Genomic DNA, 110419 nt, shown 5'->3' on the forward strand with positions numbered 1-110419 from the left:
TGGTGACCAGCGTGCGCCGGGGCACCACGTCGGTGAGCGGCGCCCGTACGGGGGCGGGCGGACCGGAACGTTCCGCCGTGGGCGGCTTGGCCTGCCGGGCGGCGGCCGCCGCCGCGGCGGCGTTCCGCACCGACCGCAGGGCGCCGCGCAACCGCTCGGCGGTCGCGTCGCCGACCGGGGCGTCGCCGGACGTCGTGGCGGTGGCGTCCGCGGCGGCCGGCCCCGGGGGAGCGGTACGACGCGTGTGGCCTCCGGGGACGGTCCGGGTCCCGTCGGGGCGGCCGGGGCCCCGGTGGCGCGGACGACCTCGTCGAGCAGTGCCCGCGCGCCGGCGTCGTCGAGGCGCTGCGCCGGGTCCTTCGCGAGCAGTCCGTAGATGACCTTGTCGAGCGGGCCGGCGTTCTTCGGCGGGTCCAGCTGCTCGGTCATGACGGCCGTGAGCGTCGCTATGGCCGAGCCCTTGTCGTACGGCGGGTGGCCCTCCACGCAGGCGTAGAGGAGCCCGCCGAGGGACCACAGGTCGGCGGCGGGGCCGGGGCGCTGGCCGCGGGCGCGCTCCGGCGAGATGTAGGAGGGGGCGCCGACGAGCATGCCGGTGGAGGTGATGGACGGGTCGCCCTCGACCTGGGCGATGCCGAAGTCGGTGAGGACGACGCGGCCGTCGTCCGACATGAGGACGTTCGACGGCTTCACGTCGCGGTGGAGGATGCCCTGGCGGTGCGCGGACCGCAGCACGCCGAGGACGGCGAGGCCGACCTCGGCGGCGCGCCGCGGTGTGAGGGTGCCGTCCTGGCGGATGACGTCGGCGAGGGAGCGGCCCTCGATGAGCTCCATGACGATCCACGGGCGGTCGTCCTCGTCGACCACGTCGTAGACCGTGACGGCGCTGTTGTTGCGGATCCGGGCGATGGCCTTGGCCTCGCGCAGGGTCCGGGTGATGAGGCGTCGCTTCTCGTCCTCGTCGACGGCGTTGGGGAAGCGCAGTTCCTTGACCGCGACGGTGCGGCCGAGGGTCTCGTCGACGGCCCGCCAGACCGTGCCCATGCCGCCGCGCCCGAGGACGGCGCCGAGCCGGTAACGGCCCGCCAGCAGCCGTCCCCCCGCCGCGGCGCGGACGGTGCCGGCGGGCTTCTCCGCCGCGTCCGCCCCCGTCCCGCCGGTGTCCGCACCCGCGGCCGGCCCGCCCGACGGCTCCTCGTCGCCCGGGGTCCCGTCGGCGGGGTCACCGTCGCGCGCGGTCCCGTCGGCCGGGGGCTCGTCGCGCGGACCCTCCTCCGCGGGGGTCCCCTCCCGCAGGGTGCCCTCCGCGGGGACCTCGCCCTCCGGAGCCCCGTCGCGCGGGCTCTCGTCCGCGGACACCCCGCCCCGCGCGGTCCCGCCCGCCGGCTCCTCGTCGCGCAGGCTCCCCTCCGCGGGGGTCTCCTCCCGCGGGGGCGTGCTCGCGGGCGCGGTCTTCGCGGGTGTGTCCGCGGCCGGGGCGCCGCCGCCGGAACCGGTGCCCTTCGCGGCGTCACCTGCCGGGGTGCCGCCCTCCGTACCGGCGCCGCCCCCCGCAGGCGCGGTCCGCCAGGTCCCCCCGCCCCGCACCGCCGCGTCCTTCGAGGACGCGTCCTTCGAGGCCGTGCCCTCGTCGTCGCCCCGGCGAGGTTGCCGCGCCGCGTCCCGCGACTGCTCCGCTCCCGACATGCGTCCCCTCTGCGATCCTGTTTCCCGCCCGCGCCTGCCGCGTCCGCGTGATTCGGTAACCCGCCCTGGTGGCGCCTTCATTGTCCCTCACCCGGGGACCGGTGGTTCTCCCGGGTCCGGCGTCGGCGAGGATGGCCGTGAGGGAGGGGGCCGCGCCGTGCCGAAGTCCAGGACGAGACGGGTGGTGTTCTCGGTCGTGGTCCTCTGCGGGCTGACCGCCGGTCAGCCGGCGGCCGCCCCCTCCCCCGCTCTGGCGAGGCTGGTCACGGCGGGGCGCGCCCCGGCCGCCGCGCTCCTCTCCGGGACGCCCGGGGCTCCCGGGGCCGTCCGGTTCGAGACGACGGGACCGGGCGTCGGCCGCGCCGACCACTTCCGCGCGGGCAGCGTCACGAAGACGTTCGTCGCCACGGTCGTCCTCCAACTGGCGGCCGAGGGACGGCTCGCGCTCGACGACCCGGTCGCCGCCCGCGCCCCCGGGCTCCTCCCTCCCCCACTGGGCCGGCGCGTCACCGTACGCCACCTCCTCACCCACACGAGCGGCTTGCCGGACCTCACGCGCCCCACCGGTCCCGCCGTACCGCCCGAGGGGATCGGCGCGGCCCTGGCCTCCTCCGGCTCGAGGCCGCCCGGCGGCTTCGCCTACTCCAACACCAACTACGTCGTCCTCGGCCGGATCGTCGAGCGCGTCACCGGCCGCTCCTACGCCGCCGAGGCCCACCGCCGCATCGTCGTCCCCCTCGGCCTCACCGGCACGAGCTTCCCCGGCGCCCGCAGGACCCTTCCCGTACCGCACGGGCGGGGGTACGACCCGGCCGGACGGGACGTCACGGTCCTGGACCCGCGCGTCGCGGGCGCCGCCGGCGAACTGGTCAGCACCCTCGCCGACCTCAACCGCTTCCAGGCCGCGCTGCTCGGCGGCCGCCTCCTCCCCCGGCCCAGCTGGACGCCCTGCTGGACACCTCGTCCACCCGGGGCCGCTACGGCATGGGGCTCTTCCCCACCCGGCTCCCCTGCGGGGTGACCGTCTGGGGCCACAACGGCCGCATCCCGGGCAGCTACGTCCGCACCGCCGCCACCGCCGACGGCCGACGCGTCCTCACCTTCCGGGTGAACACCGACACCCTGGCCGCCGCCCCGGGGCCGCCCCTGGAACGCTCGGTGCTGGAGGCGGAGTTCTGCCCGCGCGGCGGCGCCGCGGTTCACAGCGGCACGATGTCCGGGGCCCCCAGCCGGGCCGCGTCCGCGGTCTGGTCGTCCGGCTGGCGCTGCGACTCCCGCTCCGCCTCGACCCGCTTCTCGTAGTGCTCCACCTCCTTGGCGACCTGCTCCTCGCCCCAGCCGAGGACCCGTGCCATCAGTTCGGCGCACTCGCGGGCGCAGCCGGTGCCCCGGTCGAAGGTCTCGATGGAGATCCGGGTGCGGCGCGTGAGCACGTCGTCCAGGTGCCGGGCGCCCTCGTGGGAGGCGGCGTAGAGGATCTCCGCGCGGAGGTAGTCCTCGGCCCCGGTGACGGGCCGCTTGAGGGCCGGGTCCCCGGCGACGAGGTCGAGCAGTTCCTCCGCCAGGGTCCCGTACCGGTTGAGCAGGTGCTCGACCCGGGCGACGTGGAGGCCCGCCCGAGCGGCGACGCGGGCCCGGGCGTTCCACAGCGCGCGGTACCCCTCGGCGCCCAGCAGCGGGACCTCGTCCGTGACGCAGGGGGCGACCCGCGTGTCCAGGCCGTGGACCGCCTCGTCCACCGCGTCCCTGGCCATCACCCGGTACGTCGTGTACTTGCCGCCCGCGACCACGACCAGCCCGGGCACGGGGTGGGCGACCGTGTGCTCGCGGGACAGCTTGCTGGTCGCGTCGGACTCGCCGGCCAGCAGGGGGCGCAGCCCCGCGTAGACGCCCTCCACGTCGTCCCTGGTGAGCGGGGTGGCCAGGACGCCGTTGACGCGGTCCAGGAGGTAGTCGATGTCGGCGCTCGACGCTGCGGGGTGCGCCTTGTCGAGGTCCCACTCCGTGTCGGTCGTCCCGATGATCCAGTGGCGGCCCCACGGGATGACGAACAGGACGCTCTTCTCCGTGCGCAGGATCAGGCCCGTCGTGGAGTGGATGCGGTCCTTGGGGACGACCAGGTGGATGCCCTTGGAGGCGCGGACGTGGAAGCGGCCGCGCTCGCCGATCAGCGCCTGCGTGTCGTCCGTCCACACGCCCGTCGCGTTGACCACCTGCCTGGCGCGGATCTCGTACTCGCCGCCCGCCTCCACGTCCTGCACCCGGGCGCCGACGACCCGCTCGCCCTCGCGGAGGAAGCCGACGACCCGGGCGCGGTTGGCGGCGTGCGCCCCGTACGCCGCGGCCGTCCGCACCAGTGTGGCGACGTAGCGCGCGTCGTCCATCTGGGCGTCGTAGTACTGCAGGGCGCCCACCAGCGCGTCCCTGCGCAAGGCGGGGGCGGCCCGCAGGGCGCGCCGGCGCGACAGGTGGCGGTGCACGGGCAGGCCGCGGCCGCGCCCCGAGGAGACGGACATCGCGTCGTACAGGGCGACGCCCGACCCGGCGTACAGGCGCTCCCAGCCCTTGTGCCGGAGCGGGTAGAGGAACGGCACCGGTTTGACGAGGTGCGGCGCCAGCCGCTCCAGCAGCAGGCCGCGCTCCTTCAGCGCCTCCCGCACCAGCGCGAAGTCGAGCATCTCCAGGTAGCGCAGGCCGCCGTGGATGAGCTTGCTGGACCTGCTGGACGTGCCCGACGCCCAGTCACGGGCCTCCACCAGGCCCGTGGCGAGGCCGCGGGTCGCCGCGTCGAGCGCCGTGCCGGCCCCGACCACACCGCCGCCCACGACCAGTACGTCGAGCTCGTGCTCGGCCATCGCGGCCAGGGCCGCGCTCCGCTCCGCGGGTCCCAGTCTCGCCGTCCTCACCGCTGCCTCCCGTCGCCGTCCCCCCGTGTGCCCGGGCTCACGGATTCGATTCTGTCCCCGCGCACCGGCATCGGCCACCGCCCCCGCGCCGCCTGTGGACAACACTCGGACGGCCACGGCCGCGCAATACCGCATAACGGTCATATTTAAGCCTAGTCTGACATTGCGTCCGCTTGTTCCGTCCACCGGACCCGCGCGTCGCGCCCCCTCCGGCTACTGGGAAGGACGGCTCACGCCCATGCCCGCAGACCTCGCCGTCATCGGCCTCGGCCACCTCGGGCTGCCCCTCGCCCAGGCCGCCACCGCCGCCGGCATCGGCACGATCGGCTACGACACCGACCCCCGGCCGGTCGCCGAACTGGCCGCCGGACGGCCCCCGGTCGACGGCTCCCTCACCCCGTCCGAGATCCGCCGGATGCTGTCCACCGGCTTCCGCCCCACCGCGCACCCCGACGAACTGGGCCGCGTCCGCACCGCCGTCATCTGCGCCCCCACCCCGCCCGACGCCGCCTCCCGCACCCTGGACCTGACCGCCGTCACGGACGCCGCCCGCGCGCTCGCCGCCCGGCTGCGCCCGTACACCACCGTCCTGCTGGAGTCGCCCGTCCCGCCCGGCACCACCGAGGACGTCCTCCGTCCGATCCTCGAGGAGGGCTCCGGGCTGTGCGCCGGGCGCGACTTCCACCTCGCGTACTCCCCCACCCGCCTCGACCCCGGGGACCGCGCCGACGGCCACGCCCACATCCCCAAGGTCATCGGCGGCCTCACCTCCGCCTGCACCGAGTCCGCCGCCGCCTTCTACGGGCGCCTCACCGACAAGGTCGTACGGGCCCGGGGCCCCCGCGAGGCCGAGACGGTCAAGCTGCTGGAGACCAACTTCCGGCACGTCAACATCGCCCTCGTCAACGAGATGGCGGTGCTCTGCCACGAGCTGGGCGTCGACCTGTGGGACGTCATCCGGTGCGCCGAGACCAAGCCCTTCGGCTTCCAGGCGTTCCGCCCCGGCCCCGGCGTCGGCGGCCACGGCGCCCCCGTCGACACGGTCGGCCCCCACCTCCCCCTGCGCCTGGTGGAGACGGCGAGCCGGATCAACGAGCGGATGCCCCAGTACGTGATCCGGCGCTCCGCCACGCTCCTCAACGAGCACGGCAAGTCGGTGCGCGGCGCCCGGATCCTGCTCCTGGGCGTCACCTACAAGCCCGACCTCGCCGACCGCGAGGGCTCCCCGGCGCCCGAAATCGCCGGGCGGCTGACGGACATGGGCGCGACGGTCGGCTATCACGACCCGTACGTACCGGTCTGGCGGGTGCGCGACGTGCCGGTCCCGCGCGCCGACTCCCTGTACGAGGCGGCCGCGGACGCCGACCTGACGATCCTGCTCCAGCACCACCGCACGTACGACCTGCAGGGGCTGGCCGTCAAGGCGCAGCTGCTGCTCGACACGCGCGGCGCCACCCCGGTCGGCACGGCGCACCGGCTCTGACCCCGGCCGCCGGCACCACCGCGGCCCGCGGCGCCGTCACGGGGGGCTGCTAGTGTCCGCCTCTGATCCACGCGCAGTCGTGCACACGTCAGGTGCCGGCCGCCCGTTCCTTCCAGGGGGATTCCCGGCATGAGCCAGTCCGTTCCGCCGCCGCAGTCCGGCAACCCGTTCGCCGACGCCCCGGGCACCGGCCCGGCCGCGCCGCAGCAGCCGTTCCCGCAGGCCCCGGCGCCCGCGCGGGACAACCTCGTCCTCGGGCTGCTCGCCGCCCTGGTGGCCGCCCTGGTGGGCGCCGGGGCGTACGGCGGCATCGGCGGCGCCCTCGAACGGGAGATCGGCTACGCGGCGGTGGGCGTCGGCCTGCTCGTCGGCTTCGCCGCCGGCAAGGCCGGCGGCCGCAGCCCGGTCCTCCCGGTCGCCGCGGCGCTCCTGTCGGCGGGCGCGGTCTACCTGGGCCAGCTCGTCACCATCGCGGTCCTCCTCGGCAAGATGGGCGAGGGCTCGTTCACCGAGGTCTTCTTCCAGAACTTCGGCGGTGTGACGGAGCTGTGGAAGCTGGCCGCGGACGGCATGACCTACGTCTTCCTCGCCATCGGCGCGGTGACCGCCTTCGCCGGCGCCAGGAAGGGCTCGGCCTGACCGGCCGCACGGCCGTGCACTGCGGGGAGGGGCCCGCACCCCGTCGGTGCGGGCCCCTCCCCGCGGCGTCCGCGGCGCGGGCCCGGGGTCAGCGGCGGTGCTGCGAGTCCGCGACCGTCACCTCGACGCGCTGGAACTCCTTCAGCTCGCTGTAGCCCGTCGTCGCCATCGCCCGGCGCAGCGCGCCGAAGAAGTTCATCGACCCGTCCGGCGAGTGCGACGGGCCGGTGAGGATCTCCTCGGTCGTCCCGGCGACGCCCAGGTCGACGAGCTTGCCGCGCGGCACGTCCTCGTGGACGGCCTCCATGCCCCAGTGGTGGCCCCGGCCGGGCGCGTCCGTGGCGCGGGCCAGCGGGGAGCCCATCATCACCGCGTCGGCGCCGCACGCCACGGCCTTCGGCAGGTCGCCGGACCAGCCCACGCCGCCGTCGGCGATGACGTGCACGTACCGGCCGCCGGACTCGTCCATGTAGTCGCGGCGGGCGGCGGCCACGTCGGCGACCGCGGTCGCCATCGGGACCTGGATGCCCAGGACGTTGCGGGTGGTGTGCGCCGCGCCGCCGCCGAAGCCCACCAGCACGCCCGCCGCGCCCGTGCGCATCAGGTGCAGGGCCGCCGTGTAGGTGGCGCAGCCGCCGACGATGACCGGGACGTCCAGCTCGTAGATGAACTGCTTGAGGTTCAGCGGCTCGGCGGCGCCGGAGACGTGCTCGGCGGAGACCGTCGTGCCCCGGATGACGAAGATGTCGACTCCGGCGTCGACGACGGCCTTGGAGAACTGGGCCGTGCGCTGCGGGGAGAGCGCCGCGGCGGTGACGACGCCGGCGTCGCGGACCTCCTTCAGGCGCTGCCCGATCAGCTCCTCCCTGATCGGGGCGGCGTAGATCTCCTGCAGACGGCGGGTCGCGGTCTCCCCGTCGAGCCCGGTGATCTCGTCGAGGAGCGGCTGCGGGTCCTCGTAGCGGGTCCACAGGCCCTCGAGGTTGAGGACGCCGAGGCCGCCGAGCTCGCCGATGCGGATCGCGGTCCGCGGCGAGACCACGGAGTCCATGGGGGCGGCCAGGAAGGGCAGCTCGAAGCGGTAGGCGTCGATCTGCCACGCGATCGAGACCTCCTTCGGGTCCCGGGTGCGCCGGCTCGGTACGACGGCGATGTCGTCGAAGGCGTACGCCCTGCGGCCGCGCTTGCCGCGCCCGATCTCGATCTCAGTCACGATGTGTGGCCTTTCCTTCTGCGTCTGCGCCTACCAGTATCCCCGACGGGCGCGCGCAGGGGCGGCCCGGGCGCGGTCCCGGGCCGCCCCTGCGGCGGTGTCGAGCGGGGGTCCGCTCAGCGCTTGCTGCTGTAGTTCGGCGCCTCGACGGTCATCTGGATGTCGTGCGGGTGGCTCTCCTTGAGGCCCGCCGAGGTGATGCGGACGAACCGGCCGCGCTCCTGGAGCTCGGGGACGGTGCGGCCGCCGACGTAGAACATCGACTGGCGCAGGCCGCCGACGAGCTGGTGGACGACCGCGGAGAGCGGGCCGCGGTAGGGCACCTGGCCCTCGATGCCCTCGGGGACCAGCTTCTCGTCGGAGGCGACGCCCTCCTGGAAGTACCGGTCCTTGGAGAAGGAGCGCTGGTCGCCGCGGGACTGCATGGCGCCGAGCGAGCCCATGCCGCGGTACGACTTGAACTGCTTGCCGTTGATGAACAGCAGCTCGCCCGGCGACTCCTCGCAACCGGCCAGGAGCGAGCCGAGCATCACCGTGTCGGCGCCGGCGACCAGGGCCTTGGCGATGTCGCCGGAGTACTGCAGGCCGCCGTCGCCGATGACCGGCACGCCGGCCGCCCTGGCCGCGAGCGCGGCCTCGTAGATCGCCGTGACCTGCGGGACGCCGACGCCGGCGACGACGCGGGTGGTGCAGATCGAGCCGGGGCCGACACCGACCTTGATCGCGTCGGCACCCGCGTCGACGAGCGCCCGGGCACCGTCGCGGGTGGCGACGTTGCCGCCGATGACGTCGACGCCGGAGTTGGACTTGATCTTGGCGACCATCTCGCCGACCAGCCTGGAGTGGCCGTGGGCCGTGTCGACGACGATGAAGTCGACGCCCGCCTCGATCAGGGCCTGCGCCCGCTCGTACGCGTCGCCCGCGACGCCGACGGCGGCGCCGACGAGGAGGCGGCCCTCCTTGTCCTTCGCGGCGTTCGGGTACTTCTCCGCCTTGACGAAGTCCTTGACGGTGATGAGGCCCTTGAGGATGCCGTCGTCGTCGACGAGCGGCAGCTTCTCGATCTTGTGGCGGCGCAGCAGCTCCATCGCGTCGACGCCGGAGATGCCGACCCCGCCCGTGACCAGCGGCATCGGGGTCATGACCTCGCGCACCCGCCGGGCGCGGTCGGTCTCGAAGGCCATGTCGCGGTTGGTGACGATGCCCAGCAGCCTGCCGGACGGGTCGGTGACCGGCACGCCGCTGATGCGGAACTTGCCGCAGATCGCGTCGGCCTCGGCGAGCGTGGCGTCGGGGCGGATCGTGATCGGGTCCGTGACCATGCCGGACTCGGAGCGCTTGACCAGGTCGACCTGGTTCGCCTGGTCGGCGATCGAGAGGTTCCGGTGGAGGACCCCGACGCCGCCCTGGCGGGCCATGGCGATGGCCATGCGGGACTCGGTCACCTTGTCCATGGCGGCGGAGAGCAGCGGGATGTTCACCCGGACGTTCCGCGACAGCCGCGAGGAGGTGTCGATCTGGTCGGGGGCCATGTCCGACGCGCCCGGCAGGAGCAGCACGTCGTCGTAGGTCAGCCCGAGCACCGCGAATTTCTCCGGCACTCCGTCGACGTTGGCAGTCATGACACCTTCCTCAATGGCCTTGATCGGCACGGATGTCCATGCTATCGGCCCGGGCGCGCGTCTCATTCCACGAACAAGATCACCCAATGGTTTTGTACGTTCATACGTATGACATCCGTCATACGGCTCCGCGACAGCGCGCCGGGCCGGGTCCCGCGCCGTGTCCCTACTGGCCGGCCAGGGCCCGCAGGCGGCTGAGCGCGCGGTGCTGTGCGACGCGTACGGCCCCGGGGGACATGCCGAGCATCTGACCGGTCTCCTCGGCGGTGAGGCCGACGGCGACGCGCAGGACGAGCAGCTCGCGCTGGTTCTCGGGGAGGTTGGCCAGCAGGCGCCTGGCCCATTCGGCGTCGTCGCTGAGGAGGGCCCGCTCCTCGGGGCCCAGCGAGTCGTCGGGGCGCTCGGGCATCTCGTCGGAGGGCACGGCGGTCGAGCCGGGGTGCCGCATGGCGGCCCGCTGCAGGTCGGCGACCTTGTGCCCGGCGATCGCGAAGACGAACGCCTCGAACGGGCGGCCCGTGTCCCGGTAGCGGGGCAGGGCCATGAGGACCGCGACGCAGACCTCCTGCGCCAGGTCCTCGACGAAGTGGCGGGCGTCGCCGGGCAGCCGGCTCAGCCGGGTGCGGCAGTAGCGCAGGGCCAGGGGGTGGACGTGGGCCAGGAGGTCGTGCGTGGCCTGCTCGTCGCCCTCCACCGCGCGGTGCACGAGCGCTCCGATCGCCCCCCGCCCGGCGGAGGGCGTCGGGGGGGCCGGCGTCTGGTCGTCGCGCATCGGTCCATGGTGCCTTGACCGCGTCCGCTCCGAGGCACCGCGTCCAGCCTTGTGCACCGAAGCGTTATGAGCAGGTGCGCCGGAAGTCATCCCCTGCGCCCTCCCCTCCCGCTCGATCGACTCGTCCCCGAGGGACCCCACTCCTCAAGGATGCGGCATCACGCAGGAAACAGACATCGGGCCTGCGCCGCCCCGTCCGCCACGCGGCGGACGGGGACCGGGACGGCCTCGCCGGGGCCGGGCTAGCGCACCAGGCCCCAGCGGAAGCCGAGCGCGACGGCGTGGGCGCGGTCCGAGGCGCCCAGCTTCTTGAACAGCCGGCGTGCGTGGGTCTTGACCGTGTCCTCGGAGAGGAACAGCTCGCGGCCGATCTCGGCGTTCGACCGGCCGTGGCTCATGCCCTCCAGCACCTGGATCTCGCGGGCCGTGAGCGTCGGCGCGGCGCCCATCTCGGCGGAGCGCAGCCGGCGCGGGGCGAGCCGCCAGGTCGGGTCGGCGAGGGCCTGGGTGACCGTGGCCCGCAGCTCGGCGCGCGAGGCGTCCTTGTGCAGGTAGCCGCGGGCGCCGGCGGCGACGGCGAGGGCGACGCCGTCGAGGTCCTCGGCGACCGTGAGCATGATGATGCGGGCGCCGGGGTCGGCGGAGAGCAGCCGCCGGACGGTCTCCACACCGCCCAGGCCGGGCATGCGCACGTCCATCAGGATCAGGTCCGAGCGGTCCGCGCCCCAGCGGCGGAGGACTTCCTCGCCGTTGGCCGCGGTCGTCACGCGCTCGACGCCGGGCACGGTCGCGACGGCGCGGCGGAGCGCTTCTCGGGCAAGCGGGGAGTCGTCGCAGACGAGTACGGATGTCATGGCCGTCCTCCGCAGCTGATGCGCGTCACCTTGGGCCTCCAGGCTGGTTACGAATCGTCACCTGTGCGGTTGACGCCCTCGGACACCCGCCCGAGCGCTTTTCCTTCAACCGCCTCCGCACTCTCAACGATGGTCACTCGAAAGAGTTACGGGTACGAGCACCTCTCCAACACTCCGCGTGAAGGGGCGTACGCGGAGCAGAGCGCCGCAGGTCGCCGCCGCTCCATCCAGAGCTATGCCCCATTTAGCGGTTTTTCCTTCCCTTTGGCAGTGTCTGTAGCTAGATTCGCAATGAGTCATATTTACATCTACTGCGACAAGTAGTCCGCTCAGTAAGCTCCGCACCGGTACCAAGGGGACATGCGCCATGGCAGATTTCTCCCGCCTTCCCGGACCCAACGCCGACCTGTGGGACTGGCAGCTGCTCGCGGCCTGCCGGGGGGTCGACAGCTCGCTGTTCTTCCACCCCGAGGGGGAGCGCGGCGCGGCGCGGAGCGCGCGTGAGAACTCGGCGAAGGAGGTCTGCATGCGCTGCCCGGTGCGGGCCGAGTGCGCCGCCCACGCCCTGGCCGTGCGCGAGCCCTACGGCGTGTGGGGCGGCCTCACCGAGGACGAGCGCGAGGAGCTGATGGGCCGGGCGCGCGCCCGGCTGGTCACGACGTCGACGCCGTCGGGGAAGAGCTGACGGCGGGCCGGTCCCGTTTTCTAGAGGAACGTTTCAGCAACCACGTCCCGGCAACAGCGCGCACAGGCGGCGGGCCACCCCTCCCGGCGCCCGGCGCGCACCCGCCGGCGACCGCGCACCCGCGACCGCACGCGCGGGGCCGCCCGGGCCCGTGAGGAGCCCCGCCGCCCCGGGCCGTCCCCCTACGCGCGCGAAGCCGCCTCCGCCAGCCGGTCCAGCGTGGCCGCGACGGCCGGGACCCGCGCCAGGTCCGGCAGGGTGAGGGCGACGATCTCCCGCTCCACCGGCGGCTCGACCGCGACCGTACGGGCGCCCCGGGGCCGTACCGACTCCACGGCCAGCTCCGGCAGGACCGCCACCCCGAGCCCGGCGCCGACGAGGCCCACGACCGCCGGGTAGTCGTCGGTGGCGAAGTCGATGGAGGGGGTGAAGCCGGCCTCCTCGCAGACCTCCACCAGCTGGCGCCGGCACCGGGGGCAGCCCGCGATCCAGGGCTCCCCGGCCAGGTCCCCGATCGCCACGGCGCCCGCGCCGGCCAGCCGGTGCCCCTCGGGGACGAGGCCGACGAGCCGGTCGGCGAGCAGGGGTCGCACCACCAGGTCGTCCCACTCGGCGGCGCCGCCCGCGTACCGGAAGGCCAGGGCGACGTCGCAGTCGCCCTCCCGGAGCATCTCGACCGAGCGGGGCGGCTCCGCCTCGACGAGGGAGACCCGGACGCCGGGGTGCTCGGCGCGCAGGGCGGCGAGGGCGGTGGGGACCAGCGTGGAGCTGCCGCTGGGGAAGGAGACGAGCCGGACGCGGCCGGCGCGCAGGCCCGCGATGGCGGCGACCTCCTCCTCGGCGGCGGTCAGCCCGGCGAGGATTCCCGCGGCGTGCCGTACCAGGGCCTCCCCGGCCTGGGTGAGGCGCATCTCGCGACCGGTGCGGACGAGCAGCGGCGTGCCCGCGGACGCCTCCAGCGCCTTCATCTGCTGGCTGACCGCCGGCTGGGTACAGCCCAGCTCGCGGGCCGCGGCGGAGAAGGAGCCGGTGGCGGCCACGGCGCGGAAGACTCGGAGGTGGCGGGCTTCGATCACCAGTCGACCATAAGGCCTTCTTTATCTTTCCGTGAAATCCCAACTGGATTCTTTGAGCGAATCGGCGCTAGCGTGCGGCCATGGGAGAGATCACCGCGATGCGGGTGCTGACGGTCAACACGGGGCGCCGGGAGAAGACGGAGCACACCGACGCGCCGGGCGGCGAGACGGGGATCGGGAAGGTCCCGGTGGAGGGGCCCGTACGGGTGGCGGACCCGGGCCCCGCAGGGGTCGGCGGCGGGGGCGTGGCCGGGGACGCCGTGTGCGACCTGCGCCACCACGGCGGTTCGCACCGGGCGGTGTACGCCTTCGCGCGCGAGGAGCTGGACCGCTGGGAGGAGGAGCTGGGCCGGCCGCTGCCGAACGGTTCCTTCGGGGAGAACCTGACCACGTCGGGGGTGGACGTCGACGGGGCGCTGCTCGGGGAGCGGTGGCGGATCGGCGCGTCGCTGGTGCTGGAGGTGACGGACGCGCGCGTGCCGTGCCGCACGTTCGCCGGCCGGCTGGGCGAGCGGGGGTGGGTCAGGCGGTTCACCGAGCGCGGGGCGCCGGGGGCGTACCTGCGGGTGGTCGAGCCGGGCGAGGTCCGGGCGGGCGACCCGGTCGAGATCGCGTACCGGCCGGGCCACGGGGTGACCGTGGCGGTGGCGTTCCGCGCGCGGACCACGCGGCGCGAACTGCTGCCGCAGGTCCTGGCGGCGGGTGACGCCCCGCATCCGGAGCTGCTGGAGGCGGCGCGGAGGTACGCGGAGCGGACGCCCCGGACGCCGGTCCCCTGAGCCCCCGGCCCGCACGGGCGGGGCGCCGGCGGGCGGGGCGCCGGCGGGGCACTAACGTGCCGCGTATGACGAGTGCACTGATTACCGGCGCGACGGCGGGCATCGGGGCCGCGTTCGCGCGGCGGCTGGCGGCCGACGGCCGCGACGTGGTCCTGGTCGCCCGCGACGCGGAGCGGCTGCGGGAGCAGGCGACCGAACTGCACGACCGGCACGGCGTCGAGGCGGAGGTGCTGCCCGCGGACCTCGCCTCGGAGGAGGGCATCGCCGCCGTCGAGGCGCGCCTCGCCGACGCGAAGCGGCCCGTGGACCTGCTGGTCAACAACGCGGGGTTCGGCAACAAGGGCCGCTTCCTGGAGGTGGCGATGGCCGACGAGCTGCGGATGCTGAAGGTGCACTGCGAGGCGGTGCTGCGGCTGACGGCGGCGGCGACGGCGCCGATGTGCGAGCGGCGGCGGGGCGGCGTGGTGAACGTCGCGTCCGTCGCCGCCTTCGTGCCGCGCGGGACGTACGGGGCGTCGAAGGCGTGGGTCGTGCAGTTCACCCAGGGCGTGGCACGGGACCTCGCGGGGAGCGGGGTGCGGCTGATGGCGCTGTGCCCCGGCTTCGTGCGGACGGAGTTCCACCAGCGGGCCGGGATGGGCACGGACAACATCCCCGGGTGGATGTGGCTGGACGCCGACAGGGTCGTGGAGGACGCGCTGGCGGACCTGGCCCGCGGACGGACGCTGTCGGTGCCGGACCCGCGGTACAAGGCGCTGATGGGCGTGGTGAAGCTGGTCCCGCGCGGGCTGCTGGGCGGGGTGAGCTCGCGGGCGGGGCGCAGGTACGGCCCGCGGTAGGGCGCTCGGGCGGAGCGGAGCGGGACGGCGGGGCGTTCCGGACGCGGGCCGCTCCGCGTCCGGGGCCGGACCGCGGGGCGGGGCGGCGGGGCGGGGCGCCGGGTCAGCGGGCCGGGTCCTTCGGGCGGAACGCCTCGCGGCCGTGGGCGAGGAACGCGCGGACCGCCGGGTCCCGGGTGTTCTTCCAGACCAGGGCGAGCAGCGCGGGCGCCCGGGCGTCCTCGATGACGCGGGCCGTGAGCCGGTCGTCGTGGTGGGCCGCCATCGACTCGCTGAGCACGGCGACGGCGAGGCCGCGTGCGGCCAGGTCGGCGACGGCGTCCGCCGCGCCGGCCTGCAGGGTGACGGCGGGCCGCACCCCCGCGTCGGCGCAGGCCCGGTCGAAGACGGCGCGCAGGCCGGTGCCGGGCGGCATGCAGACGACCGGGTGGGCGGCGACGTCGCGCAGGGTGGGGCGCCGCCGCTCCGCCAGGGGGTGCCCGGCCGGGACGGCCGCGACGAGCCGCTCGCTGGCGAGGACCAGCGACTCCAGTCCCTCGGGGGGCGGGGCCGGGGTGCCGACCAGCGCCAGGTCGAGGGCGCCCGTGCGGACCGCCGCGACGAGCCGGTCCGAGTCGGCCTCCCGCAGCAGGACCTCCACGCCGGGGTGCGCCCCGTGGAACGCGGCGAGGGCGTCGAACAGCGGGGTGAGCGTGCAGCCGACCACCATGCCGAGCGAGAGCCGGCCCCGTACCAGACCCGTCACCCCGGCCACCGCCCGGCCCAGCGCGTCGGCGGCGGCGAGCGCGGCCCGGGCGTGTTCGAGGGCGGCCTCCCCGGCGGCGGTGAGGGTGGCGATGCGCGTCGACCGGTCGAACAGCTCCGCGCCCAGTTCCTGCTCCAGTCCGCGTATCCGCGCGCTGATCCCGGACTGGCTGATGTGCACCCGCTCCGCGGCGCGGGTGAAGTTCCGCTCCTCGGCGACCGCGACGAAGTACTCCAGCTGCCTCAGGTCCATGACTGGTGATTCTAGTTTCCAGCAGAACCATCTGTTGGACTTCTGAACGGCCGGTGGCGAGGCTGGAGTCCGGAGTCCCGTGCAGGAGGAGACCATGTCGGAGCAGTACGAGAAGGCCATGCGGCCCGAGGACCTCACCCGCCTGTTCGTGGAGCGGTCGAACGCCGGGGACGCGGCCGGGGTCGCCGCGCTCTACGAGGAGGACGCGGTGCTCGCGTACCCGCCCGGGCGGCGGACGGTCGGCCGGGAGGCGATCCGCGCGCTGTGGGAGCGGGTGCTGGCCGACCGGCCGCACTTCGAGCCGGAGCCGCCGCTCCCGACGCTCGTCTGCGGCGACGTCGCGCTCACCTCCACGCCGCCGGGGGACGGTGCCGGGGCGCGGGCGCAGGTGGTGCGGCGCCAGCCCGACGGGAGCTGGCTGCGGGTGCTGGACCAGCCGGAGTTCACGCCGCCGCGCGGCTGAGCCGGGCCGGGGGACGGGCGGGGCCCGGCGCCCCTCGCGGGGGCACCGGGCCTCGTGGTGCGCGGGCCGGGCCGGAGCCGGCCCGCGCGGGGTGACCGGGGGTCAGTGGGAGTGGCCGTGGCCGTGGCCGTGGCCCGCTTCCGCCGGCTCCTCCTCCTTCTTCTCCACCACGAGGGTCTCGGTGGTGAGGAGGAGGGAGGCGATCGACGCGGCGTTCTCCAGCGCCGAGCGGGTGACCTTCACCGGGTCGATGACGCCGGCCTTGACCAGGTCGCCGTACTCGCCGGTGGCGGCGTTGAAGCCCTGGCCCTTGTCGAGCTCGGCGACCTTCGAGGTGATGACGTAGCCCTCGAGGCCGGCGTTCTCGGCGATCCAGCGCAGCGGCTCGACGGCGGCGCGGCGGACGACCGTGACGCCGGTGGCCTCGTCGCCCTCCTTGCCGAGGTTGCCCTCCAGCACCTTGACGGCGTGGACCAGCGCGGAACCGCCACCGGAGACGATGCCCTCCTCGACCGCGGCGCGGGTTGCGGAGATGGCGTCCTCCAGACGGTGCTTCTTCTCCTTCAGCTCCACCTCGGTGGCGGCGCCGACCTTGATGACGCACACGCCGCCGGCGAGCTTCGCGAGGCGCTCCTGCAGCTTCTCGCGGTCCCAGTCGGAGTCGGTCGTCTCGATCTCGGCCTTGATCTGCGCGACGCGGCCCTGGACGTCCTCGGACCTGCCGCCGCCGTCGACGATGACGGTGTCGTCCTTGGTGACGGTCACGCGGCGGGCGGTGCCCAGCACGTCGAGGCCGACCTGGTCGAGCTTGAGGCCGACCTCCTCGGCGACGACGGTGGCGCCGGTCAGGGCGGCCATGTCGCCGAGCATCGCCTTGCGGCGGTCGCCGAAGCCGGGGGCCTTGACCGCGACGGCGTTGAACGTGCCGCGGATCTTGTTCACGACCAGGGTCGACAGGGCCTCGCCCTCGACGTCCTCGGCGACGATCAGCAGCGGCTTGGAGCCACCGGTCTGGATGATCTTCTCCAGGAGGGGCAGCAGGTCCGCGATGGCGGCGATCTTGCCCTGGTGGATCAGGATGTACGGGTCGTCGAGGACGGCCTCCATGCGCTCCTGGTCGGTGACCATGTACGGCGACAGGTAGCCCTTGTCGAAGGCCATGCCCTCGGTGAAGTCCAGCTCCAGGCCGAAGGTGTTGGACTCCTCGACGGTGATGACGCCGTCCTTGCCGACCTTGTCCATGGCCTCGGCGATCAGCTCGCCGACCTGCTGGTCCTGGGCGGAGAGCGCGGCGACCGCGGCGATGTCGGACTTCTCGTCGATCGGGCGGGCCGTGGCGAGCAGCTCGTCGGAGACGGCCTTGACCGCGGCGTCGATGCCCTTCTTCAGGGCGGCCGGGGAGGCGCCCGCGGCGACGTTGCGCAGACCCTCGCGGACCAGCGCCTGGGCCAGGACGGTGGCGGTGGTGGTGCCGTCGCCCGCGATGTCGTTGGTCTTGGTCGCCACCTCCTTCACCAGCTGGGCGCCGAGGTTCTCGTACGGGTCCTCGACCTCGACCTCGCGGGCGATGGTGACCCCGTCGTTGGTGATGGTGGGCGCACCGAACTTCTTGTCGATGACGACGTTGCGACCCTTGGGGCCGATCGTCACCTTGACGGTGTCGGCAAGCTTGTTGACGCCGCGCTCAAGGGCGCGACGGGCGTCCTCGTCGAACTTCAGGATCTTCGCCATGGGAGCGATTCAGCCCTCTCGGTACTGGGTGGAGAAGGAACGGCGCCCCTCGCCGCCCGGCGCACGTGCGGCAGCACAGCAGCGGGGGCCAGGGGCGCGGTTCACGGCACGTGGTGGATTACTTCTCGACGATCGCGAGCACGTCGCGGGCCGAGAGGACGAGGTACTCCTCGCCGCTGTACTTCACCTCGGTGCCGCCGTACTTGCTGTAGAGCACGACGTCGCCGGTCTTGACGTCGAGCGGCAGGCGCTCGCCGTTCTCGAAGCGGCCCGGGCCGACGGCCAGGACGACGCCCTCCTGGGGCTTCTCCTTGGCGGTGTCCGGGATGACCAGGCCCGAGGCCGTGGTCTGCTCGGCGTCGAGCGGCTGGACCACGATGCGGTCCTCGAGCGGCTTGATGGCAACCTTGGAGCTGGTGGTCGTCACGATCCGACCTCCCCCTTCGGAGATCTCACGGGGTCAACTGTCTGAGGTGGCGACCAGGTGGATCCGTCGTCGCGGGTGCCGGACCTGCCCGTCGCTGTGTTGGCACTCTCCTGCGGGGAGTGCCAGAGCCGAGACTATGACCGCGGTTAGCACTCGGTCAAGCGGAGTGCCAGTCACGGGGTCGCGCGCCGCTCTCGCACCGGTACTGACGTGCGACGGAGGTCGAACGGATCTCCGCCGCGGGCGCGTCGCGGCTCACACGTAGTCCTCCAGCCGGGCCACCGCGTACCCGCGCGCCGTGATGGTGTCCACGGCCCGGCGGATCATGTCGGCCATCGATCCCTTCCACTCGCCGCGGCCCCGGAAGTGGGTGAGGACGATGTCGCCGGGGTGCAGGTCGCGGTCCCACTCGCGCCACTCCATGCGGTCCGGGAACGCCTCGGCGGACCACAGCGGCACGGCCTTGATGCCGCAGTCGCGGGCGGCGCGCAGCGTGTCGGCGTCGTAGTTGCCGTACGGCGGGCGGAACAGCGTGGGCCGCTTGCCGTAGCGGCGTTCGATCACGTCCTGCTGGCCGCAGATCTCGCGCTTCTGCTCCGCGTACGACAGCGCGGGCATGTAGGGGTGGGTGAGGGTGTGGTTGTGCAGGGCGACGCCGAGGCCCTGCATGCGCTTGAAGTAGCCGTAGTCCTCCTTGACCAGGTAGTCGCTGAGGAAGGCGCTGTAGGGGATGTCCAGTTCGGACATCATCCGCAGCAGTTCGGGGTCCTTCTCCGCGCCGTCGTCGATGGTCAGGAACACCACGCGGTCGCGGGTGGGGACGGTGGTGAAGACCGGGGGGAGGTCGGGGTCGCCGACCTCGAAACCCTTACGGAAGGTGATCTTCGGCTTCATCTTCGGGGGTCCGGCGGAAGGAGCGGCGTCCGCTTCAGCCCCCACCGCCGGGCGACGGCCGTACGGGCCGCGTGCGCCCGCCGGAACCGTTCCGCGTACGCGCTCAGCGCCCCGGACCCGGTCCGGGCCTGCGGGAGCCCCCCTCCCGCCCCTCCGGGGCCTGCCGGCCCTCGCGGCCGTGCCGGCCCGCCGCCGACGGCGCCGCTCCGGGCGGGTCGGTGCCCTCCGCCGCGCAGGCCGTCCCCAGGGCGGCGGCAAGCAGGGCCGCAGCCACCCGTAGACCGGTCCTATTTACCGATGATGGACGCTTTTGTCGTACTAGCTGCATGGCGCCGCATCCTGTCAGTGCGGCGCCCCGGGACGCGGACGACACCGCCGCCGGGCCGGCACCGTCCCCCGGCCGGCCCACACTGGGCCAGAATGGGACGGGTGACCGATCTCGCCGCCTTCTCCGCGCTCCTCACCGACGAGGGCCGCGACCTCCTCGCCGGCCTGCGCCACCACGACCCCGCCCAGGAGCTGGCCGTCGCCTCCCGGCTGCGCCGGAGCCACCCCGCGGCGCTGGTGTCGGCGGCGCTCGGCCAGGCGCGGCTGCGCCAGCGGGCGGCGGCGAAGTTCGGCGCCGACGACGCGCACCGGATGTTCTTCACGCCGAACGGCGTCGAGCAGGCCACACGCGCCCCGGTCGCCCGGCACCGGGCCGAGGCCTTCGCCCGGCTCGGCGTGCGGAGCGTCGCGGACCTGTGCTGCGGGATCGGCGGCGACGCGGTGGCGCTGGCCCGCGCGGGCATCGCCGTCCTCGCCGTCGACCGCGACCCGCTCACGGCGGCCGTCGCCCGCGCCAACGCCGAGGCGCTGGGCCTCGCCGACCTGGTCGAGGTGGCCTGCGCCGACGTCACGGAGGTCGACGTGTCCGGGTACGACGCGGTGTTCGCGGACCCGGCGCGCAGGGGCGGGCGGGGCAGGGTCTTCGCCCCGGAGGCGTACTCGCCGCCCCTGTCGTGGGCGGTGGAGGCGGCCCGCCGGGCCCCGTACGCGGCGCTGAAGGTCGCGCCGGGCGTCCCGCACGAGGCGGTGCCGCCGGACGCCGGGGCGGAGTGGGTCTCCGACGGCGGGGACGTGAAGGAGGCCGTGCTGTGGTTCGGCACGGCCCCCGGCTCCGTGCGGGCGACGCTGCTGCCGTCCGGAGCGACCCTGACCGCGTCCGCGACGCCGCCCGCCCCGCCGGTCCGGGGGGTCGGCCGCTACCTGTACGAGCCGGACGGCGCCGTGATCCGGGCGCACCTGGTCGCGGAGGTCGCCGCGCGGCTGGACGGCGGGCTGATCGACCCGACGATCGCGTACGTCACGGCGGACGAGCTGCGCCCGACGCCCTACGCCGCCGCGTACGAGATCACCGACGAGCTGCCGTTCAACCTGAAGCGGCTGAAGGCGCTGCTGCGGGAGCGGGAGGTGGGCGTCCTGACGGTGAAGAAGCGCGGCTCGGCGGTGGAGCCGGAGGAGGTGCGCCGCCGGGTGAAGCCGAAGGGGCCGCACGCGGCGACGGTGTTCCTCACCCGTGTGGCGGGGGCGCCGACGATGCTGGTCGGCCGGCCCGCCGCGGCGCCGGAGGGCCGGGGCTGAGCAGCCGCACGGCCAGCCGGTAGTGGCCGACGGCCTTCGCCGCGCCGACGAGCCCGGTGAGCCACAGCAGGAACCCGGCGCCCATCCCGTACGCCACCTCGGCGTACGTGGTGGTGCCCGGCCGGGCCGACGCGGGCACCGCGACGCAGAGCCCCAGTCCCGCCGCGCACAGGGCGAACGACACGAGCAGCCACACCAGGCTCGCGCCGGGCGCCCGGTGCCGGGCGTCGTGTGCGGGGGCGCGGTCCAGGGCGGCCCACCGGAGGAACAGCCGACGCGCCTCCAGGTCCTGCCGCACGCCCCCGACCTGGAAGTACACGGCGGGGACGAGCGCCCCGGCGCCCAGCCCGGCCAGGGCGAGGGACAAGGCGACGCCGAACACGCCCAGGGCCTCGTCGAACACGACGGCGGCGGCTCCGACCAGCCCCCAGCCGGCCTCCATCAGCAGCAGCCACAGCAGGAACACCGCCAGCCGGCCGCCGCCGAACATCCGCTCGCGCAGCTCGCCCATGGCCCGGTCCCGGTCGGCGAGCGACGCCTCGCGGTCGGGCCAGCAACTCAGGTGCGGGGGTGGCGGAGGCGGCGGCAGGGCACGGCGGTTGGGAGACACGGGGAAAGGCTAGACACCGCCGCCCGGCCGCCCCCGCCCGGTCCCCTGGTCCGGCCCGAAACCGCCCCCGTCACCCCTCCGCGGGGCCGGACCCGACGCCGTGCGAGACGAAGCGCCAGCGGTGGACCGGCCGGGTGAGCAGACCGGCGGGGGGCTCCGGAAACTCCGGGACCACGGCGTCCTCCGGGGCGTCCCACCAGGTCAGGACCAGGACCCGGTCCTGCGTCGCCGTGAACGTCTCGCGCCGCAGCGGTACGGCGGGCAAGCGCTGGGCGCGGGCCCACTCCAGGAGGTCGGCGCCGCGGCCGGGGAGGGCCCGGGCCTCCCACATCAGGGTGAGCGTCACGGGTAGAGGTTCTCCCCACCGGTCTCGTGCAGGTGGTCGTGGCCGTGGCGCCCCGGCACGTGCGGGTCCGTGACCGGCAGCGACGAGTCCGCGGACAGCCCCAGGTCGGAGGCGGGCCGGTTGCGGGCGACCATCTCGGCGCCGAGCGCGGCGACCATCGCGCCGTTGTCGGTGCACAGGCCGGGGCGCGGCACCCGCAGCCGGATGCCGGCGCGTTCGCAGCGCTCCTCCGCCAGGGCCCGCAGCCGGGAGTTGGCGGCGACGCCGCCGCCGATCATCAGATGGTCGACGCCCTGGTCCTTGCAGGCGCGGACGGCCTTGCGGGTCAGCACGTCGACGACGGCCTCCTGGAACGACGCGGCCACGTCCCGTACGGGCACCTCCTCACCGGCGCTCCGCTTCGCCTCGACCCAGCGGGCGACGGCGGTCTTCAGGCCGGAGAAGGAGAAGTCGTACGCCGGGTCGCGCGGCCCGGTCAGTCCGCGCGGGAACGCGATGGCGGCCGGGTCGCCCTCCCTGGCCAACCGGTCGATGACCGGCCCGCCGGGGAAGCCCAGGTCCAGCACGCGGGCGATCTTGTCGAACGCCTCGCCCGCCGCGTCGTCGATGGTGGCGCCCATGGGGCGGACGTCGGAGGTGATGTCGGGGGCGAGGAGCAGCGACGAGTGGCCCCCGCTGACCAGCAGCGCCATCGTCGGCTCGGGCAGCGGGCCGTGCTCCAGCTGGTCGACGCAGATGTGCGAGGCCAGGTGGTTCACCCCGTACAGCGGCTTGCCCAGGGCGTAGGCGTACGCCTTCGCCGCCGAGACGCCGACGAGCAGCGCGCCCGCGAGGCCGGGGCCGGCGGTGACCGCGACGCCGTCGAGGTCGCGCGCGCAGACGCCGGCGTCCTTCAGCGCGCGCTCGACGGTCGGGACCATGGCCTCCAGGTGGGCCCGGGAGGCGATCTCGGGGACGACGCCGCCGAACCGGGCGTGCTCGTCCACGCTCGACGCGACGGCGTTCGCGAGCAGGGTGGTGCCGCGGACGACGCCGACGCCGGTCTCGTCGCAGGAGGTCTCGATACCGAGGACGAGGGGTTCGTCAGCCATGGGTCTCAGCGCTCTCAGTGGTCTCGGTGGTCGGGGCGGTCCCGGCGGTCCCGGCGGTCCCGGCGGTCCCGCGCGTCCCGGCGGGGCCGGTGGGATCGGGGAGGCCGACGGAGTCGGTGGGGCCGGGGAGGCCGGTGGGATCGGCGGGGTCAGTAGGACCGGTGGAGCCGGCAGGACCGGCAGGACCGGGGGCCTCGGCGGCGTCCTGGACGGTCAGCCGCATCACGAGCGCGTCGACGTTCCCCGGCTGGTAGTAGCCGCGGCGGAAGCCGATCGGTTCGAAGCCGAAGCGCTCGTACAGCCGCTGGGCCCGGGTGTTGTCCACCCGCACCTCCAGGAGCACCTCCTCGCACTCGAAGGCGGTGGCGTGGTGGAGCAGCTCGGTCAGCAGGCGGGCGCCGAGCCCGGTGCCCCAGTGGTCGCGGGCGACGGCGATGGTCTGGACGTCGCCGAGCCCACCGGCCGCCGCGAGCCCCGCGTACCCGGCGATCCGCCCGGCGCGCGCGCCGCCCCCGCCGTCGGCCGGCTCCTCCGCGACGACGTACCGCCGGGTCGAGCGCGGGCCGCGCGCGTGGGCCAGCTCGGACCAGAACATCCCCTCCGACCAGGCGTCCTCCGGGAACAGCTCCCGTTCGAGGTCCAGCACCGGTGCGATGTCCCACCAGCGCATCCCGCGCAGCACCGGCCCGGTCACCGTGGCGTGACCACCTTGTAGTTCTTCGGCACCTGGGCGTCGGGGCGGCGCAGGTACATCGGCCGCGGCTCCGGCAGCTCCTCGCCGGCCGCGAGCCGCTCGGCGGCGAGCGCGGCGAGCGCGGCGGCCGACTGGTGCTCGGGGTCGCGGGCGTCCGGGAAGACCTCGCCGTACAGCCGCGCCCCGGCGCCGACCGCCGGGAGGCCGGCCACCCGGTCCGCGATGTCGGCGGGCCGGTCGACGGACGGCTCGGTCGCCCGGGTGCGGTGGTCGTCGTACCGGGCCCAGTAGACCTCCTTGCGCCGCGCGTCGGTCGCCACGACGAACGGCCCGTCGATGCCGGAGGCGTACGCGAGCCCGTCGAGGGTGCACAGCCCGTAGGCGGGGACGCCGAGCGCGGAGGCGAAGGTGGCCGCCGTGACCAGGCCGACCCGCAGCCCGGTGTACGGGCCGGGGCCGACGCCCACGACGACGCCCGTGACGGCGCCGGGCCCCAGGCCCGCCTCGCCCAGGACGCGGTGGACGGCGGGCAGCAGCAGCTCCCCGTGCCGCCTCGCGTCGACCCGGCCCGACCGGGCGACGACGGAGCGCCCGTCGTGGAGGGCGACGGTGACGGCGGGGGTGGCGGTATCCATGGCGAGCAACAGCACGCGAACAGCCTACGGCGCCCGCGGGGCGGGCACGGCGCCCCCGTACCGGCCGGGCGCTGGTGCTACGGTCACACCGGTACGGTCGTACGAGAGGTGGAGCAGCGTGGCAGGGAGCAGCTCGGGATGGGTCGCCGGGCTCACGGCGGCGGCGCTCGCGGCGGTCGGCCTCCTCGCCTACCAGGCGTCGGCCACCGCCCCCGCGGATCTCCGGTCCGGGACGAAGGCGACCGGCTCCGCGTCGCCGTCCGCCTCCGCCGGGCACGCCGGTCCGGGCGCGTCGGGGAAGCCCGCGAAGGACCCCCTGGCCCTGCCGCCGGAGTCCGGTTCGGGCGAGCGCGTGGTGTACGCGCTGGCCGACCGGCGGGTCTGGCTGGTCGACGAGGGCGGCGAGGTCGTCCGTACGTTCCGGGTGACGCCGAGCGCGGTCAGCCCGGCACCCGGCACCTACGCCGTGACGTCCCGGTCGGGCGCGGCCCGCGGGTCCGACGGGGTGCGGGTCGAGCACGTGGTGCGGTTCGCGACGGTGGAGGGGATCACGGTCGGTTTCAGCGCGGCCGTCGACGACTCCACGCCCCGTCCGGACCCGGTCCGCCGTACGGGCGGGGTGCGGATGGCGCGGGCGGACGGCAGCGCGCTGTGGGCGTTCGCCACGATCAACGTGAAGGTCGTCGTCGTCCCCTGACGGGCGCGGGGCCCGTCCGACGGGCGCACGGGCCCGTCCGCCCGGGCCGTGGACGCGCCCCTCGGCCGGGCCGCGCGGCCGCGGTCACGCGGCCCGGGGCGCCTCGTCCCCCTCCGGCCGGGCGGCCCCGTCGGGCTCGCCGCCGGCCGGGGCCGGCTCCCGGGCGGGCGCGGGGTCCGGCGGGGTGGAGACGGCGTTCGCGGCGGCGCAGGAGGCCAGCAGGTCGCGCATGGACACCTCCGACGGCTGCCGCCGTTCCGGCTGCTGCGGCATGGTTGCCTCCTGGCTCCGCTGGCGGGACGGGGGAGTTAGGTAGACCTAACCAGCGTTGGTCTCCATGTGACCACGCCCCGGAGGTGCGGCGCAACAACATGCCGACGTCTTGTCGGAAAGTACGGAGCCCCCGGCGCCCCGGACGGGCCGATCAGTGCGGAACGAGGTCCACGCCCTCCCAGCGCGCCCCCACACCGGTCAGCACCACCTCGCGCCGGTCGTCGTCCGTGGAGCCGACGGCCCGGTGGATCACCACGTGCAACCGGTCGTCGGTCAGCCCCTCGACCTTGCCCTCGCCCCACTCGACCACGACCACCGAGTCGGGCAGGGAGACGTCGAGGTCCAGGTCCTCCATCTCGTCGAGGCCGCCGCCCAGCCGGTACGCGTCGACGTGCACCAGCGCGGGGCCGCCGGTCAGGGAGGGGTGGACGCGGGCGATGACGAACGTCGGGGAGGTGACCGCGCCGCGCACCCCGAGGCCCTCGCCGAGGCCGCGCGTCAGGGTCGTCTTGCCGGCGCCGAGCTCGCCGGTGAGCATCACGAGGTCGCCGGGGCGCAGCAGCCGGGCGAGGGTGCGGCCGAGCTCCTGCATCTCCCCGGGCGAGTGGACGGTGAGGCGGGCGGTGGCGGCGGAGGGACCGGCGGTCCCCGTCGTGTCGGTGTGCGCTGCTTCCATGCCGGCCAACCTAACCGGTGCCGGCCTCGGCCCCCGCCGCGTCCGGGGCGAGCGCGCCGGCCCGGACCAGCAGCCCCAGGAGGCGCGCGGTGACCGTCCGCGGGTGCTCCAGCATCACCAGGTGCCCGGCGTCCGGCACGACGACGAGCTCCGCGTCCGGCAGGAGCGCGGCGATGGCCTCGGTGTGCGACCGGGGCGTGACCACGTCCCTCTCGCCGGCCAGGGCCAGGACCGGGACGTCCGCGTCGGCGAGGACCGTCAGCGCGTCGGCCTTGTCGTGCTCGGCGAACGCCGGGTAGAACTCCGCGACCACGTCGATCGGCGTCGCCTCGATCATCCGCTCCGCGAACCGGGCGAGGACCGGGTCCACCTCCCGCGCCCCGAAGCTGTACCGCCTGACCAGCCCGGCGAACAGGTCGGCCGTGGCCCGGCGCCCCCGCTCCACCAGCTCCGCGCGCGCCCCGAGCGCCCGCAGGACGCCGGGCAGCGCGCGCCGCACGGCCTGGGCGGGTGCCGTGGGCAGGCCGTAGGTGAGCTCCGCCAGCCGCCCCGCGGACGTGCCGACGAACGCCACGCCGGCGACGCGGTCCCGGACGAGCTCCGGGTACTGGTCCACCAGCGCCATGACGGTCATCCCGCCCATGGAGTGCCCGACCAGCACCAGGGGCCCCTCCGGCGCGGCCGCGTCGACGACGGCCTTCAGGTCGCGCCCGAGGCGGTCTATGGAGACGGGCCCGGCGCCCCGCCGGGACCGCCCGTGGCTGCGCTGGTCCCAGTACACGGCGCGCGCCACGCCCCGCAGGGCGGCGCGCTGGAAGTGCCAGGAGTCCTGGCTGAGGCAGTAGCCGTGGCTGAAGACGACGGTGGCGCGCGGGGAGCCGGGCGCCTCCGCGCCGCCGGGGTCCTCGGTCTCGTAGTGGAGGACCGTGCCGTCGTCGGCCACGGCCGTGCCCGGGGTGCCGCGCAGGGTGCCGTACGGGGCGGAGGCGTCCAGGGCGAGGCGGGCCTCGCGGCGGACGCCCCGGCCCACGGTGAGCCGCTCCAGGGCGACCCCCGCGGCCGCGCTCGCCGCGACCACGCCGAGGGCCGCGCCCGCGAACCCGGCGCGCCGCCGCCAGCCCCCGGCGGCGGCCCGGCCGCCCGCCTCCACGAGGGCCGCGCCGGCCGCCGGGGCGGCGCCCGCCCCCGTACCCGTACCGGCCTCCGTCACGGCTCCCCCACTACCCCCGCTCGTCCAGGTGGACACGCGGCACGCGCGCGCCGACGCGCGTGACGATCTCGTACGCGATGGTCCCGGCCGCCCGCGCCCAGTCCTCGGCGGTGGGCTCGCCGTCGTCGCCGGGCCCGAACAGCACCGCGCGGGCGCCCGGCTCGACCGTGTCGTCGCCCAGGTCCACGACGAACTGGTCCATCGCGACCCGGCCGGCCACGGTCCGCACCGCCCCGCCCAGCAGCACCGGGCCGCGGCCGGAGGCGTGGCGGGGGACGCCGTCGGCGTAGCCGAGCGGGACGAGGGCGAGGTTGGTCTCGCGGTCGGTGACGTAGTGGTGGCCGTAGCTGACGCCCAGGCCCGGCGGCGCCTGCTTCACGCACGCCACGCCGGCGCTCAGCCGCATCACGGGCCGCAGCCCGAAGTCGGCGGGGGTGCCCACCTCGGGGCCGGGCGAGATGCCGTACATCGCCACGCCGGTGCGGACGAGGTCGAAGTGGGCCTCGGGGAGGGTGAGGGTGGCGGGCGAGTTGGCCATGTGCCGCACCTCGGGCTCGGCGCCGGCCTTCTCCGCGTACTCCAGCATGGAGTGGAAGCGCGCCAGCTGGGCGCCGATCGAGGGGTGGCCGGGCTCGTCGGCGCAGGCGAAGTGGGACCACAGGCCGGTGATCCGGAGGTGGCCGTCGGCCTGTGCGTCCAGGGCCTCGCCGACGAGGCGGGGCCAGTCGCCGGCCAGGCAGCCGTTGCGGCCGAGGCCCGTGTCGGCCTTGAGCTGGACGCGGGCGGGCCGGCCGGCGGCGCGCGCCGCCGAGACGACCTCGCCGAGGGCCCACGGCCCGCTGACGGTGATGTCCACGTCGGCCTCGACGGCGGCGCGGAACGGCCCGCCGGGCGTCCACAGCCAGCACAGGACCGGGGCGTCGATCCCCGCGGCACGCAGCGCGAGCGCCTCGTGCGGCGTGGCCGTGCCGAGCCAGGCGGCGCCCGCGTCGAGCGCGGCGCGGGCGCACGGCACGGCGCCGTGCCCGTACGCGTCCGCCTTCACGACCGCCATGACCCGGGCGCCGCCCGGCTCGACCCGCGCCCGCAGCGCGCGGACGTTCGCGCGGAGCGCGGCGAGGTCGATCTCGGCGCGGGCGCGGGTGTCGGGGATCTCGGCCTCTCGGGTGGCGCGGGGCTGCGGTGTCGTACTCATCGCGCCCAGTGTCTCAGGTGCGCCCCGGAACCCAGGGCTCCACATCCCCCTGACGACCCCCTCAACCCCACGCGGCACATCCTCCGGGCCGTGGCCGGGCTGTACGACCGGGCGCGCGGGCCGCCGGCGGACCGGCTCATGAGGCTGATGGCGGAGTGTGCCCGGCTTCCTCGCCTCGATGGCCGAGTACCTGGGACCAAACGCCCCCGCACCTGGCAGGAGCTGCACCGCGTGGCCGCGACGCCGGTGCGCGCCTACGCGGGCGGCGCGCTGCCGAAGCCGAGGACCGCATCGCACACGCGAGGACGGCCGCCGACCGGTTGGGCGAGTACGTCGGGCCCCCGGTCTACGACCGGCATTCGCTCACGTTCTCACCCGGCAACGTCCGGATTCACGCGATCAGCGTCGCACTGGAGATGCGCGAGCAGCGCAAGGCCCTGGCCATAAACCGGCGCATTCCCCGCGATCTGGTCGCAGGACTTCCCAACTCCCGTCAGGGACACCATCACATGGACCTCGCCCGGGCATGGCTGTGGGACGGGAACCGCGACAAGGCGTGGAAGGAACTGGAGACGGCCGAACGCGTCGCGCCGCAACTCATCCGCAACCATCCCATCGCCCGGTCAACCCTGCGCAGCATCGTCTACGCCGAGCGAACGGCCACCCGCGAGAAGCTGCGCCGCATGTCGGACCGCTTTCACCTCGACGGATGAGGGTGGTATTCCTCCGGTTCATATCCGGCCCGTAGGCCGCTCCTAGCTTCGGGGTATGGCCGAACAGACCTCCAAGCAACCTTCCACGCGTGGCACCGGGTCAGGCACGGGCGCCCCGTTCCACCCCCGACTCGGTGACCTCGCCCTCGACCTCGCAAAGGGCGGTGAGATCGGGGTCGTGGTCGAGCTGCCGAGCGACGGCGTGAAGTCGTACCACCTGCGGTTGCCCGGTGGCGGGGGTGACTGGCGCGCAAGAGCGGACGGGACCACTCCGCGCCCCGTCGGCGTGCCGATCACGCACGTGACCCCCGACGACGCGACGCGGTGTACGACGCTCGGGCACAACGGGCCGTTCTACCGGTCACGATGCGCCATGAGGACGGGAGCACCTCCGAGTCGCTGCTCATCCTCACCCCGGCGCAAGTCGAGCTGTATCACCTGCAGCTCGAGCGGCTCATCGAGCGCCGCGAGAAGGCGCGGGAGCACCAACGGTGAGCGGGAGGGACAGCTCTCACTCGCCAAGGTGGTCACCGTGCCCCGGGGACGGCATCCGGGAGCGCTCCCCCTCAAGTGGCCCGGGCACGCTGTCGTGCCCGGGCCGGGACGCGCCCTTGCCGGAAGGAGAACGGCCGTGACCACCTCTTCGCCTCCTCACCGCACGCCGGGTGCCGGCGGACCTGTCCACCCGGCCCCCGAGCCCCGGCCGGCGCCCCCGGTCGGGCCCTGCGGCTGCGGGCGGCCGACGGCTGGGAGAGGTTCATGCGCCGCGCCGAGGCCGAGGACCAGAGGGAGACCGAAACGTGAACCCGGTCGGCGCCGACGGCCACGAGAGGCATCCGCTCCTGAACACGAAGGTCCGCGACGTCGCGTCGCGTGGGGAGGGCGTGCTGACAGCCGTCACCCACGAACTCCACCACGACGGCCGCGTGGTCCGTGTCGCCCACATCCGGCCCGCGAGCGGCGTCGAGTGGAGCACCGCAGCCGACAACGTCCAGCCCGCTGATTCACACCACTCCGCCCGGAAAGAGAGGAGCGCCGTGCCCGGCACCACACGGCTCGCGACCGTCCCGCGTTCGGTGATCACGAACCGGCCGAGCCGGGACGACTGGAAGAACGAGTAGCCGACACACCGTCCGGGGCGGCCCAGCCAGCCGGGCGGGGCCGCCCCGGTACCACGATGAGGAGCACCAGCATGGCCACCCGTACCTTCGGCCACGTCACCGTCACCCTCCCCGAGTTGGACGAGCCGGGCCTGTACCTGGCGAACGTCGTGACCCTGGACAGCCCGCACGGCATCGTCCGGGACTTCGCGTACTCGGACGCCGACTTGCGCTCGCTCGAACTCGCCGACACCCGGCTCATCACCGGCCGCGTGTCCGGCGTCCGCTCGAAGCGTGTCGCATTCGAAGCCGTGAGCCTGCACGGCGTCGAGATCGTCGGCAGCGATCTCGGTTCCGTCCGCTGGAGCGGCGGCAAGTTGACCCGCGTCGTCCTGAGGGACTGCAGGCTGACGGGTGCCGCGCCGCCCGGCACGCTGCCTTCCCTGGTCTGACCCCGCAGGGTCCCGTAAGGGCGGGGCCCCCGGCAGGTCGGGGCTCGCCCCTACGGCTGGGCGTACGGGTCCGGGTCGCCGGTGACGCGGTCGAGGCCCGCGAGGAAGCGGCGCTGCTCCTCCCGCCAGTGGACGAAGCGGACCGGCGGGTCGTGCCAGAAGACCAGGCTGACCGGCGGGTCGTCGTACTCGTCGGCCAGCAGCCGGTGCAGGAACCCCGCCATGCCGTAGGGGTGGACGGCGAACGTCGGCGAGGTGTGGCGTCCGCACACGACGACCGGCCAGCGGTCGGGGTCCGGGTCGACGGTGAGCCAGCACAGGATGTCCGGCCCGGCCGTGGTGCCCCAGGCGAGGAGGTCCTCCGGATCGGCGTCCAGCGCGTCCCGGCCGCCCAGCGACCGCCGGGCGTACCGGACGTTCGCGGTCTCCTCGGCGAGGTCGGCGGGCGGCCAGCAGGGGCCCTCCTGCGGCAGCGGGAGCAGTACCGTGGCCTCGCCGTTGATGGACCCGCCGCCGTAGCGGGCCATGAAGTCCCGGTAGTCGGCGGGGAACCGGACGCCCCACCGCTCCTCGGCGGCCGCCCAGTCGATGCGTTCGTCCGCCCCGTGGTCCGACGGCATGATGCGCGCCAGCGCGGCGACGTGCGGGTGCTCCCCCACGATCCCTCCCACCCCTGAGAACGAGCAGATCCTACGGCCCGTCGGCCGGCGCGCGGCCCCACCCCCGTGCGCCCGCGGCGCCCCGGTCCGCGGCCTCCCGCGCCACCACGTCCCGCCACGCCCCCGGCAGCGCCTCCGCCACCTCGTGGGCCGTCAGCGGCGCGGCCGCGGCGACGGGAGCGGCCCCCTCCCCGTGCGCCCCCGAAGCGGCGCGGCGGGCCGCCAGGCCGTGCAGGTACGCGCCCGCCGAGGCGGCGTCCCGCGGGGCCAGTCCCGCCGCCAGGAGCGAACCGGTCAGGCCGGACAGGACGTCCCCGCTGCCCGCCGTCGCCAGCCACGGCGTGCCCGTCGGGTTGACCCGCACCGGGACCTCCGCCGCCGGGTCGGCGACCAGCGTCGTGGAGCCCTTCAGCAGCACCGTCGCCCCGTACCGCCCGGCCAGTTCGCGCACCGCCTCCAGCCGCCGCGCCTCCACGTCCCCGCGGCCGGTGCCCAGCAGGGCCGCCGCCTCGCCCGCGTGCGGGGTCAGCACGGTCGGCGCGGTACGGGCCCGCACCGCCGCCGGGTCCAGGAGGCGCAGCCCGTCCGCGTCGACCAGCACCGGCACGTCCGAGGCCAGGGCGTCCTGCACGCCCGGCGTGTCCGCCAGCCCCGGCCCGACCACCCACGCCTGGACCCGCCCCGCCCCGCCCGGCGGCCCCGGGTGGACCAGCGTCTCCGGGTACCGGGCCAGCACGGCGCCGCCCGCCGGCCCCACGTACCGCACCGCCCCGGCGCCGCCGCACAGCGCTCCGGCGACGGCCAGCACGGCGGCGCCCGGGTAGCGCGCCGACCCGGCGACGACGCCCACGACCCCGCGCCGGTACTTGTCGCTCTCCGCCGTCGGCACCGGCAGCAGCCGCGCCACGTCGGCGTGCTGGAGCGCCTCCAGGTCGGGCGGCGGCAGCAGGTCGCCCAGCCCGATGTCGACGAGCCGCACCGCGCCCGCGTACTCCCGCGCCGGGTCGACCAGCAGCCCCGGCTTGTACGCCCCGAAGGTCACCGTCGCGTCCGCCCGCACCGCCTCCCCGTCGACGGCGCCGGTGTCCGCGTCGACGCCGCTCGGCAGGTCCACGGCGACCACCACCGCCCCGGAGTCCCGCGCGGCCCGCACGACCGGTACCGCGTCCGGGCGCAGCCCGCCCCGCCCGCCGATCCCGGTGATGCCGTCCAGGACCAGGTCGGCGCGGGCCAGCGCGGCGGACGGGTCGCCCGCGAGGCGCCCGCCGGCCCGCACCAGCGCGTCGAGCCCGCCCCCGTGGACCCGCGCGCCCAGCGCCACCGCCGTCACCCGGGCCCCGCGCCGGGCGAGCCGCGCCCCGGCGTACAGGGCGTCACCGCCGTTGTCCCCGCCGCCGACGAGGAGGACGACCCGCGCCCCGTACACCCGCCGCAGCAGTCCCGCGCAGGCGGCGGCCAGTCCGGCCGCCGCCCGCTGCATCAGTGCCCCCTCCGGGAGCCGGGTCGTCAGCGCGGCCTCGGCGGCCCGCACGGTTCGAACGCTGTACGCGGTACGCATGGGCTCAACCTTCGGCGATCACCACGGCGGACGCCACCCCCGCGTCGTGGCTGAGCGACACGTGCCAGTGCCGCACTCCCAGTTCGGCGGCGCGGGCGGCGACCGTGCCGCACACCCGCAGCCGGGGCCGCCCGCTCTCCTCCACGTACACCTCCGCGTCCGTCCAGTGCAGCCCCGGCGGCGCGCCGAGCGCCTTGGCCACGGCCTCCTTCGCGGCGAACCGCGCGGCGAGCGAGGCGACCCCCCGCCGCTCGCCGCTCGGCAGGTACAGCTCCCGCTCCAGGAACAGCCGGTCGGCGAGCTGCGGGGTGCGCTCCAGCGCCTCCGCGAACCGGTCGATCTCGGCGACGTCGATCCCCACCCCGACGATCATTCGACGGTGACCGACTTGGCGAGGTTGCGCGGCTGGTCGACCTCGTTGCCCCGGGCGGTCGCGAGCTCGCAGGCGAAGACCTGCAGCGGCACGGTGGCCACGAGCGGCTGGAGGAGCGTCGGCGTGGCCGGGACGCGGATCAGGTGGTCCGCGTACGGCACGACCGCCTCGTCGCCCTCCTCCGCGATGACGACGGTGCGGGCCCCGCGCGCCCGGATCTCCTGGATGTTCGAGACGATCTTGTCGTGGAGGACGGACCGCCCGCGCGGCGACGGCACCACCACGACGACCGGCAGGCCCTCCTCGACGAGCGCGATCGGCCCGTGCTTCAGCTCGCCGGCGGCGAACCCCTCGGCGTGCATGTACGCCAGCTCCTTCAGCTTCAGCGCGCCCTCCAGGGCCACCGGGTGGCCGACGTGCCGGCCGAGGAACAGCACCGTGTCGTGGCCGGCGAGGGATCGGGCCAGCTCCCGCACCGGCTCCATGGTCTCCAGGACCCGCTCCACGTCCTCCGCGATCCGCGCGAGGTCCCGGATGACGGCGCGGACCTCGTCGCCCCACTGGGTGCCGCGCACCTGCCCCAGGTACAGCGCGACCAGGTAGCAGGCGACGAGCTGGGTCAGGAACGCCTTGGTGGACGCGACGGCGACCTCCGGCCCGGCGTGCGTGTAGAGCACGGCGTCGGACTCCCGGGGGATGGTGGAGCCGTTGGTGTTGCAGATGGCCAGCACGCGGGCGCCCTGCTCGCGGGCGTGCCGCAGCGCCATGAGGGTGTCCATCGTCTCGCCGGACTGGGAGATCGCGACGACCAGCGTCCGCTGGTCGAGGATCGGGTCGCGGTAGCGGAACTCGCTGGCCAGTTCGACCTCGCAGGGGATGCGGGTCCAGTGCTCGATGGCGTACTTGGCGATGAGACCGGCGTGGAAGGCGGTGCCGCACGCGACGATGACCACCTTCGTGGCCTCCCGCAGCGCGGCGGCGGGGATGCGCACCTCGTCGAGGGTCAGCGACCCCTCGGCGTCGATCCGGCCGAGCAGCGTGTCCGCGACGGCCTTCGGCTGCTCGGCGATCTCCTTGAGCATGAAGGAGGCGTAGCCGCCCTTCTCGGCGGCGGACGCGTCCCAGTCCACGTGGTACGGGCGCACGTCGGCGGGTGCCCCGTCGAAGTCGGTGACGACGGCGCCGTCCCGGCGCAGCTCGACGACCTGGTCCTGGCCCAGCTCGATCGCGGACCGGGTGTGCTCGATGAACGCGGCCACGTCGGAGGCGAGGAACGACTCGCCCTCCCCGACGCCGACGACCAGCGGGGAGTTGCGGCGGGCGCCGACGACCACGTCCGGCTCGTCGGCGTGGACGGCGACGAGCGTGAACGCGCCCTGGAGGCGCCGGCACACCTGCCGCATCGCCTCGGGGAGGTCGGCGGTGGACGAGTGGGCCTCCGCGAGGAGGTGCGCGACGACCTCGGTGTCGGTCTCGGAGGCGAGGTGGTGGCCGCGCTCGGCGAGTTCGGCGCGCAGGGCGGCGAAGTTCTCGATGATGCCGTTGTGGACGACGGCGACGCGGCCCGCGTTGTCGAGGTGCGGGTGCGCGTTGGCGTCGGTCGGGCCGCCGTGGGTGGCCCACCGGGTGTGCCCGATCCCGGTGGAGCCGGCCGGCAGGGGCCGGGTGGCCAGTTCCTTGTCGAGGTTGACGAGCTTGCCCGCCTTCTTGGCGGCGGCGAGGCCCCCGTCGGCGAGCACGGCGACCCCGGCCGAGTCGTACCCCCGGTACTCCAGCCGCCTCAGCCCCGCGATGACGACATCAAGCGCCGACTGCCCGCCGACGTATCCCACGATTCCGCACATGGACCGCAGCCTACGGCCCCGGCCGCCGCACACCCCGTCACACCCGCCCGGCCCGCCGTGGCCCGGCCCCGTCGGCGCAGGCCCCGCCCCGTCCCCCGCGCGGCGGGCTCAAGCCCCGTAGTGGTACCGGGCCAGGGCGATCTCGACGCGGTCGTCGTGCGCGCGGTACACGAGGCGGTGCTCGTCGGTGATGCGGCGCGACCACCAACCGGACAAATTGCCCTTGAGCGGTTCGGGCTTGCCCATGCCCTCGAACGGTGTGCGCTCGATGTCCTTGATGAGGCGGTTGGTCTTCTTGAGGATCTTCGGGTCGGCGGTCGCCCAGTGCGCGTACTGCTCCCAGGCCGTGGAGGAGAACAGCTTCTTCACTCGTCGCCCCCCGTGTCCACGAGGTCCCCGATCTGCCCCTCCCCCGCGTCCAGTTCCGCGATGGAGTCCATCAGCACGCGGGCGTTGGCCGGTGAGCGGAGCAGGTAGGCGGTCTCCTGCCACCCCCGGAAGTCGTCCTCGGCGATCAGGTAGGCGTTCCCTTTGCGGGAGGTGATGTGCACCGGCTCGTGGTCGTTGTTGACCTTCTCTATCAGCGGGAACAGCTCGTCCCGGGCCTTGCTGGCGCTGATCGACATGCCCAACCCCCCTCCCGGAGTCGTACGACTTTTCCGTACGGTACGACTTCACCGTACCATTCACCGTCCGCCGGGCATGAGCCTCCTTCCACCCACGTGACCGAGCCCACCCCCCACGGCGCGGCCGCACGGCCGACAATGGCCGTGTGATCACTTCGCCGCCACGAAGCAGCACACCCCCGCCCGGAATCCCCCCGGGCGCGTCCCGGCGTTCCGAGTCGACGCCGTACGTCGACCTGACCCGGGACGAGTGGAGCGCGCTGCGGGACAAGACGCCCCTGCCGCTCACCGCCGAGGAGGTGGAGCGGCTGCGCGGCCTCGGCGACGTCATCGACCTCGACGAGGTCCGCGACGTCTACCTGCCGCTCTCCCGGCTCCTCAACCTCTACGTGGGTGCCTCCGCGAACCTGCGCGGGGCGCTCAACACGTTCCTGGGCGAGAAGGGCGTCCAGCGCGGCACCCCGTTCGTCATAGGCGTCGCCGGGTCCGTCGCCGTCGGCAAGTCGACCGTGGCCCGCCTCCTCCAGGCGCTGCTGGCCCGCTGGCCGGAGCACCCGCGCGTCGAGCTGGTCACGACCGACGGCTTCCTGCTGCCGATGAAGGAGCTCCAAGCACGCGGCCTGACCTCCCGCAAGGGGTTCCCCGAGTCGTACGACCGCCGGGCGCTCACCCGGTTCGTCGCCGACATCAAGGCCGGCAAGGAGGAGGTGACCGCCCCGGTCTACTCGCACCTGATCTACGACATCGTGCCCGGCGGGATCCTCACCGTGCGCCGCCCGGACATCCTCATCGTCGAGGGCCTCAACGTCCTCCAGCCGGCCCTGCCCGGCAAGGACGGCCGCACCCGGGTGGGCCTCGCCGACTACTTCGACTTCTCCGTGTACGTGGACGCCCGGCCCGAGGACATCGAGCGCTGGTACCTGAACCGCTTCCGCCGGCTGCGGGAGACCGCCTTCCAGGACCCGTCCTCGTACTTCCGCAGGTACACCCAGGTCAGCGAGGAGGAGGCACTGGAGTACGCCCGTACGACGTGGCGGACGGTCAACAAGGTCAACCTCCTGGAGAACGTCGCCCCCACCCGCGGCCGCGCCAACCTCGTCGTCCGCAAGGGGCCCGACCACAAGGTCCAGCGGCTCTCCCTGCGCAAGCTCTGAGGCCGGTGCGCGGACGGCCCGTACGGGAACCCCCTCCCGGACGGCCCGCGCGGAGACGGAAGGCGCCCCGCACGGTCCGGAACCGTGCGGGGCGCCTGCGCGTGCGGGGGGTCAGCCCAGCGTCGCCTTGACCGCGTCGGCCAGCCGGCCCGCGACCGACCGGGCCTGTTCGATGTCCGCGGCCTCGACCATGACCCGGACGAGGGGCTCCGTGCCGGACGGGCGCAGCAGCACGCGGCCGGTGGTGCCCAGCGCCCGCTCGGCGTCCGCGACGGCGACGCCCAGCTCGGCGGAGGTCCGCACGCGGCTCTTGTCGACGTCCTTGACGTTGATCAGGACCTGCGGGAGCCGTTCCATGACGCCGGCCAGCTCGGCCAGCCGCCGCCCGGTCGCCGCGACGCGCGCCGCCAGCAGCAGGCCGGTCAGGGTGCCGTCGCCGGTCGTGGCGTGGTCCAGGACGATGACGTGCCCGGACTGCTCGCCGCCCAGCGCGTAACCGCGTTCCTTCATCTCCTCCAGGACGTAGCGGTCGCCGACCGCGGTCTGGACGAGGCGCAGGCCCTCGCGCTCCATGGCCAGCTTGAAGCCCAGGTTGGACATGACCGTCGCGACGACGGCGTCACCGCGCAGCGTTCCCGCCTCGCGCATGGCGAGGGCGAGGACGGCGAGGATCTGGTCGCCGTCGACCTCGGCGCCGGTGTGGTCGACGGCCAGGCAGCGGTCGGCGTCGCCGTCGTGGGCGATGCCCAGGTCGGCGCCGTGTTCGAGGACGGCGGCCCTCAGCATGTCGAGGTGGGTGGAGCCGCAGCCGTCGTTGATGTTGAGGCCGTCCGGGGCGGCGCCGATGGTGACGACCTCGGCCCCGGCCCGGGTGAAGGCGTCGGGCGACACCCGCGACGCGGCGCCGTGCGCCTCGTCGAGGACGACCTTCAGGCCGTCGAGCCGGTTGGGCAGGGCGGACAGCAGGTGGGCGACGTAGTCCTCGGCGCCCTGCCCGTACTCCCTGACCCGGCCCACGCCGGCGCCGGTCGGCCGGTCCCACGGCTCGCCGGTGCGGTGCTGCTCGTAGACCTTCTCGATGCGGTCCTCCAGCTCGTCCGCCAGCTTGTGGCCGCCGCGCGCGAAGAACTTGACGCCGTTGTCGGGCATGGCGTTGTGGGACGCGGACAGCATCACGCCGAGGTCGGCGCCGAGGGACCCGGTCAGGTACGCGACGGCGGGCGTCGGCAGGACGCCCACGCGCAGCACGTCCACCCCGGCGCTGGCGAGGCCCGCCACGACGGCGGCCTCCAGGAACTCCCCCGACGCGCGCGGGTCCCGCCCGACCACCGCGGTGGGCCGGTGGCCCTCGAAGGTTCCCGCCTCGGCGAGCACGTGGGCCGCCGCCACGGACAGGCCGAGCGCGAGCTCCGCCGTCAGATCCGCGTTGGCGACGCCGCGCACGCCGTCCGTGCCGAAGAGTCGTCCCACAACCGTCCTCCGAAAGACTTGCCTATGGACCAAGGAGAAACGTACGCCCCGGCGGCACGGGAGTGCCGCCGGGGCGTACGTACGAGCAGACCGAGCAGGCGCGGTGTTTAGCGCTTGCTGTACTGCGGCGCCTTGCGGGCCTTCTTCAGACCGGCCTTCTTCCGCTCGACCGCGCGGTCGTCGCGGCTCAGGAAGCCGGCCTTCTTCAGCGGGCCGCGGTTGTTGTCCACGTCCGCCTCGTTCAGGGCGCGGGCCACGCCGAGGCGCAGGGCGCCGGCCTGGCCGGAGACGCCGCCGCCCGCGATGCGGGCGATGACGTCGTAGCGGCCCTCGAGCTCGAGCACCTTGAAGGGCTCGTTGACTTCCTGCTGGTGCACCTTGTTCGGGAAGTAGTCCTCGAGGGTGCGACCGTTGATCTTCCACTTGCCGGTGCCCGGGACGATCCGGACGCGGGCGATGGCGTTCTTGCGGCGGCCCAGGCCGGCGGCCGGCTGCGGCTCGCCGAAGCGGGAGGCCAGGGACTCCGAGGTGTACTCGCCCTCGACGGGGGCCTCGGACTCGAAGGTGGTGACCTCGGCGTAGGTCTCCTCGCCCTCGACGGGGTTCTCAACAGTGGTCTCGGCCACGATGCTCCTCAGATTCTCTTCGTCTTGGGGGTGGCCGGACTTACTGCGCGACCTGGGTGATCTCGAACGGAACCGGCTGCTGGGCAGCGTGGGGGTGGTTCTCGCCCGCGTAGACCTTCAGCTTCGAGAGCATCTGACGGCCGAGGGAGTTCTTCGGGAGCATGCCCTTGACGGCCTTCTCCACGGCCTTCTCGGGGTTGTTCGCGAGGAGGTCGTCGTAGCGGACGGAACGCAGACCGCCCGGGTAGCCGGAGTGGCGGTACGCCATCTTCTGGGTCCGCTTGTTGCCGGACAGGTGCACCTTGTCGGCGTTGATGATGATGACGAAGTCACCAGCGTCGACGTGCGGCGCGTAGATCGGCTTGTGCTTGCCCCGGAGGAGCGTGGCGGCGGTGGTGGCCAGGCGGCCCAGGACGACGTCCTGGGCGTCAATGACGTGCCACTGGCGAGTGATATCGCCGGGCTTGGGGCTGTACGTACGCACGGTCGTAGCCTTCGCTTCTTCAGTGAGTGGGTCCTGTCAAGGCCACCACGGACGATCACGACAGCCATGACCACACGTCGGTGACGCAAACCGAGTGCAGGTCGCTGGTCATCGGCCCGGTGGACCGGCGTAACGGCCTCTCACGTGAGATCGAGCAAGCCAGTACGCATAACGAACCAGAAGAATACGCGCCGCCCCGCGTACGGGTCAAAACGATGCCCGTCGAGACCCGCCGGAAGCCCCCGGGAGAGCGGCGGATCCGGCGGGCCGCGCCTACCGCCCGCGCTCCACCCGCCGCTCGTCCCACACCGGCTCCGCCGTCTCCCGCACGACGCCGTCCGACCCGAAGACCAGGTACCGGTCGAAGGACCGCGCGAACCAGCGGTCGTGCGTCACGGCCAGCACCGTCCCCTCGTACGCCTCCAGCCCGGCCTGCAGGGCCTCCGCGGACTCCAGGTCCAGGTTGTCCGTCGGCTCGTCCAGCAGCAGCGCCGTCGACCCCGACAGCTCCAGCAGCAGGATCTGGAACCGCGCCTGCTGCCCGCCCGACAGCCGCCCGAACGTCTGGTCGCCCTGCTTCTCCAGCTCGTAGCGGCGCAGCACCGACATGGCGCCGCCGCGGTCCCTGGAGTGCTCGGTCCACAGGATGTCCACCAGGGTCCGGTGCTCCGGTTCGGAAGGCGCGCTGTCGACGCGGAGCGCCGTCGATGAGGGGTGGCGGTCGGGTGACGGGAGGGCGTGGGTCTGCGCGAAGTGGCCGGGTACGACCCGGGCGCCCAGTTTCCACGCGCCCGTGTGCGCGACCGACGGGTCACCCGCCAACAGCCGCAGGAAGTGCGACTTGCCGGAGCCGTTCGAGCCCAGGACGGCGACCCGCTCCCCGTAGAAGACCTCCAGGTCGAACGGTTTCATCAGCCCGGTCAGCTCCAGCCCGCGGCACTCCACCGCCCGCACCCCGGTCCGGCCGCCCCGCAGCCGCATCCGGATGTCCTGCTCGCGCGGCGGCTCCGGCGGCGGCCCGGCCTCCTCGAACTTCCGCAACCGGGTCTGCGCGGCCTGGTAGCGGGAGGCCAGCCCGTCGTTGTAGGCGGCCTTGTTCCTCAGGGTGTTGACCAGCTGCTTGAGCTGCGCGTGCTTCTCCTCCCAGCGCCGCTGCAGCTCCTCGAAGCGCGCGAACCGCTCCCGCCGCGCCTCGTGGAACGTGGCGAAGCCGCCGCCGTGCACCCACACGTCCGCCCCGGCGGGGCCCGGCTCCACCGCGACGATCTTCTGCGCGGCCCGCGCCAGCAGCTCCCGGTCGTGCGAGACGAACAGCACCGTCTTGCGGGTCTCGCCGAGCCGCTCCTCCAGCCACCGCTTGCCCGGCACGTCGAGGTAGTTGTCCGGCTCGTCCAGCAGCAGCACCTCGTCGGGGCCGCGCAGCAGCGCCTCCAGCACCAGCCGCTTCTGCTCGCCGCCGCTGAGCGTGCGCACCTCGCGGAACTGCGCCCGGTCGTACGGGACGCCCAGCGCCGCCGTGGTGCACATGTCCCACAGCGTCTCCGCCTCGTAGCCGCGCGCCTCCGCCCAGTCGCTGAGCGCCTGCGCGTACCGCAGCTGCGCGGCCTCGTCGTCGACGGTCACGATCAGGTGCTCGGCCTCGTCGACCGCGGCCGCCGCCTCCCGGATGCGCGGCGGCGCCACCGACACCAGCAGGTCCCGCACGGTGCGCTCGTCCCGCACGGATCCCACGAACTGCGGCATCACCCCGAGCCCGCCGCTCACCGCGACCGTCCCGCCGTGCGGCTGCGCCTCCCCCGCGACCAGCCTCAGCAGCGTCGTCTTGCCCGCGCCGTTCGGTCCGACGAGCGCGACGACGGCCCCCTCCCCGACCCGGAACGACACGTCGCCGAGCAGCGCCCGCCCGTCCGGCAGGAAGTACTCGAGATGCGCGACCTCCACATGTCCCATGGGTCGCATTCTGACCGCCGGACGTGCCCGCGCCCAACCGGATTAGGATGCGCGGCATGAGCTTTGGGGGACCGCAGTGGCCGCAGGAGCCGCACCGGCCGGGCGACGGCGCCGGCCACGACCCGTACGGGGGGCGCCGGCAGTACGGGGACGGGCCGCAGGGCGCGCCGCACGGACAGCAGCAGTACGGCGCGCAGCCCCACGGGCAGCAGCCGCCCGCCTCCCCGTTCGGTGCCGGGGGCGACGGCACTCCGGACTGGAGCGCGCTCGCCGAGGCCTCCGAGGCCCGGCAGCGCCGTAGGCGCTGGCTCCTGGCGGGCGGCGGCGTCCTCGCCACGGCCGCGATCGCCACCGTCGTCGCCGTCGCGGTCGTCTCCGGCGGCAAGGACGCCCCCGGACCGGTCGGCGGTGCGGCGGGCGGCTCCACCACCGCGCTCCCCGACGGCGCCGAGCTGCCGACCGAGGGGACGGGCCCGCAGCCGTCGTTCTCCTCCGTCGCCCCGCCGCCACCGCCGGACCCGATGGACTTCATCTCCACCGCCGCCAAGGACAGGGCCCCCTGGACGCGGAGGGCCTGTTCCCCGGCGGGAAGCTCACCTTCGGCGACCGCGTGTACACCAAGGGCGCCACCGGCTCCACCGCGGACTGCGCGTCCGCCGGCAAGGACGGGCTCGGCTCCGTCCTGGAGAAGCACGGCTGCACCCGCGTCATCCGCGCCACGTACACCCGCGACGGAGTCGCCGTCACCGTCGGCGTCGCCCTCTTCGCCGACCGGTCCGCGGCGCTGGGGGCGAAGGAGGACGCCCGCGGCGGCGTCACCCCGCTCGCCGGCGGCGGCGTCGGCGACTTCTGCCGGGCCACCGTCTGCCTGCGCCGCTCCAACGCGCTGGGCCGCTACGCGTACTTCACGCAGGCCGGCTTCACCGACGGCAGGAAGGTCACCCAGTCCGACACGGCCGTCTTCAGGAGCAGTGACGACCTGGGCCGGTTCACCTTCAACCAGATCTACGCCCGCGGTCGCGCCCAGGCGTCAGCAGCAGCCGCCGCGCCCGCCGGCGGGTAGGGACCGCCGATTGCGGGCCTCCCGGTTGCGGGCGGCCAGCAGCTCGTCCGCCGGGTAGCCGACCTCCTCCAGGGTGAGCCCGTGGGGCCGTACGACGTGCACCGCCGAGTCCCGCACCCCGGCGGCCAGCACCTTCGCCGGCCAGTCCACCGGGCGGTGCCCGTCGCCGACGAACAGCATCGCGCCGACCAGCGAGCGCACCATGTTGTGGCAGAACGCGTCGGCCCGCACGGTCGCCTCCAGCACCCCGTTCGGCAGCCGCTCCCAGCGCAGCTCCTGCAGGGTGCGGATGGTGGTCGCCCCGTCCCGCTTCTTGCAGTACGCGGCGAAGTCGTGCTCGCCCAGCAGCCGCTCGGCGGCCGCGTTCATGGCGTCCGCGTCCAGCGGCCAGTCGTGCCAGAGGACGTGCCCGCGCAGCAGCGGGTCGACGCCGCCGGGATCGTCGGTGACGCGGTAGGCGTAGCGGCGCCAGATCGCGGAGAACCGCGCGTCGAAGCCGGCGGGCGCCTCCCCGACGCGCCGGATCCGCACGTCGTGCGCGAGCCGCCCGGCCAGCCGCCGCAGCAGCTTGTCCCGGTGCTCGGCCCACACCTCCCCGGGCAGGTCGACGTGGGCGACCTGGCCGCGGGCGTGCACCCCGGCGTCGGTGCGTCCGGCGACGGTCAGCTCGTACGTCCGGGTGGACCGCGTGACGGTCCGCAGGGCGTCCTCGATCTCCCCCTGGACGGTGCGCCGTCCGCCGGCCTGCTTGGCCCACCCGTGGAAGTCCCTGCCGTCGTACGACAGGTCCAGCCGTACCCGTACGAACCCGGGCTCCACCTCATCGCTCACGCGAACGATCCTCTCAAACCTGGGACAACACGGGACGGGCCCGCCCCCGCAGGGGCGGACCCGTCCGTCAACCGTGGCCGTCGGAACGCTCAGGCGTCCTTCGACTCCTCGGCCGGAGCCTCGGCGGCGTCGTCGGCCCCGGTCTCCTCGACCTTGGCCTCGTCCGCCTCCTTCACCGCGCGCTTGGTCGCGGCCTCGGCCTCGGCGACGGTCGCCTTCTTGGCGATCTCGCCCTCGACCAGCTCGATGACCGCCATCGGGGCGTTGTCGCCACGACGGTTGCCGATCTTGGTGATGCGGGTGTAGCCACCCGGACGCTCGGCGTAGCGCGGGGCGATCTCGGTGAAGAGCGTGTGGACGATGCCCTTGTCCGTGATCGTCTGCAGCACCAGGCGACGGTTGTGGATGTCGCCCTTCTTCGCCTTGGTGATCAGGCGCTCGGCGACCGGACGCAGGCGGCGGGCCTTGGCCTCGGTCGTGGTGATGCGGCCGTGCTCGAAGAGGGACTTCGCGAGGTTCGCGAGGAGCAGCTTCTCGTGCGCGGCGCTGCCGCCCAGACGGGCACCCTTGGCGGGCTTCGGCATGGTGTTTCTCCTTGTGATCTGCACCGGCCGTGTCAGGTACCGGTGTCAGGGCCCCGCGGGCGGGCGCCCGCGGGCAGGTATCAGTACTGCTCGGTCTCGACGAAACCCGCGTCCGCGTCGTCGTCGGCGCCGAAGGCGTCGGCGGCGGCGGTCGGGTCGAATCCGGGCGGGCTGTCCTTGAGGGCCAGGCCCATGCCGGCCAGCTTCGCCTTGACCTCGTCGATCGACTTCGCACCGAAGTTGCGGATGTCGAGCAGGTCGGCCTCGGAGCGGGCGACGAGCTCACCCACGGAGTGGATGCCCTCGCGCTTGAGGCAGTTGTAGGAGCGGACCGTGAGCTCCAGCTCCTCGATCGGCAGCGCCAGGTCGGCGGCGAGGGCAGCGTCCGTCGGGGACGGGCCCATGTCGATGCCCTCGGCGTCGATGTTCAGCTCGCGGGCGAGACCGAACAGCTCGACCAGGGTCTTGCCGGCGGACGCCATGGCGTCGCGCGGGCGCATGGCCTGCTTGGTCTCGACGTCGACGATGAGCTTGTCGAAGTCGGTGCGCTGCTCGACTCGGGTCGCCTCGACCTTGTAGGTGACCTTGAGGACCGGCGAGTAGATGGAGTCGACCGGGATGCGGCCGATCTCCTGGCCGACCTGCTTGTTCTGCACGGCGGAGACGTAGCCGCGGCCGCGCTCGACGGTCAGCTCCATCTCCAGCTTGCCCTTGCCGTTGAGCGTGGCGAGCACCAGGTCGGGGTTGTGGACCTCGACGCCGGCCGGCGGGGCGATGTCGGCGGCGGTCACCAGGCCCGGGCCCTGCTTGCGCAGGTACATGACGACGGGCTCGTCGTGCTCGCTGGACACGACCAGCTGCTTGATGTTGAGGATGAGGTCGGTGACGTCCTCCTTGACGCCCGGCACGGTGGTGAACTCGTGCAGGACCCCGTCGATGCGGATGGACGTGACGGCCGCACCCGGGATCGAGGAGAGAAGCGTACGGCGGAGGCTGTTGCCGAGCGTGTAGCCGAAGCCCGGCTCCAGCGGCTCGATGACGAACCGCGAGCGGTACTCGTCGACGACCTCTTCGGTCAGCGAGGGGCGCTGAGCGATCAGCATGGTGTTTTCCTTCAGTCGTGGACGCCCGCTATTTGACGTCCTCGGATACGGCAAGGGTACGGGCGGAAGGACCCGGAGGGGTCCTTCCGCCCGAACACGTCGACCGCAGGTGCCTGGGCACCTGGGATCAGACGCGCCTCCGCTTCGGCGGGCGGCAGCCGTTGTGCGGGGTCGGCGTGACGTCCTGGATGGAGCCGACCTCGAGGCCGGTCGCCTGCAGGGAGCGGATCGCGGTCTCACGACCGGAGCCCGGGCCCTTGACGAAAACGTCGACCTTGCGCATGCCGTGCTCCTGCGCGCGGCGGGCGGCCGACTCGGCGGCCATCTGCGCGGCGAACGGAGTCGACTTGCGGGAGCCCTTGAAGCCGACGTGGCCGGCGGAGGCCCAGGAGATCACGTTGCCGGAGGGGTCCGTGATCGAAACGATGGTGTTGTTGAACGTGCTCTTGATGTGCGCGTGGCCGTGAGCGACGTTCTTCTTTTCCTTGCGGCGCACCTTCTTGGCAGCGCCCTGACGTCCCTTGGGGGGCATCTCTTAACTCCTACGGGAGGTGGTCGGTCCTACAGCGAAGACCGCGGACAGTCCGCTGCGGACTACTTCTTGCCCGGCTTCTTCTTGCCGGCGATGGCGCGACGCGGGCCCTTGCGGGTACGGGCGTTCGTGCTGGTGCGCTGACCACGGACCGGCAGGCCACGGCGGTGGCGCAGACCCTGGTACGTGCCGATCTCGACCTTGCGGCGGATGTCGGCCTGGATCTCGCGGCGGAGGTCACCCTCGGTCTTGAGGTTGGCGTCCACGTACTCGCGGATCTTGACCAGGTCCTCCTCGGACAGGTCGCGAACGCGGGTGTTCGGGTTCACACCGGTGGCGGCGAGGGTCTCCTTCGCCAGGGTGCGGCCGATGCCGAAGACGTAGGTGAGTGCGACCTCCACGCGCTTGTCGCGCGGGATGTCGACACCGGAAACGCGTGCCATTCACTGGCTCCTGTGTGATCGGGGGTCTTCCGCAGTGCCGCTCTCTGGCCGCCGTACGAGGTACGGACCAGGTCCCCGGCCCCCGCCGGAGGTGTCGCCAGCCGGAACGGCCCGGCGGGCACTGCGTATGTACGGGTTACTTGCGTCGCGCGTGAGCTGCGAGGTGCAGGTAGGTGTAGGTCGGCGTACGTCAGCCCTGGCGCTGCTTGTGGCGCAGGTTGTCGCAGATGACCATGACCCGGCCGTGGCGGCGGATCACCTTGCACTTGTCGCAGATCTTCTTGACGCTCGGCTTGACCTTCATGGGATGTGAGGTTCTCCGGGTCAGTGCCAGCACCCCGCGGAGGGGGCGCGGACAAGATCTACTTGTAGCGGTAGACGATCCGGCCACGCGTCAGGTCGTACGGGGACAGCTCCACGACGACCCTGTCATCCGGGAGGATGCGGATGTAGTGCATCCGCATCTTGCCGCTGATGTGCGCGAGGACCTTGTGACCGTTCTGGAGCTCCACCTTGAACATGGCGTTCGGCAGGGACTCGATCACGGTGCCCTCGATCTCGATGGCACCTTGCTTCTTGGCCACGCTTCGCCCTTCGAATCGGCTACCTTGATCGACTCCCGCTTCCGCGTGCAGGCACGCGGATACACGAGAGCCGACGCATCAGTCTACGCGAGGCCCTTCGAAAAGACGAATCCCCAAGCCTGCCCACCTCACAAGATCCCTAAGCCAGGGGGGCGCGGGGACCGGCCGTCAGGCGAGGGGGTCCGGGGCGGCCGTGACGCCCAGCTCCGCCAGCTTCGCCCGACCGCCGTCCGGAGCGGTGAGGACCAGGGGGCCCTCCTCCGTCAGGGCCACCGAGTGCTCCCAGTGCGAGGACCATGTGCCGTCCGTCGTGACGACGGTCCAGTCGTCCTCCAGGACCTCCGTGCGCGGCGTGCCGAGGGACACCATCGGCTCGATCGCCAGGCAGAAGCCGGGCACCAGCCTCGGGCCCTTGCCGCGCCTGCGCGACACGTAGTTCAGCAGGTGCGGGTCCATGTGCATCTCGCTGCCGATGCCGTGGCCGCCGTAGTCCTCGATGATCCCGTACTTGCCGCCGCCCGGCTTGGGCTGGCGGCGGATGTACGTCTCGATGGCGCGGGAGACGTCCACCAGCCGGTTGCCGTTCCTCATCGCGGCGATGCCGGCCCACATCGACGCCTCGGTCACCCGTGACAGCTCCAGCAGCTCCGGCGCGTGCCCGGATCCGACGAACGCGGTGTACGCCGCGTCGCCGTGCCAGCCGTCGACGATGGCGCCCGCGTCGATCGAGATGATGTCGCCGTCCTTCAGGACGACGTCCTCGCCGGGGATGCCGTGGACCACGACCTCGTTCACCGACGTGCAGATCGTCGCCGGGAAGCCGCCGTGCCCCAGGAAGTTCGACTTCGCCCCGTGCTCCGCGATCACCTTCCGCGCCGCCTCGTCCAGGTCCCTGGTGGTGGCTCCCGGAACGGCCACCTCGCGCGTCGCCGCGTGGATGGCCGCGACGACCAGCCCCGCCTCGCGCATCTTCGCGATCTGCTCCGGGGTCTTGATCTGCACCATGACGGCAAACGCCTTTCTCGGACCTCTGGAGGGTCCAGTGGGGGGCTCTCGGTACAACGATACGGGCCGCACCCGCGCCAACGGCTTCGGCCGCGGCGCCCCGGGAGGACGCCGCGGCCGAAGCGCGGGGACTGCGTGTGATCCCGGGCCGGGCGGAGCCGGGGCGCCGGGGAGCGTACTGCGGGTCGACGGCGACCTACACGGCGTGCTCGCCGCTCAGCGCCGCCATGGCCCGCTCGGTCACCTCGTCGACCTTGCCGAGCGCGGAGATCGTGACCACGAGGCCCTGGGCCCGGTAGTGGTCGATGATCGGCTCGGTCTGCGTGTGGTAGACCTCCAGCCGCGTGCGGACGGTCCCCTCGGAGTCGTCGTCGCGCTGGTACAGCTCGCCGCCGCAGACGTCGCAGACGCCGCCCTGCTTCGGCGGGGAGTACGTCACGTGGAAGACGTGCGCGCTGTCGTTGCGGCAGATGCGACGGCCGGCGATCCGCTTCACGACCTCGTCCTCCGGGACCTCCAGGTCCAGGACGGCGTCCAGCTTCATGTCCGCGGCCTCGAGCATCGCGTCGAGCGCCTTCGCCTGGGCGACGTTGCGCGGGAAGCCGTCGAGCAGGAAGCCGCCCTCGGCGTCCGGCTGCTCCATGCGGTCCTTGGCCATCCCGATCGTGACCTCGTCGGGCACCAGGTTGCCGGCGTCCATGTACGCCTTGGCCTGCTTGCCCAGCTCCGTGCCCTGACTGATGTTTGCCCGGAACAGGTCACCCGTGGAGATGTGCGGAATCGACAGATTCCTGGCAAGGAACGCGGCCTGCGTACCCTTGCCGGCTCCGGGTGGTCCGACGAGGACGATTCGCATCAGCGGAGGAACCCTTCGTAATTGCGCTGCTGGAGCTGGCTCTCGATCTGCTTCACGGTCTCCAGCCCGACACCCACGATGATGAGGATGCTCGTCCCGCCGAACGGGAAGTTGGCGTTCGCACCGCCGAAGCCTGCCAACGCCATCGTCGGCACAAGAGCGATCAGGCCCAGGTACAGCGAACCGGGCCAGGTGATCCGGTTGAGCACGTAGCTCAGGTATTCGGCAGTAGGTCGACCGGCCCGGATGCCCGGGATGAAGCCACCATACTTCTTCATGTTGTCGGCCACTTCCTCGGGGTTGAACGAGATGGCCACATAGAAGAAGGCGAAGAAGACGATGAGGAAGAAGTAGATCACCGTGTGGATCGGCTTGCCGTCCACCAAATGCTGTTGAATCCACGCAGACCACCCCGATGTGCTGTTGCCCGCGAACTGGACGATCAGGATCGGGATGTAGAGCAGCGACGAGGCGAAGATGACGGGAATCACACCCGCCTGGTTCACCTTGAGGGGGATGTAGGTCGAGGTGCCGCCGTAGGAGCGGCGGCCGATCATGCGCTTCGCGTACTGGACCGGGATCCGGCGCTGGGCCTGCTCGACGAAGACCACCAGGGCGACCATCACGAAGCCGATCAGGATGACCGTGCCGAACTCGATCCAGCCCTTGGCGAGCTTGCCGCTCTCCTTGATGGCCCACAGGGAGCCGGGGAAGCCCGCGGCGATCGAGATGAACATCAGGATCGACATGCCGTTGCCGACGCCGCGGTCGGTGATCAGCTCACCGAGCCACATGACGAGGGCGGTGCCGGCGGTCATGGTGATGACCATGACGGCGATGGTGAAGATCGACTGGTCGGGGACGATCTGGTCGGCGACGGTGCAGCCGCTGAACAGCGCACCGCTCTTGGCGGTGGCCACCAGGCCGGTGCCCTGGAGGATGGCCAGGGCGACGGTCAGGTAGCGCGTGTACTGCGTGATCTTCGCCTGCCCGGACTGGCCCTCCTTCTTCAGGGCCTCGAGCCGCGGGATGACCACGGTCAGCAGCTGAAGGATGATGCTCGCCGTGATGTACGGCATGATGCCGAGCGCGAAGATGGTGATCTGCAGCAGGGCACCACCGCTGAACATGTCCATCAGGCCGAGCAGGTTCTTGCTGCCCTGCTGGGCCTGCTTGACACATTGCTGGACGTTCTCGTAGTCCACACCGGGGACCGGGATGTGTGCACCGAGCCGGTAGAGGACGATGATGCCGAACGTGAAGAGCAGCTTCTTACGCAGGTCGGGCGTCTTGAACGCCCGGGCGAACGCGGTGAGCACGGTGCCTCCTGCGACCCCCGAGCTAGCGCGTCAGAGGCGACGGGTTTGAAGAATCAGCGGTTACCTGGCAAGGCGGCGCTGTGCTGGCACAGGCCGCCCGAAGATTAATGGCGCCACCCTACCCGGCCATGCGGCACACGGGAAACATCTGTAGTCACCCACGATCCGAACCCGGTGGCCGGACCCCCGCGGCCGGACTCCGCGTCCGGCCCCGGCGCGACCCCTGGGAGGCGGGCGGGAGCGTGCCGGAGCCCACCGGGCGGCGCCGGGGCGCCGGGCGCGGGGAAGGGCCGTACCCGGGGGCGGGGCGGGTGGACGCGCGCCCTCCGCCGGCGGGCGCGTCGCCCGCACCGGGCCGTACGCGCCCTGGGCGGGCGACACGGGCGGGGGAAGGCGGAAGGCCTGGCAGGGCGCCCGGAGGCGCCCTGCCAGGCCTTCACGTCAGCCGGGGCTCAGATGAGCTCGGTGACCGTGCCGCCGGCGGCGGTGATCTTCTCCTTGGCGGAGCCGGAGACGGCGTCGACCGTCACCTGCAGCGCCACGGAGATCTCGCCCTGACCCAGCACCTTGACGAGCTGGTTCTTGCGAACCGCGCCCTTGGCGACCAGGCCCTCGACCGTGACCTCGCCACCCTCGGGGTAGAGGGCCGCGAGCTTGTCCAGGTTCACGACCTGGTACTCGGTCTTGAAGGGGTTCTTGAAGCCCTTCAGCTTCGGGAGGCGCATGTGCAGCGGCATCTGGCCGCCCTCGAAGCGCTCCGGAACCTGGTAGCGGGCCTTCGTGCCCTTGGTACCACGACCGGCCGTCTTACCCTTCGACGCCTCACCACGACCCACGCGGGTCTTGGCGGTCTTGGCGCCCGGGGCGGGACGGAGGTTGTGGATCTTCAGCGGGTTGTTCTCCGCCATGATCAGTCGACCTCCTCGACCGTCACGAGGTGGCGGACGGTGTGCACCATGCCGCGGAACTCGGGGCGGTCCTCCTTGACGACCACGTCGTTCAGGCGCTTGAGCCCGAGCGAACGCAGCGTGTCGCGGTGGTTCTGCTTGCTGCCGATGTACGACTTCGTCTGCGTGATCTTCAGGCGGGCCATTACGCACCCACCCCGGCACGCGCACGCAGCAGGGCCGCGGGGGCGACGTCCTCGAGCGGCAGACCGCGGCGGGCCGCGATCTCCTCGGGGCGCTGCAGGCCCTTCAGGGCCTCCACGGTCGCGTGCACGATGTTGATCGCGTTGTCGGAGCCGAGCGACTTCGACAGGATGTCGTGGACGCCGGCGCACTCGAGCACGGCGCGCACCGGGCCACCGGCGATGACGCCGGTACCGGGGGAAGCCGGCTTGAGCAGGACGACGCCCGCGGCCTTCTCGCCCTGGATCGGGTGCGGGATGGTGCCCTGGATGCGGGGGACCTTGAAGAAGTGCTTCTTGGCCTCCTCCACACCCTTGGCGATGGCGGCCGGCACCTCCTTGGCCTTGCCGTAACCGACGCCCACGGTGCCGTCACCGTCGCCCACCACGACCAGCGCGGTGAAGCTGAAGCGACGACCACCCTTCACAACCTTGGCGACGCGGTTGATCGCGACGACGCGCTCGACGTACGCGGTCTTCTCGGCGGCAGCAGCGCCGCCGTCACGGCCCTTCCGGTCCCGCCGCTCGCCGCCACCGGCACCGCTTCCGCGGCGCTGGGGTCCAGCCATTGGAATTACCTCTCTCTGTTTCCGCTAGCTACGGAACCGGCTCAGAACTTCAGGCCGGCTTCGCGGGCGGCGTCCGCCAGGGCGGCGATGCGCCCCGCGTACCTGTTGCCGCCACGGTCGAACACGACAGCCTCGACACCGGCGGCCTTGGCGCGCTCGGCGACGAGCTTGCCGACCTGCTGGGCCTTGGCCGACTTGTCGCCTTCGCCGCCGCGGATGGACGCGTCCAGGGTCGACGCCGACGCCACGGTGTGACCCGCGGTGTCGTCGATGACCTGGGCGGTGATCCCACGGTTGGACCGGGTGACGACCAGGCGCGGACGCTCGGCGGTACCCGAGACCTTCTTGCGGATGCGGATGTGGCGACGCTTCAGGGCAGCACCCTTGTAGGCCTTGCCCTTGGCAATCTTCACGCCGTATGCCATGGCTTACTTACCAGCCTTTCCGACCTTGCGGCGGATGACCTCGCCCGCGTACTTCACGCCCTTGGCCTTGTACGGGTCGGGCTTGCGCAGCTTGCGGATGTTCGCGGCGACCTCGCCGACCTTCTGCTTGTCGATGCCCTCGACCGAGAACTTGGTCGGCGACTCGACCTTGAACGAGATGCCCTCGGGCGCCTCGACGAGGATCGGGTGGCTGTAGCCGAGCTGGAACTCCAGGTTGGAGCCCTTCGCGGCGACGCGGTAACCGACACCGCTGATCTCGAGCGCCTTCGTGTACCCCTGGGTCACACCGGTGATCATGTTGGCCACCAGCGTGCGGGACAGGCCGTGCAGGGCCTTGTTCTGACGCTCGTCGTTGGGGCGGGTGACGCTCAGCACGCCGTCCTCACCCTTGACGATCTCGATCGGCGCGGCGACGGTGTGGGTCAGGGTGCCCTTGGGGCCCTTCACCTGGACCGTACGGCCATCGATGGTGACGTCCACGCCGGCGGGAACCGTGATGGGGAGCTTGCCGATACGCGACATTGGCTTTTCCTCCGTTCCCGACTACCAGACGTAGGCGAGGACTTCCCCACCCACGCCCTTCTTCTGCGCCTGCTGGCCGGTCAGGAGGCCGTGCGACGTGGAGATGATCGCCACGCCGAGACCGCCGAGGACCTTCGGCAGGTTGGTGGACTTCGCGTAGACCCGGAGACCGGGCTTCGAGATCCGCTTGATGCCCGCGATGGAGCGCTCGCGGTTCGGGCCGAACTTCAGCTCGAGGACGAGGTTCTTGCCGACCTCGGCGTCCTCGACCTTCCAGCCCGTGATGAAGCCCTCCTGCTTGAGGATCTCCGCGATGTGGGACTTGATCTTGCTGTGCGGCATCGTCACGGAGTCGTGGTACGCCGAGTTCGCGTTCCGCAGACGCGTAAGCATGTCTGCGATCGGATCAGTCATGGTCATGAATTGGCCTTCGGCCTCTCTCGCCGGGGTTTCCTGTATGCGCCATCCCTCTCCCCGCTCATGGGCGGGACGGGTGCGGTGCGGGGACCTACGGCGTAGTAAGCGTTATCTAGCGGGCTCGGCCCGCGGGCGTCCGGGCGGCAGGCGCCCAACCCCACAAGCCTACGGCATGTGGAGGAGGGCCCCTGCCGGCCGGTCTGCTTACCGAGAGCCCGGCGTCAACCCAACTGGGCTGACTACCAGGAGCTCTTGGTCACGCCCGGCAGCTCGCCGCGGTGAGCCATCTCACGGAGGCACACGCGGCACAGGCCGAACTTGCGGTAGACGGAGTGGGGCCGGCCGCAGCGCTGGCAGCGGGTGTACGCGCGCACACCGAACTTCGGCTTGCGGGCGGCCTTAGCGATCAGAGCCTTCTTCGCCACGGTCAGTTCTCCTTGAACGGGAAGCCGAGGTGACGGAGGAGGGCACGACCCTCGTCGTCGTTGGTCGCCGTGGTGACCACGGTGATGTCCATGCCCCGGACCCGGTCGATCTTGTCCTGGTCGATCTCGTGGAACATGACCTGCTCCGTGAGACCGAAGGTGTAGTTGCCACGGCCGTCGAACTGCTTCGGGGACAGACCGCGGAAGTCGCGGATGCGCGGCAGCGCGAGCGACAGGGTGCGGTCGAGGAACTCCCACATGCGGTCGCCACGGAGCGTGACGTGGGCACCGATCGGCTGACCCTCGCGCAGCTTGAACTGCGCGATGGACTTGCGGGCCTTGGTGACGGCCGGCTTCTGACCGGTGATCGTGGTGAGGTCGCGGATGGCGCCCTCGATCAGCTTGGAGTCGCGGGCGGCGTCGCCCACACCCATGTTGACCACGATCTTGACGAGGCCCGGAACCTGCATGACGTTCTCGTACTTGAACTCGTCACGCAGCTTGCCGACGATCTCCTCGCGGTACTTCGTCTTGAGACGCGGGGTCGTGGTGGTAGCCATCAGATGTCCTCACCCGTCCGCTTGGCAACGCGGATCTTGTTGCCGTTCTCGTCGAAGCGGTAACCGACGCGGGTCACGACCTTCTTGCCGTCCTTCTCCACGACGAGCTGGACGTTGCTCACGTGGATGGGGGCTTCGACCGTGACGATGCCGCCGGCCTGCGAGGCGCGGCCCGGCTGGTTCGCCTTGGTGTGCTTCTTGACCCGGTTGACACCCTCGACCAGGACGCGGTCCTCACGGGGGAAGGCCGCGATGACCTTGCCCTGCTTGCCCTTGTCCTTGCCGGTGATGACCTGGACCAGGTCACCCTTCTTGATCTTCATGCTTACAGCACCTCCGGCGCGAGCGAGATGATCTTCATGAACTTCTTCTCGCGCAGCTCACGGCCGACCGGGCCGAAGATACGGGTGCCGCGAGGGTCGCCGTCGTTCTTCAGAATGACGGCGGCGTTCTCGTCGAAGCGGATGTACGAGCCGTCCTGGCGGCGGCGCTCCTTGACGGTGCGAACGATGACCGCCTTGACGACGTCACCCTTCTTCACGTTGCCACCGGGGATCGCGTCCTTGACGGTGGCGACGATGACGTCACCGATGCCCGCGTAGCGGCGACCGGAGCCACCGAGCACACGGATGCAAAGGATCTCCTTCGCACCAGTGTTGTCGGCGACACGCAGTCGCGACTCCTGCTGGATCACGTCTATCTCCTGATTGTCTGCCGGTTCCCGGCGCCCGTGGGCGGACCCACGGGGCGCCGAGCCTGGCGGAACGAACCTGAAGGGTTACCCCTTCAAGTGCTTACTTGGCCTTCTCGAGGATCTCGACGACGCGCCAGCGCTTCGTCGCGGACAGCGGCCGGGTCTCCATGAGGAGGACGCGGTCGCCGACACCCGCGGCGTTCTGCTCGTCGTGCGCCTTGAGCTTGTTGGTACGGCGGATGACCTTGCCGTACAGGGCGTGCTTGACGCGGTCCTCGACGGCGACGACGACGGTCTTGTCCATCTTGTCGCTGACGACGTAACCCTCGCGGGTCTTGCGGAAGCCGCGTGCTTCGGCGGTGTTCTCAGTCACGTTGTTCTCGCTCATCAGGCGCTCTCCACCGTCTCGATGCCGAGCTCACGCTCACGCATGAGGGTGTAGATCCGGGCGATGTCCTTGCGGACGGCCTTCAGCCGGCCGTGGTTCTCGAGCTGCCCGGTCGCCGCCTGGAAGCGGAGGTTGAACAGCTCTTCCTTGGCCTCGCGGAGCTTGCCGACAAGCTCCTCGTTGCTCAGCTCGCGCAGCTCGGACGCCTTGGTACCGGCCGACATCACGCCTCACCTGCCTCGCGCCGAACGATCCGGCACTTCATCGGAAGCTTGTGAGCAGCGCGGGTAAGCGCCTCACGCGCAATCTTCTCGTTCGGGTAGGACAGCTCGAACATCACCCGACCGGGCTTGACGTTCGCGACCCACCACTCCGGGGAACCCTTACCGGAACCCATGCGGGTCTCGGCGGGCTTCTTGGTCAGCGGACGGTCCGGGTAGATGTTGATCCAGACCTTGCCGCCACGCTTGATGTGGCGGGTCATCGCGATACAGGCCGCCTCGATCTGGCGGTTGGTCACGTACGCCGGAGTCAGGGCCTGGATGCCGTACTCGCCGAACGCAACCTGCGTACCACCCTTGGACATACCGCTGCGCTTCGGGTGGTGCTGCTTGCGGTGCTTGACCCTACGGGGGATCAGCATGTCGGTCAGGCCTCCGTTCCGGTGCTCTCAGCCGGAGCAGCGGCAGCGGCCTCGGCCTTGGGGGCCTCGGCAGCGGCGTTCTGCTGCGGCTTGCGGCCGCGACCGCCGCGCTCGCCACGGCCACCGCCGCGGGCCGGGCGGTCGGCACCGCCGCGGGCCGGACGGTTGCCGGCGCGGGCGGCGGCGTTCTCGGCGCGAACCTCGGCGATGTTCTTGACGTCGCCCTTGTAGATCCAGACCTTCACGCCGATGCGGCCGAAGGTGGTCTTGGCCTCGAAGAAGCCGTACTCGACGTTCGCGCGGAGCGTGTGCAGCGGCACACGGCCCTCGCGGTAGAACTCCGAGCGGGACATCTCGGCGCCGCCGAGGCGGCCGCCGCACTGGATCTTGATGCCCTTGGCGCCCGCCTTCATCGCCGACTGCATGCTCTTGCGCATGGCGCGGCGGAAGGAGACGCGGGAGGACAGCTGCTCGGCCACGGCCTGGGCCACGAGCTGAGCGTCGACCTCGGGGTTCTTGACCTCGAGGATGTTCAGCTGGACCTGCTTGCCGGTGAGCTTCTCCAGGTCGCCGCGGATGCGGTCGGCCTCGGCGCCGCGGCGGCCGATGACGATGCCCGGGCGGGCCGTGTGGATGTCCACGCGGACGCGGTCGCGGGTGCGCTCGATCTCGACCTTGGAGATGCCGGCGCGCTCCATGCCGGACGTCATCATCCGACGGATGGCGACGTCTTCCTTGACGTAGTCCTTGTACAGCTTGTCGGCGTACCAGCGCGACTTGAAGTCGGTGGTGATGCCGAGCCGGAACCCGTGCGGGTTTACCTTCTGGCCCATTACCGGGTTCCTTCCTTGCTGCTGACGACCACGGTGATGTGGCTGGTCCGCTTACGGATCCGGTAGGCACGGCCCTGGGCGCGCGGCCGGAACCGCTTCAGGGTCGGGCCCTCGTCCACGTACGCCTCGCTGATGTACAGCGACGAGGCGTCCGTCTGGTCGTAGTTGTGCGCGGCGTTCGCGATGGCGCTGTCCAGCACCTTCTTGACCGGCACGCTCGCGGCCTGCGGGGCGAAACGCAGGACCGCCTGAGCCTCCGTGGCGTCCATGCCACGGATGAGGTCCACCACGCGGCGGGCCTTCATGGGCGTGACGCGGATGTACCGCGCCTGGGCCCTGGCTTCCATGGTTGTCCCTTCAGTGTCTGACACGTTCGTCATGGTCTTTCACCCCGCTGGTCAGCGGCGCTTCGACTTCCGGTCTTCCTTGACGTGACCCCGGAAGGTGCGCGTCGGCGAGAACTCGCCGAGCTTGTGGCCGACCATCGACTCGGTGACGAACACCGGGATGTGGGTCTTGCCGTTGTGCACCGCGATCGTGTGGCCGAGCATGGCCGGGACGATCATCGAGCGACGGGACCAGGTCTTGATGACGTTCTTGGTGCCGGCTTCGTTCTGGGCGTCCACCTTCTTGATCAGGTGGTCGTCGACGAAGGGCCCCTTCTTGAGACTGCGCGGCATCTGTGAACCCGCTCCTAGCGCTTCTTGTTCGTCTTGCGGCGGCGGACGATGTACTTGTTGCTCGCCTTCTTGGGAGAACGAGTACGACCCTCCTTCTGACCCCACGGGGAGACCGGGTGGCGACCACCGGAGGTCTTGCCCTCACCACCACCGTGCGGGTGGTCAACCGGGTTCATCGCCACACCGCGGACGGTCGGGCGGACGCCCAGCCAGCGCTTGCGGCCGGCCTTGCCCCAGTTGATGTTCGACTGCTCGGCGTTACCGACCTCGCCGATGGTGGCGCGGCAGCGGACGTCGACCAGGCGGATCTCGCCGGACGGCATGCGGAGGTGGGCCATCGAGCCCTCCTTCGCGAGCAGCTGCACGGAGGCACCGGCGGAACGGGCGAACTTGGCGCCGCCACCGGGACGGAGCTCGATCGCGTGGATCGTGGTACCGACCGGGATGTTGCGGAGCGCCAGGTTGTTGCCGGGCTTGATGTCGGCGCCGGGACCGTTCTCGATCCGGTCGCCCTGGCTCAGGCCACGGGGGGCGATGATGTAGCGCTTCTCGCCGTCCGCGTAGTGCAGGAGCGCGATGCGCGCGGTGCGGTTCGGGTCGTACTCGATGTGAGCGACCTTCGCCGGCACGCCGTCCTTGTCGTGACGACGGAAGTCGATCACTCGGTAGGCGCGCTTGTGGCCACCGCCCTGGTGGCGGACGGTCACACGACCGGTGTTGTTACGGCCGCCCTTGCTGTGCAGGGGGCGGACCAGCGACTTCTCCGGCGTGGACCGCGTGATCTCGACAAAGTCGGCGACGCTGGAGCCACGACGGCCCGGAGTCGTCGGCTTGTACTTGCGGATACCCATTTCTCAGTCCTCGTCCGATATTCGGACGATCCAGACCGCCCTTAGGCGGTCGGACCGCCGAAGATGTCGATACGGTTGCCCTCGGCAAGGGTCACGATGGCGCGCTTGGTGTTGGCGCGCTTGCCGTAGCCGGTGCGGGTGCGCTTGCGCTTGCCCTGCCGGTTGATCGTGTTGACCCCGGTGACCTTGACCGAGAAGACCGCCTCGACGGCCTGCTTGATCTGGGTCTTGTTGGCGCGCGGGTCGACGACGAACGTGTACTTGTTCTCGTCCAGCAGCGCGTAGCTCTTCTCGGAGACGACCGGCTTGACGAGAATGTCGCGCGGGTCCGTGAAGGTCTTGCTGGTGACGACGGCCTCGGTCATCAGACGTCGCTCCCTTCGGTCTCAACGTTCCGACCAGAGACCGGGGCGCCGGACACGAAGGACTCGAAGGCGGCCTTGGTGAAGACCACGTCGTCGGAGACGAGCACGTCGTACGTGTTCAGCTGGCCCGGCTCCAGGATGTGCACCTGGGGCAGGTTGCGGGCGGAGAGCCACGCGGCCTCGTCGGAGCGCTCGGCGACCAGGAGCAGGTTCTTGCGCTCCGAGATCTTGCCGAACAGCGTCTTGGCGGCCTTGGTGGAGATCTCACCCTCGACCACGCCGGTGACGACGTGGATGCGGGAGTGGCGGGCCCGGTCGGAGAGGGCACCGCGCAGGGCGGCGGCCTTCATCTTCTTGGGGGTCCGCTGGGAGTAGTCGCGCGGCACGGGGCCGTGGACGACGCCACCACCGGCGAACTGCGGGGCGCGGGTCGAACCCTGACGGGCGCGGCCGGTGCCCTTCTGGCGGTAGGGCTTCTTGCCACCGCCGCGGACTTCGCCACGGGTCTTGGTCTTGTGCGTGCCCTGGCGGGCAGCGGCCAGCTGTGCGACGACGACCTGGTGGATCAGCGGAACGCTGGTCTTCGCGTCGAAGATCTCCGCGGGGAGCTCGACGGTCCCGGCCTTGTCGCCTGCCGGCGAAAGGATGTCAATGGTGCTCATCGTTACCTCAGGCCCCCTTGGCCGCGGTACGGACCAGGACGAGGCCGCCGTTCGGACCAGGAACCGCGCCCTTGATGAGCAGCAGCCCCTTCTCCGCGTCAACGGCGTGGACGGTCAGGTTCTGGGTGGTGACCCGCTCGTTGCCCATGCGGCCCGCCATGCGGAGGCCCTTGAACACGCGGCCCGGGGTGGCGCAGCCACCGATGGAACCGGGCGAGCGGTGCTTGCGCTGGGTACCGTGACCGGCGCCCAGACCACGGAAGTTGTGGCGCTTCATGACACCGGCGAAGCCCTTGCCCTTGCTCTTGCCGGTGACGTCGACCTTGACGCCCGCCTCGAAGACCGCGGCGGTGATCTCCTGGCCGAGGGTGTACTCGGAGGCGTCGGCGGTGCGGATCTCCACCAGGTGGCGGCGCGGGGTGACGTCGGCCTTGGCGAAGTGGCCCTTGAGGGGCTTGTTCACCTTGCGCGGGTCGATCTCGCCGAAGGCGATCTGGACCGACTCGTAGCCGTCGGTGTCGTTGGTGCGGACCTGGGTGACGACGCAGGGACCGGCCTTGACGACGGTCACCGGGACGACCCGGTTGTTCTCGTCCCAGACCTGGGTCATGCCGAGCTTCTCGCCCAGGACGCCCTTAATGTTCTTAGCCATCTCGCGCGTCACCTCAGAGCTTGATCTCGATGTCGACGCCGGCCGGCAGGTCGAGGCGCATGAGCGAGTCGACCGTCTTCGGCGTGGGGTCGAGGATGTCGATGAGGCGCTTGTGCGTCCGCATCTCGAAGTGCTCGCGCGAGTCCTTGTACTTGTGCGGCGACTTGATGACGCAGTACACGTTCTTCTCAGTGGGCAGCGGCACCGGGCCCGCGACCGACGCACCAGTGCGGGTCACCGTCTCGACGATCTTCTTCGCCGAGGAGTCGATGACCTCGTGGTCGTAGGCCTTGAGCCGGATGCGGATCTTCTGTCCCGCCATGGCTACTCAGTAGTCCTGTCTCTCGTAACGCTCCGGAACCTGGCGGGCTGCCGTCTTCTCCGACCCCCGCGGTCGGGCGTGTCGCACTCCCTCTACGAAGATCTCCCGAAGGATTTCCCAACCAAGGGGGTGCGGGCCTGAGACCGCGGGTCCGGGGGAAGACACCCACCGGGTGCCTGGTCGGCGCCCCGCTGACGCTTCCCGGAAGATTCCCGTACTTCCGCCCCACGCAGGGACGACGAGTACTGTGGGACTCGCTTCCGGTCCTCCCGGCGGGAGGCGCGCAGCATCGGCACTCAACCGAGCAACCCGGACAGTCTGCCACACGGGGCGGCGCGCGCGCCAATCGAGCCGAAGAGAATACCCCGAGGGCCGTATCGATCAAACCGGGGCGCGCGGCCCCGCCCGCGCGGGCGGGTGCGGGGCCCGCGCGACGGACGTACGCGGCCCGCCCCGGCCCCGGGGCGCGTGCGTGAGGCACCTGCACGGCGCCGGCGCCCCGCGCGCGGCCGGGCGGGCACGGGGCGCGTGCGGGCGCCGTCAGTACCGCGACGCGTACGCCACGAAGCCGGCCCACGCGCCGGGCGCGACGGCCAGCCGGGGACCGTCGGCGTCCTTGGAGTCGCGGACGTGGACGGTGCCCTCGGTTGCGGCGACCTCAACGCAATCAACCTCGGGGCCGTTGCTGCTGTAGCTGCTCTTGCGCCACTCCGTCGAGAGGCCCTCGACCGGGGTCTCGCTCATCCTGTCCTCCCAGCGCCTACTCGGTGAAGGCCTCGGCTTGCGCACGCTGCCCCGCACGCGACCAACCGAGCACGGGGCACAGCGGACCGGTCAGCACTCCGAGGCGTACGCCACGAAGCTGGACCAGTTCTGCGGAGTGACGGTCAGGAGAGGACCGTCCGCATTCTTGGAATCACGAACGTGGACGGCACCCTCGGTTATGGCGGCCTCGACACAGTCACCCTCGGGACCGTTGCTGCTGAAGCTGCTCTTGCGCCACTCAAGGGCAGCGCCGTCCCGGGCAGCGGCGATACGGATCATGTCTCTCCCAGCACCTGCTCGATGAAGGCCAGCGACTCCCGCGGGGTGAGAGCCTGAGCCCGGATCATGCCATAGCGCAGCTCAAGCACCCTGAGTTGCTTCGGGTCGGAAGTGGGGCGCCCTCCGAAGGCCCCTTCCGAACGGCCGACGGCCGTACCGTCTGCGAACTTCAGCACCTGCGTCTCACCGTGCATCCCCGCATGTTCCTCACAGTGGGTCGGCATCACCTGGATCACGACGTTGCGCAACTGCCCAAGTTGCAACAGGCGTTCGAGCTGACGCCGCAGAGCCATTCTGCCTCCAAGGGGGCGCCGTAGCGTCACCTCTTCCTGGACAAAACTGAGCATGGGGGCAGGCGAGCGATCGAAGATCGCTTGACGAGCCATTCGACCCGCCACGACTCGCTCGATTTCATCGGTGCTGTAGGCAGGCTGACGCATCGCAAAGAGCGCACGGATGTACTCCTCCGTCTGAAGAAGACCGTGGAGGTTGTGGTCCCCGTAAGCCAACAGCTCCACTGCCCGCGCTTCCATCCGAGCCAGGTCCCGGACCTTCTTCGGGTAGCGGACCTCCTCCACGTCTTTCTTCATCGCGGCGATCAGGCCGTTCGCCCCCAGGACCTTGTCCGCCTTGTCCAGGTACTCGGGGCGGGGGATCCGCTTGCCCGCCTCGACCTTGTAGACCAGGTCGTCGCCGTACCCGATCAGGCGGCCGAACTCCGCCGCCTTCAGGCCGGCGGCCTCCCGGCGCAACCTGAGCTGGCGCCCGACCGTCGCGACGACGGCCGCGCCGGACTCGTCGTCCGGGTCCACCTCCCAGCCGGGGTCGTCCACGTCCTCCCCGGGCCGCCGCGTCCCGTTCGCCTCCACCACCGACCGCCTCGCCTCCGACGTACGCCTGCGGACGCGCACCCGTTCCGCGCCCCCCGACGGTCCCGACAGGAGGCCGCGCGCCACCGACAGTGACTGTACGCACGCGGAGAATCACTGTTCATCCCTTGCCGGTCACCGCCACCATTTGTGACATGAACCACAAGCAGGTCGAACCCCTTGCAGGAACAGGTGACTTCAGCATGCGGTTACCGCCCTCCCGGGCGGGGGCCCGGCTGGCGCGGGAGCTCGCCGCCGGATGGCTGCGCGACCGGACGGCGGCGCGGGGGGTGGTCGACGACGCCCTCCAGGTCGTCGCCGAGCTCGCCGCGAACGCCGCCCTGCACGGAAGGGTGCCGGGGCGGGACTTCCTGCTCGTCCTGCGCCTCACCGGCACCGGCCGCGCCCTCCGGATCGAGGTGGGCGACACGCGCGCCGAGCGGGTGCCCGCCTCCCCGCCCCAGCCCCCTGCGGACGGCAGCGAGAGCGGGCGGGGCCTGCTGATCGTCGACGCCCTGGCCGACCGGTGGGGTGTCGACACGGGGCCGGTGCCGCGCAAGACGGTGTGGGCCGAACTGGACCTCGTACCGGAGCACGGGCGGCCGGGTTCCGGTGGGCCCGGCGGTCTTCTCCAAGGAACGGAAGGAAAGGAAGAACCGCTCCCGACCCCGCCCCTCCCACCCCACGGGCGGCCTCACCCCGTCGGGTGAATGTGGTCAAACCGGCTGGCCAAGAGCGGGGGCGCGCGTTCTACGCTCAGCACGACAACATCGTCTGGCATATGCGTCGGCCCCCGCCGGGACTAGCACCCCCGGGCGGGGGCCTGACCAACGAGGAAGCACGACCTTCCTGATGGATACCAAGAACCCTAGCGCGCCTCCGCGCACCTCGTCCCGGGTAACCGGAAAGCGGGCCGCACACCACCCTTCCGGGGTCGTGCACGTCAACACCCGGCACACCAGCCGCTTCACCGTCGTCGGCAACCACCTCGCCCAGCACCGGGAGTTATCGCTCCTCGCCATCGGGCTCGCCGTGCACATCCAGTCACTGCCGACCGGCACCCGCATCGACATCAAGACCCTCGCCGCCCGCTTCCCCGAGGGCGCCCAGCGGATAGCCGGCGCCCTGCGCGAGCTGGAGGCCCACGGCTACCTGCGGCGCGTGCGGGAGCGGGCCCCCGACGGCCGGATCACCACCCGTACGCTCTCCTGCAACCAGCCCTCCGCCCGCGACCGGGCCCCCGAGGCCGGTACCCGGGCCGCGCCGCCGCCCGCACCCGAGGCCGGTGCCCAAGCTCCGCCACCGTCCGCACCCGAAGCCGGCGCCCAGGCGACGCCGCCACCCGCGCCGCCCCCTGCGCCCGCGTCCGCGCCTGCGCCCATACCCGGTCCCGTACTCGCCCAGGCACCCGGGCCGGCGGCGCCGCCGCCCGCGCCCGTACCCGCACCCGCGCCGCCGTGCGGTACGGGGCCGGCCCGCCCTCCCCGCCGGCCCCCGGCCCCCCTCCCCGTACCGCAGCCCGCCTATCCGTCCCCGTCCCTCCTCCGGGCCGCGGTCGAACTGCTCGCCGGGCTGCACCGCCACGATCCGCGCCTGCTGCTGTCCGCCCGCGACACCGAGCGGCTCGCCCCGGGCGCCGCCACCTGGCTGGAACGGGGCGCCAGCCCCGAGGGGGTACAACACGCGCTGAGCGCGCGCCTGCCCGCCGAACCGCTGTACCACCCGGCCGCGTTCCTGGCCCACCGGCTCACCACCGAACTCCCGCCCCCCGCCACCGGCCCGGTCCGCGCCCCGCACCCGCTCCAGAACTGCGACCTCTGCGACCGCGCCTTCCGGGCCCCCGACCCCGGGGTGTGCGGCGACTGCCGCGCCCTTCCCGCCCCGCCCGAACGGGGGGTCCCGCGGCCAGCCCGCCCCGTGAGGCAAGGTACCGCCCCTTCCGGGACACCCGGCCCCCTCCCGGGGGCCCGGAGCGCGGGCTGCACCCGAAGCCGCGGGCGGGCGGTCCGGGCACCGCGGTGCCGACGGACGGCTTCTCCTGCCGCACGCGGATCTCCCAGGGAGGCGGCCGCCGGGTCGAGCACCTGTCCGAAGTACTGTTGCGGGCGCTGCCCGCACCCCCCCCCTCCCCCCAACGGTCCGAACGGAGGCAACACATGCGCGTCGCGAGGTTCCGCGAGGCGGACACGGCCCGGTACGGGGCCCTGTGCGACGACGGGGCGGTACTCCCGGCCGGCGGGCCGTCCGGGGGCCCCTCCGCCCCCGGCGACGGGGTGCCCGAGGCGCCCCTGGTGTTCCCCGGGTCCGCGACCGGCGCCGTCGGGAGCCGGCCTTGACACCGGCCCTCCTCGGCGCGTTCGTGATCCTCGCCGTCGCCTCCGTCGTCCGCTCCACCGCCGGCTTCGGCTTCTCCCTGGTCGCCGTACCCCCGCTGGCGCTGCTGGTCGAACCGGCCGCGGCGGTCGTCGTGGCGGGCGTCATGGCGGCGCCGCTCAGCCTGTGGATAGCGGTGCGCGACCGGCGCCACGTCGACCGGCGCATCACCGCCGTCACCCTCCTCGCCGGTCTGAGCGGGGTGCCCTTCGGCGTGTGGCTGCTGTCGGTGCTCCCGCCGGACGTGCTGACGGTCGTCATCGCGGTGGTGGTGCTGCTGGGCACGTTCCTCGTCTGGCGGAGGGTCGCGCTGCGGGGCGGCCTGGCGACGATCATCGGCGTGGGCGTGTTCTCCGGGGCGTCGTTCGCCTCCACGGGGATCGACGGCCCGCCGATGGTCGCGGCGTTCCAGAGCATGAGGCTGGAGCCGCGCGTCCAGCGCGCCACGCTGGCGGTGGTGTTCTCGGGCACCAGCCTCGCCGCGCTGGCGGGTTTCGCGGTGAGCGGCCAGCTCACCGCGACGGTGGGGCGGACGCTGCTGGTAGGGGTCCCGGCGCTGTTCGTGGGCATCTTCACGGGCGAGCGGATCTTCAGACGGTTGGACGCGGAGCGGTTCCGCCGCGTCGTCCTGGGTCTGCTCGTGGTCAGCTCGGTCTCGGTGGTCGTACGGGTGGCGATGGCCTAGCCGCCCGGCCGCGACCGCCCGCACCCCCGTCGCTTCCCGCCCGCCGGACCGGGCGCCGACGGGGTGGGCAGGTCGCCGGAGGGCGGGTGCCGCGGCCCGGTGCCGCGGTGCCTGTGAAGGCGGGACCACGGCCTCTTCCGGTTCGACGCCCCGCCTCGTTCCAGGCAACCCGGGGTGTCGATAATCCGTCTAGACGACCGCGCGGACTCCAGCGCCGACCAACGCTCCGCCGCCACCGACGGACACCCACAGCAGCAGTACGGGGGCACAAGTGAACGAGATACCGGGGGGCAGGCCTCACGCTGCCGTTTGCGGCGCGGACGTCCCGGAAGGACGCGACGAGGTCCCGGTCCCCGGCCTCCCGCACCCGACCCGCCGCCGCACCCTCGCCGCCGCCCTCGCCCTCGCCGGGGCCACCGGCCTCGCCGGGACCGTCGGTCTCGCCGGCTGCTCCGTCCCCGCCCCGCGCCGCGCCGCGCCCACCGCCGACCCGGCGCCGGGCCTGTCGATCGCTAGCTCGCGCCGCGCGCAGCTGATGCAGATCCTGGCGCACCCGGACGACGACCTGTACTTCATGAACCCGGACTGCCAGCGCATGGTCGACGCCGGCGTCCCCCTGGTCTGCGTGTACGTCACCGCCGGCGAGCACACCGGCAAGAACCACGTCCCCGGCCGCACCGGAGAGACCGTCGCCGACCGGGAGGACTACTCCTCCGCCCGCCACCAGGGCCTGCGCCAGGCGTACGCGCGGATGATCGGGCTGGACCGGTTCACCCCCTGGCGGAAGGGCGTCGCCACGCTCCGCGGCGACCGCCGGGCCGAGATCAACACGCTCACCCACGGCGACCGCCGCGTCGAGCTGGTCTTCCTCAACCTCGCAATGCACACGCCCCGCCGCTGGACGGCGGTGCCCGGCCTGTGGGAGGACCGCTCGCTGAGCCTGCGGACCGTCGTCGCGACCGGCTCGCCCGTCCGCCGCCCCTCGGACTACGACCACGACGGCCTGATCGACGTCCTCGTCGGCCTGATGGAGCGCTACCGGCCCACCGTCGTCCACACCCTCGACCCCGACCCGGACATCCAGCACAGCGACGAGGCCACCCGGCGGAGGGACTCCGAGCAGCCCGGCTACTCGGACCACGCCGACCACACCGCCGTCGCCTCCTTCAGCTGGGCGGCGATGGTCCGCTGGGTCGCCGAGGCCAGTGCGGACGGCGGCTCCGTACCGGGCTTCGTCACCACCTCGTTCCGCGGCTACTACAACCGGCACTGGCCCAAGAACCTCCCCGAACCGGTGCTGCGAGAGAAGGCGGCGCACCTCGTCCCGTACGGCGGGGACCCGTCCTGGCAGTGCGGCAACACCGCCGGCTGCGGCGACTACATGGTCGGCGGCACGCGCCCCCTCACCAACAAGAAGGGCTGGGTGCGGGCCACGCACCACCGCCATCCGGACCCGGGTCCCGTCGTGGCCGCGGAGCCCGACGGACGGCTCGCGGTGTACGGGGTGCTGGGTCTGCGCGCCGTGCGCTGGCGCGAGACGGAGCGCGGCAGCGGGCAGTGGGGCGATCCGGACGACCTGGGCGGCGGGCCCCTCGCGGGCGGCCTCGGCTCGGCGGCCCTCGCGGACGGGCGGTGCCTGCTCTTCGGACTGCGCTTCGCGGCCCTCGGCGGGCGCGGCGGCGCCGGGAAGCGCGAGGTCGTACTGCTGGAGCAGCGTTCCGCGGGCGGGCCGTTCCTCGCCTGGCGCGGGCTCGGCAACCCGGAGCCCGACGACGACCGCGGGCGCCGGATCGGCGTTCCCGTGGCGGTGACGGACCGGAAGGGCCGCGTGCACCTCTTCGTCCGCAACGCGGACAAGGGCGTCAGCACCCGGGTACGGGGGGCCGACGGCGCCTGGGGGCCGTGGGGGGACCTGGGCGGCGAGGAGGTCCAGGACGGCCTGTCGGCCACCGTGGACCCGGCCGGCCGCGTCCACCTCTTCGCGGCCGCGCGGGACGGCGTCCACCACTGGACCCAGGACGCCCCGGGCCGGCCGGTGGCGTTCCGCCCGGACGTCCGGCTCCCGGTCTCCGGCGGCCCGGTGGCCGTGGCGGCCGCGCCCGACGGCGGGCTGGAGCTGTACTACCGCGCGCCCACCCGCGAGGAGCTGGCGGCGGTACGGATCGACGGGGCCGCCCCGGCCCGCGTGGCGTTCGACGGCTACGGCCCGGTCGTCGCCGCCGCCGCGCCCCGGGGCCCGCTGCTGGCCGGCAGGGACCTGCGCGGCCGCGTCCTCGTGCGCACCGCCGCGGGCCGCCTGGTCGCGCGTGCGCGGGGAGCCGTGGCCCTGGGGTCGGCGGCCCTCCGCCTCCACCCGGAACACGGCACCCTCGTCGTCGGTCTCGGTGCCGACGCCCATCCGTGGGCCTGGGCGCCGGAGCCGCGCACCGAGAGCTGACCCCGGCCGGCACCGGCGGGGCGAGCGCTCGGAAGTGCTCGGCCTTCTCCCCCCTCGGGCGCCTGACAGCGGCCGGACACGACCGTCAGGCCCGGTCCGGGCGGGTTCCGCTTGGCCCGGTGGACGACGTGGACGCCGTGCTCGTTCTCGTCGTTGTCGGCCGTGAGCCGGAGACTCCCGTTCGCACCGGTGTCCCTCCCGTACTCCACGGCCTTCCGGCCGCGCTTCGGCAGTTCCTCCTTGAGGCGTTACCAGACCGTGGAGCTGCCCGGGTGAGGCCGGGGTGAGGGAGCACGGTGGAAGGTCTGGAAGAACTCCTCCCCGTCCCTCCCGGAGCACCCCGTGACGCCCGGCCCGGTCTCGGAGGCCTTGCCCTTGACGCCGATCGGGTCGCAGGTCTCGCTGGACGCCTTTTCCGCCTCGTCGGCCGCGGCGAAGGAGGGGGCGGTGCCCGCGAACGGAAGGTCGTCCGATTCATTCGCACCGCATCCGGCGAGTGTGGTGAGGACGAGGGACACGAGGAGCGCCTGAGCGCCCGATCCGGTCTTCGATCGGGAGCCTCGACGGGTCGGGCGGTGACATGGGCCGGCCATGCGGTCGGGGCGGGTTTCGGGTCCGGTCGCCGGGATGCCTCCGGAACGGCCGGCGCGGGAGCGGGGAGGGGCGTCGGCACGGACCGGGCGGTGGTGAGCGGGCCGAGAGTCCGACCCGTCCCGTGCCCGTCTCCCCGGCCGGGTCGCCGGAAGGGGCGACCGGGTGCCCCCGGCGTCAGCCCGACGGCGCCGGCCGCCCCGCCGGATCTCCCCCTTTTTCTCGGACCCGGCGGAAAATCGCCGGTATCCGGAGTTCCATTCGCCCACGAGGAAATCGGGCGCCGGGAGCGCAATCAGCATTACAAGAATGGCCGAACGCATGACACGTCACACCGTCAACCGTTATGGATTCAGCCGCAGAGACACAACTCCGCCGCGTAAGTCAAGACTTATCTTCAGGGGACTTCGGCCGTACGGTGTGGCCCGAACCGAAGGAGTCCCTGTTGTCGAAAACGGATGATCCCGCCGTGCGTGCCGTCGAATCGGAGCAGAATCATGTTTCCTCCTTATACGGGTTGCTCACCGAGCGGATCTCGGAAGCGCGAGCACAACGGGCGAGTGTGCTGAAAGCCCCGGCGGACGGCGCCGGCGAGGCGTACGAAAGGGAGGTCGCCGCCGAGCGGCTGACCAAGGAGATCGGTCGGCTGGAGGGTGCCGAGAAGGGGCTGGTCTTCGGGCGCGTCGACTGGGCGGACGGCACGGCCCTGCGCATCGGACGGATCGGACTGCAGACGGAGGAGGACGACCTGCCTCTGCTCGTGGACTGGCGTGCGAACGCGGCGCGGCCCTTCTACGAGGCGACACCGGTGCACCCGATGGGCCTGCGGCGGCGCCGGCACCTGCGCCTCGAAGAGCGCACGGTCGTCTCGGTGAGCGACGAACTGCTGGACGGGACCGCCCCGACCGACGAGGACGTCGTGGGGGACGGACCCTTGACCGAGGCGCTGGCGGCGCGGCGTACGGGCAGGATGCACGCGGCCGTCGCGACGCTGCAGGCCGAGCAGGACGGGATCGTCCGCTCCGCCCACCGCGGGGTGACCGTGGTGCAGGGCGGGCCCGGCACCGGCAAGACGGTGGTCGCCCTGCACCGGGCGGCCTACGTCCTGTACGCGTTCCCGCGCGCCGCGGAGGAGGGCGTCCTGGTGGTGGGCCCGAACGCCCGGTTCCTCGACTACGTCTCCCAGGTCCTCCCCTCACTCGGAGAGAACGACGTCGTTCTGGCGACCTGCCGGGAACTGGCCGGAGTGCCCACGGACAGGGTGGACCCGCTCGATACGGCGCGCCTGAAGGGCGGCTCCGACCTCGCCGACGCCCTGGCCGGCCTGCTGCGCGTCCACCAGGCCCCCGCCGGTGACTTCGCCGTGCGGGTCGGACGGGACCCGGTTCGCCTCTCCGGCGAGGAAGTCGCCGCGGCGCGCGAAGCCGCCGTGACCGCCGTACCGGGGCACAACCCCGCGCGCCAGGTGTTCAAAGAGCTCCTGGTCGACGCCGTCATCGACGCGATGCGACGAGACGTGGGCGACCTCCTGGAGCAGATCGACGCCGATGCCGAGAAGATGACGGGCATGGACCTCGACCGGTTCACGGGAGCCGCCCGGCACCGTGCCGAGGGCGCGGCCGACCCGGGGCCGGTCCACGAGCCGGACCTGGACGCCGTCCGAGCCGACCTCCTCGACGACGCCGGCGTCGACCGAGCGGTCGAGGTGTTGTGGCCGCGGCTGGTACCCGGTGACCTCGTGAAGGCGCTCCTGACGGACGCCGGCACGCTCGCCGAGCGCCTGCCCCGCCTGACCGCGCGGGAGCGGTCCCTCCTACTGCGCGGTCCGGACGACCCGTGGACCGACGCCGACGTGCCGCTGCTGGACGAGGCGGCGAGCCTGGTCGACGGTCCTCCCGAGCGGACGTACGGGCACGTCGTCGTCGACGAGGCGCAGGAACTGACCGCCATGCAGTGGCGGATGGCCGTCCGCCGCTGTCCGGCACGGTCGATGACGCTGGTGGGCGACTTCGCCCAGGCGGGCCCGGTCACGGCGGCACGCGGCTGGCAGGAGGCCCTGAGCCCTCACGTCGGACCGCGGTTCGAACTGCACGACCTGACCGTCAGCTACCGCACCACGCAGGAGATCCTGGGGAGCGTCCGGGACCTGCTCACGCGGATCGCTCCGGACCAGAGGCCCGCGCGGTCGCTGCGAAGCGGTGAGAGCCCCCGCGCCGTGACCACACCCGCGGACGGGCTGGTCGCCGCCGTCCTCCGGGAGCTCCGCGCCCAGAGCACCGCGCACCCGGGCGAGCTTCTGGGAGTGGTCTGCGCAGACGCCAGGGTGAGCGAGCTGACGGCCCGGGGCGTCGCCCACCACGCGCGCATCGTGCCGGCGTCCGAAGCACGCGGCCTGGAATTCGACGGGGTCGTCGTCGTGAACCCCGAGGAGATCGCCACGGCCCGCCCCGGTGGGGAAAGGGACCTGTACGTGGCCCTGACCCGGGCCACCAAGCGCCTCTGCACCGTCACCGGCCGGCCCGCCTGACGACCCGGCGCCCGCGTCGTCGCCGCGGGTGCACCCGGCGCGGTGCGGACACCGGCCCATGCGCGGGGCTGCCCGCCGCCTCAGCACTCCCGACCGCACCCGGCCTCACGCGGCCTGGTCCGTCCCGGACGACAAGCCCGGCACCCCACCGACGGGGCCGAGCCGACCGGGCGACGGGCCGCGGCCCCGGAGCGTCCTGCGCGGCCGCCGACCGGCACCCGGTCCGGGTCGCGGGGACCGGTCGGCCCGCTCTCCAGCCCGGTCCGCACCGTCGTGTTCCCCGGCCCGGACGGGGCGACCAAACCTCCCGGCTCACGCCCCCGGCCCGCCGGAACGCGGAAGGGCCCGTACGACCGGAGTCGTACGGGCCCCTCAGCTGCAGCTCTGCGGGCTACCGGGTCAGACGGTCAAGCGGACTTACTTGACGATCTTGGTGACCTGGCCGGCGCCCACGGTCCGGCCACCCTCGCGGATGGCGAACTTGAGGCCCTCCTCCATGGCGACCGGCTGGATCAGCTGGACCGACATGGTGGTGTTGTCGCCCGGCATGACCATCTCGGTGCCCTCGGGGAGGGTCACGACGCCGGTCACGTCCGTGGTGCGGAAGTAGAACTGCGGGCGGTAGTTGTTGAAGAACGGCGTGTGGCGGCCGCCCTCGTCCTTGGACAGGATGTAGGCCTGCGCCTCGAACTCGGTGTGCGGGGTGACCGAGCCCGGCTTGATGATGACCTGGCCGCGCTCGACGTCCTCGCGCTTGATGCCGCGGAGGAGCAGACCGACGTTCTCACCGGCCTGGCCCTCGTCGAGCAGCTTGCGGAACATCTCGATGCCGGTGACCGTGGTGGTGGTCTTCTCGGTCTTGATGCCGATGATGTCGACGGTCTCGTTGACCTTCAGGACACCACGCTCGATACGGCCGGTGACGACCGTACCGCGACCGGTGATCGTGAAGACGTCCTCGATCGGCATGAGGAACGGCTTGTCGACGTCGCGCTCCGGCTGCGGGATGGCCTCGTCGACGGCGTTCATGAGGTTCACGACCGACTCGGCCCACTCCGGGTCGCCCTCGAGCGCCTTCAGAGCGGAGACCTTGACGACCGGAACGTCGTCGCCCGGGAACTCGTACTCGGAGAGGAGCTCGCGGACCTCGAGCTCGACGAGCTCCAGGATCTCCTCGTCGTCCACCATGTCGGCCTTGTTCAGGGCGACGACGATGTACGGGACGCCGACCTGGCGGGCCAGGAGCACGTGCTCCTTGGTCTGCGGCATCGGGCCGTCGGTGGCGGCGACCACGAGGATGGCGCCGTCCATCTGCGCGGCACCGGTGATCATGTTCTTGATGTAGTCCGCGTGACCCGGGCAGTCCACGTGCGCGTAGTGACGCGACTCGGTCTGGTACTCGACGTGCGCGATGGAGATGGTGATACCGCGCTGGCGCTCCTCGGGAGCCTTGTCGATCTGGTCGAAGGCCGAGGCCTCGTTCAGGTCCGGGTACTTGTCGTGCAGCACCTTGGTAATGGCGGCCGTGAGGGTCGTCTTACCGTGGTCGATGTGACCGATGGTGCCGATGTTGACGTGCGGCTTAGTCCGCTCGAACTTCGCCTTCGCCACTGGGGTCCTCCTGTGGAGTGGTTCTGTACGCCTTACTCATCGGCGCCAGGTGATCTTTGCTGGGATGCCGGCCCCGGGGCGTTCCGGCCCTCCCGCTCGCGCGGGGTGCGCCGAAACGCCCCGTGTATCCGGTGACAAGCCTAAAGCGTGAACTCGGCTGAGTTACTCGCCCTTGGCCTTCGCGATGATCTCCTCGGCGACGTTCCGCGGAACCTCGGCGTAGGAGTCGAACTGCATCGAGTAGCTTGCGCGACCCGAGGTCTTGCTGCGGAGGTCGCCGACGTAGCCGAACATCTCCGACAGCGGTACCAGGCCCTTGACGACACGGGCACCGGCACGCTCCTCCATGGCCTGGATCTGGCCACGGCGGGAGTTGATGTCACCGATGACATCGCCCATGTAGTCCTCGGGCGTGGTGACCTCGACGGCCATCATCGGCTCGAGGAGCACGGGGGACGCCTTGCGCGCGGCCTCCTTGAAGGCCTGCGAGCCGGCGATCTTGAAGGCGAGCTCGGAGGAGTCGACCTCGTGGTAGGCGCCGTCGAGCAGGGTGACGCGCACGCCCGTCATCTCGTAGCCCGCGAGGATGCCGAACTGCATGGCCTCCTGCGCACCGGCGTCGACCGAAGGGATGTACTCCTTCGGGATGCGGCCACCGGTGACCTTGTTGACGAACTCGTACGAGGCGTCGCCGCCCTCGATCGGCTCGATCGCGATCTGCACCTTGGCGAACTGACCGGTGCCACCGGTCTGCTTCTTGTGGGTGTAGTCCACGCGCTCGACGGCCTTGCGGATCGTCTCGCGGTACGCGACCTGCGGCTTGCCGACGTTGGCCTCGACCTTGAACTCGCGCTTCATGCGGTCGACGAGCACCTCGAGGTGAAGCTCGCCCATGCCGCCGATGACGGTCTGGCCGGTCTCCTCGTTGGTGTGCACCTGGAAGGAGGGGTCCTCCTCCGCGAGACGCTGGATGGCGACACCCAGCTTCTCCTGGTCGCCCTTGGACTTGGGCTCGATGGCGACCTCGATGACCGGCGCCGGGAAGTCCATGGACTCCAGGATCACCGGGGCCTTCTCGTCGCACAGCGTCTCACCGGTCGTGGTCTGCTTCAGACCCATGACGGCGATGATGTCGCCGGCGCCCACCGAGTCGATCTCCTCACGCTTGTTCACGTGCATGCGGTAGATCTTGCCGATGCGCTCCTTCTTGCCCTTGACGGAGTTCAGCACCGAGGTGCCGGAGTCCAGGCGACCGGAGTAGATCCGGACGAAGGTGAGCTTGCCGAGGTGCGGGTCGCTCATGATCTTGAACGCCAGCGCCGACAGCGGCTCGTCGTCGGACGGCTTGCGCTTGACGACGGTCTCGGCGTCCTTGGGGTCCTGGCCCTCGATGGCCTCGATGTCGACCGGCGACGGCAGGTAGCGCACGACGGCGTCGAGCAGGGGCTGGACGCCCTTGTTCTTGAACGCGGTGCCGCAGAACACCGGGGTGACCGTGGTGCCGGTGCCCTTGCCGGAGGCGATGGTGATGCGGCGGATCGCGGAGTACAGCTGCTCCTCGGAGAGCTCCTCGCCCTCCAGGTACAGCTCCATGATCTCTTCGTCGTTCTCCGCGACGGCCTCGATCAGCTTGCCGCGGTACTCCTCGGCGAGCTCGGTGAGGTTCTCCGGGATGTCGACGATGTCGTACATCTCGCCCTTGGCGGCCTCGGCGGAGTAGACGAGGGCCTTCATGCGGACCAGGTCGACGACGCCCTGGAAGTCGGCCTCGGCACCGATCGGCAGCTGCATGACGATGGGCTGGGCGCCCAGGCGGTCCGAGATCATCCCGACGCAGCGGAAGAAGTCGGCGCCGGTGCGGTCCAGCTTGTTCACGAAGCAGATACGCGGAACGCCGTAGCGGTCCGCCTGACGCCACACGGTCTCGGACTGCGGCTCCACACCGGCCACACCGTCGAACACGGTCACGGCGCCGTCGAGGACGCGGAGCGAACGCTCCACCTCGACGGTGAAGTCGACGTGACCGGGGGTGTCGATGATGTTGATGGTGTGATCGACGTCCTCGAGCGACCAGTGGCAGGTCGTCGCGGCGGACGTGATCGTGATGCCGCGCTCCTGCTCCTGCTCCATCCAGTCCATCGTGGCAGCGCCGTCGTGGACCTCACCGATCTTGTACGAGACACCGGTGTAGAAGAGGATGCGCTCGGTGGTGGTCGTCTTGCCCGCGTCGATGTGGGCCATGATCCCGATGTTGCGGACCCTGGCCAGGTCAAGCGAAGTGGTAGCCATAAGGCTTCAGTCTTCTCTCGGTCTCGATGGGGGTGCGACTACCAGCGGTAGTGCGCGAAGGCCTTGTTGGACTCGGCCATCTTGTGCGTGTCCTCGCGCTTCTTGACCGAGGCGCCGAGGCCGTTCGAGGCGTCCAGCAGCTCGTTCATCAGGCGCTCGGTCATGGTCTTCTCGCGACGGGCGCGCGAGTAGCCCACGAGCCAGCGCAGAGCGAGGGTGGAGGCGCGACCGGGCTTGACCTCGATCGGCACCTGGTAGGTGGCGCCACCGACGCGGCGGGACTTCACCTCAAGAGCCGGCTTGACGTTCTCGAGGGCGCGCTTCAGCGTGACGACCGGGTCCTGGCCGGTCTTCTCGCGAAGGCCCTCCATCGCGCCGTAGACGATGCGCTCGGCGGTGGAACGCTTGCCGTTGAGCAGGATCTTGTTGATGAGCGAGGTCACCAGAGGAGAACCGTAAACCGGGTCGATGATGACCGGGCGCTTCGGGGCGGGGCCCTTACGAGGCATTCTTACTTCTCCTTCTTGGCGCCGTAGCGGCTGCGGGCCTGCTTGCGGTTCTTGACACCCTGGGTGTCGAGCGAGCCGCGGATGATCTTGTAGCGAACACCCGGCAGGTCCTTCACACGGCCACCACGCACGAGCACGATGGAGTGCTCCTGCAGGTTGTGTCCCTCACCCGGAATGTAAGCCGTGACCTCGATCCCGGAGGTCAGACGCACACGCGCGACCTTGCGGAGGGCCGAGTTCGGCTTCTTCGGGGTGGTCGTGAACACACGCGTGCAGACGCCGCGGCGCTGGGGGGAACCCTCGAGCGCGGGCGTCTTGTTCTTCTCGACCTTGTCCTGCCGGCCCTTCCGGACCAGCTGCTGGATCGTAGGCACTACTTCTCCGGTTTCTGTGTGCCGTGTAGTGAAGCTAACCTGGAACGCCCCCCGACCCACGCGGTCGGGTGTGTCGGATGCCGTGCGCCCCCACCGGGGAGATGGGGACAAGCGCGGATCGCGGTGGCCGTCGACGACTCGCCGTGCGGTTGAGGACACGCACAGGAGCCCAGGCACACCCCAGGCACAAGGTCTGAGCGTACCTACCGCACGGACCTGGGTCAAAACAAATGCCCTCGCGCAGCACGGGGCGGTGCGCTGGGAGGACGCGCAGGCGGGGGAGGGCCGGAGCCCGGGTCAGACGCCCTCCTCCCCGGGCGCAGGCGGCTGCCCGGGAGGGCCCGCCGGGCCGGTCGCGCCGGGGCGACGGGGAACGGCGATCCTCGGGACGGTGGGGGCCTTGGAACTGCGGCTCTTGGGCACGAAGGCGTGGCGCCGGGGCGGCGGGCCCGCGCTCCCACCGGGAGGGACGGAGGGGCCCGGGGTCCCGGAGGCGCCGGCGGCCCGCGGGGCGCCGGCGGCGCCGGGCGGTTGCGGGCCGGGCGACGCGGTCGCGGTGTCGGGACCCCGCCCGGCCGTGGGCGCCGCGGAAGGGCCGGCGGGCGGGGAGAAAGGTTTCGGCAGAGGATCGCCCGGAGGTTCGGCGGACGTGCCGGGCCCCGCCGGTCCGGTGGGTGCGGCGGGTACGGAGGGCGCGGTGGACCCCGCCGACTCGACCGACGCGGGGGGCGTGGTGGACCCGCGGGACCCGTCCGGCGCGGCGGGGGGCGGCCCGGCGGAGCGGCCCGGCGGGCGTTCCGCCGTCGCCACCCCTCCCTCCGCCCCCGCGTCCACGCGCACCCGCCCGTCCGCCCCGGTCTCCAGTGCGAGGTCCGGGTCCGCGGCGTAGGGCAGGCGGCGGTCGCGCGGGAAGGGGAGGACGGCGGCCCGGCCGGGCGCCCGGCCGACGAGGCGCAGCGGGCGGCCCCGCAGGTCGCGGGTGTCCTCCAGCAGTGGGGCGAAGTGGCCGGCGGCGTCGCGCCAGCCGCTGGCGTACGCCGCGTACTCGCGGCGTTCGACCTCCTCGCGGAGCAGGACGACGACCTCCTCCGGCGAGTGGGTCTCCAGCAGCCTTCCGAGTAACCCCAGCAGGCCCGGCAGGTCGCCGGGCGGGGAGGGCGGTGCACCGGCGCGGGGGCGCCGTGCGGCCGGCTCTCCGGCCGGTTCCCTCTCCGACGGGTCCTCCCGACGGGCGCGGACCTCGTCCGCACCGTCACCCGCGGGCGGGGAGCACTCTTCGCTCTCGACCTCCAACGCGTCTCCCCGTGTCCCGTCGCCACCAGTCCCACCCAGGGTCGCAGGCGTTCCCGAACGGTGCGCCCGGGGTGCCGGTGATGCGAGATGCGGTCCCCGGACGGTCTCCGGCCTGCGTGAACACGGGGGCAGGCCGTGATCAGCCTACCGGGGGCGGCGCGGGGCGGCCGTTCCGGGCACGGGGGCCCGCGACCAGATCCCGCCGTGCGGACGGCGCCCGGGCGGGCGGCCGTCGCGGGGTGTGAGCCGCGCCCCCGGAAGCCGGGCGGCGGACCGTCCGGCGGGTTCACTCCTTGGCGAGCGGCGTCCGGCGCTCCGGGGCGGCCGGCAGGAACTGGCCTGCCACCTTCATGAACATCTCGCGCTGCTCCGGCGGCACGCCCAGCCCGGCGGCGGCCTCCTCCAGCGTCAGGCGGCGCCCCTCCCCGGCGGTCCGCGACGGCGCTCCGGCGGCCTGCGGCAGCGGGAGGTCGTCCTCCGTGAGCCGACCGGATCTGATCAGCATGTCGCGCACCGGCACGTCCAGAACGTGCGCGAGGCGGCGGGTCGTCTCCAGGTCCGGCATGCTCTGGCGCTGCAGCAGCCGGGTGATGGCCGCGCGGTGGACGCCGGCCTCGTCCGCGAGGCGGGACTTCCCGCCACCGCGGGGGCTGTCGATGTCGAAGCCGCGGCGGCGGATCAGTTCCTCGACCCAGGCGGCGAATTGTTCCAGGTCACTGGCGGTCATGGTGTGGGGTCGCCTCCCTCCGAAGCGACGCACAGAGTATCGCGCTTGCGCGCAAGGAATTACGTGCCCCTACGCGCGCACCGTGCCGATTCCGAGAAGAGTCCGGCCCGACACTAGTTGCGGGCGAGATCGCAACATGTAATGGTGCGTACTCGCAACATTCTCGTCGGGCACTCATCCCGCCGCGCCCAGGAGTCCGCATGCCGTCCGCACCTCCCCCGCCCCTCCCAGAGGTCCTCGAGTCCTTCGGCTGGCGCGCTGCGGCCGCCTGCTCCGGGCTTCCTCCGCACACCGTGTTCGCTCGCCAAGAGACGGAGGCGCGACCTGCGCTGACGGCGTGCGAGCGGTGCCCGGTGGTACGCCGCTGCCTGGAGGTCGTGGCACCCGCCGAGAACTGGTTCGACGGTGTCAGTGGGGGGCATCTGTGGCGCAACGGGCGGCCGGTTCCACTCCGCCGCCGCGATCACGGTGCCTCCGATGTCGGCTGAGGGGCGTTGCGCCCTCGCACGTCCTCCTCGTCGCATACGCAGGACGGCTCGCCCGATCGACCGGATGCACCGGACGTACGGCGTCTACGCCGTCCCGCCCGGGCACCGGACCCCAGGGGCGTACTCCAGGGGCGTACAACGGCTCCGGGCGCTCCCGGCTCCGGCACCGCCCGACCGGCCGCGCCGCCTCTCCGACCCCCGTGCTCACGCCGCACCGCCGCACCGCCGCACCGGAAGCCTCTTCAGTGCCCGTCCCGTCACCGGACCTCCCGGCCCCTCCGGGTCGCTCGCCCGCCTGGCCCGTCCACACCGACCGCACCGCTTCGCCGGGCGGCGGCCCTCCGCAGTGGAAGTCACCGGACTCCACCCGCCCGACCCCCGCACCGCACCGCATCACGTCACCTCTGGGAGGCACTCCATGGCCGAACCGACATCCACCGCGCGCACCGTCCGGGACGCGGCCCTCTGGATCGAGGCGCTGCTGAAGCAGTTCCCCGAACTGCTGGGCGAACTGGCTCCCGGCCGCCCCTCCCCCGGCGCCGCCCCCGAGCGGCGGGCCCCCTCGCCCGAGGCCGCGCGGCGCGTCCGCGAGGAGCGGCTGGACGCCCTGCTGGTGGAGAAGCGGCACGGGCTGGCCGTCCCCGGGTACTCCGCCGCACCCCTGCGCCTCCACGTCTCCGACGCCGTACGCGACATCACCGACGGAGTCGTCGAACTGGACGAGGCCGTCCACGACAAGCTGGGGCTCGGCCGCCCCCGCCGCGCGCGGGTGCCGCAGCGGCTGGTCCGGATCGCCGGGCTGCTCGGACGGATCGCCGACCACCCCCCGCTCGCCGCCCACGTGCGGGACGAGTCCCGTCGGATGGCACGCCGTTGCGCACGCGTGCTGGGTGATGCGGAGTCGATGGTCCGGGTACGGGGCCGCTGTCCCCGGTGCGACTCGGTGTCGCTGCGCGCCTTCCCCGCCCGCCGGGCGGTGCTCTGCGTGAACCCGGCGTGCCGGTGCGACGCCCCGGAGTGCGACTGCCGTACGGACCCGGCGTACCGGCACGTCTGGCACGAGGACGGTTGGGAGGCCCTGGTGGGCGCCGGCGGGGCGGACCGGGCCGAGATCGACTCGTCCATGGACGAGTCGGCGGAGGCGTGGGCCGGCCCCCGGGCCCGGTGACGGCGCCGCCCCCGCACGTCCTGCCCGGCGCACCGGCCGGCCCGCTCCCGGCGAGGAGTCCCCGTACGCCCCCCGTATGACCGACCACCGAAGGAGACCGCACATGACCATCGCCGCCGGCACGTTGATCGACAGCGACCTCGCCGCGGCGGAGGCCGGTGTCGTACCGGCCACCATCCGCAAGTGGGTGCAGCTCGGGCACCTGGTACCGGCCGGGCGGCGGGGCCGGGCGCTCCTCTACCGGCTGGAGGACGTGTTCGCGGCCGAGCGCGCGGCGCGGCGAAAGGGGCCGGCCCGCTGACGGCGGCGGTGCACGAGGCGGTACGGCGGACGGGAGAGGCGGTCATCCCCTGGGGGTGACCGCCTCTCCCGTCCGCCGTACCGGGTCCGGATCAGGGCTCGTCGTTCCCGTCGCGGCACGTGGGGAGCGCCTGCGCGTCGTCGGGTCCGGGGTGCGCCCTGCCTAAGTGGGCGACGGCCTCCTGCCAGCCGCTGGCGAACCCGTGCGTCTCGGCCGCGTCGGAGATCCGCGCACCGATCTTCCCGACCATCGCGGTGAGGGCTCTCGCCGTCTCGGCCGTGTAGACCCCGGACTTCCCTGCCTCGGCGGCCACCTCCACGGCTGCCGCGACCACTTCCGTCAGCCGTCCCCGAGCACTGTCGGCACTGCTGGCCACACGCACCTGCCCTTCCCCGTTCGCGCGACGGGCTGCCATCTGCCTTCACCAGCGTTATTCGAATGTGCGTTTGATTTCAGAGGGTACGCCCACCGCGGTGCCGTGGACCACCCGAAACGCGCCCCTTACGAACGAACACGCACGAGCAAGTTGCGTTCTCGCGCGATCCCAATCACTATGGGTGCAGCGGCGGAGCTGTGCCCGCATCCCTCCAGGGCACCGCTCCGCCGCTCTCGCGTCCGGGCGGCGCGCCCGCGGGCCCCGCGCACCGGACGGCAGGCGCCCCGGCCGCCGTTGGAGCGCCGTGCGCGCCCCGGCCCGCCGCCCGGACGTCGTCAACCCCGTACGAGAAGGAGTGATCCCCCGTCATGAGCTCAGCACCGAGCACCTTCCCCGATGTGGAGGCCATCGTCGTGGACCTCCTCTCCGACCGGCCGGAACTGGCGGGGGCGGTCATCGACGAGACGCCGCCGCCCGGCTTCGACGGCACGCAGCGGGCCGTGATCGTCTCCCGTCGCGGCGGTGCCTGGATCGACGACCTCCACGTCGACCAGCCGCTGATCGAGCTGGAGGCGTACGGCCCCGACAAGACGACCGCGCACGTCCTGGCCAACGCGGCCCGCGCGGTACTGCTCCGGAGCGCCGGCACCGTCTTCGGCACCTCGGTCCTCACCGACGTCGCCGAGGCCGACGGGCCCCGCTGGCTGCCCGACTACGTCCACACCGCCGCGAACCGCTACCTCTGCGTGATCCGGCTCTCCGTCCGTACGGGCTGACCTCCCCGCCCGTATCGGCGGTCGTACGGACCGGCCTCCGCCCGCACCCGCGGTCGTGCGGGCCGACCGCGCCGGCGCCCGCACCCAGTCCAGACCGGACCGGCCGGCCGCGGCGCCCGCACCCCGCACCCGTGCGGACCGGCCGCACCCCGCACCGGTACCGGCCGGCGCACCGCCGCCCGTACCCCACAGACCAGGCCCCGTCACTCCCGGCAGGGCCTTCGCCGTACCCACGGCAACCCCACCGCACCACCCGATCCCCTCCAAGGAGCACACCATGGCAGGCAACTCCGCTTCCGAGATCCGCGTCGCCGGTACCGGCCGGGTCCTGGTCGCCCCCCTGGGCGCCGCCCTCCCGACCGCCTTCTCCGCCAACCCGTCCACCGACTGGGGCAGCGCCTGGGTGGACCTCGGGTACACGACGACCGACGGGGTGACCTTCTCCAAGAAGGACAAGCTCGACCCGGTCGAGACGTGGCAGTCCATCAGCCCGGCCCGGTTCGTCTACTCGGACCGCGACCTGACGCTGAAGTTCTCCATGCTCCAGTTCAACGAGGACACGCTGCCGTTCTTCATGGGCGGCAGCAAGACCGACATCGTCTCCGGCGGCACCACCAACCCGGGCGTCTTCACCTTCGACGTCCCGGACGGCCCGACCTTCGACGAGCGGGCCCTCGGCCTGGAGTTCACCGACGGCAAGAACGTGACCTACCGCTTCGTCATCCCCCGCGGCCAGGTCACCGCCACCGACGACATCAAGCTCGCCCGCAAGGCGGCCGCCTCGCTCGGCGTCACCTTCACCGCGCTGTCGGCCGGCGACGGGGAACCGCTGGCCACCTTCGTCATGAAGGACCCGGCCTACGGCACGGCCCCCACCACCGCCACCGCCTGACCACCGACCCCGCGCCGGGCGGGAGCCCTCCACTCCCGCCCGGCGCACGCTCCACCCCTCCACCCCTCCACCACGAACCGGTCCCAGAGATACGGAGACCCACATGGCCTCGTTCAACGTCAACGCCGCCCGCGCCCAGCGCCTGGAAGCCCTCGGTCGCGGCTGGTCCTTCGAACTGGACGGCGACACCTTCGAACTGCCCACCGAGCTCTCGCGCACGACGGCCAAGGCTCTGCGCCGGCTCGACGACGACGACGTGGACGGCCTGCTGAGGCTGCTGCTCGGCGAGGAGCAGTTCGCGCGCTTCGAGAAGCACGAGGTCACGATGCAGGACATCGCCGCGATCCTGAACGCCTACGGCAAGGAGACCGGGCTCGGCCTGGGGGAAGACTGAGCCTCGACGAGTTCGTCACCGAACACGCCGAGGCTCTCGAAGCCGACCTGCTGAGGCACTACGGCGTGGACCTGCTGGACTGGCACCGCGGCCGGCTCACGGCGCGCCGGCTCGCGGTGCTGATCAAGCACATGCCACGCGACAGCGCCCTGCTGACCGAGACGGACGGCGAGGCGGCCGACTGGTCGACCACCGACTACCTGCTGGCGGCGGTCGTCGACCACCTGGCCGCGGCGAACTGGATGTTCGCGTCCGTCCACTCCGACGAGGACGCCGAACCGCCGGAGCGCCCGGTACCGGTCCCGAGGCCGGGCGACGGGACCACCAGGACGGCGGAAGCGCCACGACCGGCCGAGCCCGCACCGGCCCGGGACCCCGAACCGCCGAGCCCGGTGGAACTGGCCCGGTTCTTCAGTTGACGCTCAGCCCAGCAGCAGGAGACCCGCCACGACGGAGCCGAGACCGGCCACCGCGGTGACGGCGACCGCCGGCCACATCCGGCACGGCGGATAACCGCCCGGCGGATAGATGAAGCCGGGATAGCCGGGGTCGAGATCCACGCGCACGATCTCACCGGGTGTGAACGTCCGGTCGCCGAACTTCCTGGGCGTGCTGGCGATCCACTCCGGCTTTCCCTCCGGCCGCGGCGGCACGCCCTCTCCGACGACCCGGAACCGCCAGGACGGGCCGGCGTCCAGTTTCAGGGCGCCGAGCATTTCCACCGCCACCGTCACACGTCGCCGGTATTCACGCACGGAACTGATCGCGAAATAAGCACTGTAGGCCAGGAACAAAGCCCCGATTCCCATCGCCGCGATGGCAGGCACTAACACTGCGTTCATGCGCGGAGGCTACCAGCCCCGCCAGGAGGAGTGATGACAGAGAAGACGGACGCACAGCTGAGGGCCGAGGTCGATGCGCTGCGCACCGAGTTGAGCCTGAAAGCCGCGAAGAACGACATTTCGTCTTTTATCAGGATAGACAGCGTCAAGCAGATAGCCCGCGCCAGCGACACCTCGAAGATCGCCACCGAGGATTTCGTCAAGCAGGAGACGGCCACCAAGTTCTGGGAGTTCTTCAAGGGCCCCGAGGTCCTCGCCATCTTCCTCGGCTGGGCGATTTTGAAATTGGAACTGACCCCGTTCGTCAACTTCGACCCGGCCATCGAGAACTGGCTGAAGAAGCACGACTGGGAGCGGAACCGGTTCGGCATGCTGATGAAGCTCAACGCCACGGAACTGGAGCGGCGCGCCAACGTCGTCGCCGCCGCCGAAAGACGGCTGGTCGACATGGAGACCGGCATCAGGCGCCTCACGAGGCTCACGCTCGACAGCCGCACCAGACTGCGTGAGCTGGGCCGGAAGGTCGCCGCCCTGGAGACACGGTCGGCGAGCACCCGACAGGCGGTGCGGGACATCCCGGGCTCCCCGGAGATGGCGGTGGCGGCAACACGTACCGCCCGCCTCCAGGCACAGGTGAACCTGCTGTCCGCCGCGCTGGCATGACCACACGTCTCCGTCGCCAGGAACCAGCACTCCACGAAGGGGGCCAGAAATGTCACTGGTACGTTCCCTGAGGAACGCGGCCGGTACTCTTCAGCAGTTCCGATCGAACTCCACATCGGCCGCCACCGCCGTGGGCGCCATCTCGTCCAAGGCCCGATCCGGCGAGCAGGGCCTCATGGGCCTGCGGACCGGGGCGCAGCAGTCCGGGCGGGAACTCAAGAAATTGCAGCAGTTCGCCGACCGGGCGGAGAAGTCGCTTGCGAAGGCCGGGCGCACCGGCCGGACCAGCGGCACGCAGATCGGCACGTTCAAATCCGGGGCGGACAGAGCATCGAAAGGGATGAACGGCCTCAACAAGTCCATGAAGGGCAACTTCATCGCCCGGCTCGTGGAACTGTTCATGCCGCTCATCGAGAAGGTGGTCGACATGGCCACCCGGTCGAAGACCATGCAGAAGGTCCTCCAGGTCGCCTTCGGCGCCGTCAAGAAGGTCATCACCGTCGTCATGAAGGCCGTCGGCCCGATCATGACGGCGGCCGGCAAGCTGATCAGAACGGTCTGGGACGGCATCAGGAAGGCCGTCACGGTCGTCGCGAACGCCGTCTCCCGGGTCGTCTCGACCACGTTCAACGCCATCAAGAAGGTCATCACCACGGTGATGACCGGCGTGAAGGCCGTCGTCTCCAGCGTCTGGAACGGCATCAAGAGCATCATCCTGCCGGTCGTGAACTGGATCAGGGACGTCGTCCCGAGGGCCTTCACCGCCGTCAAGGACAAGCTCTCCAGCATCTGGGGCGGTCTGAAGGACATCGCGGGCCGGGCCTTCGACAAAATCAAGGGCGCGGTGAAGGGCCCGATCAACGCCGTCATCGGCCTGATCAACGGCGCGATCGGCAAACTCAACGGCATCAAGGTCTCGATCCCGGGCTGGGTGCCCCTCGTCGGCGGCAAGACGTTCGGCGTCAGCCTGCCGAGGATCCCCCTGCTCGCCCGGGGCGGCGTGGTCCAGCCCCGCCGCGGCGGCGTCCACGCGATCGTGGCCGAGGCCGGTGAGGCCGAGGCCGTCCTGCCGCTGTCCAAGCTGGACCGGCTGCTGCGCCACACCGCGCGGGCCGCCCGCGCCCGGTCGGCCGGTCGGGATGCCGGTGCGGCGCACGGCTTCCGTATCGAGAACTACTACGAGGCGTCCTCCAGTGATCTGCGCGAGACCGCCTCCGCCCTGCTGTTCCTGTCCAAGGCGCGCGGATGAGCACCGCAGCCGCGGGTCCGGCGGGCGTCCCCCATCCCCTGGCCGGTGTCGCCGGACCGCTGGGTGCCTTCCGTGCCCGGCTCACCGACGCCGCGGGGTCCGTGCAGTCGGCCGTCCGGCGGGTCCGGCAGGCAGCGGCGGCCGTGGACCGCCTCGGGGAGGCACCACCCCGGCGGTGCCCCTCCTGCGCACGCTCCGGGTGAACGCCGAGGGTGCCGGACGTTCCGTCACCCGCCTCGCGGGCTCCGCGACGAAGGCGGCGGCCGAGCTGCGCTCCGGGGCCACGAGGTCGCGGGGAACGTCGTCGACGCTCGCCTCCCTCGCGGGCGCGGCGGGCGGATTCGTCTCCGTGGCGGGGCTCCTCGGTCAGTTCACCGGCCCGATGTCCCGGGCCATGACCGTCCTCGGCATCGGCCTCGGGGCCGCCGCCGGCGCCATGACCGCCGTCAACGTGGCCATGCGCGCCAACCCGCTCGGCTTCCTGGCCGGGCTGGTCGTCCCCGTCGTCACGGCGATCACCGCCTACGCCCTGAACACCGAGACCGGCCAGAAGATCGTGAAGCAGGTCTTCGACCACGTGCTGAAGGTCTTCCGGGGGATCGCCACGTTCCTCGGCCCGGTCGTCACCTCCTGCGGCACCGTCGTCGGCGCGTGCTTCAAGGCCGTGGGGACCGTCGTGACGACCGTCGCCGGGATCGTCGGCGCCGCCGTCTCCGGGGACTTCGGCAGGGCCGGGGCCGCGGTGTCCCGGGCCACCGGGGCGCTGAGCGACCTCGTCCGCCGGCCCTGGAACGCCTTCAAGGAAGCCGTCCGGCCCGTCCTGGAATGGATCACCCGGAGGATCCCCGACATGTTCACCCGGGTGAGGGACGCCACCTCCGGCACGCTCGGCGGCATCGGCGACTTCGTCTCCACCGGCCTCCAGGCGCTCGCCGGTGTCGTCACCGGTCCCGTCAAGGGGCTCATCGCCTTCGCCAACTGGGTGATCGACGGGCTCAACAGCCTCGGCGGCGAGTTCCTCGGCAAGAAGTTCGGCGTCGACCTCGACAAGATCCCGCAGCTCGCGGAGGGCGGCGTCGTCGCCCCCTCGTACGACGGGGCCTCGGCCGTACGCCCCCTGTCCTCGCTCGACCGGCTGCGGCCGGCCGAGGCCGGGCACCGCGTCGACGCCCCCCGCCCCCCGCACCGCGGCCGACTGCACACCTACCGCGAACCGGAGGGCCGCAGCGCCCTCGCGATCGCCGAGGACCTGCTGTTCCTGCACCGGACCGCGGCCTGAGCCCGGCACGGCCGCGGCACCCCGCCGGGGGCCCGGCTCCCGCACCGGACCGCGACCCGAGGGCGCGGCCTGACGAAAGTGAGGTGACGGCCCGTCATGGCCGAGACCACGACCGCGCACCCGGACGAGACCGCACCCGGCTCACTGATCACCCGCGACGGGCAGATCCAGTGGGCCGGACTGCTGATGGGCCCCGGGACGCCGTACCAGATCGACCGTTCCGGCATCACCGGCTGGGACGACCTGCCCACCCTCGACACGGGCGACGTCGCCCGACCCGACCAGCACGGCGCCTGGCCGGGGGCGGTCTGGGCCCAGCCCCGGCTGGTGACCGCCACCGTCTGGCTGGTCCCGCCCACAACGGCGCGGGCCGCCGGCACCAGCGCCGCGTTCCGCGCGGCCACCGGCCCCGAGGGCGGGGAGCACTGGCTCGCGGTGCGCCTGCACGGCGAGACCCTCGCGGTGCGCGCCCGGGTCAGCCGCCGGGTGGTCCCCCAGGACCGGGCGTACGTACGGCAGGGCCTGGCCAAGGCCAGCCTCCAGTGGACGGCGACCGACCCCCGCCGCTTCGGCACCACCGTGCACGAGGGCCGGGCCGTGCTGCCGGTGCCCGAACCCGGCCTGTCCTGGGAGAACGAGGCCGGGAGCGGTCTTCGGTGGCCGCTGGAGTGGGGCACGGACGCGGAGGCGGGCAGCTTCACCGCCGTCAACGAGGGCGACACGGCCGCACACCCGGTGATCGAGTTCCGCGGCCCGGTGCGCCGCCCGACCCTGAGCCGGCTCGGCGACGGCCGCCAACTCCAGTACGACATCGCGCTCGCCGCCGGCGAGGTCCTCACCGTCGACACCGAGGCGGGGACGGTCCGGCTCAACGGCACGGCGTCCCGGCTCTACACCGCGACCCCCACCTCGACGCCCGAGCAGCTGTTCCGGCTGGAGCCGGGCAGTACGTCGCTCGCCTTCCGCTCCGACGACGCGGCACCCGACCCGCGGGCCTCGGTCACGGTCCGCTGGCACGACGCCCACTGGTGACCGGCCCCGCAGCCACGGCCCCCACCGCCCCCGACCCCCGCAACGCACCCTCCAGGAGGACATCATGCCCGTCCGCAGCGCATGGCTGATCAACCGCACCACGACCGACTCCGGCCAGACCCGCTCCGACACCCGGCTCGCCCCCACCGGCACCCTGGCCCCCAGCGGCGCGCTGACCACCGCCTCCGGTGTCGTCCCCGGGTCCAAGGACGGCCGCTACCTCATGGACGGCCTGTACGTCCGCGGCGACACCGCCGGGATGACCGCGAACGTCGCCCCCGGCCGGGCCGTCGTCCAGGGCTCCCCCGCGGCCGGCGCCTACCCGGTCGTCCTGACCGACCACGCGCAGGTCGCCTTCGACGACGGCGACGCGAACAACCCGCGCGTCGACCTGGTGCTGCTGCGGGTGTACGACGCCCAGTTCGATCCGGCCTCCGGGCGCACCGAGGCCGTCCTGGAGGTCCTCAAGGGCGCGCCCGCGCCCAACCCGGAGCCGCTGCCCGTGCCGGAGGGCGCCCTCGCCCTGGCCCGCGTCCACGTCCCGGCCGGCGCGTCCGTCGGCACCGGCGGCCTGGACTGGTCCAAGGCCGTCCAGGACCTGCGCCACACCACGGTCGCGGCCGGCGGCATCCTCGCCGAGTCGTGGAACCGCGACAGCAAGGGCGGCTACGCGGGCCAGTACCGCGACAACGCCAGCCAGCTCCAGCGCTGGGACGGCGCCCGCTGGGTGTCCTACCCGCGGCACATCGGCGGTGTCGCCCCACAGGGTGCGCTGGCGGCCGGCGAGTACCCGGGGCAGTACCGCGACGAGGGCGGCAGGCTCCAGCGCTGGGACGGCGCCGTGTGGCGGCCGGTCGTCCCGGTCACCGGCTGGGCGTTCAACAACGACGGCGGCTACTGCACCTCCACCACCTGGGTGGAAGCCATCGCCGACACCGTCGGCCCGTCCATCTCCACCCAGTTCACCACGCCGGTCTCGGGCATGGTGCTCATCACCGTCGGCTACCTGGGCGACAACCCGGTGGACGGCGCCTGGTCGCAGATGAGCGCGGTCGTCCGGCTGGACGGCGCCGTCGTGCTCCCGGCCGCGGACCAGCGGGCGGCACAGGCGACCGGCAAGAACGGGAGCTCGGTGACGCACACGTTCCGGCTCGCCGGCCTCAAGCCGTACACGGAGTACACGGCGGTCGGCGCGTACCGCTCCTCGGCCGCCAGCAACAACGCCTGGATCGACAACCGGTTCATCCGCGTGGACCCGGTGCTGTGAGCCGCCCCATGGCCCGAGCCGTCGCCACGCCCGTCTACCGGGCGGTCTTCTGCGACCTGCGCACCGACCGGGTCCTCGACGTCCTGCCGCTCACGGAGGCGAGGTTCGACGACTACATCGGCAAGCCGGGCTCCCTGTCGGCGACCGTTCCGCTGCCCGACCCCGCCCTGGCCGCCCGCGCCAGGGAGGCCCTCCGGCCCGGCCGCACGGCGGTCTGGCTGGAGCGGGACGGGGACGTCTGGTGGGGCGGGGTGCTGTGGACCTGCACCCCGGCCACCGACGAACAGGGCCGGATGACCGTGCAGTTCCAGGCGGGCACCTTCGACTCGTACCTGGACCACCGCATCCTCTCGGCCGACGTGGTGCTCCTGCGGGCCGACCAGTTCGACATCGCCCGCGCCCTGGTGGCGCACGCCCAGGAGCAGGACGGCGGCGACATCGGGATCAGCCTGGGCGCCGAGACGTCCGGCGTGCGCCGCGACTTCACGTCCGGCTACACGGCGCTGGCCCGGGTCCGGGAACTGCTCGACAAGGTGGCCCGGCTCGCGGACGGCTTCGAGTGGCGCGTCCACTGCTACCGCGACGGCCAGGGCCGCCGCGTCAAGCGGCTCCAGCTCGGGCACCCGAAGATCGAGTCGAGCCGGGCCGACATCGTCCTGGACCACCCGGGCTCCGTCCTGTCGTACAGCCTGCCGACGGACGCCACCGTGCAGGCGAACGTCTGGGTGGCCCGCGGCGAGTCGGCCAACACCGACCAGGCCCGGGACTCGCTGCCGCTCACCGCCGCGGCGAGCGAACCGGCCGACCTGGCCGGCGGGTGGCCCCGACTGGAGCGCACCTCGGACCACAGCGGGGTCACGGACGTGGCCACCCTCCGCTCCCTGGCCGAGGCCGAACTGGCGCGTCAGCGCCGCCCGGAAATCATCCCCGAGCTGACCGTCGTCCTCGGCGACCGGATCACACCCGCGCTGCTGGGCGCCCGGATCCGGCTGCGGATCCACGACCTGTGGCACCAGGAGGGGCTCGACGCCCGCTACCGGATCGTCGGCCTCGCCGTGAACCCGCCGCAGCGCACCAGGCCGGAGACGGCCACCCTCTACCTGGAAGGAGCCTGACCCTTGGCGATCGTCCCCACCGACCTGCTGGACCGCATCCGCACCCTGGAGCGGCAGGTCCGGGAACTCATGGGCAGCGCGAACACCACGCCCGCCCTCAACCGGATCGACGGGGAGGTCGTCATCGGCAAGGACGGCCGGCTCCGCGTGAAGGTCACCGACGACAAGGACCTGGTCCACATGGGCCGTGTCCAGCCCGACCGCGGCCCGGACACCCCCCAGCAGGGCCTGATGGTCCGCCGGGACGACGGTCCGATGGCTCTGACCGTGCGGACGGCTGAACCGGACCGGCTGGAGACCCAGCAGGTGCAGATCTTCGACTGGTACGGGAACGTCGTCGTCGCCGACGACGCCGCCCGGCGAGGCCTCGCCCGCCCGTACATCCCGTACCCGCTGCCCCGGCCGGTCGACGCGGCCCGCTGGGAGTCCACCGGGAACACGGACTGGACCACGCTCTACAGCGGTCCGGCCATCTCCCAGCACCCGAGGCTGTACGCCCGGATCGCCGTCCAGGGCCCGGCCGGCGCGGAGGTGCGCCTCCTCGTCGACGGGATCCAGGTGGGCCCCGTCGGCGGCCCCGGCGCGGACCTGGAGTTCCGGGAGTCGCTGGCGGCCGGCTTCAGCGCGACGGTCGCCTTCGAGATCCAGGCGAAGGTGGCGGCGGCGGGCGACACCGTCCGCTGCCGTCCACTCGCCCTGTACGGCGTCCAGTCCTGACCCCGGGCCCCGTCCGCGGGGCCGCCCCTCCGACCGCCCCCGCCCCCGGCGGCACGCCCGTACGCCGCCGGGGGGCGGGTGCCGGGCCGGCCCCGGGCCGGGCCCCGGGCCGGGCCCCGGGCCGGAGGGCGGGGCCGTCCCAGCCTCCGCCCGCGCCGCCGCCTCCGCCCGCCGTACCCGCCCGCACCATCACCCACCGGCCCGCCGCCCGCACCGCCGTCGGCCGGGCCCGCACCCGCACTCGTGAAGGAGAGCCCGTGCTCCCCGACTCCATCCCCACCGTCCGCGTCACCGCCCGGTACCTGACCCCGGACGGCACCCCGATGAGCGGCTCCGTCGAGTTCCGCCCGCCGTCCCTGCTCACCCACTCCGCCGCCGACGTCTTCGTCGGCGGACCGACCGTCGCCCGCCTCGACGACCAGGGCCGGATCAGCGTCGTGCTGCCCGCCACCGACGCCTCCGGCTGGAACCCGGTCGACTGGACCTACCAGGTGACCGAGAAGCTCGCCGGCCTCGGCCAGAACCGCGCGTACCAGATCGCGCTGCCCGCCGCCCGGCCGGCGGTCGACCTGGCCGACACCGCCCCGGCCGACCCGAACACCCCGCACTACGTGGCCGTGCCCGGCCCGCCCGGACCGGCCGGCGAAATGGGCCCGGTCGGCCCGGCGGGCCCCGTCCGGTCCGTCAACGGGCGCACCACGCCCGACATCACCCTCACCGCCGCCGACGTCTCCGCCATCGCCGCGGACAGGGCCGGCGTGGCCGGCGGCGTCGCGAGCCTCGGCCCCGACGGCAGGGTGCCGGCGGCACAGCTCCCCCGGTCACGGGCGCGGTCTCCTCGGTCAACGGGCGGACCGGCGCCGTCACCGTCACCGCCGCCGACCTCGGGGCGCTGACGCCGGCCTCCGGCGACACCCGCTACCTGGGCATCGACGCGGCCCCGGTGAAGACCGTCAACGGCCGGACCGGAGCGGTCCAGCTGACCGCCGCCGACGTCTCGGCGGTCGCCGCCGGCGCCGCCGTGCTGACGACCGGCGACCAGACGGTGAACGGCGCCAAGACCTTCGCGGTCCCGCCCTCCACCAGCGCCAACCCCTCGACCGCCAACCAGTTGGCCCGGCGCGGCTACGTCGACTCCGTGTCGGCCGCGGGCACCTGGTCCCCCGCCTCGATGGGCTTCTCGTGCTGGGCGTTCGACCCGGCCGCGTCCTCGGCCTACGCCGCCCAGTACTGCATGAACGGCTACGTGTACCTGATCGGCGTCCCGCTGCACACGGCCACCACCGTGAAGAACGTGGTGTTCTACGTCCCCGGTTACGCGGGCGGCACCCTCGCGGCCACCTCCTTCGCCGGCCTCTACACCGGCGCCGGGGCCAAGGTCGGGCAGACGGCTCCCCTGAACGGCCTGCTCGACAAGACCGGGGGGATGACGGCCATACTGCCGCTGACCACCGCGTACGCCGCCGCCCCCGGCAACTACTGGGTGGCGCTGCTGGTCAACGGCCCGAACCCGAGCAACAGCGGCCCGGCCTTCCTGCGAGGCGCGTCCATGGGCGAGTTCCCGGGCGGCAGCGCCCGGATGACGGGCGCCTTCGTCCGCCACGGCCGGCTCTCCACCACGGGACAGACCTCGCTCCCGCCGTCGTTCCCCCCGTCGTCGGTGATCGCGGACTCCAACGCCATCTGGGCCGCGCTCTCCTGACCTTCCCCACGCCACCGCGCCACGGGCCCCGTGCCGACTCCCACCGGCACGGGGCCCGCCCGCTTTCCGAAAAGGAACCCCCATGGCAGTCCCCCTCTCCCCCGACCGGCTCCTCGCCGCCCTGCGCGCCGAGGGCGTGCGCGTCGTCGAGCGCCCCGGCTGGCGCACCCACCACCGCAACCACGCCGGAGCCTGGGGCCCGGTCAGCGGCGTGATGATCCACCACACCGTGACCAGCGGCACCACCGCCTCCGTCGCCCTGTGCTCCCGCGGCTACGACGGCTTGCCGGGCCCCCTGTGCCACGGCGTCGTCGCCAAGGACGGCACCGTCCACCTCGTCGGCGGCGGCCGCGCCAACCACGCGGGCGGCGGCGACCCCTCCGTACTCCAGGCCGTGGTCACCGAGACGTACGGCACCCGACCGCCCGTCCCCCGCGCCCACCAGGGCAGCCCGGACGCCGTCGACGGCAACGCCCGCTTCTACGGCTTCGAGTGCGTCAACCTCGGCGACGGCTCCGACCCGTGGCCGGCCGCCCAGCTCGACGCGGTCGAACGCGCGAGCGCCGCGCTGTGCCGGGCACACGGCTGGGGCGCCAGGTCCGTGATCGGCCACCTGGAGTGGTCCGACCACAAGAGCGACCCGCGCGGTTTCGCGATGTCCGGGATGCGCGAGCGGGTCCGGAAGCGGCTCGGCGCGGCCCCGTCCCCCCAGAGGCCGACCGCGCCGAAGCCCGCCGCCCCCCGCCACCAGCCGTTCCCCGGCACCGCGTTCTTCCGGTCCGGCCCCAGCTCGCCCGTCGTCACCGCGATGGGCCGCCGGCTCGTCGCCGAGGGCTGCGGCCGCTACCGGGTCGGCCCCGGCCCGCGCTGGTCGGAGGCCGACCGCAAGTCGTACGCCGCCTGGCAGCGCAAGCTCGGCTTCACCGGCTCCGACGCCGACGGCTGGCCGGGCGCCGCCTCCTGGAACGTCCTGGAGGTCCCGTACACCACCTGAACCACGCACCCGTAAGGAGCACCGCCCATGTCGGACGCCGCCAAGCGCACGGCCCGCACCGTCCTCCAGTCCGCCGTCGGCCTCGCCGTCGCGCTCCCCGCGATCGTCGACGCCGCGGGCGTCCCGGCGGCCCTGCCCTGGGTCGCCGGGGCGCTGGCCATCGCGGGCGCGCTCACCCGGGTCATGGCCCTCGACCCGGTCCAGCGTCTCCTGCCCGCCTGGCTGCGCACCACCCCGGTGGGTGCCGATGATCGAGTCTGACCAGCCGAACGGCCCCGTCACCGTCGCGGTCGAACTGGAACGGCTGCGCGGCACGCTGGAGGCCGGGCTCGCCCGCGTCGACGGCTCCCTCGCGCTGCTCGTCCAGCGCAGCGACCAGACCGACAAGCACCTCGCCGACATGGAGTCCCGCATCGACGCCCTGGAGCGCGCCCGCTGGCCGCTGGCGAGCATCGCCGCGCTCACCGCCGGCGCCGGGCTGCTGGCCACCTTCTGGCAGCTCGCCGCCCGCTGACCGGCCCCGTCCGCCGACCGGAGCGCCCCACGACCGGCCTCCGCGGCCCCGCCGCTCCGCGCCCGGTGCCTCCGGACACGCCGAAGGGCGGCCGCCCCTCGCGGGGTGACCGCCCTTCGGTCAGGCGACTCGCTTACTGGTTGTACGGACCGTAGTCGTAGTCCTCCAGCGGAACGGCCTGGCCGGAGCCCGTGCCGAACGGCGAGTAGTCGATGTCGTCGTAGCCGACGGCCGAGTACATCGCGGCCTTGGCCTCCTCGGTCGGCTCGACCCGGATGTTGCGGTAGCGGGACAGGCCCGTACCGGCCGGGATGAGCTTGCCGATGATGACGTTCTCCTTGAGGCCGATCAGGGAGTCGGACTTGGCGTTGATCGCCGCGTCCGTCAGGACCCTGGTCGTCTCCTGGAAGGAGGCCGCGGACAGCCACGACTCCGTCGCCAGCGACGCCTTGGTGATACCCATCAGCTGCGGACGGCCGGAGGCCGGGTGGCCGCCCTCCTGGACCACGCGGCGGTTCTCCTGCTCGAAGCGCGAGCGCTCCACGAGCTCGCCCGGCAGCAGCTCGGCGTCGCCGGACTCGATGATCGTCACGCGGCGCAGCATCTGCCGGATGATGATCTCGATGTGCTTGTCGTGGATCGACACGCCCTGCGAGTTGTAGACCTTCTGCACCTCGCCGACCAGGTGGACCTGGACGGCCCGCTGGCCGAGGATGCGCAGCACGTCGTGCGGGTTCTCGGTACCCACGGTGAGCTTCTGGCCCACCTCGACGTGGTCGCCCTCGCCGACCAGGACACGGGCGCGCTTCGAGATCGGGTACGCCGTCTCGTCGCTGCCGTCGTCCGGGGTGATGACGATCTTCTTGGTCTTCTCGGTCTCCTCGATCCGCACGCGGCCGGAGGCCTCGGCGATCGGCGCCATGCCCTTGGGGGAACGGGCCTCGAAGAGCTCGACGACACGCGGCAGACCCTGCGTGATGTCGTCACCGGCCACACCACCGGTGTGGAAGGTCCGCATCGTCAGCTGGGTGCCGGGCTCGCCGATGGACTGGGCGGCGATGATGCCGACCGCCTCGCCGATGTCGACCAGCTTGCCGGTGGCGAGCGAACGGCCGTAGCAGTACGCACACGTGCCGACCGCGGACTCGCAGGTGAGGACCGAGCGGGTCTTGACCTGCTCGACACCCGCCGCGATGAGCTGGTCGATGAGCACGTCGCCCAGGTCGACGTTGGCCGGCGCGATGACCTTGCCGTCCACCACGACGTCCTCGGCGAGCATCCGCGCGTACACGGACGTCTCGACGTCGTCCGCCTTGCGCAGGACACCGGCCTCGTCGCGCACGCCGATCCGCAGCTTCAGACCGCGGTCGGTGCCGCAGTCCTCCTCGCGGATGATCACGTCCTGCGAGACGTCCACCAGACGACGGGTCAGGTAACCCGAGTCGGCGGTGCGCAGGGCGGTGTCGGCGAGACCCTTGCGGGCACCGTGCGTGGAGATGAAGTACTCCAGCACGGACAGGCCCTCGCGGAAGGACGCCTTGATGGGACGCGGGATCGTCTCGTTCTTGGCGTTCGACACCAGACCGCGCATGCCCGCGATCTGGCGCATCTGCATCATGTTCCCTCGGGCGCCCGAGTTCACCATCATGAAGATCGGGTTCGTCTTCGGGAAGTTGTCGTTCATCGCCTCGGCGACCTCGTTGGTCGCCTTGGTCCAGATCGCGATGAGCTCCTGGGTGCGCTCGTCCTTGGTGATCAGACCGCGCTCGTACTGCTTCTGGACCTTCTCGTCCTGGGCCTCGTAGCCGCGGACGATCTCCTTCTTCGCCTCCGGGACGACGACGTCCGAGATGGCGACGGTGACGCCGGAGCGGGTGGCCCAGTAGAAGCCGGCCGCCTTCAGGTTGTCGAGCGTCGCCGCCACGATGACCTTCGGGTAGCGCTCGGCGAGGTCGTTGACGATCTCGGAGAGCTGCTTCTTGCCGACCGTGTAGTCGACGAACGGGTAGTCCTCGGGCAGCAGCTCGTTGAAGAGCGCGCGGCCCAGGGTGGTGCGCAGGCGGAAGCTGTCGCCCGGCTGCCAGGCACCCGCGCCGCCGAAGTCGTCGCCGTCCTCCTCGACCGGGGGCGTCCAGTCGCGGGGCGGGACGGAGCCGATCGGGAAGCGGATGTCGACCTTCGCCTGGAGCGAGAGCTCCCGGGCGTCGAAGGCCATGATCGCCTCGGCGGTGGAGTTGAAGGCGCGGCCCTCACCCCTGACCTCGCGCTCCTCCTCGTCCGTGGTGAGGAAGAAGAGGCCCAGCACCATGTCCTGGGTCGGCATGGTGACCGGACGGCCGTCGGCCGGCTTGAGGATGTTGTTCGAGGACAGCATCAGGATGCGCGCCTCGGCCTGCGCCTCCGCGGAGAGCGGCAGGTGGACGGCCATCTGGTCGCCGTCGAAGTCCGCGTTGAACGCGGTGCAGACGAGCGGGTGGATCTGGATGGCCTTGCCCTCGACCAGCTGCGGCTCGAATGCCTGGATGCCGAGGCGGTGCAGCGTGGGCGCGCGGTTCAGCAGGACCGGGTGCTCCGCGATGACCTCTTCCAGCACGTCGTACACGACCGTGCGGCCGCGCTCGACCATGCGCTTGGCCGACTTGATGTTCTGCGCGTGGTTCAGGTCCACCAGGCGCTTCATCACGAACGGCTTGAAGAGCTCCAGCGCCATGGCCTTGGGCAGACCGCACTGGTGCAGCTTGAGCTGCGGGCCGACGACGATGACGGAACGCGCCGAGTAGTCGACCCGCTTGCCGAGCAGGTTCTGGCGGAAGCGGCCCTGCTTGCCCTTGAGCATGTCGGACAGCGACTTCAGCGGACGGTTGCCGGGGCCCGTCACCGGGCGGCCGCGGCGGCCGTTGTCGAAGAGCGCGTCGACGGCCTCCTGGAGCATGCGCTTCTCGTTGTTCACGATGATCTCGGGCGCGCCGAGGTCGAGAAGCCGCTTCAGGCGGTTGTTGCGGTTGATGACGCGGCGGTACAGGTCGTTCAGGTCGGAGGTCGCGAAGCGGCCGCCGTCCAGCTGCACCATCGGGCGCAGGTCCGGCGGGATCACCGGGACGCAGTCCAGCACCATGCCCTTGGGGCTGTTGCTGGTCTGCAGGAAGGCGGAGACGACCTTGAGGCGCTTGAGCGCGCGGGTCTTCTTCTGGCCCTTGCCGGTGCGGATGATCTCGCGGAGCTTCTCGGCCTCCTCCTCCAGGTCGAAGGACTCCAGGCGCTTCTGCAGCGCGGCGGCGCCCATCGAGCCGTCGAAGTAGGTGCCGAAGCGGTCGCGCAGCTCGCGGTAGAGCAGCTCGTCGCCCTCCAGGTCCTGGACCTTGAGGTTCTTGAAGCGGCTCCACACCTCGTCGAGGCGGTCGATCTCGCGCTGGGCGCGGTCGCGGAGCTGCTTCATCTCGCGCTCGGCGCCCTCGCGGACCTTGCGGCGCACGTCGGCCTTGGCGCCCTCGGCCTCCAGCTCGGCCAGGTCGGTCTCGAGCTTCTTGGCGCGGGCCTCCAGGTCGGCGTCGCGGCGCTGCTCGATCTGCTGGCGCTCGACGGAGACGTGGGCCTCCAGCGACGGCAGGTCGCGCTGGCGGCGCTCCTCGTCGACGTACGTGATCATGTACGCCGCGAAGTAGATGACCTTCTCCAGGTCCTTCGGGGCGAGGTCCAGCAGGTAGCCGAGCCGGGACGGGACGCCCTTGAAGTACCAGATGTGGGTGACGGGGGCGGCGAGCTCGATGTGGCCCATCCGCTCGCGGCGCACCTTGGCGCGGGTGACCTCGACACCGCACCGCTCACAGATGATGCCCTTGAAGCGGACGCGCTTGTACTTGCCGCAGTAGCACTCCCAGTCCCGGGTCGGACCGAAGATCTTCTCGCAGAAGAGGCCGTCCTTCTCGGGCTTCAGGGTGCGGTAGTTGATGGTCTCCGGCTTCTTGACCTCGCCGTGGGACCACTGCCGGATGTCGTCCGCGGTGGCCAGGCCGATCCGCAGCTCGTCGAAGAAGTTGACGTCGAGCACTATGCGTCAATCCCTCTCAGGGTTCGTGTCAATCAATGGTCTGTACGGGTCGCTGGGGGGCCGGCCGGACCTCGCGGGGTCCGGCCGGCCGACCCGTCAGACCTCTTCGACGCTGCTCGGCTCGCGCCGGGACAGGTCGATGCCGAGCTCCTCCGCAGCGCGGAAGACGTCCTCGTCGGTGTCGCGCATCTCGATGGACATGCCGTCCGAGGACAGCACCTCCACGTTGAGGCACAGGGACTGCATCTCCTTGATGAGCACCTTGAAGGACTCCGGGATGCCGGGCTCGGGGATGTTCTCGCCCTTGACGATGGCCTCGTAGACCTTCACGCGGCCGGTGACATCGTCGGACTTGATGGTCAGCAGCTCCTGGAGGGCGTACGCGGCGCCGTAAGCCTCCAGCGCCCACACCTCCATCTCGCCGAAGCGCTGGCCACCGAACTGAGCCTTACCGCCCAGCGGCTGCTGGGTGATCATCGAGTACGGACCGGTCGACCGGGCGTGCAGCTTGTCGTCGACCAGGTGGTGGAGCTTGAGGATGTACATGTACCCGACCGAGATCGGGTCCGGGAACGGCTCGCCGGAGCGGCCGTCGAACAGGCGGGCCTTGCCGGACGGCAGCATCAGGCGGTCGCCGTCGCGGTTGGGGAGGGTGTGCTCCAGCAGGCCGGCCAGCTCGTCCTCGCGCGCGCCGTCGAAGACCGGGGTCGCGACGTTGGTGCGGGGCTCGACCCGGTCGGCGCCGATGGTCTGAAGCCGCTTGGCCCAGTCCTCGGCGAGCCCGGAGACGTCCCAGCCCTGGCTGGCGAGCCAGCCGAGGTGGATCTCCAGGACCTGTCCCGGGTTCATCCGGGAGGGCACGCCCAGCGGGTTGAGGATGATGTCGACCGGGGTGCCGTCCTCCAGGAACGGCATGTCCTCGATCGGCAGGATCTTGGAGATGACGCCCTTGTTGCCGTGGCGGCCGGCGAGCTTGTCACCGTCGGTGATCTTGCGCTTCTGGGCCACGTAGACGCGGACCAGCTGGTTCACGCCCGGCGGCAGCTCGTCGCCCTCCTCGCGGTCGAAGACGCGCACGCCGATGACCTTGCCGGTCTCGCCGTGCGGCACCTTCAGCGAGGTGTCGCGGACCTCGCGGGCCTTCTCGCCGAAGATCGCGCGGAGCAGGCGCTCCTCCGGGGTCAGCTCGGTCTCGCCCTTCGGGGTGACCTTGCCGACCAGGATGTCGCCGGCGACGACCTCGGCGCCGATGCGGATGATGCCGCGCTCGTCGAGGTCGGCGAGGACCTCCTCGGAGACGTTCGGGATGTCCCGGGTGATCTCCTCGGGGCCCAGCTTGGTGTCGCGGGCGTCGACCTCGTGCTCCTCGATGTGGATCGAGGAGAGGACGTCGTCCTGGACGAGGCGCTGCGACAGGATGATCGCGTCCTCGTAGTTGTGGCCCTCCCACGGCATGAACGCCACGAGGAGGTTCTTGCCGAGCGCCATCTCGCCGTTCTCGGTGGCCGGGCCGTCGGCCAGGACCTGGCCCTCGACGACCCGGTCGCCCTCGGCGACGACGACCTTCTGGTTGACCGAGGTGCCCTGGTTGGAGCGGGCGAACTTGGCCAGGCGGTACGTGATGTACGTGCCGTCGTCGTTGGTCACGGTGATGTAGTCCGCGGAGAGCTCCTGGACCACGCCGTCCTTCTCGGCCTTGACCACGTCGCCGGCGTCGACGGCGGAGCGGTACTCCATGCCTGTGCCGACGAGCGGGGCCTCGGACTTGATGAGCGGCACGGCCTGGCGCATCATGTTCGCGCCCATGAGGGCGCGGTTGGCGTCGTCGTGCTCCAGGAAGGGGATCATGGCGGTCGCGACCGACACCATCTGGCGCGGCGAGACGTCCATGTAGTCCACGTCGTCCGGGCCGACGTAGTCGACCTCGCCGCCGCGGCGGCGGACCAGGACGCGGTTCTCGGCGAACCGGAGCTCCTCGGTCAGCGGCGCGTTGGCCTGGGCGATGACGAAGCGGTCCTCCTCGTCGGCGGTCAGGTAGTCCACCTCGTCGGTGACCTGGCCGTCGACGACCTTGCGGTACGGCGTCTCGACGAAGCCGAAGGCGTTGACGCGGCCGTACGAGGCGAGCGAGCCGATCAGACCGATGTTCGGGCCTTCGGGCGTCTCGATCGGGCACATGCGCCCGTAGTGGGACGGGTGCACGTCCCGGACCTCGAAGCCGGCCCGCTCACGGGACAGACCACCCGGGCCGAGCGCGGACAGACGACGCTTGTGCGTCAGCCCGGACAGCGGGTTGTTCTGGTCCATGAACTGCGACAGCTGGCTGGTGCCGAAGAACTCCTTGATGGAGGCGACGACCGGCCGGATGTTGATCAGGGTCTGCGGCGTGATCGCCTCGACGTCCTGGGTGGTCATGCGCTCGCGCACGACGCGCTCCATCCGGGCCAGGCCCGTGCGGACCTGGTTCTGGATGAGCTCGCCGACGTTGCGCAGGCGGCGGTTGCCGAAGTGGTCGATGTCGTCGGTCTCGACGACGATCGTCGAACCGTTCTCGCCGACGGTCTCGGTCTCGCCCGCGTGGAGCTTCACCAGGTACTTGATCGTCGCGATGACGTCGTCGACGGTCAGGACGCCGGCGTCGAGCGGCTCGTCGGCGCCGAGCTTCTTGTTGACCTTGTAGCGGCCGACCTTGGCCAGGTCGTAGCGCTTGGGGTTGAAGTAGAGGTTCTCCAGCAGCGTCTGGGCGGCCTCGCGCGTCGGGGGGCTCGCCCGGACGGAGCTTGCGGTAGATGTCGAGCAGCGCGTCGTCCTGGCCCTGGGTGTGGTCCTTCTCCAGGGTGGCCCGCATGGACTCGTACTCGCCGAACTCCTGCAGGATCTGCTCGGTGGTCCAGCCGAGCGCCTTCAGAAGGACGGTCACGGACTGCTTGCGCTTGCGGTCGATGCGGACACCGACCATGTCGCGCTTGTCGATCTCCATCTCCAGCCAGGCGCCCCGGGAGGGGATGATCTTGGCGGAGAAGATGTCCTTGTCGGACGTCTTGTCGATGGAGGAGTCGAAGTACACACCCGGCGAGCGGACGAGCTGCGACACCACGACACGCTCGGTGCCGTTGATGACGAAGGTGCCCTTGTTCGTCATGAGCGGGAAGTCGCCCATGAAGACGGTCTGGGACTTGATCTCGCCGGTCTCGTTGTTGGTGAACTCGGCCGTGACGAAGAGCGGCGCGGCGTAGGTGAAGTCGCGCTCCTTGCACTCGTCGATGGAGTTCTTCGGGGGCTCGAAGCGGTGGTCGCGGAAGGTCAGCGACATCGACCCGGAGAAGTCCTCGATCGGCGAGATCTCCTCGAAGATCTCCTCCAGACCGGACTTGGTGGGGACGTCCTGTCCGTTCTCCAGAGCCGCCTCGACACGAGCCTTCCACGCGGCGTTGCCGAGCAGCCAGTCAAAGCTCTCGGTCTGCAGCGCGAGGAGGTTCGGAACCTCGAGGGGCTCCTTGATCTTTGCAAAGGAGATGCGCAGCGGGGCGGTGCTTGCGCCGTTGTTCGTATTCGCGGTCGAGGCGTTGCGCGAGGCGGCCAAGAGGGGGTCCTTCCGAGGGCTCGGACTCACTACGCGCGTACCGGTCCCAAGCCGAGCAAGAAGACCCGAAATCCCAGGTCAGGGCATTCGGTCAACGGTGCTCTCGCAAGGGGATGCCCCTGGTGACGGGCAGGGGGCAGCTAACAGGCAGCGCAAAGGGTCAGTGTAGCCACTTGGCCCACTGATGTCCAGGGCGGTCATTCACGACCCTCGTTGTTCTCATCTCCGCGGCACCTCGCGCCTCGGCGCACATCGATACTGCCCGTTCGGTCGTCGATCCATGCCTCGGATGCGGATCGTTGTGACGACGCGTCCTGAGAATTGCGCGCGGCGTGCGGTTCGTCAAGGCCCCCGGCCCCACGGGCGTACGGCGAAGATCACCATACTCCGTCGCGTCCGGGGGCGGGCGGGCGCCGCGGGAACGCCGAGGGGCGACCACCCGGATGGGTGATCGCCCCTCGGAACGCCCCCGGGGAGCGTCAGTGCGAGTCGGAGGACCCGCGGTGGGTCACTTGACCTCGACGGACGCGCCGGCGCCCTTGAGGGCCTCGGCGGCCTTGTCCGCGGCCTCCTTGTTGACCTTCTCGAGGACCGGCTTCGGGGTGCCGTCGACGAGGTCCTTGGCCTCCTTCAGGCCCAGGGAGGTCAGCTCACGGACGACCTTGATGACCTGGATCTTCTTCTCGCCGGCACCGGTGAGGATGACGTCGAACTCGTCCTTCTCCTCCTCGGCCTCGGCGGCCGGGGCACCCGGGACGCCGGCGGCGACGGCCACCGGGGCGGCGGCGGTGACGTCGAACTTCTCCTCGAACGCCTTCACGAACTCGGAGAGCTCGATGAGGGTCATCTCCTCGAACTGCGCGAGCAGGTCTTCCTGAGACAGCTTCGCCATGATGGCGGTCCTTCCACTAATTCGGCGGGTGCCGGATGTACATGTGTGGCGGGCGTACGTGGGGCCCGCTGTGACCGTCGCCCGTCAGGCGGCGGTCAGTGTGCGAGCCGAGTTACTCGGCACCGCCCTGCTCGGCCTGCTTGGCGCGCAGCGCGTCCACGGTGCGGACGAGCTTCGACGGGAGCGCCTGGAAGAGCGCGGCAGCCTGGGACTGCTTGCCCTTCATGGCGCCCGCCAGCTTGGCGAGCAGAACCTCGCGGGACTCGAGGTCCGCAAGCTTCTTGATCTCATCGGCGGACAGCGCCTTGCCGTCAAGGACACCGCCCTTGATGATCAGGTTCGGGTTGTCCTTGGCGAAGTCACGAAGACCCTTCGCCGACTCCACCGGGTCACCGGTGATGAAGGCGACCGCCGTCGGACCAGCGAACTGGTCGTCCAGCGACGTGATCCCGGCCTCGTTGGCCGCAATCTTGGTCAGCGTGTTCTTCACCACGGCGTACTGGGCGTTCTCACCGAGCGAACGGCGCAGCTGCTTGAGCTGTGCCACGGTGAGACCGCGGTACTCGGTCAGCACGGCGGCGTTCGAGCTGCGGAACTTGTCCGTCAGCTCGGCAACCGCAGCAGACTTGTCGGGCCTCGCCATGAGCCTCGGCCTCCTTCCGGGTGATTCGGACCGCGATGGCTGAAGGAAGGAGACTGGGCAAAACGAAACGCCCCGGCGCAGGCGCACGGGGCGTGAACTCGACCGGACGGCACGTCCGGGAGTACATCCACTGTCACCTACGCGGGCCGTCCGCAGCTAGCGGATCCTTCGGCGGCCACACCCCTGCGGGCACAGCTGCGACCAGCGGTCTTTGGCTTCCGTGGAAGAGTACGGGAACGGGCAGCCGTCAAGCAAATCGCCGGAGGTGCCCGAACCGGGCGGCGCCCCGGTGCCGGCGACGCCCCTCGCGAGGGGGGGTTCCCCACCGCGGGGTCGGGGCGACCCACCCGTACGACGCCCCCCATGCGGCGGCGGGCTCCCCCGCCTTCCCCACCGGAGCCGGGGGCCTCCCGGCCCGGTCGGCCGTCCACCGCGGTGTGCGGGCGCGCCGCGAGGACCGGGCTCACCCCCGGGGACCTCCGCGTACCCGGTCCCGTCCACCCCGGCCGTACCGGGAGCCCCCGGGTCCCGCCCGGTCCCGCGCCCGGTGCGGTGGCGTCCCGAGCGATGACGCCCGGTGCGGTGGCACCCGGGGCGGGCTCGGCCTGGCCCGGGACGCCGGTTCTCCCCGCCCCGCCGACGCCCGTCCCACCGGGCTCCGGGGCTCCGGGGCAGGGGCGGCGCCGGCCATCGCGCCCCGGCGCTCCCGCCGGAACGTCGGGGCGCGGTGCCGGCACCGCGTACGGGAAAGCCGGTCCCCGCGCCCCTCCGGAGAGGCGCGGGGACCGGCTTTCGTCGACCGTGTGAGCCGTCAGGCTCAGACCGCGGCCGGGTCCTCCTCGACGAGGAGGTTCCGGGTGCGGTTGGCGTCCAGCGGGATGCCGGGGCCCATGGTGGTGGTCAGGGTCGCCTTCTTGATGTAGCGGCCCTTCGCGGCGGACGGCTTCAGACGGAGGATCTCCTCCAGCGCCGCGGCGTAGTTCTCGACCAGCTTGGTCTCGTCGAACGACACCTTGCCGATGATGAAGTGCAGGTTCGCGTGCTTGTCGACACGGAACTCGATCTTGCCGCCCTTGATGTCCGTCACGGCCTTGGCGACGTCCATCGTGACCGTGCCGGTCTTCGGGTTCGGCATCAGACCACGGGGGCCGAGGACGCGGCCGAGGCGGCCGACCTTGCCCATGAGGTCCGGGGTGGCGACGACGGCGTCGAAGTCCAGACGGCCCTTCGCGACCTCGTCGATCAGTTCGTCGGAGCCGACGATGTCGGCGCCCGCGGCCTCCGCGGCCGCAGCACGGTCACCGGTCGCGAAGACCAGGACCCGGGCGGTCTTGCCGGTGCCGTGCGGAAGGTTCACGGTGCCACGGACCATCTGGTCGGCCTTGCGCGGGTCGACGCCCAGGCGGAAGGCGACCTCGACGGTGCCGTCGAACTTGGTGGTGGCGGTGTCCTTGGCGAGACGGACGGCCTCGAGGGGGGCGTAGTTACGCTCCCGGTCGATCTTGGCGTCCGCGCCGCGGAGAGCCTTGCTGCGCTTCACTTCTTCTCCTGCTTTCAGGTACGGAGTCGTGGTCCGGGCCAGCGCGTGGCCCTTCCACAGGGGTTCGAACGGGGGCTGTTCAGCCCTCGACCGTGATGCCCATGGAACGGGCGGTGCCGGCGATGATCTTCTCGGCGGCGTCCAGGTCGTTCGCGTTGAGGTCGGGCAGCTTGGTCGTGGCGATCTCGCGGACCTGGGCGCTCGTCAGCTTGGCGACCTTGGTCTTGTGCGGCTCGCCGGAGCCCTTCTCCACACCCGCGGCCTTGAGGATCATCCTCGACGCCGGCGGGGTCTTGGTGATGAAGGTGAAGGAGCGGTCCTCGTAGACCGTGATCTCCACCGGGATGACCCAGCCGCGCTGCGACTCGGTCGCGGCGTTGTAGGCCTTGCAGAACTCCATGATGTTGACGCCGTGCTGACCCAGCGCGGGGCCGACCGGCGGGGCCGGGTTGGCGGCGCCGGCCTGGATCTGGAGCTTGATAAGCCCCGTGACCTTCTTCTTCTTGGGAGGCATAGCTCTCTCCGGGTCCTAGTGAGAGTGTTCGGCCGCCGTCCGGTGTCGACAGGCGTCATCCGGATGGAGGCATACCGCACAACGATAACGGGTATGGGCGTGCGTCCAAAAACCGAGCAGGTCAGAGCGCGGAGGACGCCGCTCTGACCTGCTCGAAGCCTGACGGGGAACCGACCGGGGTCAGTTCTTCTGGATCTGGTCGAAGCTGAGCTCGACCGGGGTCTCGCGGCCGAAGATCTCGACGAGGCCCTTGACCTTCTTCGAGTCGGCGTTGATCTCGTTGATCGTGGCCTGCAGCGTCGCGAACGGGCCGTCGGTGACGGTGACGGAGTCGCCGACCTCGAAGTCCAGCACCTGGACCTCGACCCTGCGGGCGGGAGCGGGCTTGCCCTCGGCCTCGGCGGCCTCGCGGGCGGCCTTCTCCTCGGCCTCCGGGGCGAGCATCTTGACGATCTCGTCCAGCGTCAGCGGGTACGGGTCGTAGGCGTTGCCCACGAAGCCGGTGACGCCGGGGGTGTTGCGCACGACGCCCCAGGACTCGTTCGTCAGGTCCATGCGGACGAGCACGTAGCCGGGCAGCTTGTTCTGCCGGACGTTCTTGCGCTCGCCGTTCTTGATCTGGACGATCTCTTCCTCGGGGACCTCGGCCTGGTAGATGAAGTCCTCGACGTTCAGCGAGACGGCGCGCTGCTCCAGGTTGGCCTTCACGCGCTTCTCGTAGCCCGCGTAGGTGTGGATCACGTACCACTCGCCGGGCAGGCCGCGCAGTTCCTCGCGGAGCGCGGCGACCGGGTCGACGGGAGCGGCCGGCTCGGCCTCCTCGTCGCCCTCAGCCCCGCCCTCGGCGGTCTCGCCGCCCTCGGCGGTGTCGCCGTCCTCGCCGTCCTCGGCGGTCTCGCCCTCGTCGGTACCGGCCCCGGTGCCCTCGTCGGTACCGGCGTCCTCGACGGTGTCGGCGTCCTCGGCCGCCTCGCCGGCAGCGGCGTCCGCAGCTTCCGCCTGGTCCTCGTCGGCCGCCTCGACGACGTCGAGCTCGTCCTGGGCGGACTCGTTCAGGTTCGGGTCAGACACGGTGGCTGCTTCTTCCTGGATACAGATGGGTGGAACATGCGAAAAGGGACGCCGGGGTGGGCGCCCTCCGCGGGAATCAGCCGAAGACGTACTTGACTGCTTCCTTGAAGCCGAAGTCGATGCCGGTCACTATGCCGATCATGATGACGACGAAAATGATCACGACCGTCGTGTACGTGGTCAGCTGGTTGCGGGTGGGCCAGACGACCTTGCGCAGCTCGGCGACGATCTGGCGGTAGAACAGCGCGAGACGGCCCAGCGGCCCCTTCTTGGCGCGCTTGCCGCCCTTGCGGGTCTTCTTGGACTCCGGCGCTTCGTCCTCAGCATCAGGCATGTCGATGGAGCCTACGGCGTCCGTCACGTATCTCACCTGATTCCGGGTCGGCCGTGCCGCGCCCGGGTGGAGCCGCACGGCGGTGCAATGAAGTACATACCTGCGCACACATCCTGGCGGTGTGTGTAGCAGGGCCGGAGGGACTTGAACCCCCAACCGCTGGTTTTGGAGACCAGTGCTCTACCAATTGAGCTACGACCCTTTGTGGTTCTCCCCCAACCTACCGCATCCCGAGTGGTGCTCACGGTGCGGTCGGCGAGGGCCAACGAGCAGAGAGTGTACGTGCTCGGCGTCCCCGCGTCGAACAGAAAGCCCCGGCGGGCGTCGCGCCGCCCTCCCGGCTCCCCCTTCCGGCCGCTCGCGGAACCCTCCGGTCCGTCGTGCGAACGGGTGGCCGACACCGCCGTCCACTGGGCGAAACCCGTGTGTCCGGCCCTCCCGTGGTCTGGGACGATGGGCCGCATGAGCGCTGCAACCCCTCCGACCGAGCGCCGGGTCTCCGCCCGCATCGGCGCGATCTCCGAGTCCGCGACCCTCGCCGTCGACGCCAAGGCCAAGGCCCTCAAGGCCGCCGGGCGCCCGGTGATCGGCTTCGGCGCCGGCGAGCCCGACTTCCCGACGCCCGGCTACATCGTCGAGGCGGCCGTGGAGGCCTGCCGCGACCCGAAGTACCACCGCTACACGCCGGCCGGCGGCCTCCCCGAGCTGAAGGCCGCGATCGCCGCCAAGACGCTGCGGGACTCCGGGTACGAGGTGGACCCCGCCCAGGTCCTGGTGACCAACGGCGGCAAGCAGGCGATCTACGAGGCGTTCGCCGCGATCCTGGACCCGGGTGACGAGGTCATCGTCCCGGCCCCGTACTGGACGACGTACCCGGAGTCGATCCGGCTGGCCGGCGGCGTCCCGGTGGAGGTCGTCGCCGACGAGACCACCGGCTACCGCGTCTCCGTGGAGCAGCTGGAGGCGGCCCGGACGGAGCGGACCAAGGTCGTCCTGTTCGTCTCCCCGTCCAACCCGACCGGCGCCGTCTACTCCCGTGAGGACGCCGAGGCGATCGGCCGCTGGGCCGTCGAGCACGGCCTGTGGGTCCTGACGGACGAGATCTACGAGCACCTCGTGTACGGCGACGCGGTCTTCACCTCGCTGCCGGCGCTCGTCCCCGAGCTGCGCGAGAAGTGCGTCGTCGTCAACGGGGTGGCCAAGACGTACGCCATGACGGGCTGGCGCGTCGGGTGGATCCTCGGCCCGAAGGACGTGGTGAAGGCCGCGACGAACCTGCAGTCGCACGCCACGTCGAACGTCTCCAACGTCGCCCAGGTCGCCGCGCTCGCGGCCGTCTCCGGGAACCTCGACGCGGTCGCGGAGATGCGCGCGGCGTTCGACCGGCGCCGCCGGACGATCGTGCGGATGCTGAACGAGATCGACGGCGTGGTCTGCCCGACGCCGGAGGGCGCGTTCTACGCGTACCCCTCGGTGAAGGGGCTCCTGGGCAGGGAGATCCGCGGCAGGCGCCCGCGGTCCTCGGTCGAGCTGGCCGCGCTGGTCCTGGACGAGGTCGAGGTCGCCGTGGTCCCGGGCGAGGCCTTCGGCACGCCGGGCTACCTGCGCCTGTCGTACGCGCTGGGGGACGAGGACCTGGTCGAGGGCGTGTCGCGGATGCAGAAGCTGCTGGCGGAGGCCCGCGACTAGGCGCACGACGCCCCGGTGGGCGGGCCCCGGCCGGATCTGCCGGCCGGGGCCCGCCCCTTCGTTCCGGGGGTACCCGTTCGGAGAAACGGGCTGTTCCGGGGGTCGGTCTGCGGCAGGATCCGGGGATGGAGCACGTCCGCGATCTGAAACTGCTGCCCAAGGCCCACCTGCACCTGCACTTCACGGGCTCGATGCGGCCCTCCACCCTGCTGGAGCTGGCCGACAAGTACGGCGTCCACCTGCCCGGAGCCCTGACCGGCGGGGAGCCGCCGAGACTGCGGGCCACCGACGAGCGCGGCTGGTTCCGGTTCCAGCGGCTGTACGACGTCGCCCGCTCGTGCCTGCGGGAGCCGGAGGACATCCGGCGGCTGGTGCTGGAGGCCGCCGAGGAGGACGTGCGGGACGGATCGGGCTGGCTGGAGATCCAGGTGGACCCCACGTCGTACGCGCCGCGGCTGGGGGGTCTGATCCCGGCGCTGGAGGTCATCCTGGACGCGGTGGCCGCGGCCTCGCGCGACACCGGCCTGGGCATCCGGGTCGTGGTGGCGGCGAACCGGATGAAGCACCCGCTGGACGCGCGCACGCTGGCCCGGCTGGCGGTGCGGTACGCGGACCGGGGCGTCGTCGGGTTCGGGCTGTCGAACGACGAGCGGCGCGGAATGGCGCGCGACTTCGACCGGGCGTTCACGATCGCCCGGGAGGGCGGGCTGCTGGCGGTGCCGCACGGGGGCGAGCTGACGGGTCCGGCGTCGGTCCGGGACTGCCTCGACGACCTGCGGGCGTCGCGCATCGGCCACGGCGTACGGGCCGTGGAGGACCCGCGGCTGCTGCGGCGGCTGGCCGAGAAGGGTGTGACCTGCGAGGTGTGCCCGGCGTCGAACGTGGCGCTGGGGGTGTACGAGAAGCCCGGACACGTGCCGCTGCGGACGCTCTTCGACGCGGGCGTGCCGGTGGCGCTGGGAGCGGACGACCCGCTGCTGTTCGGGGCGCGGCTGGCGGACCAGTACGAGATCGCCCGGCACCACCACGGCTTCACCGACGCGGAGCTGGCGGAACTGGCGCGGCAGTCGGTGCGGGGGTCGATGGCGCCCGCCGACACGCGCGTGAAGCTGCTGGCGGGGATCGACGAGTGGCTGGCGGGCGGGTGAGCGGTCCCGCCGCGGGCGGCGGGCGGTGCCGGCAGCGACGCGTGCGACGCCTCGGTGAACTCCGTGGAGCGCGCTGGTCGTGCGCCGTGGGCGAGCCCGTCCTCACCGGTGGTCCCCCGGTCGGCGTGCGGCGGTCCCGGTTCGCGTTCCGGGGGCCCCTGCCGCCCGCCCGACGGCCCGGGGCCCGGCGGCTCCGCTTCCCGGGCCGGGTCAGAGGCTGACGCCGACCGTCACCGGCTCGTTGACCAGCGTGACGCCGAACACGTCGTGGACGCCGGCGACGACCTCGCGCGCGAGGGCGAGGAGGTCCTCGGTGGTGGCGTCGCCGCGGTTGGTGAGGGCGAGGGTGTGCTTGGTGGAGATGCGGGCGGGACCGGCCCCGTACCCCTTGGTGAACCCGGCCCTGTCGATCAGCCAGGCCGCCGACGTCTTGGTCCGGCCGTCGCCCGCGGGGTAGGCGGGCGGGGCCGCGTCGGGGCCCAGGCGGTCGCGCACGCGGTCCAGGAAGGCCGCGTACTGGGCGTCGTCGAGGATCGGGTTGGTGAAGAACGACCCGGCGGACCAGGTGTCGTGGTCGTCGGGGTCGAGGACCATGCCCTTGCCGGCGCGCAGGGCGAGGACGGTCGCGCGGGCGTCGGCCACGGGGACCCGGTCGCCGGGCTCGACGCCGAGGGCGCGGGCGGTCTCCGCGTACCGGACGGGGGCGCTCAGCCCCCCGGCGTCCTCCAGCGCGAACCGGACGCGCAGGACGACGAACCGGTCGGGATCGGCCTTGAAGCGGCTGTGCCGGTAGGAGAAGGCGCACTCGGCGCCGGGAAGGGTGACGACCTCCTCGGCGCGGCGGTCGTACGCCACGACCTCGGTGAGCGTGGTGGCGACCTCCTGGCCGTAGGCGCCCACGTTCTGGATCGGGGTGGCGCCGGCCGAGCCGGGGATGCCGGCCAGGCACTCGACGCCGGCGAGCCCGGCCTCGACGGTGCGGGCGACGGCGTCGGACCACACCTCGCCGGCGGCGAGCTCCAGCCGCGTGCCGTCGAGGGAGAAGCCGCGGGTGGCGATGTGCAGGGCGGTGCCGTCGAATCCCTTGTCCCCGATGACCAGGTTGGACCCGCCGCCGATGACGAGCAGCGGCGTACCGGTCCGGTCGGCCTCGCGCACGGCGGCGACGACCTCGTCGTCGGTACGGGCGGTGACCAACCGCCTGGCGGGTCCCCCGAGCCGGAAGGTGGTCAGCGGGGCGAGCGGAGCGTCATGAGTAACCTGCACCCGCCCAGCCTACGGTGCCCCCGCCGCGGACCCCGGCCCGCCGGGACGGCCCTGGCGCGGCCGGGACGGAGGCCGGCCGGGGCGCGGCCGGATGCGGTCGTACCCGCCGCCGGTGCGGCGGACCGGTCCCGCCCGGCGGGGCTCAGGCGAGCCGGACCACCGCGCGGGACATGCCCAGCACCTTCTGGCCGCCGCTCGTGGCGGTCAGGTCCACGCGGACGCGGCGGTCGTCGAGCTTGGCCGCGACCTTGGCGGTGACCTGGATCAGCGCGCCCTCGCCGTCGTCCGGGACGACGACCGGCTTGGTGAAGCGGACGCCGTACTCGACGAGCGCGCCCGGGTCGCCCGCCCAGTCGGTGACGACGCGCGCGGCCTCGGCCATCGTGAACATGCCGTGCGCGATGACGCCCGGCAGGCCGACCTCGCGGGCGAACCTCTCGTTCCAGTGGATGGGGTTGAAGTCGCCGGACGCGCCCGCGTACCGCACCAGCGTGGCGCGCGTCACGGGGAACTCGCGAGGCGGCAGCTCCGTACCGACCTCCACCTCGTCGAAGGAGACCTTCGCGGTCATGGTGTCCCTCACTCCCCCTCTGCCGCGCGCGCCACGAGCTTCGTCCACGCCGTCACGACGTGCTCGCCCGCCTCGTCGTGCACCTCGCCCCGGATGTCGAGGACGTCGTTCCCCGCGAGCGACTTGATCGTCTCGATGGTGGAGGTGACCGTCAGCCGGTCCCCCGCCCGTACGGGCCTGCTGTAGGCGAACCTCTGGTCGCCGTGCACGACCCGGCTGTAGTCGAGCCCGAGCCGCGGATCGGAGATCACCCGGCCGGCGGCCTTGAACGTGATGGCGAACACGAAGGTCGGCGGTGCGATCACATCGGGATGGCCGAGCGCTTTCGCCGCCTCCGCGTCGGTGAAGACCGGGTTTTCGTCTCCGATGGCCTCGGCGAACTCGCGGATCTTTTCCCGGCCGACCTCGTACGGCTCGGT

Annotated in this window: 117 protein-coding genes, 1 tRNA gene and 8 pseudogenes (2 of these 126 only partly in view); 41 read left to right on the forward strand and 85 right to left on the reverse strand. The window is 72.4% G+C overall.

From position 1 onward, the window contains the following. Positions 1-1092, reverse strand: a pseudogene (locus LUW75_RS08355) (serine/threonine-protein kinase) (it extends 767 nt beyond the left edge of the window). A gap of 751 nt (positions 1093-1843) precedes the next feature. Between LUW75_RS08355 and LUW75_RS08360 the strand changes: the two are divergent. Then, positions 1844-2871, forward strand: a pseudogene (locus LUW75_RS08360) (serine hydrolase domain-containing protein); the annotation flags it as partial. Positions 2872-2885: 14 nt separating this feature from the next. Here the strand turns inward: LUW75_RS08360 and LUW75_RS08365 are convergent. After that, positions 2886-4592 (reverse strand): glycerol-3-phosphate dehydrogenase/oxidase, encoded by a 1707-nt coding sequence (locus tag LUW75_RS08365; protein WP_250335056.1) that lies wholly within the window; start codon positions 4590-4592, stop codon positions 2886-2888. Positions 4593-4830: 238 nt separating this feature from the next. Here LUW75_RS08365 and LUW75_RS08370 point away from each other — a divergent pair, with 238 nt between their 5' ends. Next, the gene (locus LUW75_RS08370) at positions 4831-6075 is read left to right on the forward strand and encodes a nucleotide sugar dehydrogenase (protein ID WP_250335057.1); all 1245 of its coding nucleotides are present in this window, start codon (positions 4831-4833) and stop codon (positions 6073-6075) included. A 129-nt stretch (positions 6076-6204) separates the two neighbouring features. Beyond that, positions 6205-6714, forward strand: coding sequence for a hypothetical protein (locus tag LUW75_RS08375; protein WP_250335058.1), 510 nt, complete (start codon positions 6205-6207; stop codon positions 6712-6714). An 88-nt stretch (positions 6715-6802) separates the two neighbouring features. Here the strand turns inward: LUW75_RS08375 and LUW75_RS08380 are convergent, their stop codons facing one another. From LUW75_RS08380 to LUW75_RS08395, 4 genes are all read right to left on the reverse strand, one after another. After that, the gene (locus LUW75_RS08380) at positions 6803-7927 is read right to left on the reverse strand and encodes a GuaB3 family IMP dehydrogenase-related protein (protein ID WP_250335059.1); all 1125 of its coding nucleotides are present in this window, start codon (positions 7925-7927) and stop codon (positions 6803-6805) included. Positions 7928-8043: 116 nt separating this feature from the next. Further along, positions 8044-9549 (reverse strand): IMP dehydrogenase, encoded by a 1506-nt coding sequence (gene guaB / locus LUW75_RS08385; protein WP_250335060.1) that lies wholly within the window; start codon positions 9547-9549, stop codon positions 8044-8046. Positions 9550-9715: 166 nt separating this feature from the next. Continuing rightward, positions 9716-10321 (reverse strand): sigma-70 family RNA polymerase sigma factor, encoded by a 606-nt coding sequence (locus LUW75_RS08390; protein WP_284453819.1) that lies wholly within the window; start codon positions 10319-10321, stop codon positions 9716-9718. Between the two features lie 242 nt (positions 10322-10563). Continuing rightward, on the reverse strand, positions 10564-11175 hold the full coding sequence (locus LUW75_RS08395; RefSeq protein WP_003948568.1) for a response regulator transcription factor: 612 nt from the start codon (positions 11173-11175) through the stop codon (positions 10564-10566). A gap of 367 nt (positions 11176-11542) precedes the next feature. On the opposite strand from LUW75_RS08395, the gene LUW75_RS08400 reads away from it, so the two are divergent. After that, a complete protein-coding gene (locus tag LUW75_RS08400; RefSeq protein WP_250335061.1) occupies positions 11543-11860 on the forward strand; it encodes a WhiB family transcriptional regulator in 318 nt (105 codons plus the stop codon). Positions 11861-12042: 182 nt separating this feature from the next. Here the strand turns inward: LUW75_RS08400 and LUW75_RS08405 are convergent, their stop codons facing one another. Beyond that, positions 12043-12936, reverse strand: a complete 894-nt coding sequence (locus LUW75_RS08405; protein ID WP_250335062.1) for a LysR family transcriptional regulator — start codon at positions 12934-12936, stop codon at positions 12043-12045. Between the two features lie 98 nt (positions 12937-13034). Between LUW75_RS08405 and LUW75_RS08410 the strand changes: the two genes are divergently transcribed. Together LUW75_RS08410 and LUW75_RS08415 are read left to right on the forward strand one after the other, a co-directional pair. Then, positions 13035-13715 (forward strand): MOSC domain-containing protein, encoded by a 681-nt coding sequence (locus tag LUW75_RS08410; RefSeq protein WP_250337598.1) that lies wholly within the window; start codon positions 13035-13037, stop codon positions 13713-13715. Positions 13716-13780: 65 nt separating this feature from the next. After that, on the forward strand, positions 13781-14554 hold the full coding sequence (locus LUW75_RS08415) for an SDR family NAD(P)-dependent oxidoreductase (RefSeq protein ID WP_250335063.1): 774 nt from the start codon (positions 13781-13783) through the stop codon (positions 14552-14554). 103 nt (positions 14555-14657) lie between these two features. On the opposite strand, the gene LUW75_RS08420 is transcribed toward LUW75_RS08415, so the two are convergent. Then, positions 14658-15551 (reverse strand): LysR family transcriptional regulator, encoded by an 894-nt coding sequence (locus LUW75_RS08420; RefSeq protein WP_250335064.1) that lies wholly within the window; start codon positions 15549-15551, stop codon positions 14658-14660. Positions 15552-15645: 94 nt separating this feature from the next. Here LUW75_RS08420 and LUW75_RS08425 point away from each other — a divergent pair, with 94 nt between their 5' ends. Beyond that, positions 15646-16014, forward strand: coding sequence for a YybH family protein (locus LUW75_RS08425; protein WP_250335065.1), 369 nt, complete (start codon positions 15646-15648; stop codon positions 16012-16014). Between the two features lie 102 nt (positions 16015-16116). On the opposite strand, the gene groL is transcribed toward LUW75_RS08425, so the two are convergent. The 3 genes and pseudogenes from groL to LUW75_RS08440 form a co-directional block, all read right to left on the reverse strand. Continuing rightward, the gene (groL, locus tag LUW75_RS08430) at positions 16117-17745 is read right to left on the reverse strand and encodes a chaperonin GroEL (RefSeq protein ID WP_250335066.1); all 1629 of its coding nucleotides are present in this window, start codon (positions 17743-17745) and stop codon (positions 16117-16119) included. Between the two features lie 118 nt (positions 17746-17863). Beyond that, on the reverse strand, positions 17864-18172 hold the full coding sequence (groES, locus tag LUW75_RS08435) for a co-chaperone GroES (RefSeq protein ID WP_017949608.1): 309 nt from the start codon (positions 18170-18172) through the stop codon (positions 17864-17866). Between the two features lie 255 nt (positions 18173-18427). Then, a pseudogene (locus tag LUW75_RS08440) lies at positions 18428-19394 on the reverse strand (polysaccharide deacetylase family protein). A 92-nt stretch (positions 19395-19486) separates the two neighbouring features. Here LUW75_RS08440 and LUW75_RS08445 point away from each other — a divergent pair. Next, positions 19487-20689, forward strand: a complete 1203-nt coding sequence (locus LUW75_RS08445) for a class I SAM-dependent methyltransferase (protein ID WP_250335067.1) — start codon at positions 19487-19489, stop codon at positions 20687-20689. On the opposite strand, the gene LUW75_RS08450 is transcribed toward LUW75_RS08445, so the two are convergent. From LUW75_RS08450 to tsaB, 5 genes and pseudogenes are all read right to left on the reverse strand, one after another. Next, on the reverse strand, positions 20619-21299 hold the full coding sequence (locus tag LUW75_RS08450; protein ID WP_250335068.1) for a hypothetical protein: 681 nt from the start codon (positions 21297-21299) through the stop codon (positions 20619-20621). The two genes, LUW75_RS08445 and LUW75_RS08450, sit on opposite strands and share 71 nt — an antisense overlap. Before the next feature lie 70 nt (positions 21300-21369). Then, a complete protein-coding gene (locus LUW75_RS08455) occupies positions 21370-21645 on the reverse strand; it encodes a hypothetical protein (protein WP_250335069.1) in 276 nt (91 codons plus the stop codon). Next, complete coding sequence (tsaD, locus tag LUW75_RS08460) at positions 21642-22736, reverse strand: tRNA (adenosine(37)-N6)-threonylcarbamoyltransferase complex transferase subunit TsaD (protein ID WP_250335070.1); 1095 nt, start codon at positions 22734-22736, stop codon at positions 21642-21644. The genes LUW75_RS08455 and tsaD overlap by 4 nt, the downstream gene beginning before the upstream one ends. A gap of 187 nt (positions 22737-22923) precedes the next feature. Beyond that, positions 22924-23406, reverse strand: a pseudogene (gene rimI, locus LUW75_RS08465) (ribosomal protein S18-alanine N-acetyltransferase); the annotation flags it as partial. A 20-nt stretch (positions 23407-23426) separates the two neighbouring features. Then, entirely contained in the window at positions 23427-24080 is a 654-nt protein-coding gene (gene tsaB, locus LUW75_RS08470) for a tRNA (adenosine(37)-N6)-threonylcarbamoyltransferase complex dimerization subunit type 1 TsaB (RefSeq protein WP_250335071.1), read from the reverse strand. 103 nt (positions 24081-24183) lie between these two features. On the opposite strand from tsaB, the gene LUW75_RS08475 reads away from it, so the two are divergent. Beyond that, positions 24184-24762 (forward strand): L,D-transpeptidase, encoded by a 579-nt coding sequence (locus LUW75_RS08475; RefSeq protein WP_250335072.1) that lies wholly within the window; start codon positions 24184-24186, stop codon positions 24760-24762. An 84-nt stretch (positions 24763-24846) separates the two neighbouring features. On the opposite strand, the gene LUW75_RS08480 is transcribed toward LUW75_RS08475, so the two are convergent. The 4 genes from LUW75_RS08480 to alr form a co-directional block, all read right to left on the reverse strand. Beyond that, a complete protein-coding gene (locus LUW75_RS08480) occupies positions 24847-25035 on the reverse strand; it encodes a hypothetical protein (RefSeq protein ID WP_250335073.1) in 189 nt (62 codons plus the stop codon). Positions 25036-25186: 151 nt separating this feature from the next. Further along, positions 25187-25711 (reverse strand): tRNA (adenosine(37)-N6)-threonylcarbamoyltransferase complex ATPase subunit type 1 TsaE, encoded by a 525-nt coding sequence (gene tsaE, locus LUW75_RS08485; RefSeq protein WP_250335074.1) that lies wholly within the window; start codon positions 25709-25711, stop codon positions 25187-25189. Positions 25712-25721: 10 nt separating this feature from the next. Further along, the gene (locus LUW75_RS08490) at positions 25722-26921 is read right to left on the reverse strand and encodes an alpha/beta fold hydrolase (protein WP_462933708.1); all 1200 of its coding nucleotides are present in this window, start codon (positions 26919-26921) and stop codon (positions 25722-25724) included. A 10-nt stretch (positions 26922-26931) separates the two neighbouring features. After that, a complete protein-coding gene (gene alr, locus LUW75_RS08495) occupies positions 26932-28116 on the reverse strand; it encodes an alanine racemase (RefSeq protein WP_250335075.1) in 1185 nt (394 codons plus the stop codon). 257 nt (positions 28117-28373) lie between these two features. Here alr and LUW75_RS08500 point away from each other — a divergent pair. From LUW75_RS08500 to LUW75_RS08510, 4 genes and pseudogenes are all read left to right on the forward strand, one after another. Beyond that, positions 28374-28829, forward strand: a pseudogene (locus tag LUW75_RS08500) (helix-turn-helix domain-containing protein); the annotation flags it as partial. 366 nt (positions 28830-29195) lie between these two features. After that, a complete protein-coding gene (locus LUW75_RS24315; RefSeq protein WP_284453820.1) occupies positions 29196-29324 on the forward strand; it encodes a hypothetical protein in 129 nt (42 codons plus the stop codon). Positions 29325-29629: 305 nt separating this feature from the next. After that, on the forward strand, positions 29630-29950 hold the full coding sequence (locus tag LUW75_RS08505; protein WP_250335076.1) for a hypothetical protein: 321 nt from the start codon (positions 29630-29632) through the stop codon (positions 29948-29950). Positions 29951-30021: 71 nt separating this feature from the next. After that, a complete protein-coding gene (locus tag LUW75_RS08510) occupies positions 30022-30381 on the forward strand; it encodes a pentapeptide repeat-containing protein (RefSeq protein ID WP_250335077.1) in 360 nt (119 codons plus the stop codon). A 50-nt stretch (positions 30382-30431) separates the two neighbouring features. Here the strand turns inward: LUW75_RS08510 and LUW75_RS08515 are convergent, their stop codons facing one another. The 6 genes from LUW75_RS08515 to LUW75_RS08540 form a co-directional block, all read right to left on the reverse strand. After that, the gene (locus LUW75_RS08515) at positions 30432-31040 is read right to left on the reverse strand and encodes an SMI1/KNR4 family protein (RefSeq protein ID WP_250335078.1); all 609 of its coding nucleotides are present in this window, start codon (positions 31038-31040) and stop codon (positions 30432-30434) included. Between the two features lie 31 nt (positions 31041-31071). Further along, complete coding sequence (locus LUW75_RS08520) at positions 31072-32598, reverse strand: NAD(P)H-hydrate dehydratase (RefSeq protein ID WP_250335079.1); 1527 nt, start codon at positions 32596-32598, stop codon at positions 31072-31074. Between the two features lie 4 nt (positions 32599-32602). Beyond that, complete coding sequence (locus LUW75_RS08525; protein WP_250335080.1) at positions 32603-32971, reverse strand: holo-ACP synthase; 369 nt, start codon at positions 32969-32971, stop codon at positions 32603-32605. Next, entirely contained in the window at positions 32968-34815 is a 1848-nt protein-coding gene (gene glmS / locus LUW75_RS08530; RefSeq protein WP_250335081.1) for a glutamine--fructose-6-phosphate transaminase (isomerizing), read from the reverse strand. Before glmS ends, LUW75_RS08525 begins: the two co-directional genes overlap by 4 nt. Before the next feature lie 108 nt (positions 34816-34923). Next, positions 34924-35184: a Txe/YoeB family addiction module toxin gene (locus LUW75_RS08535; RefSeq protein ID WP_250335082.1), complete on the reverse strand. Its 261-nt coding sequence runs from the start codon at positions 35182-35184 to the stop codon at positions 34924-34926. After that, positions 35181-35441: a type II toxin-antitoxin system Phd/YefM family antitoxin gene (locus LUW75_RS08540; RefSeq protein WP_250335083.1), complete on the reverse strand. Its 261-nt coding sequence runs from the start codon at positions 35439-35441 to the stop codon at positions 35181-35183. The genes LUW75_RS08535 and LUW75_RS08540 overlap by 4 nt, the downstream gene beginning before the upstream one ends. Before the next feature lie 146 nt (positions 35442-35587). Between LUW75_RS08540 and coaA the strand changes: the two genes are divergently transcribed. Then, positions 35588-36595, forward strand: a complete 1008-nt coding sequence (gene coaA / locus LUW75_RS08545) for a type I pantothenate kinase (RefSeq protein ID WP_462933709.1) — start codon at positions 35588-35590, stop codon at positions 36593-36595. Positions 36596-36706: 111 nt separating this feature from the next. Here coaA and glmM read toward each other — a convergent pair whose 3' ends face one another. The 4 genes from glmM to LUW75_RS08565 all read right to left on the reverse strand — a co-directional run bounded on the left by glmM (position 36707) and on the right by LUW75_RS08565 (position 41125). Then, entirely contained in the window at positions 36707-38065 is a 1359-nt protein-coding gene (gene glmM, locus LUW75_RS08550; protein ID WP_250335084.1) for a phosphoglucosamine mutase, read from the reverse strand. Positions 38066-38172: 107 nt separating this feature from the next. Beyond that, on the reverse strand, positions 38173-38691 hold the full coding sequence (gene rpsI, locus LUW75_RS08555) for a 30S ribosomal protein S9 (protein WP_250335085.1): 519 nt from the start codon (positions 38689-38691) through the stop codon (positions 38173-38175). 40 nt (positions 38692-38731) lie between these two features. Then, complete coding sequence (gene rplM, locus LUW75_RS08560; protein ID WP_010476323.1) at positions 38732-39175, reverse strand: 50S ribosomal protein L13; 444 nt, start codon at positions 39173-39175, stop codon at positions 38732-38734. Between the two features lie 273 nt (positions 39176-39448). After that, positions 39449-41125, reverse strand: coding sequence for an ABC-F family ATP-binding cassette domain-containing protein (locus LUW75_RS08565; protein ID WP_250335086.1), 1677 nt, complete (start codon positions 41123-41125; stop codon positions 39449-39451). Between the two features lie 56 nt (positions 41126-41181). Here LUW75_RS08565 and LUW75_RS08570 point away from each other — a divergent pair. After that, positions 41182-42188, forward strand: a pseudogene (locus LUW75_RS08570) (hypothetical protein). On the opposite strand, the gene truA reads toward LUW75_RS08570, so the two are convergent. From truA to LUW75_RS08740, 34 genes are all read right to left on the reverse strand, one after another. After that, positions 42156-43019, reverse strand: coding sequence for a tRNA pseudouridine(38-40) synthase TruA (gene truA / locus LUW75_RS08575; RefSeq protein WP_250335087.1), 864 nt, complete (start codon positions 43017-43019; stop codon positions 42156-42158). The pseudogene LUW75_RS08570 and the gene truA overlap by 33 nt on opposite strands. An 89-nt stretch (positions 43020-43108) precedes the next feature. Beyond that, positions 43109-43603 (reverse strand): 50S ribosomal protein L17, encoded by a 495-nt coding sequence (gene rplQ, locus LUW75_RS08580; RefSeq protein ID WP_250335088.1) that lies wholly within the window; start codon positions 43601-43603, stop codon positions 43109-43111. Between the two features lie 80 nt (positions 43604-43683). Continuing rightward, complete coding sequence (locus LUW75_RS08585; protein ID WP_003956430.1) at positions 43684-44706, reverse strand: DNA-directed RNA polymerase subunit alpha; 1023 nt, start codon at positions 44704-44706, stop codon at positions 43684-43686. A 127-nt stretch (positions 44707-44833) separates the two neighbouring features. Then, positions 44834-45238: a 30S ribosomal protein S11 gene (gene rpsK / locus LUW75_RS08590; RefSeq protein ID WP_003956432.1), complete on the reverse strand. Its 405-nt coding sequence runs from the start codon at positions 45236-45238 to the stop codon at positions 44834-44836. A 62-nt stretch (positions 45239-45300) separates the two neighbouring features. Continuing rightward, complete coding sequence (gene rpsM, locus LUW75_RS08595; protein WP_010473916.1) at positions 45301-45681, reverse strand: 30S ribosomal protein S13; 381 nt, start codon at positions 45679-45681, stop codon at positions 45301-45303. A gap of 190 nt (positions 45682-45871) precedes the next feature. Continuing rightward, positions 45872-45985, reverse strand: coding sequence for a 50S ribosomal protein L36 (rpmJ, locus tag LUW75_RS08600; RefSeq protein ID WP_003956441.1), 114 nt, complete (start codon positions 45983-45985; stop codon positions 45872-45874). Positions 45986-46043: 58 nt separating this feature from the next. Next, positions 46044-46265 carry a translation initiation factor IF-1 gene (gene infA, locus LUW75_RS08605; protein WP_003956442.1) on the reverse strand — a complete coding sequence of 74 codons (222 nt, stop codon included), beginning with the start codon at positions 46263-46265 and terminating at the stop codon, positions 46044-46046. A gap of 168 nt (positions 46266-46433) precedes the next feature. After that, positions 46434-47270 (reverse strand): type I methionyl aminopeptidase, encoded by an 837-nt coding sequence (gene map / locus LUW75_RS08610; RefSeq protein WP_250335089.1) that lies wholly within the window; start codon positions 47268-47270, stop codon positions 46434-46436. Positions 47271-47466: 196 nt separating this feature from the next. After that, the gene (locus LUW75_RS08615) at positions 47467-48126 is read right to left on the reverse strand and encodes an adenylate kinase (RefSeq protein ID WP_250335090.1); all 660 of its coding nucleotides are present in this window, start codon (positions 48124-48126) and stop codon (positions 47467-47469) included. Further along, on the reverse strand, positions 48126-49445 hold the full coding sequence (secY, locus tag LUW75_RS08620) for a preprotein translocase subunit SecY (protein WP_250335091.1): 1320 nt from the start codon (positions 49443-49445) through the stop codon (positions 48126-48128). The genes LUW75_RS08615 and secY overlap by 1 nt, the downstream gene beginning before the upstream one ends. 452 nt (positions 49446-49897) lie before the next feature. Next, complete coding sequence (gene rplO, locus LUW75_RS08625) at positions 49898-50353, reverse strand: 50S ribosomal protein L15 (protein WP_250335092.1); 456 nt, start codon at positions 50351-50353, stop codon at positions 49898-49900. A gap of 2 nt (positions 50354-50355) precedes the next feature. After that, complete coding sequence (gene rpmD / locus LUW75_RS08630) at positions 50356-50538, reverse strand: 50S ribosomal protein L30 (RefSeq protein WP_005313525.1); 183 nt, start codon at positions 50536-50538, stop codon at positions 50356-50358. Beyond that, entirely contained in the window at positions 50538-51143 is a 606-nt protein-coding gene (gene rpsE / locus LUW75_RS08635; protein ID WP_023587021.1) for a 30S ribosomal protein S5, read from the reverse strand. The genes rpmD and rpsE overlap by 1 nt, the downstream gene beginning before the upstream one ends. A gap of 41 nt (positions 51144-51184) precedes the next feature. Then, positions 51185-51568, reverse strand: a complete 384-nt coding sequence (rplR, locus tag LUW75_RS08640) for a 50S ribosomal protein L18 (RefSeq protein WP_250335093.1) — start codon at positions 51566-51568, stop codon at positions 51185-51187. A gap of 3 nt (positions 51569-51571) precedes the next feature. Continuing rightward, positions 51572-52111 (reverse strand): 50S ribosomal protein L6, encoded by a 540-nt coding sequence (gene rplF / locus LUW75_RS08645; protein ID WP_250335094.1) that lies wholly within the window; start codon positions 52109-52111, stop codon positions 51572-51574. A gap of 21 nt (positions 52112-52132) precedes the next feature. After that, a complete protein-coding gene (gene rpsH / locus LUW75_RS08650) occupies positions 52133-52531 on the reverse strand; it encodes a 30S ribosomal protein S8 (protein ID WP_228976557.1) in 399 nt (132 codons plus the stop codon). A 236-nt stretch (positions 52532-52767) separates the two neighbouring features. Further along, the gene (locus LUW75_RS08655) at positions 52768-52953 is read right to left on the reverse strand and encodes a type Z 30S ribosomal protein S14 (RefSeq protein ID WP_003956452.1); all 186 of its coding nucleotides are present in this window, start codon (positions 52951-52953) and stop codon (positions 52768-52770) included. Between the two features lie 2 nt (positions 52954-52955). After that, positions 52956-53513, reverse strand: coding sequence for a 50S ribosomal protein L5 (gene rplE / locus LUW75_RS08660; RefSeq protein WP_010473944.1), 558 nt, complete (start codon positions 53511-53513; stop codon positions 52956-52958). Next, on the reverse strand, positions 53513-53836 hold the full coding sequence (gene rplX / locus LUW75_RS08665; protein WP_023587023.1) for a 50S ribosomal protein L24: 324 nt from the start codon (positions 53834-53836) through the stop codon (positions 53513-53515). Before rplX ends, rplE begins: the two co-directional genes overlap by 1 nt. A 2-nt stretch (positions 53837-53838) precedes the next feature. Further along, complete coding sequence (rplN, locus tag LUW75_RS08670) at positions 53839-54207, reverse strand: 50S ribosomal protein L14 (protein ID WP_003956455.1); 369 nt, start codon at positions 54205-54207, stop codon at positions 53839-53841. A gap of 100 nt (positions 54208-54307) precedes the next feature. Continuing rightward, positions 54308-54595 carry a 30S ribosomal protein S17 gene (rpsQ, locus tag LUW75_RS08675; RefSeq protein WP_010473946.1) on the reverse strand — a complete coding sequence of 96 codons (288 nt, stop codon included), beginning with the start codon at positions 54593-54595 and terminating at the stop codon, positions 54308-54310. Next, on the reverse strand, positions 54595-54819 hold the full coding sequence (gene rpmC / locus LUW75_RS08680; RefSeq protein WP_010473947.1) for a 50S ribosomal protein L29: 225 nt from the start codon (positions 54817-54819) through the stop codon (positions 54595-54597). The genes rpsQ and rpmC overlap by 1 nt, the downstream gene beginning before the upstream one ends. Then, positions 54819-55238, reverse strand: coding sequence for a 50S ribosomal protein L16 (gene rplP / locus LUW75_RS08685; protein WP_250335095.1), 420 nt, complete (start codon positions 55236-55238; stop codon positions 54819-54821). The genes rpmC and rplP overlap by 1 nt, the downstream gene beginning before the upstream one ends. A gap of 5 nt (positions 55239-55243) precedes the next feature. Beyond that, positions 55244-56071: a 30S ribosomal protein S3 gene (gene rpsC, locus LUW75_RS08690; protein WP_168437705.1), complete on the reverse strand. Its 828-nt coding sequence runs from the start codon at positions 56069-56071 to the stop codon at positions 55244-55246. Further along, complete coding sequence (gene rplV, locus LUW75_RS08695) at positions 56071-56418, reverse strand: 50S ribosomal protein L22 (RefSeq protein ID WP_010473950.1); 348 nt, start codon at positions 56416-56418, stop codon at positions 56071-56073. Before rplV ends, rpsC begins: the two co-directional genes overlap by 1 nt. Before the next feature lie 51 nt (positions 56419-56469). Then, the gene (gene rpsS, locus LUW75_RS08700) at positions 56470-56751 is read right to left on the reverse strand and encodes a 30S ribosomal protein S19 (protein ID WP_004984529.1); all 282 of its coding nucleotides are present in this window, start codon (positions 56749-56751) and stop codon (positions 56470-56472) included. Positions 56752-56765: 14 nt separating this feature from the next. Then, on the reverse strand, positions 56766-57602 hold the full coding sequence (gene rplB / locus LUW75_RS08705; RefSeq protein ID WP_010473951.1) for a 50S ribosomal protein L2: 837 nt from the start codon (positions 57600-57602) through the stop codon (positions 56766-56768). 41 nt (positions 57603-57643) lie between these two features. Then, a complete protein-coding gene (gene rplW / locus LUW75_RS08710) occupies positions 57644-57967 on the reverse strand; it encodes a 50S ribosomal protein L23 (RefSeq protein WP_023587028.1) in 324 nt (107 codons plus the stop codon). After that, the gene (rplD, locus tag LUW75_RS08715; RefSeq protein WP_250335096.1) at positions 57967-58629 is read right to left on the reverse strand and encodes a 50S ribosomal protein L4; all 663 of its coding nucleotides are present in this window, start codon (positions 58627-58629) and stop codon (positions 57967-57969) included. Before rplD ends, rplW begins: the two co-directional genes overlap by 1 nt. Before the next feature lie 7 nt (positions 58630-58636). Continuing rightward, a complete protein-coding gene (gene rplC / locus LUW75_RS08720) occupies positions 58637-59281 on the reverse strand; it encodes a 50S ribosomal protein L3 (protein WP_010473957.1) in 645 nt (214 codons plus the stop codon). Between the two features lie 13 nt (positions 59282-59294). After that, a complete protein-coding gene (gene rpsJ, locus LUW75_RS08725) occupies positions 59295-59603 on the reverse strand; it encodes a 30S ribosomal protein S10 (protein ID WP_003948644.1) in 309 nt (102 codons plus the stop codon). A 540-nt stretch (positions 59604-60143) separates the two neighbouring features. Further along, entirely contained in the window at positions 60144-60347 is a 204-nt protein-coding gene (locus tag LUW75_RS08730; RefSeq protein ID WP_250335097.1) for a DUF397 domain-containing protein, read from the reverse strand. 90 nt (positions 60348-60437) lie between these two features. Continuing rightward, complete coding sequence (locus LUW75_RS08735) at positions 60438-60647, reverse strand: DUF397 domain-containing protein (protein WP_168437711.1); 210 nt, start codon at positions 60645-60647, stop codon at positions 60438-60440. After that, positions 60644-61480 (reverse strand): helix-turn-helix domain-containing protein, encoded by an 837-nt coding sequence (locus LUW75_RS08740; RefSeq protein ID WP_309246894.1) that lies wholly within the window; start codon positions 61478-61480, stop codon positions 60644-60646. The genes LUW75_RS08735 and LUW75_RS08740 overlap by 4 nt, the downstream gene beginning before the upstream one ends. Before the next feature lie 191 nt (positions 61481-61671). On the opposite strand from LUW75_RS08740, the gene LUW75_RS08745 reads away from it, so the two are divergent. From LUW75_RS08745 to LUW75_RS08760, 4 genes and pseudogenes are all read left to right on the forward strand, one after another. Beyond that, positions 61672-62226, forward strand: coding sequence for an ATP-binding protein (locus LUW75_RS08745; protein WP_250335098.1), 555 nt, complete (start codon positions 61672-61674; stop codon positions 62224-62226). Positions 62227-62368: 142 nt separating this feature from the next. Continuing rightward, a pseudogene (locus tag LUW75_RS08750) lies at positions 62369-63241 on the forward strand (hypothetical protein); the annotation flags it as partial. Positions 63242-63848: 607 nt separating this feature from the next. Beyond that, positions 63849-64574, forward strand: a complete 726-nt coding sequence (locus tag LUW75_RS08755; protein ID WP_250335099.1) for a sulfite exporter TauE/SafE family protein — start codon at positions 63849-63851, stop codon at positions 64572-64574. A gap of 271 nt (positions 64575-64845) precedes the next feature. Further along, on the forward strand, positions 64846-67011 hold the full coding sequence (locus LUW75_RS08760) for a PIG-L family deacetylase (RefSeq protein WP_250335100.1): 2166 nt from the start codon (positions 64846-64848) through the stop codon (positions 67009-67011). A 248-nt stretch (positions 67012-67259) separates the two neighbouring features. Here LUW75_RS08760 and LUW75_RS08765 read toward each other — a convergent pair whose 3' ends face one another. Beyond that, positions 67260-67529, reverse strand: a complete 270-nt coding sequence (locus LUW75_RS08765) for a hypothetical protein (RefSeq protein WP_250335101.1) — start codon at positions 67527-67529, stop codon at positions 67260-67262. Between the two features lie 635 nt (positions 67530-68164). Here LUW75_RS08765 and LUW75_RS08770 point away from each other — a divergent pair. After that, positions 68165-70129: a HelD family protein gene (locus LUW75_RS08770; RefSeq protein ID WP_250335102.1), complete on the forward strand. Its 1965-nt coding sequence runs from the start codon at positions 68165-68167 to the stop codon at positions 70127-70129. 417 nt (positions 70130-70546) lie between these two features. On the opposite strand, the gene tuf is transcribed toward LUW75_RS08770, so the two are convergent. The 6 genes from tuf to LUW75_RS08800 all read right to left on the reverse strand — a co-directional run bounded on the left by tuf (position 70547) and on the right by LUW75_RS08800 (position 76932). After that, the gene (tuf, locus tag LUW75_RS08775; RefSeq protein ID WP_250335103.1) at positions 70547-71740 is read right to left on the reverse strand and encodes an elongation factor Tu; all 1194 of its coding nucleotides are present in this window, start codon (positions 71738-71740) and stop codon (positions 70547-70549) included. A gap of 162 nt (positions 71741-71902) precedes the next feature. After that, positions 71903-74029, reverse strand: a complete 2127-nt coding sequence (fusA, locus tag LUW75_RS08780) for an elongation factor G (protein ID WP_250335104.1) — start codon at positions 74027-74029, stop codon at positions 71903-71905. 38 nt (positions 74030-74067) lie between these two features. Then, positions 74068-74538 carry a 30S ribosomal protein S7 gene (rpsG, locus tag LUW75_RS08785; RefSeq protein WP_010474160.1) on the reverse strand — a complete coding sequence of 157 codons (471 nt, stop codon included), beginning with the start codon at positions 74536-74538 and terminating at the stop codon, positions 74068-74070. Between the two features lie 2 nt (positions 74539-74540). Next, positions 74541-74912 (reverse strand): 30S ribosomal protein S12, encoded by a 372-nt coding sequence (rpsL, locus tag LUW75_RS08790; protein WP_003948652.1) that lies wholly within the window; start codon positions 74910-74912, stop codon positions 74541-74543. A gap of 297 nt (positions 74913-75209) precedes the next feature. After that, complete coding sequence (locus LUW75_RS08795; RefSeq protein WP_250335105.1) at positions 75210-76205, reverse strand: hypothetical protein; 996 nt, start codon at positions 76203-76205, stop codon at positions 75210-75212. Positions 76206-76491: 286 nt separating this feature from the next. Next, positions 76492-76932 carry a helix-turn-helix domain-containing protein gene (locus LUW75_RS08800; RefSeq protein WP_250335106.1) on the reverse strand — a complete coding sequence of 147 codons (441 nt, stop codon included), beginning with the start codon at positions 76930-76932 and terminating at the stop codon, positions 76492-76494. Positions 76933-77132: 200 nt separating this feature from the next. On the opposite strand from LUW75_RS08800, the gene LUW75_RS08805 reads away from it, so the two are divergent. The 3 genes from LUW75_RS08805 (at position 77133) to LUW75_RS08815 (ending at position 78889) form a co-directional block, all read left to right on the forward strand. Beyond that, on the forward strand, positions 77133-77420 hold the full coding sequence (locus LUW75_RS08805) for a WhiB family transcriptional regulator (RefSeq protein WP_250335107.1): 288 nt from the start codon (positions 77133-77135) through the stop codon (positions 77418-77420). A 418-nt stretch (positions 77421-77838) separates the two neighbouring features. Further along, positions 77839-78588: a hypothetical protein gene (locus tag LUW75_RS08810; protein ID WP_250335108.1), complete on the forward strand. Its 750-nt coding sequence runs from the start codon at positions 77839-77841 to the stop codon at positions 78586-78588. A gap of 103 nt (positions 78589-78691) precedes the next feature. After that, positions 78692-78889: a hypothetical protein gene (locus tag LUW75_RS08815; protein WP_250335109.1), complete on the forward strand. Its 198-nt coding sequence runs from the start codon at positions 78692-78694 to the stop codon at positions 78887-78889. A 91-nt stretch (positions 78890-78980) separates the two neighbouring features. Here LUW75_RS08815 and LUW75_RS08820 read toward each other — a convergent pair whose 3' ends face one another. Beyond that, positions 78981-79265 carry a hypothetical protein gene (locus LUW75_RS08820; RefSeq protein WP_250335110.1) on the reverse strand — a complete coding sequence of 95 codons (285 nt, stop codon included), beginning with the start codon at positions 79263-79265 and terminating at the stop codon, positions 78981-78983. Between the two features lie 368 nt (positions 79266-79633). Here LUW75_RS08820 and LUW75_RS08825 point away from each other — a divergent pair, with 368 nt between their 5' ends. The 4 genes from LUW75_RS08825 to LUW75_RS08840 all read left to right on the forward strand — a co-directional run bounded on the left by LUW75_RS08825 (position 79634) and on the right by LUW75_RS08840 (position 81746). Further along, the gene (locus LUW75_RS08825) at positions 79634-80041 is read left to right on the forward strand and encodes a hypothetical protein (protein ID WP_250335111.1); all 408 of its coding nucleotides are present in this window, start codon (positions 79634-79636) and stop codon (positions 80039-80041) included. Positions 80042-80318: 277 nt separating this feature from the next. Then, positions 80319-80933 carry a phage tail tube protein gene (locus tag LUW75_RS08830; protein ID WP_250335112.1) on the forward strand — a complete coding sequence of 205 codons (615 nt, stop codon included), beginning with the start codon at positions 80319-80321 and terminating at the stop codon, positions 80931-80933. Between the two features lie 103 nt (positions 80934-81036). Then, the gene (locus tag LUW75_RS08835; protein ID WP_250335113.1) at positions 81037-81327 is read left to right on the forward strand and encodes a hypothetical protein; all 291 of its coding nucleotides are present in this window, start codon (positions 81037-81039) and stop codon (positions 81325-81327) included. A 65-nt stretch (positions 81328-81392) separates the two neighbouring features. Beyond that, a complete protein-coding gene (locus LUW75_RS08840) occupies positions 81393-81746 on the forward strand; it encodes a hypothetical protein (RefSeq protein WP_250335114.1) in 354 nt (117 codons plus the stop codon). Between the two features lie 3 nt (positions 81747-81749). Here LUW75_RS08840 and LUW75_RS08845 read toward each other — a convergent pair whose 3' ends face one another. Beyond that, complete coding sequence (locus LUW75_RS08845; protein ID WP_250335115.1) at positions 81750-82169, reverse strand: hypothetical protein; 420 nt, start codon at positions 82167-82169, stop codon at positions 81750-81752. Between the two features lie 33 nt (positions 82170-82202). On the opposite strand from LUW75_RS08845, the gene LUW75_RS08850 reads away from it, so the two are divergent. The 12 genes from LUW75_RS08850 (at position 82203) to LUW75_RS08900 (ending at position 92701) form a co-directional block, all read left to right on the forward strand. Next, complete coding sequence (locus LUW75_RS08850) at positions 82203-82832, forward strand: hypothetical protein (protein WP_250335116.1); 630 nt, start codon at positions 82203-82205, stop codon at positions 82830-82832. Positions 82833-82881: 49 nt separating this feature from the next. Then, complete coding sequence (locus tag LUW75_RS08855) at positions 82882-84081, forward strand: phage tail protein (protein WP_250335117.1); 1200 nt, start codon at positions 82882-82884, stop codon at positions 84079-84081. A gap of 175 nt (positions 84082-84256) precedes the next feature. Next, positions 84257-85360 (forward strand): phage tail family protein, encoded by a 1104-nt coding sequence (locus LUW75_RS08860; protein WP_250335118.1) that lies wholly within the window; start codon positions 84257-84259, stop codon positions 85358-85360. A 96-nt stretch (positions 85361-85456) separates the two neighbouring features. Continuing rightward, entirely contained in the window at positions 85457-86392 is a 936-nt protein-coding gene (locus LUW75_RS08865; protein ID WP_250335119.1) for a phage distal tail protein, read from the forward strand. Positions 86393-86456: 64 nt separating this feature from the next. Next, on the forward strand, positions 86457-87659 hold the full coding sequence (locus LUW75_RS08870) for a hypothetical protein (RefSeq protein ID WP_250335120.1): 1203 nt from the start codon (positions 86457-86459) through the stop codon (positions 87657-87659). Positions 87660-87667: 8 nt separating this feature from the next. Further along, positions 87668-88774 (forward strand): hypothetical protein, encoded by a 1107-nt coding sequence (locus LUW75_RS08875; RefSeq protein WP_250335121.1) that lies wholly within the window; start codon positions 87668-87670, stop codon positions 88772-88774. A 3-nt stretch (positions 88775-88777) separates the two neighbouring features. Further along, the gene (locus tag LUW75_RS08880) at positions 88778-89491 is read left to right on the forward strand and encodes a hypothetical protein (protein ID WP_250335122.1); all 714 of its coding nucleotides are present in this window, start codon (positions 88778-88780) and stop codon (positions 89489-89491) included. A 257-nt stretch (positions 89492-89748) separates the two neighbouring features. Continuing rightward, a complete protein-coding gene (locus LUW75_RS24605) occupies positions 89749-90387 on the forward strand; it encodes a hypothetical protein (protein ID WP_349816406.1) in 639 nt (212 codons plus the stop codon). A gap of 47 nt (positions 90388-90434) precedes the next feature. Next, positions 90435-91193, forward strand: coding sequence for a hypothetical protein (locus tag LUW75_RS24610; RefSeq protein ID WP_349816407.1), 759 nt, complete (start codon positions 90435-90437; stop codon positions 91191-91193). Positions 91194-91275: 82 nt separating this feature from the next. Then, entirely contained in the window at positions 91276-92187 is a 912-nt protein-coding gene (locus tag LUW75_RS08890) for a peptidoglycan-binding protein (RefSeq protein ID WP_250335123.1), read from the forward strand. A 27-nt stretch (positions 92188-92214) separates the two neighbouring features. Further along, complete coding sequence (locus tag LUW75_RS08895; RefSeq protein ID WP_250335124.1) at positions 92215-92448, forward strand: hypothetical protein; 234 nt, start codon at positions 92215-92217, stop codon at positions 92446-92448. Next, complete coding sequence (locus LUW75_RS08900; protein ID WP_250335125.1) at positions 92435-92701, forward strand: hypothetical protein; 267 nt, start codon at positions 92435-92437, stop codon at positions 92699-92701. Before LUW75_RS08895 ends, LUW75_RS08900 begins: the two co-directional genes overlap by 14 nt. Positions 92702-92834: 133 nt before the next feature. Here the strand turns inward: LUW75_RS08900 and LUW75_RS08905 are convergent, their stop codons facing one another. The 9 genes and pseudogenes from LUW75_RS08905 to LUW75_RS08945 form a co-directional block, all read right to left on the reverse strand. Further along, positions 92835-96749, reverse strand: a complete 3915-nt coding sequence (locus LUW75_RS08905; RefSeq protein ID WP_250335126.1) for a DNA-directed RNA polymerase subunit beta' — start codon at positions 96747-96749, stop codon at positions 92835-92837. Positions 96750-96845: 96 nt separating this feature from the next. Further along, a pseudogene (gene rpoB, locus LUW75_RS08910) lies at positions 96846-100332 on the reverse strand (DNA-directed RNA polymerase subunit beta). Positions 100333-100840: 508 nt separating this feature from the next. After that, positions 100841-101224, reverse strand: coding sequence for a 50S ribosomal protein L7/L12 (rplL, locus tag LUW75_RS08915; RefSeq protein ID WP_010470537.1), 384 nt, complete (start codon positions 101222-101224; stop codon positions 100841-100843). Between the two features lie 112 nt (positions 101225-101336). Beyond that, positions 101337-101867 carry a 50S ribosomal protein L10 gene (gene rplJ / locus LUW75_RS08920; protein ID WP_017949675.1) on the reverse strand — a complete coding sequence of 177 codons (531 nt, stop codon included), beginning with the start codon at positions 101865-101867 and terminating at the stop codon, positions 101337-101339. An 817-nt stretch (positions 101868-102684) separates the two neighbouring features. Continuing rightward, complete coding sequence (gene rplA, locus LUW75_RS08925) at positions 102685-103407, reverse strand: 50S ribosomal protein L1 (protein WP_250335127.1); 723 nt, start codon at positions 103405-103407, stop codon at positions 102685-102687. A gap of 79 nt (positions 103408-103486) precedes the next feature. Further along, entirely contained in the window at positions 103487-103921 is a 435-nt protein-coding gene (rplK, locus tag LUW75_RS08930; protein WP_168439437.1) for a 50S ribosomal protein L11, read from the reverse strand. Between the two features lie 180 nt (positions 103922-104101). Beyond that, positions 104102-104992: a transcription termination/antitermination protein NusG gene (gene nusG / locus LUW75_RS08935; protein WP_250335128.1), complete on the reverse strand. Its 891-nt coding sequence runs from the start codon at positions 104990-104992 to the stop codon at positions 104102-104104. A 76-nt stretch (positions 104993-105068) separates the two neighbouring features. Beyond that, positions 105069-105353, reverse strand: a complete 285-nt coding sequence (gene secE, locus LUW75_RS08940; RefSeq protein WP_250335129.1) for a preprotein translocase subunit SecE — start codon at positions 105351-105353, stop codon at positions 105069-105071. 102 nt (positions 105354-105455) lie between these two features. Then, positions 105456-105528 (reverse strand) — tRNA-Trp (locus LUW75_RS08945). Positions 105529-105788: 260 nt separating this feature from the next. Between LUW75_RS08945 and LUW75_RS08950 the strand changes: the two genes are divergently transcribed. After that, on the forward strand, positions 105789-107015 hold the full coding sequence (locus tag LUW75_RS08950) for a pyridoxal phosphate-dependent aminotransferase (RefSeq protein WP_250335130.1): 1227 nt from the start codon (positions 105789-105791) through the stop codon (positions 107013-107015). Positions 107016-107140: 125 nt separating this feature from the next. Beyond that, complete coding sequence (locus LUW75_RS08955; protein ID WP_250335131.1) at positions 107141-108163, forward strand: adenosine deaminase; 1023 nt, start codon at positions 107141-107143, stop codon at positions 108161-108163. Between the two features lie 210 nt (positions 108164-108373). Here LUW75_RS08955 and LUW75_RS08960 read toward each other — a convergent pair whose 3' ends face one another. From LUW75_RS08960 to LUW75_RS08970, 3 genes are all read right to left on the reverse strand, one after another. Continuing rightward, entirely contained in the window at positions 108374-109429 is a 1056-nt protein-coding gene (locus LUW75_RS08960) for a UDP-N-acetylmuramate dehydrogenase (protein WP_250335132.1), read from the reverse strand. Between the two features lie 142 nt (positions 109430-109571). Further along, positions 109572-110000, reverse strand: coding sequence for a MaoC family dehydratase (locus LUW75_RS08965; RefSeq protein WP_250335133.1), 429 nt, complete (start codon positions 109998-110000; stop codon positions 109572-109574). An 8-nt stretch (positions 110001-110008) separates the two neighbouring features. Further along, positions 110009-110419, reverse strand: partial view of a MaoC family dehydratase N-terminal domain-containing protein gene (locus LUW75_RS08970; protein WP_250335134.1) — the 3' portion only. Its footprint extends 42 nt past the window's final position; only the last 411 of its 453 coding nucleotides appear in the window; its start codon lies beyond the right edge, outside the window — the gene reads right to left on this strand; its stop codon occupies positions 110009-110011.

Origin of the sequence: Streptomyces sp. MRC013, assembly GCF_023614235.1 — a bacterium.
Classification (GTDB): Bacteria; Actinomycetota; Actinomycetes; order Streptomycetales; family Streptomycetaceae; genus Streptomyces.

Excerpts from the sequence above, each read along its gene's own strand:
- LUW75_RS08540 (WP_250335083.1), bottom strand. The coding sequence starts at position 35,441 with ATGTCGATCAGCGCCAGCAAGGCCCGGGACGAGCTGTTCCCGCTGATA.
- LUW75_RS08890 (WP_250335123.1), top strand. The coding sequence starts at position 91,276 with ATGGCAGTCCCCCTCTCCCCCGACCGGCTCCTCGCCGCCCTGCGCGCC.
- LUW75_RS08875 (WP_250335121.1), top strand. The coding sequence starts at position 87,668 with ATGGCCCGAGCCGTCGCCACGCCCGTCTACCGGGCGGTCTTCTGCGAC.
- LUW75_RS08420 (WP_250335064.1), bottom strand. The coding sequence starts at position 15,551 with ATGGACCTGAGGCAGCTGGAGTACTTCGTCGCGGTCGCCGAGGAGCGG.
- LUW75_RS08445 (WP_250335067.1), top strand. The coding sequence starts at position 19,487 with ATGGGACGGGTGACCGATCTCGCCGCCTTCTCCGCGCTCCTCACCGAC.
- LUW75_RS08375 (WP_250335058.1), top strand. The coding sequence starts at position 6,205 with ATGAGCCAGTCCGTTCCGCCGCCGCAGTCCGGCAACCCGTTCGCCGAC.
- LUW75_RS08805 (WP_250335107.1), top strand. The coding sequence starts at position 77,133 with ATGCCGTCCGCACCTCCCCCGCCCCTCCCAGAGGTCCTCGAGTCCTTC.
- rplR (WP_250335093.1), bottom strand. The coding sequence starts at position 51,568 with ATGGCATACGGCGTGAAGATTGCCAAGGGCAAGGCCTACAAGGGTGCT.
- rpsE (WP_023587021.1), bottom strand. The coding sequence starts at position 51,143 with ATGGCTGGACCCCAGCGCCGCGGAAGCGGTGCCGGTGGCGGCGAGCGG.
- LUW75_RS08370 (WP_250335057.1), top strand. The coding sequence starts at position 4,831 with ATGCCCGCAGACCTCGCCGTCATCGGCCTCGGCCACCTCGGGCTGCCC.
- rplB (WP_010473951.1), bottom strand. The coding sequence starts at position 57,602 with ATGGGTATCCGCAAGTACAAGCCGACGACTCCGGGCCGTCGTGGCTCC.
- LUW75_RS08415 (WP_250335063.1), top strand. The coding sequence starts at position 13,781 with ATGACGAGTGCACTGATTACCGGCGCGACGGCGGGCATCGGGGCCGCG.
- guaB (WP_250335060.1), bottom strand. The coding sequence starts at position 9,549 with ATGACTGCCAACGTCGACGGAGTGCCGGAGAAATTCGCGGTGCTCGGG.
- glmS (WP_250335081.1), bottom strand. The coding sequence starts at position 34,815 with ATGTGCGGAATCGTGGGATACGTCGGCGGGCAGTCGGCGCTTGATGTC.
- LUW75_RS08855 (WP_250335117.1), top strand. The coding sequence starts at position 82,882 with ATGTCACTGGTACGTTCCCTGAGGAACGCGGCCGGTACTCTTCAGCAG.
- LUW75_RS08390 (WP_284453819.1), bottom strand. The coding sequence starts at position 10,321 with ATGCGCGACGACCAGACGCCGGCCCCCCCGACGCCCTCCGCCGGGCGG.
- LUW75_RS08815 (WP_250335109.1), top strand. The coding sequence starts at position 78,692 with ATGACCATCGCCGCCGGCACGTTGATCGACAGCGACCTCGCCGCGGCG.
- LUW75_RS08900 (WP_250335125.1), top strand. The coding sequence starts at position 92,435 with ATGATCGAGTCTGACCAGCCGAACGGCCCCGTCACCGTCGCGGTCGAA.
- LUW75_RS08865 (WP_250335119.1), top strand. The coding sequence starts at position 85,457 with ATGGCCGAGACCACGACCGCGCACCCGGACGAGACCGCACCCGGCTCA.
- rpmJ (WP_003956441.1), bottom strand. The coding sequence starts at position 45,985 with ATGAAGGTCAAGCCGAGCGTCAAGAAGATCTGCGACAAGTGCAAGGTG.
- rpsH (WP_228976557.1), bottom strand. The coding sequence starts at position 52,531 with ATGACCATGACTGATCCGATCGCAGACATGCTTACGCGTCTGCGGAAC.
- rpsS (WP_004984529.1), bottom strand. The coding sequence starts at position 56,751 with ATGCCGCGCAGTCTCAAGAAGGGGCCCTTCGTCGACGACCACCTGATC.
- LUW75_RS08735 (WP_168437711.1), bottom strand. The coding sequence starts at position 60,647 with ATGATCCGTATCGCCGCTGCCCGGGACGGCGCTGCCCTTGAGTGGCGC.
- rpsM (WP_010473916.1), bottom strand. The coding sequence starts at position 45,681 with ATGGCACGCGTTTCCGGTGTCGACATCCCGCGCGACAAGCGCGTGGAG.
- LUW75_RS08870 (WP_250335120.1), top strand. The coding sequence starts at position 86,457 with ATGCCCGTCCGCAGCGCATGGCTGATCAACCGCACCACGACCGACTCC.
- LUW75_RS08810 (WP_250335108.1), top strand. The coding sequence starts at position 77,839 with ATGGCCGAACCGACATCCACCGCGCGCACCGTCCGGGACGCGGCCCTC.
- LUW75_RS08395 (WP_003948568.1), bottom strand. The coding sequence starts at position 11,175 with ATGACATCCGTACTCGTCTGCGACGACTCCCCGCTTGCCCGAGAAGCG.
- LUW75_RS08955 (WP_250335131.1), top strand. The coding sequence starts at position 107,141 with ATGGAGCACGTCCGCGATCTGAAACTGCTGCCCAAGGCCCACCTGCAC.
- rplO (WP_250335092.1), bottom strand. The coding sequence starts at position 50,353 with ATGGCGGAGAACAACCCGCTGAAGATCCACAACCTCCGTCCCGCCCCG.
- map (WP_250335089.1), bottom strand. The coding sequence starts at position 47,270 with ATGGTGCAGATCAAGACCCCGGAGCAGATCGCGAAGATGCGCGAGGCG.
- LUW75_RS08965 (WP_250335133.1), bottom strand. The coding sequence starts at position 110,000 with ATGACCGCGAAGGTCTCCTTCGACGAGGTGGAGGTCGGTACGGAGCTG.
- LUW75_RS08850 (WP_250335116.1), top strand. The coding sequence starts at position 82,203 with ATGACAGAGAAGACGGACGCACAGCTGAGGGCCGAGGTCGATGCGCTG.
- LUW75_RS08525 (WP_250335080.1), bottom strand. The coding sequence starts at position 32,971 with ATGATCGTCGGGGTGGGGATCGACGTCGCCGAGATCGACCGGTTCGCG.
- rplX (WP_023587023.1), bottom strand. The coding sequence starts at position 53,836 with ATGAAGATCAAGAAGGGTGACCTGGTCCAGGTCATCACCGGCAAGGAC.
- LUW75_RS08800 (WP_250335106.1), bottom strand. The coding sequence starts at position 76,932 with ATGACCGCCAGTGACCTGGAACAATTCGCCGCCTGGGTCGAGGAACTG.
- rpsK (WP_003956432.1), bottom strand. The coding sequence starts at position 45,238 with ATGCCCCCCAAGGGACGTCAGGGCGCTGCCAAGAAGGTGCGCCGCAAG.
- LUW75_RS08745 (WP_250335098.1), top strand. The coding sequence starts at position 61,672 with ATGAACCACAAGCAGGTCGAACCCCTTGCAGGAACAGGTGACTTCAGC.
- rpsJ (WP_003948644.1), bottom strand. The coding sequence starts at position 59,603 with ATGGCGGGACAGAAGATCCGCATCCGGCTCAAGGCCTACGACCACGAG.
- LUW75_RS08835 (WP_250335113.1), top strand. The coding sequence starts at position 81,037 with ATGGCCTCGTTCAACGTCAACGCCGCCCGCGCCCAGCGCCTGGAAGCC.
- rpsC (WP_168437705.1), bottom strand. The coding sequence starts at position 56,071 with ATGGGCCAGAAGGTAAACCCGCACGGGTTCCGGCTCGGCATCACCACC.
- rplF (WP_250335094.1), bottom strand. The coding sequence starts at position 52,111 with ATGTCGCGTATCGGCAAGCTCCCCATCACGGTTCCCGCCGGCGTGGAC.
- rplW (WP_023587028.1), bottom strand. The coding sequence starts at position 57,967 with ATGACCGAGGCCGTCGTCACCAGCAAGACCTTCACGGACCCGCGCGAC.
- alr (WP_250335075.1), bottom strand. The coding sequence starts at position 28,116 with ATGAGTACGACACCGCAGCCCCGCGCCACCCGAGAGGCCGAGATCCCC.
- LUW75_RS08825 (WP_250335111.1), top strand. The coding sequence starts at position 79,634 with ATGAGCTCAGCACCGAGCACCTTCCCCGATGTGGAGGCCATCGTCGTG.
- LUW75_RS08730 (WP_250335097.1), bottom strand. The coding sequence starts at position 60,347 with ATGAGCGAGACCCCGGTCGAGGGCCTCTCGACGGAGTGGCGCAAGAGC.
- LUW75_RS08410 (WP_250337598.1), top strand. The coding sequence starts at position 13,035 with ATGCGGGTGCTGACGGTCAACACGGGGCGCCGGGAGAAGACGGAGCAC.
- rplJ (WP_017949675.1), bottom strand. The coding sequence starts at position 101,867 with ATGGCGAGGCCCGACAAGTCTGCTGCGGTTGCCGAGCTGACGGACAAG.
- rplL (WP_010470537.1), bottom strand. The coding sequence starts at position 101,224 with ATGGCGAAGCTGTCTCAGGAAGACCTGCTCGCGCAGTTCGAGGAGATG.
- LUW75_RS24315 (WP_284453820.1), top strand. The coding sequence starts at position 29,196 with ATGCGCCATGAGGACGGGAGCACCTCCGAGTCGCTGCTCATCCTCACC.
- rplD (WP_250335096.1), bottom strand. The coding sequence starts at position 58,629 with ATGAGCACCATTGACATCCTTTCGCCGGCAGGCGACAAGGCCGGGACC.
- rpmC (WP_010473947.1), bottom strand. The coding sequence starts at position 54,819 with ATGTCGGCCGGTACCAAGGCGTCCGAGCTGCGCGAGCTGAGCAACGAG.
- rplC (WP_010473957.1), bottom strand. The coding sequence starts at position 59,281 with ATGGCTAAGAACATTAAGGGCGTCCTGGGCGAGAAGCTCGGCATGACC.
- tsaD (WP_250335070.1), bottom strand. The coding sequence starts at position 22,736 with ATGGCTGACGAACCCCTCGTCCTCGGTATCGAGACCTCCTGCGACGAG.
- LUW75_RS08510 (WP_250335077.1), top strand. The coding sequence starts at position 30,022 with ATGGCCACCCGTACCTTCGGCCACGTCACCGTCACCCTCCCCGAGTTG.
- rpsG (WP_010474160.1), bottom strand. The coding sequence starts at position 74,538 with ATGCCTCGTAAGGGCCCCGCCCCGAAGCGCCCGGTCATCATCGACCCG.
- LUW75_RS08480 (WP_250335073.1), bottom strand. The coding sequence starts at position 25,035 with ATGCCGCAGCAGCCGGAACGGCGGCAGCCGTCGGAGGTGTCCATGCGC.
- rplQ (WP_250335088.1), bottom strand. The coding sequence starts at position 43,603 with ATGCCGAAGCCCGCCAAGGGTGCCCGTCTGGGCGGCAGCGCCGCGCAC.
- rplP (WP_250335095.1), bottom strand. The coding sequence starts at position 55,238 with ATGCTGATCCCCCGTAGGGTCAAGCACCGCAAGCAGCACCACCCGAAG.
- LUW75_RS08615 (WP_250335090.1), bottom strand. The coding sequence starts at position 48,126 with ATGCGAATCGTCCTCGTCGGACCACCCGGAGCCGGCAAGGGTACGCAG.
- LUW75_RS08830 (WP_250335112.1), top strand. The coding sequence starts at position 80,319 with ATGGCAGGCAACTCCGCTTCCGAGATCCGCGTCGCCGGTACCGGCCGG.
- LUW75_RS08400 (WP_250335061.1), top strand. The coding sequence starts at position 11,543 with ATGGCAGATTTCTCCCGCCTTCCCGGACCCAACGCCGACCTGTGGGAC.
- rplK (WP_168439437.1), bottom strand. The coding sequence starts at position 103,921 with ATGCCTCCCAAGAAGAAGAAGGTCACGGGGCTTATCAAGCTCCAGATC.
- rpsQ (WP_010473946.1), bottom strand. The coding sequence starts at position 54,595 with ATGAGCGAGAACAACGTGACTGAGAACACCGCCGAAGCACGCGGCTTC.
- groL (WP_250335066.1), bottom strand. The coding sequence starts at position 17,745 with ATGGCGAAGATCCTGAAGTTCGACGAGGACGCCCGTCGCGCCCTTGAG.
- LUW75_RS08585 (WP_003956430.1), bottom strand. The coding sequence starts at position 44,706 with ATGCTGATCGCTCAGCGCCCCTCGCTGACCGAAGAGGTCGTCGACGAG.
- LUW75_RS08845 (WP_250335115.1), bottom strand. The coding sequence starts at position 82,169 with ATGAACGCAGTGTTAGTGCCTGCCATCGCGGCGATGGGAATCGGGGCT.
- LUW75_RS08520 (WP_250335079.1), bottom strand. The coding sequence starts at position 32,598 with ATGCGTACCGCGTACAGCGTTCGAACCGTGCGGGCCGCCGAGGCCGCG.
- LUW75_RS08425 (WP_250335065.1), top strand. The coding sequence starts at position 15,646 with ATGTCGGAGCAGTACGAGAAGGCCATGCGGCCCGAGGACCTCACCCGC.
- fusA (WP_250335104.1), bottom strand. The coding sequence starts at position 74,029 with ATGGCTACCACTTCGCTTGACCTGGCCAGGGTCCGCAACATCGGGATC.
- rpmD (WP_005313525.1), bottom strand. The coding sequence starts at position 50,538 with ATGGCCCGCCTGAAGATCACGCAGACGAAGTCGTACATCGGCAGCAAG.
- tsaE (WP_250335074.1), bottom strand. The coding sequence starts at position 25,711 with ATGGAAGCAGCGCACACCGACACGACGGGGACCGCCGGTCCCTCCGCC.
- LUW75_RS08565 (WP_250335086.1), bottom strand. The coding sequence starts at position 41,125 with ATGGGACATGTGGAGGTCGCGCATCTCGAGTACTTCCTGCCGGACGGG.
- LUW75_RS08950 (WP_250335130.1), top strand. The coding sequence starts at position 105,789 with ATGAGCGCTGCAACCCCTCCGACCGAGCGCCGGGTCTCCGCCCGCATC.
- rplV (WP_010473950.1), bottom strand. The coding sequence starts at position 56,418 with ATGGAAGCCAGGGCCCAGGCGCGGTACATCCGCGTCACGCCCATGAAG.
- rplE (WP_010473944.1), bottom strand. The coding sequence starts at position 53,513 with ATGGCTACCACCACGACCCCGCGTCTCAAGACGAAGTACCGCGAGGAG.
- LUW75_RS08895 (WP_250335124.1), top strand. The coding sequence starts at position 92,215 with ATGTCGGACGCCGCCAAGCGCACGGCCCGCACCGTCCTCCAGTCCGCC.